We start from the raw sequence: 115,343 nt of genomic DNA on the forward strand, positions 1-115,343 counted from the left end.
GAGTCGCCGCGGGAATTGTTGGGATAACGCACCAATGGAGCGTTTCTTTAGAAGTTTGAAATCTGAGTGGATACCCGCCAATGGTTATGGGAATTTTACAGAAGCAGATAAAGAGATCACAAATTACATCACTGGATATTACAGTGAGACCAGACCCCATCAATATAATGGTGGGTTAACGCCAAATGAGTCAGAACGTTTATATTGGAATGACTCTAAAATCGTGGCCAATTTTACTTGACCACTACACACCTAAACTGTACTAAAGCACTAGCGAACACCTAACGCATACCCATAAAGTCACTTGTCGGCGCGTTCATATCGCGGATCACACCTGCCAGCACCATTTCTGGATTGACTTTAGCCAAGGTAAGTCGCCGAGTTGTAACCAACAGGCCCGCGTTCAACTCAGCATGAATGCGTTGCAATGAATCATAATCAACACCACGTTTTTTCAATGTCGCCATGATGGCATACCAATCAGTGGCGACTTTTTCTTCTTTGCCTTCAATATTAGCTCTCAGTGTAATATTTTCCATGCCAGATCTCTTCCGATTGATGTGTTGGCATTGAGTATAGAGAGCCGAAGCTGAATAAAGACTGAACTGTATTGCGCTATTAACTGCTCAGAGGAGTATGTTGTTGCTCATTTTGTATCCGCCATAATTTGGCATAGAGACCATTTGCCAACAGCAAAGTCTGATGATTACCTTGCTCAACTATTTCTCCTTGGCTTAATACGACTATTTGATCGGCATCGACTATGGTCGATAACCTATGAGCCACCACTAGGCTAGTGTGCCCCTTAGCGACTTCCCGCAGTGCCGACAAAATAGCTTGCTCGGAGCGACTATCGAGTGAAGATGTCGCCTCATCAAACACCAGCACTGGCGAGCCCTTCAAAATGGCCCTTGCTATCGCGACCCGCTGTTTTTCTCCGCCAGAGAGTTTTAAGCCGCGCTCACCCACCTTTGTGTCCCAACCAAGGGCAAGTGATGCAATAAATTGCTCTAAGTGCGCCAGTTTTATCGCGTTACGCACCTCTTCATCCGTCGCGCTTGGGCGACCATAACGTATATTTTCGACTAATGAATCGTTAAATAGCACAGTATCCTGCGGCACGATAGCGATGGCACGCCGCAGCGCATCTTGCGTGAGATGGCGGATATCTTGTCCATCGATTTTAATCGCACCTTGGTCCACATCGTAAAATCGAAATAGCAGTTTAATCAGGGTCGATTTACCTGCACCACTATCACCTACAACAGCCACCTTTTTACCGGCTTCAACCTTAAAGCTCACGTCCCGCAGAATTTGCCGCTCATCGTAGCTAAAATTAACATTTTCAAATATCAACTCACCCTTAGTGGGTTGAAAATCGAGTGCTTGGGGTAAGTCGACTATCATAGGATGTTTATCAAGTAGGCTAAACATGCGCTCAATATTGGCTAACGCGCCGCGAATTTCGCGATACACAAAACCTAAGAAGTTAAGGGGTAAAAAGAGCTGCATCATAAACGCATTAATCAACACAAAATCACCTAAGGTCATATCGCCATAAGTAACTCTGTATGCCGCCAACGCCATCATAGCCGTCATCGCCAAAGCGATAATGACAGCTTGTCCACCATTGAGCGCAAACAAAGATAAGCGGTTTTTACGTTTGGCGACTTCCCACTGTTCAAGCGCTTGGTCATAGCGCTGCGACTCATACTTTTCATTATTAAAATACTTCACCGTTTCATAGTTCAGCAAGCTGTCGATGGCGCGGGTATTCGATAACGAGTCAGCCTTGGCCGCATCACGTACATACTCAGTACGCCATTCGGTCGCGACCACAGAAAAAATAATATAAGCCAGCACAGCAACAAAAGTGATAGCCGCAAACGCAATGCCGTAGTTATAAAAGAAAATGCCGATCACCATGACAATTTCGAGCAAGGTTGGCACTATGTTGAACACCATAAAACGCATGAGGAAACTCACGCCGCTGGTGCCGCGTTCAATATCGCGGGATAGGCCGCCGGTTTTGCGCTCTAGATGAAAGTCGAGGTCCAGTCGGTGTAAATGGTCGAATACTGCTAAGCCTAAACGGCGGATCGCCCGCTCGGTTACGCGGCCAAACAAGGTATCGCGGATCTCCCCCGTAATCGCCGTTAGTAAACGTACCGCGCCATAGGCCAACACTAATCCTACGGGCACACTGAGGGCTTGCGCAGTTTTATCGGCATCTAAGGTGTCGACCAAATGCTTCAGAATAAAAGGCAGAGCCACGCTGGTCAGCTTAGCGATGATGAGGCATGACATCGCCAACGCAATACGGCCTTTGTATTCCAATAAGTAAGGCCAAAGCAGTTTCATGACGTGCCAGTTTAATTTATCGACTGGACCTTCAAAATATAACGTTGGGCGCATAAGACATAACCTTGAATGAGTTATGCCAATTGTAACAGTTCACACCGAACATAAGCTAAGCGAAACTAGCAAAGTCTGAATAAAATCAATCAGATTTTCCTGACAGACAAATAGACTTATTCACGACATACTCAGCTGCTATTTTGATTGCATTTAAAGTCAAAACATCATACTTACGCATTACACTGGCGTATTCACAATAAATGAATTTATACTGATTTGTGTTCAGGCATGTACCGTTTTACTTAACCTCAGAGCCGTATGTAGGAGGATAAGAGTGCAATGGAAGAAGACTTGGCACAGAGTTGCTGCTGTTGATTATTTTTGCAGTTTTGCCCAAAATGCCATGGAGGCGGTTATACAAATCAATAGAATTTGTTAACCTCTACGCGCTAGATTTTGCGATTCATACGCCCAAGTTCTAGCGAGAACATTAAGACAAACAAATTAAATTAAGATCAAAGGAAGCTTTATGTTGGATTCCGCTAAAGTTCAATACCCGCCATTACCACTGATCCAAACTTGGGTGTGGATGATGATCGAATCAGGCAATCCAGAGATACAAGATAAAGGTAGAAACAACCTTATTGCCGCCTTTGGTAGCTTAGCCAAAGCAAATGAATACATTGTTGAAATAAGCAATAAATAGATAAAACAAAGGCGCCGGGATAGCGCCTTTGTTTTTACTTAACCCGCAATCGTTAACGGCTAACTCAGGTATAGTTGCGGTTTATGTTCGCTCGAGCAGATAATTAAACCTGACGGCGTTCGATAATGCTTTGGTTCAAAATGGCTAACAGACGCTCGGTATCATCCCAACCAATACACGCATCGGTAATACTCTGCCCATAGCATAACTCTTGACCTTCAATAAGATCTTGACGACCTTCCACTAAATGGCTTTCTACCATAACACCAAAAATAGCAGTATTTCCCGCCGCCACTTGACCAGCTACATCTTCAGCAACCACTAACTGACGTTGATACTCTTTACTACTATTAGCATGGCTAAAGTCGATCATGATGTTGTCGGCAAGCTTTGCTTTTAACAATTGCTGGCTAATCTCAGTGACATGCGGCGCGCTATAATTGGGCTCGCGGCCACCCCGTAAAATAATGTGGCAATCAGGATTGCCCTTAGTCGAAACGATCGCCGAATGGCCCAACTTAGTCACAGATAAAAAATGGTGTGGTGCATTGGCAGCACCTATCGCATCAATAGCAACTTTAATCGTGCCATCAGTACCATTTTTAAAACCGACCGGACAAGAAAGACCCGAGGCTAACTCTCTGTGTACTTGAGATTCTGTCGTACGGGCACCAATGGCTCCCCAGCACATTAAATCAGCCATATATTGTGGGGTGATCATGTCAAGAAACTCACCCGCAGTTGGCATACCGCTGTCGTTCAAATCCACTAATAATTTACGGGCGGTGCGTAAACCATCATTGAGTTTAAAGCTGTTATCCATGTAAGGATCGTTAATCAGCCCCTTCCAACCCACTGTGGTTCTTGGTTTTTCAAAATACACTCGCATCACAATTTCGAGTTGATCTTTATAACGTTCACGCAGTGAGACCAAACGCTGTCCATATTCCAACGCAGCTTTGGGATCGTGGATAGAACAAGGCCCAATCACCACTAATAGACGATCATCAGACTTAGCCAGAATATTATGGATACTATTACGCGCATTAAACACAGTCGCAGAGGCTTTTTCGGAAGCAGGAAATCGTTCAAGAATCGCGATAGGTGGAAGTAACTCTTTTACTTCTTTAATGCGAACATCATCATTTTGGTAATACATAATTTTACTGCTCCAACGCTGGTGTTTTAGGCTATTTCTATCGCTGCGATAAGGGATCTCAACTGCAATACTGAGTTCAATTTATCGAGTCTCAGGCGCCAATGCAACCAAGTTGTCTCCATTTCAAAAAATCAAATATAACTTATTGTTTTAATATATTTAAAAAAAATCAAAATTCAAATATGCCAGCTAACTCACAGCCTTGATGAACAAAATCGAATATGGCGGATAAAAAGGAATAAACATATTTGCTGCAAGTGTATTTAGGCGCCCTATGTTAGCAAGCAAAGATGTTTACCCGTAATAAGCTTAATTGATGGCCAGCTCTCTATAGAAAAGAGCGGGCAAATGCTAATGCTGTAACATGACTTGTAACTTGCTCTGATAGCGTTGACGCTCTGACTCATCTCGGCTCAAAGCCAAGGCTTTATCCATATTCAGTTTGGCACGCTTTTCGTCCCCCAGCGCCCAGTAGGTTTTAGATAAACCGAAGAAGAACTCATGACGATAATCCGCTTTTGCCAACGCCCTTTGATACCAAGCCAAGGCTTCATCGTATTGATGCTCATCATAGGCTTGCTGCCCCATGTCATAGTAATAATAGGGATTACGTATTCGCGCTAATTCAAGCACTTTATTAATTTCGGCCCATTCATCAAGCCGCCCCAGCTCCCCTAAAATCAAGGCTAAGTTATAAAGCGTTGTCAGATTTTTCGCATCAAACTTGAGTGCATAGCGATAAACCTGTTCGGCCCGCTTTTCATCACCTTTATGCCGGTAAATAATGGCGAGCGTGTTGAGTGAAGGAACAAACTGGCCGACTTTTAAACCCACTTTAATCAAGGCATAGGCCCTGTCTAAATCACCGTTCACTAAAGACTCTGCCGCCATATTGTTGTAAAACATGCTGATTAAGGTCTGCCGATCCACTTGGGTTTTACCGTATCCCCGTAGAGCTCGCTCTGGCATAAAGTCCACTAAAACTGCGGTAGATGACACATAAACTGAATGTGCGTTTTCAGGTGGAAGTAAGCGTAAATTCACATGCCCATTGATTAAATAGAAATCACCTTGCTTATCCCATACCGGTTCTATCGCAATATCTTGATACTCAGCACTCACATTCAATATGTCCGCTAACGCAGAAGTCATGACCACTAAAGACATGCAATTACCCGCCCTTTGGGCATAGGTTTCACGGGCAATTTGGGTCAGATTATCTTTATATCGAAAATCAATGTTAGCGCTATTGGTTTGACTCGCATTGATATAACTAGCTAACCATTCATTGGCTAACATGTTGTTATTGTGTGACAAAGTGTATATCCCATAGCGACGTTTTACGTCTGTCACGACCTCGGGTGGCAGATAAAAAATATCCGCAACAGAAGGAATATCGGCCACAGGGGTAAACAGTGAATCGGCAAGTAACGACTCAAGATCCGACGGATTAGGCTCAATGGTCGTCGAGCTACAAGCAAACAATTGACTGAATACAACGCTCAAGATCGTACTCAAGTATACGGCTCGGAATAGTTTCGACATACGTCCTCCCACACCATTAGCTCCTATTTGAGCTTATTACAAATGGCGAAAAAGACGACATAAAATGGTTACAAAAAAATGATAATCGCGATCGATTGAAAATAATCGCAAATAATTTAACGAATTAACTATTGCGAAGGTCGGTCAACTTCTATGTATAACTCACGCTGCTGATAAAGATACGGCCGATAGTTATGCTCTCCACAGGTAAAATGTCGATAGGGTTTCATGACCGTAACGCAACCTGAGGGTAAAGCCTGCAGAATTTGGATTTGCTGCTGGCGACGAAGCGACTCCTGCCATTCAAAATCCTTGAGCACTTGATCACGCACGGCAAAGGCATCGACAGGCTCACTTGAGCGATTAACGATCACTTCTCCTGCAAAGGCAGAAACCGATATCCAGCCAGAAATGACGATAAGACTTAGTCGCGAAAATTGACCTATTGTTTTTATATTCAAGCTCATAGAACACTCCTTAATTTATGCAAGAAAACAGAATTGCTCAGTAATTAAGCTTATGACCCTGTGCTAAAACTTCAATCACAGTGATTACCCATAAAAAAGCAGAGCCTAGGCTCTGCTTCACTATCCCTCGATCCAAGCTAAGCATCAAGGTGAATCACGCGTTAATGTTCAAGTTTAATCAGCCCGCATTTTTGACAGTAACAAACTCAGGATAGGCATCAATACCGCAGTCAGAAGCATCCATACCGTTGTATTCTTCTTCCTCAGTCACACGGATCCCCATGGTTATCTTAATCACATACCAGACAGCAAATGACGAGCAGAACACCCAAGTGAAAATGATCGCTGCCCCCGTCAACTGTCCGGTAATAGTTGCATTGGCATTGGATAATGGCACACACATTAAGCCGAGGAAACCAGCCACACCGTGTACTGAAATCGCACCGACGGGATCGTCGATCTTAATGCGATCTAAGCCCACAATCGAGAACACCACCACGCCGCCCGCCACTAAACCAATCACACCCGCCATTAACAATGAAGGCGAGAGAGGATCTGCCGTAATCGCCACTAATCCAGCCAAAATACCGTTAAGGATCATGGTCAAATCCGCTTTACCCCAAATCATCTTACACACGATAAGCGCAGAGATAGCACCAAAAGCCGCTGCAGTATTGGTATTCACAAACACTTTCGCCACTGAGCTTGCATTCGCCGCATCCGACACCATTAATTGCGATCCGCCGTTAAAGCCAAACCAGCCCATCCACAGAATAAACATACCTAAGGTTGCCATTGGCAAGTTAGAGCCTGGAATAGGATTCACTTGGCCATTAGGCCCGTATTTACCCTTACGCGCACCGAGCAATATCACGCCAGCAATCGCCGCGGTCGCCCCCGTCATATGCACAATACCGCTACCAGCAAAGTCTACAAAGCCCAGTTTAGCGATAAAACCTTGGCCCCAAGTCCAATAACCTTCTACTGGATAGATAACCGCTGTCATCACCACAGAGAAGAACAAGAAAGCCCACAACTTCATCCGTTCCGCCACAGCACCAGAGACAATTGACATCGCCGTTGCCACAAATACAACTTGGAAGAAGAAGTCAGATTCTAATGCATGGCTCGCATCTGCTGATTGCGAACCAATTAAGGTGCCAATTGACGGTAACCAGCCACCTTCAGTGTTATCCACATACATGATGTTATAGCCAACCAACAGATACATCACACAGGCAATCGCGTACAGCACAACGTTCTTAGTTAAAATTTCAGTGGTATTTTTAGAGCGAACTAAACCCGCTTCTAACATAGCGAATCCCGCCGCCATCCACATGACTAAAGCACCAGAAATCAAAAAGTAAAAGGTATCGAGTGCAAAGCGTAGTTCAGTGACTGTGCCGCCTAATTTCGTTAATTCTTCCATTGTCAGCCCCTTATAGCGCTTCAGTATCAAGTTCACCCGTACGGATACGGATAGCATGTTCTAAATCAACGACGAAGATCTTACCGTCACCAATTTTCCCCGTATGGGCCGCAGTGGTAATCGCCTCAATCAACATGTCGAGATTTTCAGCCTTAGTGGCAATTTCTAGTTTTACTTTTGGCAAAAAATCCACCTGATACTCGGCGCCGCGATACAACTCTGTATGCCCTTTCTGACGGCCAAAACCTTTCACTTCGGTCACCGTCATGCCCTCAATACCAATTCCGGCGATAGCTTCACGGACATCATCCAACTTAAACGGCTTGATGATAGCGCTGACTAGTTTCATCCTGACCTCCAAAAAAACGCGATTGTTATTAACTTGTATCAAAGGTAATTCAATCATTAGGCCAACAATTTAATCTATTGATTATTATTGGTTTAAATTGTTTAACACTATTTTTTAAGGTTAAAAACGCACCATAATCGAGCACGAACTGGTGCGATGCACTCTTTTAGTGAGCAGTTTAAGTGCGACAGCTATTCGACCTTAGGCCTATTGGTAACAAGGTTAAATTAGGGTCTACTGGGGGAAGCGTAAATCGAGATGAAATCTGAGCATCACAACACAAGCTCTTAGACAAAAGCGAAGATCATCACTAAGACAATCATCAAGCGCAGAAGGAAGGCCCGATGTTAAAACCAGAAGAATGTGTTCTCGTTATCGTCGATGTGCAAGGAAAACTTGCACAAATCATGGATAACAGTGACAAGCTGCATCAACAACTACAGACCTTAATCCAAGGCGCACAATTATTTGAAATTCCAATACTGTGGTTAGAACAACTACCCGATAAACTCGGAGCAACTAGCACTGAGCTGCAAACCTTACTTGCGAAAACCAGCTCACCCATTGCTAAGCAGCATTTTAGCGGCTGGCACTGTGACGCGTTTGCAAAGGCATTAACTAAGACGAATCGCAAACACGTCATAGTCGCGGGTATTGAAACCCATGTGTGTGTTTACCAAACCTGTTGTGACCTTATCGAGCAGCAATATTCGGTGCATTTAGTCGCCGATTGCGTATCGTCACGCAGTGCTGAGAATAAACAACTTGGGATCCAAATGATGACGGCCAGGGGCGCCCTATTAACTAACGTGGAATCGCTATTATTTGAATTACAACATCAAGCCCAAGGCGAGCGATTTAGGGCGTTATTAAAACTGATCAAATAGCGATTTAGCCCGTGGTATTCACTCGGCCAGCATGATCAACGCCTGACATTACTCGATATTTTTTCCATAAAAAAGCCCCCGCTGAGTCAGCGAGGGCTTTTGTTTGCATGAGGGGTTAGCTCATATTGAAAACTCAACCGCGATTGATTAAAACCTACTTATAAGTGGCTTCGCGTTTTTTCGCTTCTTCATCCCACTTAGGTAACATGTCTTTCTTAAATGCTTCTTTCTCTGCATTCATTTTATCCATGTCCATACCTAATGCTGCTTGTGCCTTAGCTTTGGTAGAGATATCAGGAATCGCAACAGGATCTGTGATGCCTTTTTTACCGAGTAATTGCGCTAACTTCACACGAGCATCAGCAGCTTTACTTACCGAAGTTCCCAGAATACGCAATGCTTCATCCGGTGCGTGAGCTGCAACACCATGGGAAGCAATCGCTAAATCCCAACGCCATTGTGAGTGGCGGATATCTGTCAGTATGGGTTTCATTTCTTCTTCAGTGGCGCCAGCTTTCCACGCAGCCTCTGCTTCAAAGTGTGCTTTGACTAATTGCTCTTCCGCTTTCAACTTCATTTCTTTAACTTTGGCTTTACGCTCATTAGTCACGCCAACCAAAAACTCTTTAGTCTGGCTATGGCAAGTTGCACAGGTTTCTTCAAAACGGTCGAATGGATTGCCCACTTTATGATCAGTAAACTTCTTACCTTCAGCACTGGTCACTTTTGGCATGTGACAGTCAACGCAACTTACATTATTCATGCCGTGAATACCCATTTTCCAAGTTTCATACTCTGGATGCTGGGCTTTTAACATTGGTGTCTTAGAAAGGGCGTGTGTCCAATCAGAAAATTGGATTGAGTCATAGTAGACTTCCATTTTTTCAACTGTTGTACCCATATCCCAAGGGAATTTAACAAAATTCTTTTTGTCGTCAGTTTTCTCAAAATAATACTCAACGTGGCACTGAGCACATACCATTGATTCTTTATCTTGTTTAGACGCTTTGCTAAAAGGTGTACCTATAGCTTCAAAAGCACGGTCTGCATAAGGGCGTGAAATACGTAACTTTGGAGAGCTTTTTTCATGGCAATCACCACAACCAATGGTATTTGTCACTTCAGGGCCACCCTTTGACCACTTACCTTTGAAGTAACCATCTTCGCCTTGCTCTTCAATCAAGCGAGGTACGTCAGGGCTCTTACAGCTCCAACATGCCATCGGCATAGGACCATCTTCCGCATTAGCGGGTGCACCTGTACGTAGCGTGTTGCGCACGTCAGTTACCGCATACATGTGGCCGCGTGGTGCATTATAATCTTTAGCAAAACCATAACCCGCCCATAAGATCACCATATTAGGATCTTGTGCAAGTGCATCCACTAGTTCTTCACTTTTAGCGGTATCATGCCAGCTACTGTATTGATTCTTAAATTTATCTTTATAAACTTCGTTGCGAGGCTCTGTTTTATCACTCGCCATTGCGCCCGCAGCCATGAAGCTGGCGGCAACCAGTGCACTCAGTGCAAAGGACTTACCTGTCATCTTCTTCATCATCTCATCTCCGTGTTGCATTATTGTTGTAAATCACGACATCTCCATGGTCAAACTTAGTGATTTAACCCTGCTAAAAATATACCTCTTAGGGGGTATCTAGGTTGAAGTTTGCGCTAGATCAAAATGTAAAGGTGTTGTTGTTCACATTTCTATACTTTTGTTAATGTATTACATTATTTTCTAATGTAAAAACCACTGCAAAGTGCCATAACAGCGGCCATCAAAATGAACAGCGGATTAATGAAACGAGGTAGTCTAACCTCAAAAATCTTAGGATTAATGTTAGTACTTATTCTGCTCTCTAGTAGTTTATCGACTTTTGCTATCATCAATTTGTCCTACAGCTTAGGCGACGCCAAGGCGATTAATGCCTCAGGGTCGCTGAGGATGCAAAGCTATCGGTTAATGTTTTACGCCAACTCAGGCAGCGATGCTGCGCAGGATAAAATCACCGAATTCGAAAATACGCTCTATTCCGACACGTTAAAGCCCTCGGAAAGTTGGTTTAGTCCGCCAGAAATTGCCGCTCAATATCAGCTTGTCATCGATAAATGGCTGGTGATGAAACACTACATAGAACAAGAAAACTCCCGCGATTATGTCGCCTCACTGAAGGACTTTGTTGATACCATAGATTTACTGGTGCTAGAGATGGAGCACTACGCCGCCTTTAAACTCAGGCTCCTTGCCGCCAGCCAAATATTAGGCTTAGGCGTCATGCTCATTATCGCTTTTGTGGCCGTGCGTTTTACAAAGAAGAAAGTGGTGATCCCACTGCAAAAACTGATGGAGTCGGCGAATACCATTTCTAAAGGTAATTTTGAAATTGAAATGCCCGAGACCGAATACATTGAACTTACAGCGCTGACCCATGCCCTACAAAAAACGGCGAAGGAACTCGCGACGCTTTATGGCAACTTAGAATCGCAGGTAGCAGAAAAAACCTTAGCGCTGACAAGGGCCAACAACGAGCTGGCATTCTTATATGATAACCTACTGACATTAAACGCGAATAAACTCGATTATAAGGCGCTCAAGGCGGCGCTGAATCAGTTAAAAGGCTATGAATCACTCGACTACCTAAGACTCATTATCCAGTATCCCGAGCAAGAGCTTGAAGTGATTGAGGCCGATGGCGGCTGGCCAGATATGACTCAAGAGAGCACCCGTTTTCCACTGCAATTTGAGCAGGCTAATTTAGGCTATTTAGAGTTAATTGCCGCTCAAACACCCAATATCGCCTTGTTTAACAATTTCGCAATTATGCTGACGCGCTCAATCGTGATCCACAATGCCACAGAGCAAAGACAGCAACTGGCGCTAATGGAGGAACGTGGCGTAATTGCCCGAGAGCTGCACGACTCTTTAGGTCAAGTGCTATCTTTCCTAAAAATCCAAATTAGCTTATTACGCAAAAACTTAGATTGCAGTTGCCGCAGTCCAATCGTTGAGGCGCAGCTAACCGAAATCAACGAAGGTGTAAGCACTGCCTACGTGCAGCTCAGGGAGTTACTATCCACCTTTAGGCTCACAATTAAAGAACCCGATCTAAAAAGTGCTTTAGAGGCTATGCTTGAGCAACTCAGGACAAAGACGAATATAAAGATAACCTTAGACTATAAACTTGCGCCACAATGGCTAGAGGCAAAGCAACACATCCACATACTGCAGATCACGCGAGAAGCGACGTTAAACGCCATCAAACACGCTGAGGCCAGCCTCATTAACATCCATTGCTATAAGGATGACGAGGGTATGGTCAATATTGATGTTTGTGATAACGGCATAGGTATTGGACATTTAAAAGAACGAGATCAACATTTTGGCATAGGTATAATGCATGAACGAGCCAGTAAGCTTTCAGGTAAAGTCGTGTTCAGCGACAATGATTTAAAGAAATTTAAACCTGCTATGACAACCACGACTGAGCAAGGATGCAATGCACAAGACGACGCACTCAAACCTAACAGCCCATTAAACCTTGTGCACCACAGCAAAGGGTCAAGTGGCACTAGAGTGACGCTTATTTTCCCATCTCAACAGGAGCCTTCAAATGGGTAAACCTTATTCCGTACTGGTGGTCGATGACCATCCCCTCTTGCGCAAAGGCATCTGCCAGCTCATCGCTTCAGATCCTGACTTCAGCCTATTTGGCGAAGCCGGTAGTGGTTTAGACGCATTAACCGCAGTGGTCACCGATGAACCCGACATCATATTGCTCGATCTGAATATGAAAGGCATGACAGGCCTAGATACCCTCAACGCCATGCGCCAAGAAGGTGTTACCTCACGCATAGTAATTCTCACCGTTTCCGATGCAAAACAGGATGTTATCCGTTTACTTCGTGCTGGAGCCGACGGCTATTTGCTCAAAGATACTGAGCCAGATTTGCTGCTCGAAAAACTCAAAAATGCCATGCTTGGCCACAGGGTGATCAGCGATGAAGTCGAAGAATACCTTTACGAACTTAAAGATGCGACCGATGAACAAGAATGGATTTCGAGCCTAACCCCAAGGGAGCTGCAAATTCTACAGCAACTGGCGGAAGGCTTAAGTAATCGCATGATTTCAGAGCATTTACACATTAGTGAGGGCACAGTTAAAGTGCACGTGAAAAACCTACTGCGTAAAGCCAATGCTAAATCGAGAACCGAAATGGCGGTGCGCTACCTTAATAATTAAAGATACGAAAATGAGCTTGGTATCGCGAAAACAATAAAGGCAATCCCATGATTGCCTTTATGTTTTTATCAAATAGAGATTAAATAAATGATTACAAACCTTTCTCAATAAATTGCTGCCAACTCAATAGCGCCAGCTCAAAATCCTCTAGGCCACAATAAGCTTCTGACTCAGCATCATAGAGTGACATAGCCTCTTCCAATTCATATTCTTGCTCAAAACCTAAGGCATTGGCAAAGACTCGGGCCTGTTCACGCTCTAACTCTAAGGTAAAATCATTACCAACAAGACGCCATGAACCTCGTTTATCGGCTTGAATTTCTTTTATCACACCCAACACTTGCTGAATTTTAGCTAACTCAGTCCCTAATTCTTCCGTAAACCATTGCCCAAGCACTTCATGATCCATGCTAAAGCTAGCCAAAAAAGTGCCAGTTAAACTGTTACGCCGAAATTCGTATTCCATTTTATTGTCTCTTTGATCTAAGCCTACTAATGCTAATTTTAACCTATCCTTGGCTAAGTTGCTTGCATCCCTCAGCACATCAAATTTATGTCAATTTACGTTTTTCTCATGTCGTTAAGCATAAGTACTGACTTCATTTTCATGACAAAATCAGTTAGTTTGTTTGGATGATTTTGAAAGTTAAATGGAATGCGATATGCACGAAGGGTTTATCTACAGTTTAGTGCTCAGCGGCGCCCAAGCGGGTTCCACCTTGAGCCTAGAACAGATCGAAAAATGGGATCCTCAGGATGGCCTACTCTGGTTACACCTTCGCTATCGCAATAAAAAGGCACGCCACTGGATACTCAATAGCGGTCTGCCTAAGGTCGAAAGTGATGCCCTACTCGCCCAAGACACTCGTCCCCGCGCTGTGATTACAGGTGAAGGCATATTACTCGCATTACGCGGCGTTAACCTCAACCCCAATTCTGCTCCCGAAGACATGGTGGCTGTGCGTATCTATGCCGATAAACAGCGGATCATTTCCACCTGCGATCGCGAGTTACAGTCGGTCAAAGATGTCGCCGAGTTGATCCTTGAGGGAAATGGGCCTACAACTACGGGGGACTTTATCGTCGCAATCTGCGAGCGACTGACCAATCGTAAAGTCGAGTTTATTGATAAATTGGAAGAACAGCTCTCTGATTTAGAAGAACTAGTCGTCTCAGGCAATGTGAAAGATTTACGTACCGATATCGCCGAACTGCGCCGTCAAACTGTAGCCATTCGCCGCTATTTAGCCCCACAGCGCGAAGCATTCTCGAAAATGATTTCCGAGCAATTCAGCCTATTTAAAGATACTGAGCGACTCAAGCTAAGGGAAACAAACGATAAACTTATCCGCACCATTGAAGATCTCGATGCCCTGCGCGATAGAGCCAATGTGACTCAAGAAGAATTACTCAGTCAGCAGTCGGAGCAACTCAACAAACGCTTATACTTCTTATCCTTAGTGTCAGCAATCTTCTTACCGTTGGGCTTTTTAACAGGCTTACTTGGGGTCAATATTGGCGGGATACCGGGCGCGGACAACACTTGGGCCTTCGCCACCTTCTGCGGCATATTAATCTCACTCGTCGCCCTGCAAATGGCGCTGTTTTATCGATTTAAGTGGTTATAGCCACCTTAACACAACAAAGCCAATCAATTAGGATTGGCGTTGTTTTCGTTCATTCTTATAAGCTGAATGTTATGAGCTAATGCTTATGCTCTAAGCGGGCGATTATGTCGTTGGCAACTCAAACACAGTGGTCATCACTTTATAAAGCTCAGTTCCTTGGTGCACTGACGCCGAAGCAAAGTGCAAAATCGGCACGCAGTCCTGCGGCAAACTGACCGTTTTTAGCTCATCCGCCGTACCGTATAAATCCATTCGCAGCAAATTCACTAAGGGCTGCCCCGCAGCCAATGGCTCACCCACAGGTGCAAGGTATTCCACTAAGCCAGAACTTGGCGCGTGATACTTTTTATAGTCTTTAAGGTAACAACCAAAGCGCGACATTTTAGCAGGCGCAACGGTTTCAGCTATTACGCCTCGGTGGCTTAAATACGCCAAAATCCCTTGAGCATCAACCAACGCATCCTCAAGACAGACACGCTCTTGACTCGCCAATTCTAAGGTTAACGCTGACACTGCAACCCCTAAATCGCGCCCTTGAGATTTTGCAAAATCACTCAATTGCCACCAAGGACAAAACGCCGCCTCATCCATGGCGCCACCAAAGGCATTGGGGATAATGAGCGTATAAGGGATCGACAAAAACTGCGCAGCAGCTAAGTCATATTCAGGACAATACAAGTGCTTACAGGATTTAGGACCTGTATGTAGATCGAGCACTATATCCGCGCTGTGGGCCATAATCTGCAGATTAACCGCGAGCCGATGGCCAGTAGTAATGCCCCATTCATGACGCAATTTTTGCTGACAAGCTTCAACCAAAGTACTGCGATAGGCTTGGATCAGTTCGCTATCACTCAGCTTGGCATGTTCCCCATACCAAGTCGGCAAATCGATTGCATGATTCAAATACTCACGATTCCAGTTCGCGCCTGTAATAGGATCAAATCGGCCAAGGGTAAACTCACCACTTTTTTGGTTGATCCCGAGTGGATTGGCCAATGGCACTAAGGTGATTTCGCCGCGGATGTCACAGTGTTCAAGCTGCTTCATCAACTGATAAATCACCGCATTACCTTGAACTTCAGCACCGTGGACATTGGCCTGAATATACACTTTGGGGCCAGTCGCCTTATCGTCACTCGGTTTGAAATGGTAGATAGGCAAAGTAAGTGCTTGCCCTGCGGCAAGCTCCCCGATTTGCAGAGACGATGTTGTCGGCAACATACTAAACGCCTTCGAACAGATTTTGATGCAGCGATTTAACCACTTGCGCCGCTTCCGATTCGGCCACTAACACACACAGATTATGTGGGCTGGCACCTTGGCAAATCATCCGAACATTGTGTGGTTCTAACACTTCAAATACACGGCGACAAATACCCGGCGTCGTCGCAATACGATTACCGATAATCGCCACTAAGGCCAATCCATCTTCAACTCGCACACGACAATGCTGTGATAATTCTTGCAGCAATGCCTCACTCAACAGACCTTGACCACTTGAATCTGAACCGGTTTTATCGAGGGTTAGAGACACATTCACTTCTGATGTGGTAATCAAATCCACACTGATCTTATGTCGCGCTAATGTCGCAAAGGTTTCCGCTAAAAAGCCCTGCGCATGCAGCATTTGCAAGCTGTGAAGATTTAACAGGGTTTGATCGCGGCGCAAAGCCACAGCACGGAATACGGGCGCATCTTCCACTTGATGACGGATCCAAGTCCCGCCTTTTTCAGGCTCTTTACTTGAACCCACAAACACTTGAATTTGCTGACGAACGGCAGGAAGAATAGTCGCAGGATGCAATACCTTGGCACCAAAGGTCGCCATCTCGGCGGCTTCATTGAAACTGATCTCGGCAATCGGAAAAGCATTGGGCGCAAGGCGCGGATCGGTTGTATAAATCCCAGCGACATCGGTCCAAATTTCGACCGCTGAGGCGCGTAGCGCTTCGGCTAACAACGCAGCAGAATAATCACTACCGCCGCGACCTAACGTGGTCGTTTGACCGGCGTCATCGGCACCGATAAAGCCTTGCGTGACAATCACTTGTTCCGCTAACAGTGGCTGTAGATAATCACGAGCTAGAGTCGCAATCTGCTCGACCTGAGGTTCGGCGCGGCCAAAGTGGCTGTCAGTACGTAACACTCGGCGCACATCAAAGGCACTTGAGTTGACACCTTTCTCACGGATCACCGCCGAAAACAACGCTGAAGAACATTGCTCACCGAGGGACAACAACTCATCCATGGTCGCTTTGCTGCGTTGTGATGCAAGCGCTTCACTCAATACCGACATACGACTCAATAATTTATCTAATGCGGCGGCCACATCGTTAGGACGACCGAGCTTATCTAAAATCGCATATTGAATTTGGGCAATTTGTTTTAATCGCTGTAATCGGCCATCGTCGTTGATCGATTCTTGGGTCAATTCCACTAGTAGATTCGTCACGCCGCTCGAAGCGCTGACCACGACTAAACGACAATGAGGATTAGCTAACACTATATCGGCACAGCGATTCATAGCGTTATAGTCGGCGACTGAGGTGCCACCAAATTTTGCAACAACGAGGGACATTAGCGCACCTCCGTGAAACACGTAGGGCAACAAATAAATGCAGATTGAATAAGATATTGAATAACTAACATGATCACACTCCGAACTGACTTCGTTCGAAGAGCCTGGTGCTCAATGATAACGCACCCCAAAAGAAGGGAAACAGCAATCGTCACCAGAAGCTCTCCACCAATTACAGGTGACAATCGTCAGGATTCAGCCTGAGCGACCGACATAAACATGCAGCAACCATATCTATGCCTCGGCGTTAATCTCCCTCATCAGTCATCGCTGGAGTTTGTGCTCCTCTGACCGACTACCTAGTTAACGCTCCTCTTCTGTTCCTTTCCTAGGAAAGGGACGAAAAAAGTAGCAATAAACCCCTAATGAAGTCAATGCTAATTTCATAACAAATGAACAATTTAAATAAAATCTTTTGAAAACAACTAAGTGTTCAAATCGGGTAGCTCGTATACCAGCTGCACATAATCTCTAAATTTACCTAAACACACTTCATCATGTCCATCCAAGGTGCAAGGCACTAAGCTCACATCCCCTTGTTCGACAACATAAATCGCATATTGATTAAATTTCTTACCCAATTGCAATGCCATCGTTCTATCGATAAACACGGCCCAACTTTTTTCCATGTGGGATAAATCCGGTGCTGCGCCCACTAAAGCACGATAAGGGCTACCGAGTAATTCAATTTCACGGAGAAGTTGGCGATCGAGTAAACGGTTTTGGCTAGGAGAGAGAAGCTTTGAAGCGGGATTATGAGCGGTAATAACAGCAAAGGAAAAATCACAGGATAATGCTTGAGTCAGCAAAAACAACGGCGCTTGGTAACATTGCCACAAATTTTGAGTCGTATTGTCCATTGGTAGTCTAGTCGAAAAATGAACCCAAGCTAGTGTAGCAGAGTGATTGTAAAATCCAAAGAGGCGTGAACTGGCTCACAGGAATAAGAAATACATTAGTTATACTAATCAATAGCTAAAGTAAATATCATGGTAAAAACCCCTGCTCACCTAAAATTTGTTAACATTTCATTTGTTAACAAATGACTAAAACGAGTACAATGTACGTACTGGTGAGTTGAAACAGATTGAGCAAGATGCTTATCGTTCAATACAGTTTGTTACATATATCGCTTAAAGTAACGTGAACTGACCGGGCATCTGTTTAAAATCTGTTCTACATTTGATTTGTCTTTTAAACATTTAAAAAAAACAATAGTTAAGGAACTTATTCTAACTATTGCTTATCGAAGTTGGTACTGATTACGTTTTCTCGTATTACACTTAAACGTGCACTTAATCTACATCCAGATATAGATGTCACCGTAAAGATTTTCCTTTTGAGCACAAAGCAGTTCAAGGAAGTATCAACGCTTTTATGAATATAAGAGCCCGAAGTAAGTTGCTCTTATTGGTTAGTATAAACTGATTAAAATTTAGGTAAATAATATGCAAAATCCGCACATTCTGATCGTTGAAGATGAAGCCGTTACCCGTAACACGCTGAGAAGTATTTTCGAGGCAGAAGGGTATGTGGTAACTGAGGCCAATGATGGCGCAGAAATGCATAAGGCTATGCAGGAAAACAAAATTAACTTGGTCGTTATGGACATTAACTTGCCAGGTAAGAATGGTCTATTGTTGGCACGTGAACTACGTGAAATCAACAACATCGGTCTTATCTTCCTGACAGGTCGTGACAACGAAGTCGACAAAATTCTTGGACTTGAAATTGGCGCGGACGATTATATTACCAAGCCGTTCAACCCACGTGAATTAACGATTCGTGCTCGTAACCTTCTGACTCGTGTCAACAGCGCTGGCGCTGAAGTCGAAGAAAAGAGCTCAGTAGAATACTACCGCTTCAATGATTGGAGCTTAGAGATCAACAGCCGTTCATTAGTGAGCCCACAGGGTGAATCTTACAAACTGCCACGTAGCGAGTTCCGCGCTATGCTGCACTTTGTTGAAAACCCAGGCAAAATTTTGACTCGTGCCGATCTACTGATGAAAATGACTGGCCGTGAACTTAAGCCACACGATCGTACTGTAGACGTGACTATCCGTCGTATCCGTAAGCATTTCGAAAGCTTGCCAGATACGCCAGAAATCATCGCGACTATTCACGGTGAAGGCTATCGTTTTTGCGGTAACTTAGAAGGCTAATCGCCCGCTAAGCGACATCCGCATTAATTGGTTTGATAAGAATCGATTCACAAAAAACCAGATCCTAGGATCTGGTTTTTTTTATGCCTGCTATTTGGCGTTTTTCAACTGCCTATCGAGGAAATCGGCCAGTGAGCGATATAAGTGATTACGCACTTTCTCGCCACGCATCGAATGTTTAGATCCAGGATAATCGATCATCTGGAACAGTTTGCCCTCATCCTGCAACGCCTTATAAACCCGAGTGCTGTTTTCAAACAAGACGTTATCATCGGCCATGCCGTGATACATCAACAAACCCGCTTGATAGTTTTTCACATAAGGGAACACACTGCTGGCTTCATAACCTTTTTCATTCCCCTCAGGATGGGCTAAGTAACGCTCAGTATAATGGGTGTCATACAAGCGCCAGTCGGTTACAGGTGCGCCAGAAATCGCGGCTTTAAAGTAATCTGGCGCCTTAAATAGACTCATCAAGGCCATGTAACCACCGTAGCTGTGGCCGTAAATTGCTACATTATCGGCATCGACAAATGGCAGACTCCGTAAATAGTCCACTCCCACTTTTTGATCCTTGACTTCAACTTCGCCCAAGTGACGATAAATCACTTGCTCAAACTTTGTGCCCCTGTGGGCGCTGCCGCGGTTATCTAATTGGAATACTACGTACCCTTGTTGCACAAGATACTGGGTAAAGTAGTCCTGCTCGCTCCAACTGTTGGTCACTAACTGGGCGTGCGGCCCACCGTAAACCCGCACAACGACAGGGTATTTCTTGCTCGCATCAAACGGCACAGGTTTGAATAAACGGGTTTGTAACACTTGGCCATCTTCGGCTTTCAGTTCACCAAATTCAGGGAGTTGCCACAGACCCGCATAGTCATATAAAGGATGGCCTTGCTTGACTTCATTTTGCTCAACCCAAGCCAGTTGCTGGCCCTTGTCACCGTGTAAACTGATTTGCGGTGGCTGAGATAAGCTATTGAAATAATCCAGATACACACTTTGATTGTCGGCAAACACAGGATCGTGCATGCCCGCTTGCTTGCTTACCCGCTCAACCTTGCCACCCGCTAAAGGCACGCGATAAAGTTGTTTCTCGATTGGCGTATCTTTGCGGCCAGTGAAATATACCCAACCAGCGGTTTCATCTATGTATTCCAACGCATCGACAGCCCACTCGCCCTGAGTCAATTGCGTTTTAAGTTTGCCTTTTAAGTCAAAAAGATACAGATGATTAAAGCCGTCACGCTCAGATGCCCAAATAAAAGCCGATTGCTGTTTTAAAAAGTGCAGATCGTTATTAAGGTTCACCCAAGCGTTACTGCGTTCTTTCACTAAGGTTTTTGGCTTAGCCAGTGAATCTAACGCCACCAGTTGCAAATCTAGCTGATGTTGATCGCGGCTCTGCCACTGGAACGACAAATGTTTGCTATCGGGCAACCAATCGACCCGCGGCAGGTAAATATCTTTGCTCTTGTCTGCACTATTCTCTTCGCTATGATCTTCGCGCAACTTCACCCAATTGATAGCCTTATCTTTTAACGTGACCACACCGAGGGCGATGTCGACATTGTTTTTGCCGGCATAGGGATAGCGCTGCTCAGTAAGTTTAATACCGTCAGCATAGATTTCGTTACGGGTTACTTGCTCGACACCGGACTCATCAATACGAGTAAATGCGATGGCCGATTCATCGGGCGCCCACCAATAACCCGTCATGCGATCCATTTCCTCCTGAGCGACAAACTCGGCCATGGCATTCTTAATCGCCCCGCCGCCATCGGTTGTCATAGCTTGGAGTTTTTTGGTCGCCAGATCTAACACATACAGATTTTGATCCCGCACGAAAGACACAAAATGTCCCTTGGGTGATAGGCGCGCATCTGTGGCAAACCCTTCGCCAATGGGAAGTTGGCTGACTCTGTTATCCACTAATGAAAAATAATACAGATTACCAGCAGCCGGAATTAATAGCGCTTGGCTATCATCGGCCCAGAAGTACTCCATAATGCCTTCGCCATAAATACGTTGGCGTTCGCGGCGGGCCTTTTCTTCATCGGATAATTCATTGCTTGCCAACTTATCGGCATTGAGCAATAGGCTAGATTTGCCCGTCTTTACATCCATCTGCCAGAGATCATAAAAGTTTTGATTGTCTTTACGGCCCGCAAGATAAGTGACGCGCTGACCATCGGGTGACAGTTTCAAACCACGAGGACTGGTGCCCGCTAATGCGGGCGAGGCATTCATTCGCTCAATCGTCAGTGGCAGTTTGCCGCCTTCCATTGCAAAAGCTGGGGTAATTGAAAACATAGCTGTCGAAATCATGGCCATTTGGCTCGCTATCAGTAGGGGAACGGCGCGCACCTTAAGTGAGCACGCAGGAAACCAAGTTAACCTATTTTTAATCATTATTATTCCTTGGAAACATAATCGCCTAAGATGTCAGCGATTAAAAACAAGCCGACATTGTGCCAGAGGCAAACCCTAAATAGAAATAGCATGCAATATGCCGATACAAATTAGGCCCTTGCGCCAAGCTCAATCCAAATAATCCCAAAAAGCCTTAATATTCGCTAAAAGCATCAGCAACATCGCTGAAATTGTCGACTAACTGAGTTATCATTCGCGGCAAATAACGAAATTGACCTCATTGTTGAACCTCTAAAGGACATAACATGCAGACTCTGGCCCAGTACCTGACCTCACAGGCAGTGAACGACTCCCTCTCCCACCTAATTTTAACCTTAGCCGACACCTCAAAAGCCATTAGCCATGCCGTTCGCCACGGTGCACTTGCGGGCGTGTTAGGCGCGACCGAGCAAGAAAACGTCCAAGGTGAAACCCAGAAAAAACTGGATATCATCACCAACGACATGCTCAAAGATGCCTTAAAAGCTGACGGTACAGTGCGCGGTTTAGCGTCGGAAGAAGAAGATCATGTGGTTGAAGTCAGCCAAAATGGTCAATATCTGGTGTGTTTCGATCCACTAGATGGCTCATCTAATATAGATATCAACTCGTTAGTCGGCACCATTTTCTCCGTCCTGCCCGCGCCTGCTGGCGAGCTGACTGAAACCAGCTTTTTACAATCTGGCCGCGCACAATTAGCCGCAGGTTATGTACTTTATGGTCCATCAACCATGCTGGCATTAACCACAGGCCAAGGCGTGCAACTCTTTACTTTGCACCCAGAAACCAATGAGTTTTTACTGACTAACGCCGCCATGAGCATTAGCCCAGATACCCAAGAGTTTGCCATTAACATGTCGAACCAACGTTTTTGGGAAGCGCCAATGCAGACCTATATTGCCGATTTACTGCTCGGTAAAATTGGCCCACGCGAAAAATCATTCAACATGCGCTGGATTGCGGCCATGGTTGGCGATGTACACCGCGTGCTATCCCGTGGTGGTATTTTCACTTACCCAACCGACAATAAAGATCCTAAAAAACCGTACAAACTGCGCTTGATGTACGAAGCCAACCCAATGGCTTTCTTAGTCGAACAAGCTGGCGGTAAAGCCTCAACGGGTTATGAAACCATTTTAGATATTCAACCAACACAAATTCACCAACGTGTTGCCGTCATCCTAGGCAGTAGCAACGAAGTCGACGCTTGCCTGAGCTACCACGGTATTGATTACAGCGAAGAGCCAAACCCAGAAGTTTAGTTCTTGCGTTGTTAACGCTTAAACTAAAAAGCCACTGATCACAGTGGCTTTTTTAGTATTTATACGGCCTTACGGCCGAGAAAGTCGTGGGGCTTCCCCCACACCCGACCAAAAGGGAAAAACGCCTATTCCCCTTTTGGAAATCCCCCGGCGACCCTAGCGAAGTTACATGCATTAGATACTAGCTTCATGCTTATTCAAAAATCGCTAACGCTTCCGATGGGGCGTCCATTCCCCCCGAAAGCTACAGTGTAGTTGTAGTGGTCAAGTAAAATTTTTGAGTCTTCTCCAAAAAGATAAACAGCACGAGGTAGAGAAGGGGCATATTTTACAAAACACTCTTCATTCATTTCTATATCACATTGAAACTGAAGACAAATTAGTTTATCTACTTAAAAACTTTAGTTCTTTCAGCCTTAAGTTTGACGAGGCTTATCAGGCATACTCCGTTGGGTTTTTATTTGATAAATTGCGCGAGGAATACGAAGAACGCTATAGAGACTATATGGTTAAAATTAATGATTTGGTAAGTGCATCGCTAGCAAAATCACTTGCAATACCAGCTACCATATTTTTAACATCAACCCGAACACAGGCTGTTGCTACATCTGGTACAAGTGCCAGACCCGACGAAATTATAGCAGCTAATGCTGGTATAGGGCTGGTAGCACTTATTGTGTCAGTTGTCTTCTCAATGATGATTATATCTGAGCTACAATCCATAACATCGATTAAAGCTGAATATGAAAGCTTAATGGCTAGGCTTGAGAAGAAGAGTACGGAAGCCTTTAATGCCATTACAATTTTACGAAAAAACCTACGAAAGAAACTAAGCTATGCGAAGATAGTCTTAGTATCGTTAATATTATTCTCTATAACTCATGCTGTAATCTCTTTGCTATGGGTTGCATCTAGAACCGAGGGATGGACTTTCTCCTATCCAATTACAGAGTCCATTGCATTTATATGCAAATGGAGCCGAGATTTGTTGGAAATAGTAGTAACCCTATTGGGTCAATATCTTTAGGTATAAGCCGCCCCTTTCACTTAACGTACTAACAAAAAACGTCTAAATCACAGAAGTTCACCTCCCCTGCGAAGTTGCCGCGGGGCGTTGGAATAAATTGTGTGAGTCCGGACATGGATGTCCGGCTAGCTTTCGTAGGTACAGGGACGTTGCCTTCGGAAGCGATAGCAATTTATCCATAAGACCAAGGCTAGTATCTAATGGCATGTAACTTCGCTAGGGGCGTCTTGGAGAATCCAAGGAGGATGGGACGAGCAGTCCTCCTTGGTCGGGTGTGGGGTGAAGCCCCACGACCTTGATTCACCTCGGCCGTAAGGCCACAAAGCCAAAAGCTACGTAGCAAGTGCGAAATGTGGCGCAAAGAAAGTCACGACAGGTACAAACTCCAAAGCACAAATTTGCCACAGCAGCCGCAAGGCCAGCGTGAGTGACCATAGCTGGACTCACACATTTATAAATCAAGAAGCCAACGCCCCGCAGCATGGTTGGCGGGGATTGGTATTTTGTGGCATAAGCGGTGAATTAAAGCCAGATAAGAGCTGCCGCTCCTGTTTGTCGTCTGTCAATTGAATACATCAAACAGGCGGCTTTACTGACATTGCTATTTTACTTCCAACCGATTATTTACCGAGTGCACACCAGAGGTCGCTGCCGTCACCCGTTCAGCTTGGTCTTTCTGAGCTTGGCTATTTACATTGCCGGAAATGGTGACATCGCCCTTGCGGGTTTCTATCTGAATATCTAAATTTTGTAGCTGCTGATCAGCGATCAACGCAGTATTAACTGCTGTGGCAATTTTAATATCATCACCAGTACCATCCTCGGTTGTTACAGTTAAGTCTGGTGTACCTGTTTGAGTATTCACATTGCCACTATCACAACCGTTAAGCAGCAAACTACCAACGAGTACAACACCAGCGGTAACGAACGTAAGTTTCATGGTTTGCATTATAAGCTCCTTCACACTGCAAAAAGTGCAGGGTAATAACCATAATGCAATAACGCCAGTTTGAGCTCTGTGCGCTGGCAGACATACAAATCGATCTAGGGCGAGATCACCTTGTTAGACTCTTGATTAAGCGTCAGGGCTGAAGCCCCACGACTTTGATGCACCTCGGCCATTAGGCCGCAAAGCCAAAATCTACACAATAACCCAAAGATAACCCCCTAATTGCTAGCACACAGATTTTGCTGAATCTTCCAACGGCGCTGCATCACGGGAATTGAAAAACCATAACAAAACACCACGATTAGAGGCTGAATTTGAAAGCTCAGCTCGGGCCAGAGCATGAAAGCTGCAACACAGGCTAAGGTGCGCACTATCGCATGCACTATGGCCACCTTTTGCGCTGCTAAAACACCGTGGACTAACCACATTAAACCTGTTTGCACCGCAAGGGCGAAAGGCAAGGCCAGATAATTTTCCATAAAAAAGGGAATACTGATGCTAAAGGTTAAAAAACTCATCCCCATCGCAGCGAGAAACACAGTCTCAAACCAATTACGCTCAGCGCTTTTCTTAAACGAGATATTCTCGCCCGTCAGCCGCGAAATGCCCATGGCAAGGTAGATAATAGAACCAGTACCGATAAAGACCGCCATCACCAACTGCGAAGGAGGTAATACAAAGCTCAATACAAACAATAAGCTCCACACAATCATGCCGGATAAAGGCATAGCTAAAGCACGTTGTTGACGATATTCGATTAATTGTTGGTCCAGTGATTTATGTTGCATGATTAAGCCTCCTTGTTTAGATGACTTAAGTATCTGCGTAAAATCTCCATCACGGCAGTGTGAGTTGTCAGCAATCTAGGATGACAAATGTCACTTCCTTCATCAAAGCCCTAAAATGCCGAGAAAAATGATCATCCATGGCTGAATTTGCTTGGTATTAGGTTGAAAAAAGCGACGATCAGACATATCAAAGGCAGAGCAAATTAAACGATGTGGCGCCACTAACACCCAAATAGGGTTAAATAACTACAGAGGTTACAAAAAAAACACAATAACAGCATATAACTCACGCCCTTGTGATTGGGTAATAGCGCGCATAAAGTGCATTATGTTACTGTTTTAGTCATTAGTGACTCGATTTTTTACCGTATTTTAGATAAAGGGTTTAATGGATTATGGAACAAATATTTGAAAAATTAATGTATGCATCGCGCTGGATTATGGCGCCAATTTATTTGGGACTCAGCTTTGTTTTATTGGGCTTAGGCATTAAATTCTTCCAAGAGATCTTCCATATTCTGCCGATCATTTTTGAAATGACTGAAGTGGATTTAGTGCTGGTGACCCTGTCCTTGATTGATATCACCCTCGTGGGCGGCCTGATTGTGATGGTGATGTTTTCTGGCTACGAGAATTTTGTCTCGCAGCTGGATGTGGGCGAAGACAGTGAGAAGCTAAGTTGGCTGGGTAAATTAGATTCTGGCTCACTGAAAAACAAAGTGGCGGCGTCGATTGTGGCGATTTCGTCTATTCACCTACTGAAAATCTTTATGGATGTGAAGAATATCGATAACGACAAAATCATGTGGTATCTGTTAATACACATCACCTTTGTATTATCAGCCTTTGCCATGGGCTATCTGGATAAAATTACTCGCACTAAGTAATGGGCTAACATTGTTGATGCTAACCTAGCAACACATCAATACCAGCATAGTGAATATTAAACAAAAGCCACTGTTTTCAGTGGCTTTTGTTTTTATAGAATACGACTTAATGGCACATTAACTCTTCGCTGACTCAAGCTGATACACTTTCTCGGTTTGATCCACTATGGTCAACACCGCAGTATCACCGACCACGTTACAGGACGTCAGCACCATATCAATAATACGATCCAGCGCTGCCACTATGGCAAAGGCTTCAATCGGTAATCCCATTTGATGGATTAACACGCCTATCATCACCATGCCACCACCGGGAACACCGCCCGCACCGACAGATAATAGGAAGACACTAAATAACAGCGAAGGCAATTGCTCAGTGGTAATGGGCATGCCAAAGGCGTTGGCGACAAAGAAAATCGCAATAGTGATATAAATCGCCACACCGCCCATGTTCATGGTCGCCCCCAGCGGTACGCCAAAACCAGCAACAGCGCGGTTCACGCCTAACTTGTCCGTTAAAGTACGCATGGTCACGGGAATCGTCGCATTTGAGCTTGCGGTCGAGAGTGAAAACAGCACTTGCTCTTGGGTCTTCTCGCGGAAGGTTTTGGCTGAAATTGGGGTAAATATCCCCACTGCCATAGGATAAACCACAAAAATCCACAGTAGCAACAGCGCGAGGATCAGCACCATATACTCAACTACACTCATAAACACACCGGCATCTAAGGTCGCGCCGAGTTTAAACATCAAGGCAAATACACCATAGGGCGCAAGACTCATCACCACAGAAATCAATTTCATCATGATTATATTGGCGGTTTGAAAACCTTGGACAGCACCCGCAACATGCTCACCAAGGGACTTAATGACGCCGCCCAGCAATAAAGCCATGAAGATCACTTGCAGCATATTGCCCGACATAAAAGCCGTCACAGGATTACGCGGGACTATGTCGATCACCAGCGCCATCAGGCTTGGCAATTCAGTTGCTGTAATCGCTACGCCATCCGTGCTGCTCATATCTACACCTTTACCGGGTTCGAGTAGCAGCACCACTAATAATGCGGTCGCGATTGCGACGACAGTATTGATGATATAAAAACCGAAGGTCTTACCGCCCAAACGACCAAAGCTTTTGAGATCTTGCAGCTCACAGACACCGCAAACGATACTCACGAACACGAGTGGCACAACCAACATCATGATCATATTGACGAACATAGTGCCAACGCCACCGGCAAGCTCGACTAAATTACCCGAGAAAAAACCGATATCGTTTAAGAAGTATTGCACTATTGTGCCGAAAATAAGGCCGGCAAACAGACCAATAAAGATCCGCGTCGAAAGTGATTTCATCATGCTTGTGGTTTCCCCAGAAAGGTCATTTATTTGTTATTCATCTTCCATGATGAGCACAATTGCCAATCCATTTTTGGCTCAGGCGGGGATAGTGAAACATGCTAGCCGTTAATTCAATGAATAAATTTACTTATTTAATTTCAAATTAAGCAAAACACATCACAAAAAACTTATATCAATATGATTTTAAATAAAATAAAAACAACTGAATAATAAACAACCAGTTGACCACTTTATTTTAAAATCAAAATAATAACAGAATTAAAACAAAAAAATCACGATTAACGGATTTTATTGGGATAACTCTAGATTTAAAAACTGAATAAATACTTTAATTAGCATTTAAAACCACTTATATCGCATTTTACAGAGATATGGAGAAGGATAAAGGTTAACTGTATGCCAGTAGTACTAGCTCAAGCCGATGATGCAGCAGGTGCTGCTGTTTGATACTAATACAGTGTTGATTTAGCCAAACGGCTAATTTTTGCCAATGCTTTAACTCGGTATTTTGCAAATACTTAGCCTGTTTCGCTTGCTTGTCGAAATCATCAGTAGAATTAATTTGTGCTATTGCCAATAACTCAGCAGGTGCTGTCAGCGCAAGTTGTGGCACAAGCCAATGAGTCACGCCCATTAAGGTATGGGCGATTTGTAACCCTGCGGGATCTAAGTCGGTAAAGGCAATGATCGGCAATTTATCTGCCATCGCTTGCAAAAAATGCCGCACGCCAATCGGGGAATGATGACCGCTACCACGGTAGATAACCATCACATGGGTTAAATTCTCAGGTAAACGCGCTTGATGGATAACATCAAATACATCTAAGTTTTCAACCACTAGGATGGCTGCGACATTGAGTTCATGGCAATGCTTTTGTGCTTCATCCAAAGGAATACGCAGTGATGTGCGTGTTGAAATCCCAGTTGGTGAAAATTCGAAACCCAGATACTTCATCAAAACGTATTCGGCTTCGGGACGGATCTTAGCGAGCTTTTCATCGTGACTTTTGGCGGACATCGCCATGCGATCGACATTAAAATCAAGCTGCCTTAAATCAAGCCCCATTAACGCCAACACGCTTTGCCTTAGCAGTTCAAAATCTTTGGGCGCAAAACACAGATACTTTTCGGATCCGTCTAACTCACCCACTTCTAACTCGCGATAAATCGCACGCCAGTTAGCCGTGAGCTTAACCTTGGGAGAACGCTTAATAAAAACGTTCTCCAACAGTTGTAATTTTTGCTGGCCTAGGCGAGCCATAATTCCACATCGCGAATAATAAAGTTGCCGCTATAGATAGGATGCGGTTCACCCAAAGGCTCAAGCTCAAAGTAAGCTTTGTGTTCATCGGGCAGACCTTCGTAGCCACCAATCACTTGATAAATCCAGCTTTCAGCGTCCCAAGGCAAAGCCTTATCCGCCAGATATTCCAGCGCAGATTGACGCAGGCCAGACTCAATTACATCGACGAAATACTCATCCACCGCTTGTTTGAGTGGATTATCCGGCACATCGAAGTCTTCACTTTGGGTGATAGAAACGGACACATCATGCTCACGCACCGCCGCAATCACAGGATGGCGGCTGATGGCCTTGATATGCGCGACTATCCCCATCAACTCCAACTCTTGGCTGGCGTTGTGCACATCTACCGATGCAGGGGCGAGCAAGATTTCGGCGCGATTGAATAGACTCGGGATTTCCTTGTGGGACACATGGTCCGCAGGACGATAATCCGGATGCAAGTCTGTGTAGAGCAACCAGCCCTTGAGCAAACGGGTACGCCCACGGATTTGTCTGAAGCGGCCTAAGAGTTCGAGTAAACGCCCCTGCACTACGCTCAGTTCCTGGGCGCAGTCGCTCATGGTTTCCTGCAAAGTCGTCACTAAGAGTTTGCGCAGTTCACGTATATCGCCAGCGATTTCGCCTAGCTCACTAAACTGGAACATCTCTAAGCCATTAAGCAATTCAGACACTTGGCTTTGAGCTAATTCGTTTTCGCGGATCTTAGCGTTGATCGTACCAACGTAACCGAACTCGTTATTAATGCGGCCCCAGAGCACACGGATCGAATAACGCAGACTGTCGGCAAAACTATAAACATGCTCGCTCAAATCCGACAAGTAGGCCTCGGCCGCGCTGTAATCTGAGCTATGACGCGCCTCTTTATAGTGGTCGGCCAAGGTTTTAATCGTGGCTAAGGCCGAACCGACATTAGAGTCGATTTGGCGATTGCGCTCATCACTTAAGCCTTCTTCGAGTAAGGCACGCACAGAACGCTTAAGCCGCAGCTCCTGATCTGGCTCTGGCCGCCATAAAATCCCTGCCTGTTTAAGCTTTTCGACCACGCTTGGATCGTGCGCATCCTCGTTAAGAGAGCCCGCCAAATAGGTGTCCATAATGATGTCAGCATGGCGACCTAACTGCTTGAGCAGCTTAACCCCCGCCTGATGTAAGTTACTGCTCATCATGGCCTCCTTGGTCGCAACTTTTACCTAGGTTTAACAGTGCCAACATTATATTAAGTCCCGCTGGGTCGCTGTTTCCGCCTGCGCTTCTAGACTTAAACCTTCAGTTTCGTCGATAAAACGAATAACTTCATACAGATAATCCAGCTTGCCCGTGGCGATATAAATTTGCTTCTCCGCATTGGGTCGTACTAAATAGCCGAGTTCGACTAAGCGTTTGAAGACTAATTTGATTTGCGCATCGCTGTTGGTACTGGTCGAGCCAAATAGACGATATTGGCTGAGTTTGGCTAACTGCTCACGGAACGCCGGCGTGTCTTCGATACGGCTTTGCAGCTCGGTCAAACGCACGGGCGCACCTTCGCTCAGCGGCGCATCTTGGCCACTGGCTTCTTGCACTAATACCAACCATTCCACCAGCGGGATCAATGCCTGACAGATATCTTTAAACTGCGATGAAATCACTTTGCGCTCGCTATCGCCGAGCTGCAAATAACCGCAGAAGAACACATCACCTTCGGCGGCAGACGCCACGGTACGGTTGATCTGGTTTAAGTAGGCTTCAACCCGCTCGCGGGTGCTGCTATTTTTAAGGGCGCGCCAGCCTTCTTCATTGGTGGTGCGGCAAATAAACTCGCCCTTGAGTAACAGCTCAATCAAAGCGCCAGTGCCAACTAATACGGTTTGGGTTGCATCACTCATTAGATGGCCTCCTTCGACAAACGCTTATTCAACATGTCGGCAATTGGGTTGACCTTAGGCTTCACCACCTGCAACTTCTTAGTTTGTTTGTTGATAATGTAACGGTTGGCGAACAAGTTCAGCACCTCAGACTCAGGGTTCGGGAAGGCGCCCAGCACACAAATATTATTGTTTTCGCAGGCGTCGAAAATCTTCTTCACGTTGGTATGGTGCAAAGTGCCCAACTCATCAATTGGCCAGTGAATGGTCACATCGGCGCGTCCACGCAGCAAGCGCGTGAATGCCAACAAGAACTTACATAAAATCAGATACGCCATACCGTGGCTTGAGGATTCGTTAAGCTGTCTATCGGTGCGGATGATTAAGTCGCTGTTACCTTCTTTGAGGCGCAGCTCGATTTCCAGCAACTTAGAGATGCCCCCCGTTAATGCGGCGCGGCCGATAATGTCTAAGGCGCGGCGCATGCTGTTGGTGTAATCCTCATCGGGCAAACCATTAAAGCCATCGGCTTTCCAATGTTTAAAGGCTTTGACGAACTGCTCAAGCTCAGGCCAGAACTCTAACTCACTGATGCGCGAGCGAATACGCACAGCCGATTCAGACACGCCATCGAGGAATAACTCTTCGCCCACTTCGCGGGTAATACGCGCACTTTGGGAGGCAATGCGGCGGTCGATATCGGCTAACACATCGTAGAAGGCGGTTAAGTCGACACCAAAAATCCGCCCCTGCTCACGCAGCGCGGTAATCGATTGCGGCACTATTACGTTCAGCAATTGCTCAAGCTGTGGCACTAACTTACGGTAATCCAGCAGACGAATGCCTTTGTCGTTGATAAAGCTCGATTCTTCGCGGGCACGCTCCCAGGTTTCGGCAAGGCCCGAACCTGACTTGCTGGCGATCACTGAATCGAAATGCTCCACATATTGCTTCACTGATCCCATCAAGTAATCGCGTTTTAGCAGCAAATCTTCACCTTGGCGCAGACGCTCGCCTAGGCTGCCTTGGGCTTCTTCGTTATTGGTCGGTAACTTAAGCTCGGCGAGTTTACGCATTACGGCACGTAACTTAGTTAAGTTTTCAGAAGCTTCAACCTGCGCCGCATCGGACGCTTTACGCTCGGTTTCAAGTTGTTGACGGCGAGTCTTAACATCCTGAGTTTTCGCCTTAAGCTGTTGATCGATTTCCGATACCGCACGCTTCACATCGCTAAGCTGAGTTTGCAGTTTAGGTTTGCGCGCAAGCCAAGTGTGTTGATACCAATCGTCAAAGCGCAGTACGTCGCTGCGACGCTGCTCGGCGCGGCTGATTTTGGTTTCTAACTCACGAATTTGTTGCTTGAGTTTGAGGATATTATCCTCATCCACACCGCGGGATTTAAGCTCGTTTTTGTACCAAGTCTCGCAGGCTTTCTGCTCGATTTTGGCGCTTTCGCGGCGTCCTTTAATAGTCGCTTTAATTTGGCCGAGTTGGTTGTCGAGCGCGCCGATGACTTCCTGCCAATAGGCATTCTTTTCCATGCGCGCTTCGAGCGCTTGCTCTTTTTGATCTTCGAGCCAGAGTTCGTGCTGATGTTTAAGTTGTTTTAGCTCACCATCGAGTTGAGTCAGTCTTTGTCCCGCATGGGCTTTGCGCTCGCTCAATGCTTTGTTGATTTTCTCTTGCTCGCTGCGCTTTTCATCAAATAGGCGACGCAGATCGTCACGGCTATTTTTGTACGCCGTGCGAGCAAAAGTCAGTTCACGGCTGAGATTATCCAACTCGCCATTAATGGCCACCAGCTGAGATTCGGCCTCGGCCTGCATTTCTTGGGCACTAGTGTGGGCTTCTTCGGCTTTGCTTAACCGAATACGCAGCTCTTGTTCGGAGGCGGCATATTCAGGCACATCGATCGCTTTAAGATCTAAATGCACGCCAAAGAAAGCTTCGCTCGATTCAGTCACTAAGCTTGGATGTAAATCAGTGCGATGCAGTAGTTCAGGCGCGATCACTTTCCCTAAACTTTGCTCCCAGCCTTGGGATTCTTTACGCAGAAACTCCAATAGGGTGTGGGATTGCGGGAACAGCATGTGGTGCAGTTCATCCAGCGCAGTTTGACGCTCATTCACCCTTAAGGTAGCGATACGCAAGGCTTCGTTGGCTTGGTCACGTTTGGCTCTGAGCTTGCGTTCATCGCTGCTTAAGCGTTCAACCTTGGCATTGCAGCTTTCTTGTTCTTCGTCGGCGCGGTGAATACGTTCGTCGAAAATCGCGAGACTCAGCTTTTCTTCTTCGGTGTAAGTCACGCCATCAACACGCAATTTAAGCTCGGCGGCAGTGAGTTTGAATTGGTATTCCTGCTCGCTAAAGCTAGCCTTGCCCGCATCCATTTGGTTGCGCCATTGCAGCTCTAGGGCGTCGATATCGGTGCGCGCCACTTCACGTTGTTTATCGCGGGCTTCACGCTGCTTGTCTTGGTCGGCATGCAAACCTTCAAGCTCGCGGTTTAACTGCTCGCCAATCTTACTGCGACGGGCATTGTACGCCGCCTCAATGTCTTGGTGCTTCTCGGTTTGCAGCTTATGGCGTTCACTTAGATTTTCAACATCGGTGCGCCAGTTCGGCAGCATCTCAAGATCGGCCTTGGCTTGCTCTATGTTCGCATCTAAAAAGGCAGCATGCTGATCTTCAATCGCATCGAGCTCATACTCGCACTTTGCCACATCGCCCTTAGCTGCCGATAAATCGAGATTGAGCTCATCGCGCTGCTCTTTCCATTCATCATCAAGCAATCTGAGTTTTAAATTCAGTTCCTTAGATAAGGTTTGCTGAATATCTTGGCGATCGGCTTCTAAGGTTTCATCGTTGCGATAACCGCGAGACAGACTCGATAAACGCAGTTCGGCGCTGAGCAGTTGGTTAAATTCTTGCTCGAGTTTTTCAAACTCAGGGCGAATGACTTCAAAGCCTTGGATAAGTTGGCTCTCACGGATCCACGCCTCAACGCGCTGTGGGTTTAAGCGTGAGCTAGGCGGATTAACCCCGTCCTCCTCTAAAATGGCGGCAATCATGGATTTGACAGTCTCCATCTTGCCTTCTTTGGAGTGCACCGCTTTAGCGAGTTTTTCGATGTGGCGCAGGGAATGCTCCCCCTCACACAGGGCAAATTGGCGTGCATAACCGCGTAGTTCGCTGCGGTTGCTGCCCGTGCTTAATAGGGTGCGATCGTTTTGAATAATGGCGCGATATTCACGGGTATTAAGCAAATTAGTGGTCGCGATGCCGGCACGTTTTAAATCACGGCCTAATTCCGCCATGGTGTGGCACAGAATAGTGTCGCCATTTTGCGATTTAATATAATCGCTTAGCTCAAAACCTTTGGCGATAAAGCGATAGTTAACGCCCTTACCATCGCCCGCCGAGGCCAACACGGCTTGATACAGTAAGCCATCGGCCTTTTGATATTCGTAAATGATGTAGCTTGAATCGTGTGGCAAATACCAACGCTCGAAACTGTCGCGGGTCGAAGGCACCACTCGGCTTGGGTATTCGCCATAAAAAACAGGGACTAGACGTTGTAATGTCGTTTTACCCGAGGCGTTAGTACCACAAATGTTGGTATGACCATTAAGGGCGAGTTCCACCACGCCCGGAAGGTGCGTATCAATCAGCACAATACGAATCAAGCTTGCCATTTCATTCCTTATGCAAACAGGAGAGTCTTATCTAAGCTGCAGAAGCTTCTACACAAATAAGAGAAAACAATCCAAGAGGGCCACTGACATTAAAATCGTCACTGTAAATAAACACTTTAAAAAAGTGACTAAAAAGTGATGTTAAAAATCGTGGCCTAAAATAGTGCCCCTAAAATAAGGCAATCACAGTGTATTGGCAATTAAGCGGCGATGCACTAATGCCTTAGCTCACATCTCAGCCCATTGCTCAGCAAAAACATAACCCTATAGCTAGGCTCAAATCAAACGGCCAATGATACGACAACTTAACCAAAATAGGCGGCTAACAAAGCGGCAATTAGCGCGATAAAAGGTAAATTCCAGCGGATTTATTCGAGACGCAGGCGTTCAGCGATCCGACTGTAGATCAGCATCATTTCCGCCAGCGATCCCACTTGCATGCCTTTCATCAAATTGGCACGGTGGATCTCGACCGTGCGCATGGCAATACAGAGACTATCGGCGATCTCTTGGTTCTTCAGGCCTTGGGCAATCAGGTTGAGTATTTCCCGCTCCCTTGGCGTGAGCGCTTGATAAGTCTCAAGATACTGATTGTCTTGATGATGCGCCTTGGTATGTTCCAACGCTTTGACGACCGCCTCGGCTAACTTAGCGCCATCGGCGGGCTTTTGGAAAAAATCCACCGCACCTAATTTAAGCGCATCTACCGCCATTGGCACATCGCCATGACCCGTGAGATAAATCACCGCTAGCGGACTATTTTTTGCCACTAATTCAAGATGCAACTGCTGACCACTCAAACCCGGCATACGCACATCGACCAGCGCACAACCCGGTAGTGTTAAGTCAACTGTGGTAAAAAAGGCTTCGGCGCTATCAAAGTCGGTGATCTTAAGGCCATAACTTTCAAGCATAAAACGCAAAGAACGACGCACTGAGTCATCGTCATCGATTAAATACACAGATAGATCAAGACTCATTATTGTGCTCCATTGGGTTCAGGTTTACGCGGTATAGCCACCTGCGCTTGGCAACCGCCACCCATAGCGCTTTCTAGGCTAAACGTACCACCATGGCTCTCGGCAATATCACGGCAAATCACTAAGCCTAAACCTAACCCCTCTGATTTAGTGGAATAAAATGCTTGCATCAGCAGACTGGTCTCTTCGGTTAACCCTGTGCCATTATCTGTGACCGTCAGCAAGAGCGTACATTCTTGATAGCGAAGATCGATATCGATCGTGGGTGTGTATGGCTTTTGCGTGATGCTCTGTTCGGTGCCACTGGATTCAAGCTCTAACCGCTGAACGCAGGCGTCAAAGGCGTTTTTCAGCAAGTTAAGCAACAACTGCTGCATGCCAACTTCATCGAGGGACTGTAAATAGGGCTCGCCGCTCACATTCACGGCAAGATTGATTTGATGTTGCTCAAACTCATAGGCGAGCAGCGGCACAGTATCATTGACCAACTCATGCAGATACAAAGGTTGTTTCGACACAGGTCGCTTCTTCAATAAATTACGTAAGCGACTGATAATATTGTCGGCGCGCGTGACTTCCTGCTGGATCAGCGCCAATACAGATTGCAACTCCTCAGGGCTAGTCCCCCGCTGTAATCGCACTTCGGCGCCATGACAATAATGGCCAATCGCCGCCAAAGGTTGATTGAGTTCATGGGAGAGACTCGCGCCAAGCTCGCCCGCGATAGCAATACGCTGGGCATGTTCCAGTAACGCGCGGTTTTCATTGAGCTGACGCTGAGTGTTAATCAACTCACGGCCGCGGCGACTAAAGCGGTATTCAAGCCAAAAATGATACACATTGAGTAAAACCAAAATCCCCAAAACAAGCCAAGCCCATTGTTGATGTAGCTTGATCCACTGCCACGCCCTTTGCCACCATGGTGCCTGCAAAGGATGCATATCGAGATCTTTAAGCAGTTGATCGATCGCAAGCTGACTCACGGCCGTGGTCCAGCCCGCAGAATCAGCAGACTTAGCGGCGAGATGATCTTCAGGCAGCGCTAGCAAAGCTTGAGTCACACTTTTAGCCAGAGACTGGGAGGCGCGATTAGTCTTTGCCATAGACCAGTTGGGATAAAGGTGAGTCGAGACTTGGCAATTAAATCCCGCAGGCGCTTGATTATCGAGCACTCTATAATGGGCGATGTTAATAAGACCTTCCGTTTGCATCTGCTCAAGCTGACACACGGGCACCACAGCCGCATCCAGTCGATTATCTTTCGCCGCATCATCACCACTTTTTTGATCATCTAACTGATACAACAAATTATCTAGCGGGAACCCCAGCGGAATAATCTCACCCACAAAGCGAGGCAAATCTATGCCCTTTAGCTGCGCTTCGTACACTAAGGTCAAGTAACCACCAAAGGCATTTTTCGATACGATCCCGAGCCGACGCCCCTTGAGATCACTTAAGGTGTGATAGGGCGAATCGGCGCGCACCACCAGCGCCGAACCCACTTGCATTGCCGCGCCATGATTTAACGGACTGCGCAGGGTCGCCAACCAAGTAAGGGAATATTGCCGCGCCAGCAACACGGATTGCCCTGGGTTTGTGATCACAAAATCGAGCCCTTGGGTTTTAACGCCCTTAGCTAGCTCATCGAGGGTGAGAGGATGTAACCTAAAGTAACTGTTGGGAATTTGGGTTTCGAGCCACCCCATCAAAGGTTGCCAGCGGTTGATGGTTGCCTTATAACCGCGGATGGCTAACACGCCAACATCGACCACTTGATAACTGGGCTCTTCGATAGCAACTTGAGCAACAACCTCAGGGTCAGTTAATCCCAAATGCGCACTTTGATTTAGTGGCTCCGCAGCAAACATCTTAACCGAAGCCAGCAAGCATAGGAATAACACTGCGTTCCTTGGCTTTTTTCTCGGTATTGCCACGGAATGTGGAGTGCTCAGAATCGATAACGGCCACTTGACCGATACAGCTAAGCGAAACACAGTTTTCATCATCCTCAATAACATGAAGTGCAATCCTTTATCCCCAGTCACTCACACTAAAATCAAGTCCAACTCAAGCTAAGAAAAGGCCAAACTCAAGTAACAAAAAATAAAACCCTAGCATTTTGAAGGCTATTCTAACGGATATTTGTTGCGCTAGATCAAGTCCACACCCGATATGTGGAAAACCACTATAGTTATGCCGCCTCCCCTTTTACAGAATGCCTGTAAACCTCGCCATAAACCTTAACTCTAGGTCTATGAGCCAGTTTATTCGCCATCTGCAAGTAGTGAAGGAAATCTGTATGGACAAGAGTAAACGTCAGTTTCTCGGCAAAATGGCCTGCGTCAGTGTTGGCGCCGCACTCATCCCTGTCGTGCAAGTATATGCACAGGATGATAAGCGCAGCCCTCAAATGCACAGTGCCAGCGAAGGCCAAGTGGGTAAACGTTACGGTATGGTAATTGACTTGCGCCGCTGTGTGGGCTGCCAAGCCTGTACCGTCGCTTGCACTATCGAGAATCAACCGCCCCTCGGGCAATTTCGCACCACAGTGCAGCAGTATGAAGTCTCGCAGCAGGAAGATACCACTCCGCCTGCGTTTTTAATGCTGCCAAGACTTTGTAATCACTGCGAAAACCCGCCCTGCATCCCAGTTTGTCCTACGGGCGCGACCTTCCAGCGCAAGGACGGCATAGTGGTCGTCAACAATCAATGGTGTGTTGGCTGTGGCTATTGCGTGCAAGCCTGCCCCTATGATGCACGCTTTATCAACCACGACACCAATACCGCCGACAAATGTACCTTCTGCGCCCATAGGTTAGATGCAGGATTACTGCCTGCCTGTGTCGAAACCTGCGTAGGAGAAGCCCGTGTGATTGGCGATCTGAATAATCCCAACAGCCAGATAAGCCAACTGCTTGCCGCCAACAAAACCGATATCAAGGTGCTCAAACCGACGGCCAACACTGCGCCACGGGTGTTCTACATCGGCATGAGCAGCGCTTTTGAGGACAAGATTAGCGGCCAAGCCCCCGTTAGAACCTTACTTACCGATACTGGCGAGGAGATCCACCATGGTCATTAAAGAAATCTTTACCCCAGATATCGCCATTACTTGGCTACCTTGGGCAGTGCAATACTTTTTTATGATGGGGCTCGCCTACGCCAGTGTATGGGTAGCGACAATACACTTGTTTAGCCAACCCAAACCCGATGACAGATTGCTGAAGCTCTGCGCCTGTTTAATGTTAACCGCAGGCATAGTCGCCCCTATCGCCTTACTCGCCGATTTACACCAACCGCTGCGGGCTTGGCATTTTTATGCGCAAGTTCGCCCCGATTCTTGGATGTGGTATGGCGCCTTTTTACTGCCCGTATTCTCGGGCACCAGCGCAGTGTTTGCTTGGCTGCTATTACGTCAATATCTGCCTAAGCACACCACGAATCAAGACTCAGATTGGGTGAATAAAATAGGCCAATTACTGAGATTCGGTGATTGGAACAGTGACAAATTCATCAAGCCGATCGCACTGATCACGGCCCTGAGTGCCTGCAGTATCGCCCTCTACACTGGCATGGAAACCATGGCCATTGAGGCGCGGCCACTATGGCATACCTATTGGCTGCCACCTTTGATGGCAATGAGTGCCCTGCTCGCCGCCTGCGGCACTTTGGTGATACTGAATCGACTATTAAAGGGCTACCAACAGCGCACCCAAGACAGCCTATTACTCTGGGTAAGAGCGAGTTTTGGTCTATTCGCCCTATGCCTTATCGGCTGGGCGTTATTCGATAAGGGCTCGGCCCCCGAAGCCGCATTATTGCTTGAAACCAGCCCAAGCTGGCAACTGGCAGCAATTTGGGTACTGGTCACACTCGCCGTGCTGGCACTGATGCTCGCCATTCGTCACTTACCCAATATGGCAATGCTAATCGTCAGCCTCACGGCCATTCACCTTGCGTGGGGATTTCGCTGGATAGTGCTAATTCAAGCGCAAACCGATCCTAAATACGGCGCGGGGACTTATCTCTATCAACTGCCTTGGGGACCTGAAGGGCTATTAGGAATAGCTGGTACCTTCGGCCTCTGGTTAGCATTAATGGCGCTGGTCTCCGAACTTATTCGCCAAACGCCTGCGGCAAAACTTGCTCGCTGAGCACCCAAATAGTTTACAGAATTAAGGAGTCCATCATGGATAAGAGTAAACGTCGTTTTATCAAAGGGGCCGCTGTAACGGGTGGTGTGGGATTATTTGCCGCGGGTTATAGCCATACATTAGCGCAAATAGGTAAAGGTGTCGTCAATGGTACCTCAGGAAAACCAACCCAAGATCCGCTGCACGGCAATTCCTTAGCACCTGAATACAAAGTCGATTTACAGTCAGGCCAGTTAATCAGCAATGACGATCAACGCATAGCCAATACTATGTGCTTAGGTTGCTGGACCAAATGCGGCGTGCGCGCTCGTATCGATCAAAAAACCGATAAAATCATCCGTATCAGCGGTAATCCTTATCATCCGTTGTCATCGCGGGAACATATCGATTTCGATACGCCTATCAAAACCGCCTTTGTTGGGCTTAGCGCCTTTCAAGAACAAGGGCTGCAAGGACGTTCCACCGCCTGCGCCCGCGGTAATGCCATGCTAGAACAATTAGATAGCCCACACCGCGTTACCCAATGCCTTAAACGCGTGGGTAAGCGCGGCAGTGGCCAATGGAAGAGCATTAGCTTTGAGCAATTGCTGAATGAAGTCGTCGAAGGTGGTAATTTATTTGGTGAGGGCCAAGTCGAAGGCTTAAGAGCGATTCGTGATATCGTCACGCCGCTCGATACCAATAATCCAGAATACGGCCCTAAGGCCAACCAGTTACTGGTCTCAAACGCATCAGATGAAGGCCGCGATGCCATTATCAAACGCTTCACCTTCAACAGCTTTGGCACGCGCAACTTTGCCAACCACGGCGCTTACTGTGGATTTACCTACCGTGCTGGAGCGGGCGCTTTATTGGATGATTTGAAAAAATACGCCCACTTAAAACCCGATTGGGACCATAGTGAATTTTTACTCTTTATCGGCACTTCACCGCAGCAATCGGGCAATCCCTTTAAACGCCAAGCAAGACAATTGGCTAACGCGCGGGTGAATAACACCAATTTCAGTTATGTGGTGGTGTCGCCCATGCTACCCAATACCTCGAATCAACCTTGCGCGGGTAACAATACTTGGCTGCCGATCCGCCCCGCCACCGACTCGGCACTCGCTATGGGCATGTTGCGCTGGATTATTGATAACCAGCGCTACGCCGCCGCGTTTTTGAGTGCGCCCAATGTCGATGCCGCAAAAGCATCAGGTTACCGTGGTTTTAGTAACGCAGGCTTCTTGATCGTCAGCGAATCGACCCATCCAAGATATGGCCAATATCTCTTTGCCAGCGATCTTGGCTTACCTTTCGACGGCAAAGCCTACGGCGAGCAAGACTCGCAGTTGGTTGTCGATGCCGCGAGTGGCAAGATAGTTTTGGCTAGCCAAAGTCAGAAAGCTAAGCTCGACGTTGACCAAAACGTCGACACACCTAAGGGGGCGATTGCGGTTAAATCTAGCTTCCAACTGTTAAGTGAAGCGGCGCAGAGCTTCGAGATGGCACACTATGCCAAGGAGTGCGATATCAGCGAGGCGCAAATTATCGCCCTCGCGGATAAATTTACCAGCCATGGCACTAAGGCCGCAGTGATCTCCCACGGCGGCACAATGAGCGCCAATGGTTTTTATAGCGCGTGGGCAATCATGATGCTCAACGCCATGATAGGTAACATCAATTTAAAAGGTGGCGCATTAGCTTCCGGCGGTTCCTTTCCCGCCTTTGGTAAAGGCCCAAGGTATAATCTGCAGGAGTTTGACGGCATGGTCGAGCCTAAGGGCGTATTCCTATCGCGATCTAAATTCCCCTACGAGAAAACCTCAGAGTATCGCCGTAAAGTCGAAGCGGGCGAATCGCCTTATCCTGCAAAGGAGCCTTGGTTTCCGATTTCATCGCCCTTGCTTGGCGAACATTTAACGGCGGCGGTGCACGGTTATCCCTATCGACTCAAAGCATGGATTAACCACATGGGCAATCCGATTTATGGTCAAGCGGGCCTAGGTGAAGCCATTGGTGAACAACTGAAAGATCCCAAAGTGCTGCCACTGTTTATCAGTATCGACAGCTTTATTAACGAAACCTCGGCGCTATCGGATTATATCGTGCCCGACACATTAACGTATGAGTCTTGGGGTTGGAGCCCTTCTTGGCATGGGACCCTGACGAAAGAAACAACAGGTCGCTGGCCGATTGTCGAACCAAGGGTCACAAAAATGGCCAGTGGTGATGTGGTGTGCATGGAGTCTTTCTTAAGCCAAGTGGCGATGAAACTGCAACTACCCGGCTTTGGCGAAAATGCCGTTAAGGCCGCCGATGGCAGTTTACATCCGTTAACGCGCGCGGCGGATTACTCACTCTATGGCGCCGCCAACGTGGCCTATTTGGGTAAAGCCGTCGCCGATATTAACGCTGAGGACATGTATCTTAGCGGTGTGAGTCGCATTCAAGCCGAACTCAATACCAGACTCAAGCCAGATGAAGTCAAAAAAGTCAGCTACTTATTTGCCCGCGGCGGCCGCTTTGAAAATATGAGCGGTGCACGGGATGAAGTGGGGAATCCAACCAAGGTTTGGCCAAAACCTATGATGCTGTGGAATCCCGAAGTGGGCAGTCGCCGTAACAGTCTCACAGGGGAATTTATGAGTGGTTGTCCGCGCTTATATCAACCCGCCTTGGCCGATGGTACCCCGCTCGATAAGGCGTTTGATAAGTCACAGTGGCCATTGCTGATCAGCAGCTACAAATCCCATACCATGAGTTCTATGAGTATTGGCTCGGATCGTTTACGCCAAGTACACCCTAATAATCCGGTGCGCCTGAACGAAAAAACCGCCACTCGCCTTGGGATCAGCACAGGTGACACGGTCAAGATCAGCACGCCCAACGGCAGCGTTATTGCCTTAGTGGAATGTGTTGCCGGAGTGCACCCTGACTGCATCGCTATCGAACACGGTTATGGCCATAAGGAACTCGGCGCGCGGGACGTAGTGATCGACAACCTTAAAATCGCCGCCAATCCGCTGATCCGAGTCGGCATCAATATGAACGACTTGAATCTGTTTGATCCCAGTCGCCACGGCCGTTACCCGCTGGTGGATTGGGCAAGTGGCGCTTCGGCCAGACAAGGCCTGCCAGCTAAGATTGAAAAACTAAGCTAATCGCCGAGCAAAGATGACACTTAAGAAGCTGCCCTTTGGCAGCTTTTTCTTTGGCGTTAATTCAATCTGATTAAGCCGAATTGCCTCATTAATGTTTTCTAGCTATGCCTATTCGCGAATAAACCGAGGAATTGTGATCTTTTTTACTCAATCTAGGTATATAGATCCCGATCACGCGTTTCATAGAAATAAACCACATATTAAAATCACAGCTATATTTATCAGTATATCTAGCTCGAAATATCGAGCTTTCAATAAAGAACTGCAGTTTTTGAGTCAGTTAGACTCATCAGGAGTATCTCAGTGTTCAACTCTTCATTACGTAAAAGCCTAGAAGTGAGCGAAAGTAAACGCCAAGAGGCGGAGTCGATCATCGACTCGATTAAACACAGTATTGCCACAGTAGAATTTACGCCTGATGGAATAATTCTCGATGCTAATGCGTTGTTTTTAAAAACGGTAGGTTATTCACTTAATGAAGTCGTAGGCCAACATCACAAGCTGTTTTGCTCGGCGGCTTATGGTAATTCTGCTACCTACCAGCAATTTTGGAGCAATCTAAAAGCAGGTCATCCACAGGAAGGCAATTTTGCACGAGTGAATAAAAATGGCCAAGAGATCTGGCTTAGAGCGACTTACTTCCCCATAAAACAGGCAGGTAAAGTCGTTAAAATAATGAAAACAGCCGCTGATATCACCCAAGATAAGCACCAACTTGACGACCAAGCGGCCATTTTTAATGCCTTGAATCGCTCGCAAGCCATTATTGAATTCACTACCGATGGCACGATTTTAAAAGCCAATACTAACTTCTTAAAGACAATGGGCTTTAGCAAAGAGCAGATTATTGGTAAACACCATCGTATTTTCTGTTTTGATGAGTTTTATCGACAAAATCCACACTTTTGGGACGATCTAAAGCAAGGTCGATATAGCAGCGGTCTCTTTGAACGTAAAAATGCTTATGGCGATTCTATTTGGTTAGAAGCAGCATACAATCCTATTATGGATGAGCAAGGTAAAGTCGTTAAAGTGATTAAATTTGCGAGCGATATCAGCAAGCGGATCGAGCAAAGCCACGCTGTACGTGAAGCCGCCAATATTGCACTGACCACGTCACAACGTACCGTCGAGCAAGCAGAACAAGGCGTACATTTACTCAATGCGACTGTAAATACCTCTAATGCTATTGCCGAGCAAACCCATAAAGCGACCTTGGCGATAACTCAACTCAATGAACAATCTCAAAGTATTCAAGCCATAGTCGCGACCATTAGTTCGATTGCCGATCAAACTAATTTACTGGCATTAAATGCCGCAATTGAGGCCGCACGAGCGGGGGAACAAGGCCGAGGTTTTGCCGTTGTCGCCGATGAAGTAAGGCAGCTTGCTTCCAGAACCAGTAAATCAACCAGTGAGATTGCCACCGTCGTCACTAAAAATACACAACTCACCACAAGTGCAACTAGCATGATGAACGAAGTTGAAGGTATTGCACTGGAAGGAAAACAACAGCTAGCGGAGGTAACATTGGTGATGGGAGAAATACGTAGCGGCGCGGAAAACGTCTCAGCAATCGTGTCGCAGCTATCAGTCAATAACAATTAATTGCTAGCATTTAATCGCGCTATCAAAGATTGCATGGCGCTTTATCTAAAAGACAAAACGCCAACCTATTGCTTTTACGTCAATCAATAATCAGTTTTACGACCTTCATAGGTGGCGCGCATTTGCTGTACAAGAACCTCATCGTAAGCACGTAATCCACTCATCACTAAGGTTTTGATACCTGTGCCAACTAAAGTGTCGCCACTGTGTAATTCAAAGTGCAATGTCACATCGCCACGTTTACCGTCGATTTTTAAATCTTGGCCAACGAGTGATAAGGCCACTCGCACAAAATCGAGGGTGGTTAAGTCAAACGACATACTTTCATAAATCACTAAAGGCCGTTCTGGGTTGATCATCACTTGATGTTGTTTCATCAAAGGGATCAGAATATCGATAAAATTATGCCCAGAGAAAGCAACATATTGACGAATAAAGGATTCGGTCTGCGCATCGCAACAACTCACATCGCCATGACGGCTGACATTAAGATAGGTTTTTTCACGACTATCGCGAATCGAAAAACTCTCGTTCACTTGTTCAGGGAATTGTAGTTCGACGCTATCACCCACCATACCCGCAAAGCTAAACGTCATGCTCTGGCTCAAACCATATTGAGTCAATACTAGGGCAAACAGTAAATCTCCCGGTACGCAAAAGCGTTTTGCCCCCACATCGTGGATAGGATTAAAGTCCTGCGCAATTTTCTTCGCGAAGTCACTGGCTTGTTGTGCTGAAACGGAAATAGCTTGATTTTGCTTAGAAAAATAAGGCGCTAGAAACATATAAACTCTATTTGTAATAACTCAATACAGGGATGGATAACAAAATTATCACGAGTCTACCTTAAATTAGGTATTTAACTCACCCGATGACTTGACCCACGTAAGGCGTACAAAGTAACACCCTGCCCACATTTGTAAAGCCAAACAAATGGCAGGGGTATCAGGATCTGTTGACGTTTCAGGTTTATTCTGCAGATATTAGGCGGAATTTTATGCAAGATAGAGCCTGTATGGCGAGATGACGCGACATATTACAGCCGATAATGCCGCAGAAATGTTAGCTAAATAAGGCCGTTTTCATCACTCGTGACTCATTTAAAATAACTCAACATCATTTTTCATTTGGCGAGCAATACCTTGTCATAACAAATAACATCTAAAACGTAAGTATTGCCTAGCCACCGATAAGCCAAGAAATAAATCATTAGACCTTTTTAAATTCACGCTTTAACTGAAAACCATCGTCAGTGGCTAACTGCTCTAGCACTTCGATACGCTGACGATGGATGGCTAACTCGGTCTGAAAAGCTTGGTTTTCTGCCACTTGCTCACGAGTCGACACACCTTGTTTGTTGCGAATTTTCATTATAGCGACCACATATCCGCCAACAATTGCAAATATTGGGATAAGTAAAGCGAGGGCACCAGTGTTCATAGTCATTTCCTTTATCTATTGGCGTTATCGTTATCAAGCTCAACATTTAGATCTGCTTATGACGCTTAATCAATGTCAAAGTCAGAACATGGAAATAAGTATGCGCAAGACAAACGCAATCAACCAGTGACAAAAGTCATGAGATTTAGCGAAACAGTGTCATTCCTTATCAAAACTATCCACAACAATAGCGCCCATAGAGGCTGGCATAGTGATCACTATGATCCGTTTTATAGAGGTTAGTGGGTCCTCAAAAAAGGGCACTTTATCGAGGCAAAGCAGCACGAGGAAAACCACAAGGGCAGTGAGCAAATACGCCACCACGATACGAAAAATAAACACAGGAACGCGGGAAGCAATATTCTGTTGGAACACGCTGTGATAGGTGAATCCCCCAAGAAAGAGCAGCGATAAACTAAAAAGCATACCGATATTCAATAAAGGTAAAGTCTCACCGAGATGCCACGCTTCCTCAGAAAATGCAACGGGGACCGCAAGGGCAAAAGCCCCTACGCAAACTTGGCTTGCATCTTCGGTGTTAAAACTAAATTTCATACTGATCGCTCCCTAATCTTCCAATCTATTTGATTAGTCGAAAATAACGTTCGGTGAAGATGCGCTTATTACTGGGGTATTAAGTGCGATACAACACTTTAACCACATGCCAGCCAAACTTAGTTTTCACTATATGTGGCACCAGTAATTCACCTGAAAATGCAACCTTATCGAACTGTGGCACCATTTGGCCTTTTTTGAACTCGCCTAAATCGCCGCCTTTTTTGGCCGAGGGGCAAGAGGAAAAACGCTTAGCGAGCACAGCAAAATTAGCACCATTATTCAGCTGCTTAACAATATCCTCAGCCTGTTCTTTGTGTTTCACTAAAATATGCACAGCGGCAGCGGTTTTAAACATGTCATTTCTCACTTTGGATTAACGTCCCGTGCAAAGGGAAGATTGGCGCCCCGAGTTTGCCCTCGATCACACCACTTCCATCGGCACAGGTTCTACTGACTAAAAGGTTTTATATCCAACGCATAAGTGCGTTATTGGCCCATTATCGACCCTATTAACCTAGAAAATTTTCTGCCACCACTGCAAAGGGTCGCCGCAGTTATTCACTGGACGATAGGTCGCAGCTAATGCCGGAAGCGCATCGACATTGCTGCAAGTGGATTCCTTAGCCACACCTGTATCTCGGTCAAAAAAGCCCTTCACTACGCCGTTCACAGGGATTGAGCGCAGACTAATAGGTGGACGTTCCTTTAAGAAGGCAAGATAAACGGCCATGGCGCCACTGCTACCATACAAACTGGTTTTGCCGTTATCGTCACGCCCAACCCAAATGGCGGCGACATTACGCTCATCAAAGCCCGCAAACCAAGAGTCGCGGCTGTCGTTACTGGTGCCAGTCTTACCCGCAAGTCCAACGCCAGGGAAAGCATTACCTAAACGCGTCGCCGTTCCCGTATTTACCACTTGCTGCATAGCAAATTGAATTAAGAAATCTGTCTCAGGTGCTATAGCTTGCTCTTTAGGCAATCGCGTCACTGGCAATGGGTTCTTATCAGAATCTAGCACAGCGGTCACTGTGGTTAACTTACGGTAAACACCGCTATCAGCTAAGGTTTGGTACACTTGCGCTACCATTAATGGCGAGCCATTGACGGCGCCGAGTAACATGGAGGGATACTCGTTTAACGGCTCCTGCCAACCCGATTTAGCCAATGTTGTTGCAACCGCATCCACACCCACAGCAATCCCAAGGTTTACCGTCGGTACGTTCATCGACTTTTTCAATGCCGTTAACAAAGGCACCTGACCACTGAACTTCTTATCAAAGTTTTGTGGTGACCATGTCTTACCTTGCTCGCTTTTTAAGGTAATAGGTTGATCTTTAAGAGGTGTCGCTAAGGTAAATTGGCTATTAGGTGCCAGAGCCGTAGCATACACAAAAGGCTTAATTAACGAACCAATAGGACGACGAATTTCAACCGCGCGGTTAAAGCCATCAAATCCTGGGGTTTTATCGCCGACCATAGCCGCAATACCGCCAGTGTATTTGTCGGTCACGACCATACCAATCTGCAATGATTTATTGCTCTTATCTAAACTCTTGAGGGTTTGAGTCACCGCAATTTCGGCGGCTTCTTGGGCCATAGGATCGAGCGTGGTATAGATTTTCACCCCAGATTGCTTCAATAGCGCATCGCCATAACGCTCGTTCACTTCCTGTTTTACCAAGGCGAAGAAGGAAGGCAATTTTTGATGTGCTGGTTTATTGAGATTACGGATCCCTAAGGGTGACTCTACCGCCACCTTGTACTCCGCCGTGGTTAAATCCCCCGCATCCATTAACAAACGCAATACTAGATCACGGCGTTCTTGAATACGATCCGGATATTTCCATGGATTGTAGTAAGACGGTCCCTTAATCGCAGCCACTAAGAATGCCTGCTGGGAAATAGTCAACTCACTGATAGGACGGCCGAAATAGAAACGTGAGGCCAAACCCATACCATGGACGGCGCGGGATTTATCCTGCCCCATGTACACTTCGTTAAGATACGCTTCGAGGATTTCGTCTTTGCTGTAACGGAAATCTATAATCACTGCCATCAAGGCTTCGCGAACCTTACGCAGCAAGGAACGCTCACTCGAAAGGAAAAAGTTTTTCGCTAACTGCTGAGTTAACGTCGAGCCCCCTTGCACAGTGCGACCGGCGCTGATGTTCACAAAAGCCGCGCGCGCAATCGCGAATGGATTCACACCATGGTGTTCATAAAAACTACGATCTTCCACCAGCAGTAACGCCTGCACGATCGACTTTGGCATTTCTTCGGTCGGCACAAACAGCCTATCTTCACCATCGCCAGTAATAATACGGTCGAGCAATACTGGCTCAAGGTGGAATACGGCGAGTTGACGCTTGTCTGAGACTCGAGTGACCGAACTGATGCCATTGCTGTCGAAACTGATCATGACTCTTTGTTCGACTTGATCGCCTTCAGGATGCAAAAACGGTCGACGCCACAATTCAATACGAGTGCTCGATGCCGAAAACTCTCCCACTTGGCGTGGGTTAGCGACTTTGCGATAGCCGAGCAACTTAAGCTCAGCCATCATTTGCGGATGGCTGACTGCCGCACCGGGGTACAGCGCCATAGAGCGGCTAAACACCTGCGCGGGCAAATGCCATTTTTGGCCTTCAAATTTTTGCGCAATAATTTGATCAAGATAAATACTGTAAAAAGTCACTACAGCTAATCCAGCCAAGCCTAATTTCCAACTGATAGACCAAATTCGTCGAAATAAACCGCGGCCATGATTAGCCCGACGGGAAGCGGGTGATTTTTTTGTCGTCTTAGTTGTCATATCTACTTCATCATTCATGCATTTAAAGACATCAGCCATAGGCACAAAGCTAACGTGGTGCGAATCAAAGTGTTTCATAACAAAATGTTATAAAACCATCGGCGTGGTGCTAGGGCTGAGCTAAACCCAAGGTTTTCTTCTTGGTAAATTTTGTCGGCAGTGTATTCACAGGATCGTCTGGCCACAGATGTTTTGGATATCGACCGCGCATTTCCTTTTTCACTTCCACATAAGGTCCCTGCCAAAAACTGGCTAAATCCGCCGTCAAAGCCAATGGGCGCTGGGCCGGAGAGAGTAATTCCATCGTCACCTTTAGTTTACCCTGCGCCAACATAGGACTCTGCGCCATGCCAAAGGTTTCTTGCAGACGTACACGCAGTAGCGCACGCCCAGACTCGTCGTATGCTATTGGCGCAGAGGTACCGGTGACTAACGGCCAGGAAGTTGGCAATAACTCGTCAAGTCGCTGTTTCTGCTGCCAGCTCAAACAGTTTGCCACAAAACCAAAGCAATCGAGCTTAACTAATTGCGGCAGATTATTCACATTTTCGAGGTAAGGCGCCAGCCAAGTTTCTAGGCTCGCTAATAATGCTTCATCATCAACCTTGGGCCAGTCACTGCCCACGTCAAACTCAGTTGCCAGTTTGAGCCTGTATTGAAACTGTTCTAAGTTAGCGTTCCAATTGAGGATTTGTAATCCTTGCTGGCGAATATAGCCCAGTAAGGCCGCGACAATTTGCTTACGTTCAGGCTTAGCAATCGTCTCGGTTTTTACTAAAATTTGTCCGACCTTGTATTGGCGCTGCGCAATCACTCGACCTTTAGCTTCATCCCAGCCACAAATCTCATGAATGTCCAGCAAACCTTTTAGCTCGCCGTCGAACAAGCTTGGCTGAAGCTGACTCGCTAAGTAAATCCGCCCAGCGTTTCTGCCTTCAGTTTCTTGAAAATCCGCCACCACCATCCACGGCGTTTGCGCCAATGCATCATCGGCTGCGAGCACGACGCCAGTACCATTGGCTAATTGGTAGCCCTCAACACCGCGGGCTTTAGCAATACGATCCGGATACGCAAGTGCTAATAACAACCCCACATCGCTGTGGTGTGCATGGGTCGCTATCTTAGACAAATCCGCTGCTAATCCTAGCTTTTTCTGCCACTGTTTTGCCTGTTGCCCAGCTTGTCCATGACAGGCAAAGTGCAGGTAATTCATGATATCGGCGCCCTTTTTAGGCAAACCACGCGCCTCTAAAACCCCCGACAACAAGCAGGCCAAACTGCCCAATTGCGTTGCTTGTTCGTTAGCATTATTGACTCCCCCATTGTTTGCGCCCAAACTTTTTGCGCCCAATAACATATGAGCAAGCCTTGGGTGACACCCTAGCTCGTAGGCCGCTTTACCGTGGGGAGTGAGTTTATTTTGAGCATCGACCATGCCTAAATCTTGTAACAGTTTCCACGCCAGCGCCTCATGCACACTTGGTGGCGGCGTTAACAACATCAAGTCGCTAAAGGATTTTGCGCCCCAGTAAGCACAATCGTGGGCCATAGCCACCAGATCCGCTTGGCTGATCTCGGGTTCATCGGCCATGAGCATGCGACCATGTTCTTCTTGGCTCCACAAACGCACGCACACGCCCGCAGACAAACGTCCGGCGCGGCCACTGCGCTGAGTTGCCGAAGCTTGGCTAATGCGTTTTAAGCCTAAGCGGGTGACGCCGGTTTTAGGGTTAAAACTCGCTTGTCGTTTATAGCCACTGTCGATGACAAAACCTATGCCTTCAATGGTTAAGCTCGATTCCGCCACGTTAGTCGCTAGCACGATTTTACGCCTGCCGTCCGTGGTTACCGCAATCGCGCTATCTTGCTCGGCACCTGAAAGTTCGCCATAAAGAGGGCAAATCAAAAAGGCATCGTCCGCTAAACGCTCGCGCAAAAACTGCTGTAATCGTAAGATCTCCCCTTTACCGGGTAAAAACACGAGCACGGCATTATTGGCAGCCGTTTTATCAACACTGGCACTGCTGCTGGCCGAGACCAGTTCGAGCACGCAGCGGCCGAGGTGATCGATCCAATGCTGCTGAGTTGGCACAGGGCGATATTCGATGTCGACAGGAAAACTCCGGCCTTCGCTGTGCAAGGTCACCGCTTCTGGCATGAGTTCAGCTAAGGCAAGACCAGATAGAGTCGCTGACATAGCTAATATCTTTAAATCGTCCCGCAGTGAAGCTTGCACTTCGAGCGCTAGGGCAAGACCTAAATCAGTGGTGAGGTGACGTTCATGAATTTCATCGAAGATGATCATTCCAATCCCAGTTAACTCGGGATCTTGTTGGATCATTCGCGTCAGTATGCCTTCGGTGACAATTTCTAAACGGGTATTGGCACTGATTTTAGCTTCACCGCGGACGCGATAGCCGACTTCTTGTCCCACCTTTTGCTGGCGACAGCTGGCAATATAGTGCGCCACACTACGCGCCGCGACACGCCGCGGTTCGAGCATTAAAATACGTCCGCTGATTTCTGGCCAATCCAACATAGCCAAAGGTAACGCCGTTGATTTACCCGCACCTGTCGGTGCCTCGAGGACCACTTGGGCGTGACGAGAAAAAGCCGCGCGCAGCGGTGCTAATAAGCTATGAATAGGTAGAGAGTTCAAGAAAAAGACATCAGCGGCCAACACAGGGCGTCAGTGTACTAACAATCGGCTTTGAGTACCATTTCGCAGCAAACATTATCAAGTCAGTGCTGACATAAGTAACAGCTCAAGGTTGCCATGCCCAAGATTAAAGCTGTGGATAGGGAGCAAAAATCTCACGCTTTTCGAGCCAAGGTTGACTGAGCCCTGACTGTAGTTCAGCTAAGCGTATCGGTTTATTGATGGCGTAACCTTGAGCATAGTCGACGCCTAAGGCTTGCAATTTCCACCCTATTTCTTGGGATTCGACAAATTCAGCAACCACATCAAACCCCATATCTTGACCAAGTTGGCAGATGGATTTTACGATCGCCTGATCCGCAGAGTCTTGGCAAATATTGACGACAAATTGGCCATCAACCTTTACAAAATCCACATTGAGGCGCTTAAGGTAAGCAAAGCTAGAAAAGCCTGCACCAAAATCATCGAGGGCTAATTTACAATTGAGCGGACGAAGTATCTCGAGTAACTTTGTGGCTTGATCAAGCTGACTCACAGCCGCGGTTTCTGTGATCTCGATGCAAAGCTTATCCACCAGCTCAGGTTCGGCCATCAAACGCATTTCTAGCCAATTCATAAACTCATGGTCGCCCAAAGAGGTTGCCGACAGATTCACAGACACAAGATCCAATTGCTGCCAAATATCTAAATGACTACCACCCCACTTGAGCAAATTATCGATCACCCAAAGATCAACCTTAGAAGCCAAGTTGTATCGCTCGGCGGCGGGTAAGAAGATAGCAGGAGACACTATAGTGCCGTTAGTCTGCACCATACGCAGTAGGATCTCTAAATGTAAGCCAGTTTCCTCGCGGTTTAACGGCACTATGCTTTGAAAATAAAGCTCGAATTGGTTTAACGCGAGTGCGCCGACGATATCAACAGAGGCCATCATCTCGGTGTAGAGACGGTTCATTTTAGGATCGCTCGCACTGTATAAATGCCAGCCATTTCGGCCTTGATCCTTCGCCAATCGACAAGCAGCGTCAGCTTGACTCATGACGGTATAAATATCGGCAGATTTTTTATCTAGTCTAGCAATCCCCATACTAACACTGACATTGTGACTACGACTTTCCCAAATAAACTCATGATTTGCTAACTGGGTACAAATCCGCTTAGCAATCTGTTTCGCAGAGTCCACATTGCAGTAATGCATCAGGATACCAAACTCATCGCCCCCTAAACGGGCAACAATATCGCCTTTACGTACGAGCTGTTTCAAACGTAATGCGACTTGGCAAAGCAGTTTATCGCCCGCCTGGTGGCCACTGATATTGTTAATGACTTGGAATTGGTCTAAATCGAGAAACGCCACGCAAATAGGCATATCGTCGTGGGCGTGTAGTAGGTTTTCTAATAGGGCTTCAAAATGTAGCCGATTAGGTAAACCCGTAAGTGCATCATAATTGGCATGGAAGGATAACTCATCGGCTAAGCGGTACTTTTCACTGACATCTTCGGCAATCATGACTAAAGTATCTTTATCGCCGCTAATCTGGCTAAAACTCAGTTTCAACCAAGTTAATTGATGAATTGATTTTAAAGGTAATTCACACCAAGCTTGGCCGAGCACGCCTTCTCGTACCACATGTAAGGTATCGGTTAGCATGGCGTGTTCTTCCTCACGCACCATGTCGAATAAATCATAGCCATGTTGAATTGGCAGGGTTTGCAGAGCGACTTTATTCAGCATAGTCAATTGATCATGCTTATCTAACAAGGCGCAAGCTAAGGGCAACTGGTTGAATACTTCACAGTATTTATGTTCACTGGCAAGCATGCTCAAAGCAATACGCGTCAATTCCATCGCAGAGCCAATCATCACAGCGGCATGATTAAACTCACTTATAAACTCTTCGCTCCATTCACAACATTCTGAGCAATTGACAGCCCCCAAGGCAATACGAGTTTCGCCAAACACGACTGGCGGCAATACTAATAGACTCTTGACGTCCCAATCCCTTAATAAAGCTCGCTCAGCCTGAGCATCGGCAGGCAAGGTATTCACATCAGCCAGATTTAATAGACGCGGAGTACGGACAAGAGAGCGAAAAAATGGCATTCGTGCCAAGGGCCAGACTCGGGTTTGTTGGCCTTGGGCAAATTGAGGTTTTAAATACAGATTACGCGTGCGTAAACGATCCAGTGACTGGCTTCCGGTTAATACAAATACCCCGTCACAATGCAGTTGCAAAGTAATAGTCTCAAGCGCTCTGTCAACATTCTGCTCTAAGGTTTCTAGCGGGGATTCACTAAAAATACTGACCAAAGCCTGTTGGAGTGGATTAGCTAAACCTACTGACATGAAAAGTCTCTTCCTTACCTAAAAATCCATTTAAGGTATTATCGACGTGCATTAAGTATAGGCTCACAGTGAATTAAACGTCTGCTTGAGTCACAAATTAGCTGATAAATTCAACAGCTAGATTAACGCTCAAATGCGCTTAACGTCAAAGTGCTCGCTAAGATAATCCATATTAAGCCCTCCAAAAGGATGATAAACCGATGCAACAAAGGCTATTCCTCGGCTTCGCTCCCACAGATAGTCAAAGGGTATATCTAAGTGAATTGCAGCAGCAATTGATATGCCACCTTAATCCTGAGGCAAAAGCGGTGAGTGTCAGCAATCTGCATTTAACGCTCTGCTTTATGGGTCAAGCTAACAACGAGCAAAAAATCGCCCTCCTTGATGCGGTTGACCGCTTAGTGAAGCCAAGATTTAGCGTTCGGCTTAACCAGCTCGATGTATGGCCTAATGCGCAAGTATGTTGCTTGAAAGGCGATGATATTGAGCCGTCGTTAGTGCAATTAGCTAAACAGACGCAAGAAATTGCCGACCGACTGCAATTACATCGAAGTGAGCACAGCTTTTGCCCGCACATCAGTTTATTTAGAAAAGCAAAACAATGGACACTAGATGAGTCGGCTTTATTGCAACTCAAAGGTATGAATACGCTGACGTTAATGCCCGATAATTTGCATTTATACCATTCAAAAAGCACAAGCACGGGTGTCGAATATCACATCCTAAATTCTTGGACACTCGGTTAACCTTAAATCAAAAACAAAAAGCCCGAGTATCCACTCAGGCTTTATTTTTCAATTTATGAATCAATGCATTAATCAATACTAAAATAAAAATAGCAGTTAACTAGAGAGCGATGATGAAGAAAGCCCTATTCGAGTAAACGTAAGGTTTCGCGATAGGCACGCTTTTGCTCGTAGGTTTGTAACCGCAGCATAAACTCATCAGTCTTAGTCATTTCAGCATTCATTTTCAACGCTTCGATCGCTTTCTGCTGCGTCGAAATAGCAGCACCAAAATCGCCTAACTCCGCATAAGCCGCGGCTAAATTATCAAGATTTGTAGGATCGTTTTCATTCACTTTGAGTAATTTTAAGGACAACTCGACCGCTTTATTGCCATCACGATATTCTGCTTCGGGACAAGTTGCTAAAATCCACGCCACATTGCCCAAAGCAACATCATCACCCACTTGGGAAAATTGCTCGACCGCTTTACCGCAGTTGCGCTGCACACCGTCACCGCCAGACGCATAAATAAAGCCTAAACGGAATTGAGCCCAACGACTGCCCTGCTCACTCAACGCTTTATACCAATGCTCAGCGACTGACAAGTCACGCTTGATCAATTGGCCTTCAAATGACAGATCCGCTAAGGTTTGCTGCGCTTTTTCATGCTGTTGTTCGGCGGCAAGTGAGATCCAGTGCAATCCAGTCGGCACTTCTTGCGACACAAAACGTCCGGAGAGATACATTAATCCCAGCAAAAATTGGGCATCGGCATCACCTTGCTCTGCCGTCACCTGAATATGCACAAACTTACTGGCCGCAAGTTCAGCTGCTGGCTGCGGGATAGAAAATGCGTGCGCCGCAGAGCTCAGCCCAATTGTTAAGCTTAAACCTGCACCTAAAACCCATAATCTGTATTTCACTTGCTTACCTCTCTTAAAAACAACTGCCTTCAAAGTTAGCCAGAATTAACCCCATAAGTCGAGCCTAAATACACACAAACCTCAGGATAATGGGTGAAACTAAGCCAAATGGAATGTCAAATTTAAAAAAATTTAAAAAGTGAAACATGTTATTGTGTAATTTAGTGGCATATTTTATTCATAATCTATAATAAAACTGCTGAAATAGACTGGTAAGATGTGATTAACTCGACAGAGTTAAGTGAATCCAGCGAGTTTCATATCGATTTAGTTGACTTAAATCACTAAAGTAGCAAAATAAGCTCTAATTTTAGATGGTTAATTGCATTTATTCACTTATTCTAAACTAAGACTTCCATCAAGTTTTTGTGAGTTTAATTGACGTAAAATGCTTATTTAGAATACTCTTACTTTCGTTTTAATCAATCGAGGAACACCAACATGGCTCTGATTGGTAAGCCAAAACCTGATCCAACTTTGGAATGGTTTTTATCACACTGTCACATTCATAAGTACCCTGCAAAGAGCACTCTTATCCATGCTGGTGAAGACTCAGATACCCTTTATTACATAGTAAAAGGTTCTGTAGCGGTATTGATTAAAGATGAAGAAGGTAAGGAGATGATCCTTTCTTATCTGAATCAAGGTGACTTTATCGGTGAACTAGGTTTGTTTGAAGAACAAGCCGAACGTACCGCTTGGGTTCGTGCTAAGCAAGCTTGTGAAATCGCTGAAATTTCATATAAGAAATTCAGACAGTTAATTCAAGTTAACCCTGAAATTCTGATGAAGCTGTCTGCACAAATGGCCTATCGCCTACAAAGTACCAGCCAGAAAGTGGGTAACCTTGCATTCTTAGACGTTGCAGGCCGTATTGCTCAAACTCTATTACATCTGGCTAAACAACCTGATGCTATGACACACCCTGATGGCATGCAGATTAAGATCACTCGTCAAGAGATAGGCCAAATCGTTGGCTGTTCACGGGAAACTGTGGGTCGTATCTTGAAGATGTTAGAAGAACAGAATTTGATCCAAGCTCATGGTAAGACAATCGTGGTATACGGTACCCGTTAAGTTAGTCTTCAGCTTGATTTAAGCCTGCCTTATTAAAGTGGCCTAGAATAAATTCTAGGCCATTTTTTATTGGGGAGCTCAAATGAAACGGCTGTTTTTAATCTGTTTTTTCAGCCTATTCACGCTGGTGCATCCAATAATCTTGCATGCCGAACCTATTGAATTAGAACATTATCAAGCCAAGGCGTTAGTTAACTCTGGGCAAATATTGTCCTTAAACGGTACACTCGCCGTAGTGAACCAATTTTGCCAAGGTGAACTAATTGATGCTCATCTCTATCAAGAAGATCATAAATGGCGCTATGATTTGCAAATCAAAGTTCAGCGTGGCCAAATCGTTAATCTCAGTATTGATGCAACAAATGGTCAAGCCGATCAATCAATAGCACTACCGAGCGAATGTCGAAAACATGAAACTGTTACTCGTTGAAGATAACCCAATGCTAGTCACCGAGCTGGAGAAACAACTCAAACTCGCTGGCTATGTAACCGATATTACAGACAAAGCGCTTGAAGCCGATTATCTGATCAAAGAAACCCAATACGATTGCGTAATCTTAGACATAGGTTTGCCCGATGGCAACGGCCTCGAACTGCTCGAAGGCTGGCGAAATCAAGGGATCAGCACTCCAGTTATCATGCTGACTGCCCGCAGCCAATGGCATGAAAAAGTAGAAGGTTTTAATGCTGGCGCCGACGATTACTTAGGTAAACCTTTCCACGCACAGGAATTATTGGCCCGAATCCAAGCTTTAATCCACCGTGCACATGGTCGTCTAAACACCTCAAGTAAACAATTGAGTTATGGTGGCGTGGTTTTAGATGAAGCAGAACAAACGGTAAAAGTGGCCGAGCAACTATATGAACTCACAGCAATGGAATTCAGGCTGTTAAAAATCTTCCTCATGTCACCTAAGAAGCTGCTATCTAAGACGCAGCTAACCGATAAGCTCTATCAGTTTGACGATGAAAAAGAGAGCAATGTGGTCGAGGTTTATGTCACCCATCTACGCAAGAAACTGGGTAAAACCACGATCGAAACCCGTCGCGGCCAAGGTTACATCTTCCACGGCATTATTGAATGATCTCGATCCGCACTAAGCTCAGTTTATGGTTAACTGGCTTACTCGTGTTAGGTACTGTAATTGGACTGATACTGTTTGAGTCCATGCTACGTCAGGCCTTCCACGACTCTATTATCAATCGCTTAGAAGAAGATCTCGAACATATCATGCTGGCAACCCATATCCACGATGGGGAGATCAGCATAGATCAAAGCCAGCTTTCCAGTTTCTACAAGCCCGCCTATTCAGGCCGTTATTTTCAGCTTAACCTGCCAAATGAAGTGATTCGCTCACGCTCCCTGTGGGATATGCAGTTAGATATCGAGCCACTGGCACCGAATCAAACCCGCGTCTGGCAAGCTAAAGGACCAAAAAATAACGATATGCAGTTGTTATCACTGGGATTAAATTCCAGCAGTGCCAATGTCAGCGCCACCTTAACCGTTGCGCAAGATTTGAGTATCGGTAGACGTGTGTTTAGCGAGGTTTATGGCACTAAGCTTGGTGTCAATCTGGCGATGTTAGTTGCTATGATCGCGGGGATATTCTTGATCCTACGTCAATCCTTTAAGCCAGTTAAGCACATACAGCACGCACTTTCTCGGCTAAGACAAGGGGAAATTAACGCGCTGGAGCTCAATAATATTCCCCCCGAAGTACAACCATTAGCAAAAACCTATAATGAACTACTTGAGTATACTGCCAAGCAAATTGAACGTAGCCGCAATAACTTAGGTAATTTGAGCCATGGGCTCAAAACGCCACTTGCCGTGATGCAGCAACAGGTTGAAGCCCTTGGCCTCAAAGATCCTGAAACTGCCATTGCCCTGCAGCAGCAACTTGATTCGATTCACAAGATGGTCGAGCGTAAACTGGCTGCCGCGAGGATCACTGGCGACATGCTCCCCGCAGCGCAATTGGTAATCCCTAGGGATTTACATAGCCTAGCCAACACGCTAAATAAGGTTCACCGCAACAAGTCCATTGAATGTGATTTCGAACTCGATCCCAATATTCTCAGACTGCCTATTCACAGGGAAGATGGCATGGAGCTCTTAGGCAACCTGCTAGACAACGCCTTTAAATGGGCCCAGAGCCGAGTCAGCATTCAACTATCGCGTCAACAAGAGCGTCTCTGCCTTTGTATTGATGATGATGGTCCAGGGGTTGCTGATGATGAGCTAGATAAGCTCACACAAAGAGGAACAAGGCTTGATGAGTCTGTGATGGGTCACGGTTTAGGATTATCAATAGTGAAAGAAATTGCCGAGCAATACGAGATTGAGCTGCAGTTTAATCACAGCACTCGCTTAGGTGGATTGAGGATCGAGCTGACCTTTAGCTAGCCCCAGGTTATGCCAATCGTATTAAATACCTTGTTTGAAATATCCATAAAAACCGCCATCGAATTGATGGCGTTTTTTTATGCAGAAAGCAATTTGAGGACGTTAGGCTTTATTCACATTGGTGCTTTCAAAAATCTTGTCGGCAGACGCCGCCACAAAGCCGGTGTAGAGCTCGCCATTAGCCATAGGATAACGTAGCGCAAACTCATAGAAACAGCTTGGGATTTCCACTGTCGTGTCAGTAAATTCAACACCAATCTTATCGGCCATAGTCGACGATTGTTCTAATAATACTTCTGGCGAACCTTTGATCTCACCACCTGAACTATTGAGCACAAAGCCCGCTTGCTTCAGTGCTTCATTCACTGACTCTAAAGTCTCAAAACCGTCGAGGTGATTGATAGACACAGTGAAATGGTTAGCGCGATAACCAAAAGCCGCTACCCAAGCTGCATATTCACTCTCAGTTAATAAGTCCTGATAGGTTTTAGCATCTAAAGACCAATGACGGCCTGAGTAAATAAAGTTGTCAACGGTAGTCGCTGCAGCGTCCACTTGAGCAATTAAGCCTTGAATAGTTTTTTGCAGCGCAGGGCTAAACTCTTCAACCAACAGCTCAGAGATAAAAACTTTAGGCTGAGTCGAGTCTGGATGTTCAAAATGCTTAGCGATCAGTTTTTTCTGTTCAAACTTATAATCACCGCAAGGTACATAACCTAACGAAGTGAAATGCTTAGCGAGTACATCCAAATTCACCTTAGCGATATTGAAAGTACGCAGGGCAATATGGTCGTTGATGATCGGCTTACCATGACCCAACAACGCGTGCACTTTTGCCGCAGAAGGGGTCATTTGAATATAGTCTTGCCACAGGGCGGCAAATAACGCGTTGATGTCGGTATGCATAAAAACTCCTTTTATTGTGCTGCGGTTATTGCTGTTATTTTGCCGCAAACACTAAATGTAACGACCTAAATGCCACTGTTGCAGCGTCACACATACCCACAGTAGAAACTTAAGTAACGTTACTGCTTGTTATTAAAAAGGAAGAACATTAGTCCTTCCTCCTCTTTCCCACATATTCTTTACCGCATAAAAGTCAAATCTCTACCCGCTTACAAGCTCAAACCTGGGCTTAATGTCGCGGGTAAACTCACGGCATCAGCCTCGACCGAAGCGACCGGATAAGCACAGTAATCGGCGGCATAGAAAGCACTCGCTCTGTGGTTACCCGAAGCCCCTACGCCACCAAAAGGTGCCGCGCCAGATGCGCCAGTGATTTGTTTGTTCCAGTTAACAATGCCAGCACGAATACGCGCGAGGAAATAGTCATAATCTTCACGGCTATCGGCAAGTAATCCCGCAGACAAGCCGTAACGCGTTTGGTTAGCCAATTTGATCGCTTGATCGAAATCACTGTAACGCACCAGCTGCAGTAGAGGTCCAAAGTATTCTTCATCCGGCAATGCATCGATCGCTGTCACATCGATAAGGCCAGGAGACACTAAGCCTGTACCCGCTTCTAGATGGGTCAACTCGACCAAAGACACGCCGCCTAAGCTCAGCAGATTCGCCTGCGCCGCAACCATACCTTTGGCGGCAGTTTCAGAAATCATTGAGCCCATAAAAGGTTGTGGCTGCGCATTCCAAGGACCGACTTTAATCTGTTTAACCGCATCGACTAACATGGCAATCAGCGCATCGCCCTGCTCGCCTTGCTCGACATATAAACGGCGCGCACAAGTGCAACGTTGGCCAGATGAAATATAAGCCGACTGCAAAATATCGTGCACTGCGGCTTTGATATCCTGCACACCTTTGATGATCAGTGGGTTATTACCCCCCATCTCAAGTGCTAAAATCTTGCCTGGATGACCGGCATATTGTTGATGTAAAAAATGACCTGTGCGTGAGCTGCCGGTAAAGAACAGACCATCGAGCTGCGGGTGAGAAGCCAGTGCTTTACCCGTATCAACCTCACCTTGGACTAAGTTAAGTACGCCAGCTGGCAGACCCGCTTTATCCCATAGGCTGACCATCAACTCGGCGACTTTAGGCGTGAGCTCTGAAGGTTTGAAAATCACGGTATTCCCAGCCAGCAGCGCAGGGACTATGTGGCCGTTCGGCAAATGACCAGGGAAGTTGTAAGGACCGAACACCGCCACAACACCGTGGGGCTTATGGCGGATAACCGCACGTCCTGCTGGCGTATCATTGGCTTCTGTGCCCGTACGTTTATTGTAAGCCGCGGCCGATAAAGCAATTTTGCCTATCATGGCGCCGACTTCGGTCGCGGTTTCCCACTGAGGTTTACCGGTTTCTTGGGCAATCGTTTCTGCCAGTTCCGCTTTATTGGCTTCAAGTTGGGTGCGATACGCTTCAACTATGGCTAAACGTGCATCGAAACCTAACATAAACCAATCAAACTGTGCGGCGCGCGCGGCATCAACGGCGGCATTAACTTGTTCTGCAGTGGCCGTTTTACCGGTCCAAATAGATTGTGCATTGGCAGGGTTAATTGAGGTCACGTCATGACCTTTACCAGCATGCCACTGGCCTTGAATATAATGTGTCATTGGTTATTCCTACATTGCCAAAATACGGATTTGATCGCCTTTTGCGAGTAGCAAACCCGCCGCCAACTCAGGGCTAATGATGATATGTTCGGATTTGTCGTCCACGGCCAATGCAGCAGACGTCGCTCGGTAATTGGCTAATTGGGTATTTGAGATAATAAATTGAGTGTCGGCTTCGACCATGTCACCAATATCGACGGTCAATAAACGACTTTCACGCACGCCGCGAATGTCCGATAAACGACACTCTACCGTTGGACCACCATCAAAAATATCCACGTAACCGCGGCATCTAAAACCTTCGGCCTGCAGCAAACTTAATGCGGGACGGGTATTGGTATGCACTTCGCCAATCACTTTCTGCGCTTCTTCCGGCAACAGACAAACGTAGACAGGATTTCGTGGCATCATTTCGGCCATAAATGCCTTTTTGCCCAAACCAGAAAGATAATCTGCCTGAATAAAATCTATGCCTAAAAAGTGTTTTTGCAGCCAGCCATAGAAAGGTGAATGACCATCGGCATCGCTCACACCGCGCATTTCGGCAATCACAGTTTCACCAAAACGCTTCGCATGTTGCGCTAAAAACAGAAAGCGACTGCGGGATAACATGCGGCCATTGTTGCCCTTGCGATACGCTTCACGCAAAAACAGCGTACACATCTCAGCAGCACCAGTGTAGTCATGGCAAAGGGTGAGTGTTTCGACCTCGTTACGCACATCAATTTGTTCGGAATGATAGACTTCGGTACCGAGTCGATAATGGTAGAACGCATCTTCCATTCCCACCGCCGCTTCGATGGCGCACGTTCCCACCACTTCACGGCTGTCGGTATCTTCCAACACCATCAGATAACCTTCATCGAAGGGAGTCTCTACGGCTTTGACGAATGAGGCTTCTGCTCGAGCAATTTTATGTCTGAGCAGATCCGCATTCACAGGTAATGACGTAAAACCATGACCAGACTCTTCGGCAATTTGATATAAGGCCTCAAAATCGCCAGCCTGAATAGGACGTATGATTAACATCTTAGTGTCTCCTCACTTTGGCTTACCGTGCATCAAGGCACCTCTCTTCAAAAAGACAGGTAGTGATGCAGGTAAGTATTCCCTGACAAAAAAGGAGTGCGAATAAATTCAGCACTCCTTTGGTCATTTAGGCGGCAGCTATGCTCGCCACAGCACGTTCAAAACGAGCTAGACCTTCAGCAATATCAGCCTCAGGGATCACCAGAGAAGGAGCAAAACGCACCACGTTAGCACCCGCCATCAGGCTCATTAAGCCTTCAGCGACAGAGGCCACCAAAAAGTCGCGTGAACGACCTTGGTATTGTTCATTAAGAACGGCCCCTAAGAGTAAACCTTTACCGCGTACTTCTGAAAAAACATGATATTTTTCATTGATTTTGTTCAAACCATCACGCAATAACTGCTCGCGATGTTTTACGCCATCTAACACTTCAGGTGTGTTCACTACATCTAACACAGCATTACCGATAGCGCAGGCTAATGGGTTACCACCGTAGGTAGAACCGTGAGTGCCCACTTTTAAATGCTCGGCAATCTCAGCCGTTGTCAGCATAGCTGCGATAGGGAAACCACCACCGAGCGCTTTAGCTGTGGTTAAGATGTCAGGCACGATTTCAGTACCCATGTAAGCGTACAGTTCACCAGTACGGCCCACACCTGTTTGGACTTCATCAAAAATCACTAGTGCATTGTGCTTATTAGCCAATTCACGCACGGCTTTTAGGAATGCAGGATCGGCATCAATAATACCGCCCTCGCCTTGCAGCGGCTCAAGCATGATGGCGCAAGTCTTATCGGTTACTGCGGCTTCTAAGGCGGCAACATCGTTAAATGGCAGGTGAGTAATGCTCTGCGGCTTAGGACCAAAGCCATCGGAATAGGCAGCTTGTCCACCGACACTGACGGTGAAGAATGTACGGCCGTGGAAAGCTTTATCGAACGCTATGATTTCATCTTTCTCAACGCCATGTTTTTCTAAGGCATAACGACGGGCAAGTTTTAATGCGGCTTCGTTGGCTTCGGCGCCAGAGTTGGCAAAATACACTTTGTCGGCAAACGTGCTATTAACTAATTTAGTCGCTAATGCTAAGGCTGGCTCATTCGTCATTACGTTTGACAGATGCCATAATTTTTCACCTTGTGTCTTAAGGGCATTCACAAGGGCTGGATGACAGTGACCTAAGCAATTTACCGCAATACCGCCAGCAAAATCGATAAACTCGTTGCCCTCTTGGTCCCAAACTCGGCTTCCTTCGCCACGAACAGGGATCACGGCAGCAGGCGCATAATTAGGCACCATCACTGCGTCAAACTGGGCACGGTCCAACTTCATATCAACGCTCATTCTTCTTCGTCCTTTGTGTTTGTGTAACGGCGCCTTGCACCGTCAGAGTCCCATAGGTATCTTTATCTAGAGTTAGTGATACTGGGATTGCTTGTGTCTATTAATAACCATTATTAGCGAAAATGTGATCAAAATACCAGTTTTTCACAAACATCAATCCACGCACTTCCACCCAAAGTGCATAAAGATTGCAGTTTAAGAACTATACAAGCGGTTAAGCCCGTGGCTTGCAGCATAATTAGTCAGAAAAAAAGTTATTTCCCCCTCATTTTGCTAGCTATTCACTGAATGTGAATAACTACACCATTTTAACGAATCAAATGTGAAAGCACAAAATGGCCAATTTTCGACCTCACTTCAAGGGCTTCGGGCAATAAATTGAACAAAGGAAACACATGGGGCATGTTAGGGTAAAAGCAGCCCGTTATCTCACCACCACAGGCTTTTATTTGGGCGACTAAACGTTCAGAATCCTGTAATAATAACTCCCGCGTACCCGCAATCACTAAGATAGGCGGCAGGTCTGCCAAGTTTCCCTGTAAGGGGGAAACTTTTGCAGACATAGGATCGGCCCCCGCAAGATAAGCGCCACGTAAGCGCAGCAATGCCTCTATGGTAAAGAAGGGATCGTCGGCTGCGAGTATCAACTCAGTATCCCCCGTAAGCGCTAAGTCTAACGCGGGCGATAGCAAGATACAGGCGGTCGGTAAAGGCAGGGCTAAACGTTTTAATTCCAGCAACAAACTCAGTGCTAAATTGCCGCCCGCCGAGTCACCCATGAGGATCAAATTCTCCGTGCCTTTCAGCTCAATTAACCGCCTATAGGCTTCAAGTACATCATCAAATGGCGCGGGGAAAGGATACTCTGGTGCGAGACGATAATCCGGAATATAAGCATCTAATTGACAACGCTGGCAGATATCTGCGACCAGTCTTGCATGGGCATGGGGCGTTTTAAAACAGAAGCCTCCGCCACGGATATAAAACAGATTTCCAAGGCGAGGAGGTTCGTTCAGAAGCACATAATGTAACAAGTTTGAGTGTTGTAAGGGGATGGTAGCGCTGACTAACTTATCCGGCCAAGGGAGCCAACGTCTATCAAGCTCAAGCAACTTTTCACGCACTTGCGCTAAGGGCATTTTTGCCTGTCCACGACTGATGGATGGCCTAGCGACATAGGATAAAATGGTATTTAGTACAGATGCTTGCCAGCTTGGCATATCCATTCCTCTACTTAAACGCCGCAATCATGGCGCTACGTAGCAGACCGAGGATTACAGCAGATCTAACTTCCTATAGTTTTGTGCTTTTAAGCGCAGTACTTCTTGCTCATTTAACTCATAATAATCAAACATTAAGCGCTTTTCTTGGGGATCGATTTGACGCATTTCTTCGAGCAATACCACCTTAGCATAACAGTTTGCCCGCGCGACTAATGCCGACTGAGGCGACAATTCTCGATAGCTTAAGGTTTGGTCTAACTCCTTTAACAACCGAGTTAAGGGACTCGCTTCAAACTTAAGTAACTCTAATAATTGCCAATTAAGTTTAAGACCATGGTTTAACACTTGTTCAAACACGGCCTTAGCAGGAAACTCAGTGGCAATCACCGCATCATACACTTCCTTATCACGGCTGCTACTGGCTTCTCTTATCCAAGATCCCCATGTTTGGTCGAATAAACGGGCACTTAAACTCAATACAACGGATGTGCCTAACTGATTAAGTAAGGCACTACTATAAACCAAGGCTGAGTCAGTATTATGAAGCTGAGCTAAAGCATTTGCCGCTATGCCACTGACTATGCTGTAGCGCCATAATTTACGGGTAGTCCATAACAACTTAGCATTGCCACTAGGAAGCCAATTTCGCAAACAAAAGTAAGGAATAATAGTGCGAAGGTTTTCGATACCGATGTAATTCATCACTAATTTGATATCAGTGACCCGCACATCTGAGCTCTGAGACCGGCGAGCGCGAAAAGATGGGCTGTTGACCATGTTGGTTAAGTCGCGGCACAACCAACTTAAGTTACTGATCAGTGGCCTTAATCGCGTTGCATCGAGATTTTTTGCCAGCAATAATTCCAGCAAGAGGATTTGCGACTCATTGATATCTGACTTAGCCAGAACAGATTCAGGGGACGCGAGTTGATGCTCGATGGCGTTAATGACAGTTTCATGCAACTGGCTCGATACGGCTTCAAACACTTCTTTAGCTTTAATTTGTTTCATCAAACGCACCAAAATGGCTTCGCGTTCAACATCTAACTTATTTGCATCGGCCTCTAATTCAAGGTCGAGTTCATCCAAAAGAGTCGGGCTCGCTTTTTGCTTTCCGAGGATCAATTGTTGATAGAGTCTATGTTCTATCTCTATAATTTTGCCGGGTCTTACACCGCCCGCAACCGAAATCGCCACTATAAATCTTTCCTATATCGCTAATGCCCGAGTGACGTCAACACAATCAAACTCTCAAAATCATTACAATTTCAGCACATACACTTAATCTTAGCAATAATGCAAAGTCGCAGAACGCAAACAAAGAGTTATATCGGATATTTCCTAGTCAGTTACCCAATAAAAAGGCCTCGACTAGGAGACCTTTAAAAGAAATCGAACTGAATTATTTGAGTTCTTGTTCAAATAACTTATAGATGCGGCGGTATTCATCTAACCAGCTAGAAGGTTGACGGAAACCATGGGGCTCAACAGGATAAATCGCCATTTCAAAGGTTGGTTTTTCCAGTTCAATGAGGCGCTGTACCATACGCACACTGTCTTGGAAGAAAACGTTGTCGTCCATTACGCCACTCATGATAAGCAGTGGTTTCGTTAATCCTTGGGCATGCTCAATAGGAGAGCTGCGCTCATAGGCGATAGGATCGACATCAGGCGTATTTAAGATATTAGAGGTATAAGGCGCATTATAATGTGCCCAGTCCGCCACAGGACGCAATGCAGCTCCAGCTTGGAACAAGTCTGGCGCGGTAAACAAAGACATGAAGGTTAAGAACCCACCGTAAGAGCCACCATAAGTCCCGACACGCTTAGTATCGACATGGGTATGAGTCGCCATCCACGTCACGCCATCCTTTAAGTCTTCCACTTCTGGATGACCCATATTGCGATAAATAGCGGTGCGCCAATCTCGGCCGTAACCTTTAGAGCCACGGTAATCCATGTCCATCACAACATAACCTTGTTGAGTCAGCAGGTTGTGGAACATAAACTCGCGGAAGTAACCGCTAAAGCCATAGTCAGCATTTTGCAGATAACCTGCGCCGTGGTTGAAAATCACCGCAGGGTATTTCTCAGCGCGGGACTTATCATAGCCTTGCGGCAGATAAACTCGAGCGTACACATTGCCAGCACCATGATTTGAAGGTACTGCTACCACTTCTGGCGCTTGCCATGGGTAATTTTTGAAGGCATCACTGGTATAAGACGTCAGCTGCTTTAACTCGCCGCCAATGGGTTGAACATAAAGCTCATTAGGCTGTGTGCGGCGCGAAGCATTGAGTAATAGCTGAGTGCCATCGGGGCTTAAGCTGTAATCTAAGTTGCCATCCCACTGGGTTAGTTGCTCATTTTTACCTGTGGCAAGATTCACGCGGTGAACGTTATAAATGCCGGGGTGACTCTGGTTCGCTTTGTAATAGATGTAATTGGCATCCGGTGACAGCGTAATATCACTCACCACAAACTTGCCTTGGGTTAACGCACGCGGCTTTTCGCCTTGAGCTTTAATATAAAGCTGCGAATAACCGGACTCTTCTGACAAGTAATACAAGGTATCCGTATCCGGTAACCAACCGAATTGGTTGTAGTCGTAATTCACCCATGCATCATCATGCAAACGATGTTCGGTAATGAATTTACCCTTAGCAAGATCGACACTGGCGATCCAGCGATCTTTGTTATCAGTTGCTTCTAGCATCAGGGCTAATTTATTTTCCGACTCATGCCATTGAATCGCACTCTGAGTCCAGCCCCAATCCTGCATCAACTGAATTTTACGTGGCGATTTAGTGCTTTGATAAGTTTCACCTTTTGCTTTAGCATTTTCAGCTTTCACTTTGGCTAGCACATCCTCATCAAAACCAGTAAGGCCCTCGATTGTGATATCGACTTTTTTATGTTGGTTTAAATCAAGCACAACAAAACGTTGCCCTGGTGGCGTATCTTCAGCCACGCGCGCGCGCACTGGCACTGGGTCGATATAACCTTCACTACCTAAGTAATTAGGCATGATGTCGTGTTCGCTGCTACCTGTGTAATTTTTATCTGTAAGAGCGACTAAAATATAGCGGCCATCGGGTGATAAACTCAGCTCTGACACCACTTCGCTATCGCCTAAATACCAAGTGCTGGCGGCGAGCGTTGGATCGTTTTTTTGTAATTCATCTTGGTACTGCGCTTTAGCTTTAGCATTTTCTTGCTGCAGCGCTACATACTGAATCAATCTGTGCTGTTGTTTCGCAATATAAGACGTCGGCTCTTTTACCGCTTCTGGTGCTTTCGCCATTTTAATTTCAGCAAGTTGCTCGACTAAGCCTGAATCTTGATGAATTTGGAAAACATTGTCGCCCTGCCAATAGGCAATATCGCCATTATTGAGATAACGCACACCATCGATGGCGGTGCGCTGGCGAGTCAGTTGGCTGATTTTACCCGTGCTTAATTGCTTAACAAAAATGTTGCCTTGATATAGGTAAGCCTTGTGGGACTTAGTGCGATCAAACACACCAAAATGCTGATCTGCGGCATGTAACTTATCGAGAGCTAGCTCGACGGCGCGACTGTCATTGATGCCTTGCTGATAATAGCTACGCAGAGGTGAAGCACTCGCTTGGCGGGCAAACAGCACGCTTTGGCTATCGTCGCTCCAGTAAGCCTCTTTGGCAAAGATCCCCATCCAATCAGGATTTGCCATAATTTGATTAAGCGTAAGCGCCTGTGAAACTTGTGGCGGTTGGGCTAAGGGAACTTGGAATGCTGGCGGAGCTATTACGGGAGTTGCAGTTTCAGTCGATGTCGCTGCGCACCCAGCCAATACGGCAACCGCTAACGCACTAAAACCCAAATTTCGCATTACGCTTCTCATTTATCCTTCCTTTTATTGTTATCGCAATGGCTAAATGACCCAGTCTACTTATCTGCTGGTTTCGCCTATTCGCGTAGTTTTGCGGCAGTTATAGCATAGTTAATCGCTAAACTTGCTTAAAAGAAGGATAAATCTTGTAACAGAAATTGATAGTGTGGAGAGTTTTTAAGGCGAGGAAATTATACGGGCACAGCCGGTTGCGCTAAAAAATTGGCTAACAGTTCGAGACCTTGCTCGGTAAGAATTGATTCGGGATGAAATTGTACCCCATAAAGTGGTAAGTCTTGATGGCTCATGGCCATGATTTCTCGGCCGTGAATTGCATCGTCAAACCAAGCATCGAGTACAAAACCTTCAGGCACAGCATCAACCAGTAACGAGTGATAACGTGTCACGGTTAAAGGCTGATTTAATCCCTTAAATAACCGCTGTCCAGTGTGCGTAATGGCACTGACCTTGCCATGCATTACCCGTTCGGCACGCACTACATTGGCACCAAAAACCTGTGCCATCGCCTGATGTCCCAAACAGACACCTAAGATTGGCATGCACGCAGCAAAATGTTCAATCGCCGCAAGAGAAATCCCCGCCTCATTGGGAGTACAAGGTCCTGGAGAAATCACCAAATGACTAGGCGCAAGCGCCTCAATGTCGGCTAGGCTAATTTCATCATTACGTTTAACCACTATCTCTTGCCCTAGCTGCTGAAAATACTGCACTAAGTTAAAGGTGAAAGAGTCGTAATTATCGATCATTAGCAACATACAAAATCCATTGGTCTAAATGGGTAAAGGTAACGCATATCTAACGGATGAATGCGGGCGCAAATGCTATCACACCTTGTACTTAAGGTTTAACCAATTGTGGGGATTAAAATACAGCGACAAAAAAGCCAGTCATTAGACTGGCTTAATTTTTAAACGACTTGGGCATTTCACCACAGTTATTTAACCACAGTTATTTAACCACAGTTAAATGACTGCGACGCTTAGGAGGCTCATCTGTCGGTTCAAACGCTTTATCTGTTGTTTCAACAACAGATAAAGATGAATCGACTTCATCGTCCATCAGGTAAGCATCTTCAATATCGAAGACAGTGCCAGCACCGTTTTCACGGGCATAAATAGCGACAATCGACGCCATTGGCAACATCACCTGCTGAGGAACACCACCAAAACGCGCATTGAACTCCACACACTCATTGCTAATTTGCAAATTGCCCACTGCGCCAGCAGCGATATTTAACACTATCTGGCCATCCTTCACGTATTGCTGCGGTACTTGAGTGCCTTCAACAAAGGCATCAACCACAACGTGAGGAGTCAATTGGTTGTCCATCAACCAATCATAGTAAGCCCTTAGTAAATAAGGACGATTTGGAGTCAAAGGTTTCATTACATACCCATGCGCATTTCGCGTTCGGCTTCAGTTAAAGAAGCTTTAAACGATTCACGCTCAAAAATACGTGTCATATACGCTTTGATATCTTTAGCTACACGGCTATCTAGCTCAATACCTAATACAGGTAAGCGCCACAACAATGGGCCAAGGTAGCAATCCGCTAGACCAAATTCTTCGCTCATGAAGTAAGGCACTTCACCGAAGATAGGCGCAATTGCGATCAGGCTTTCAGTCAACTCTTTACGAGCCGCTTCAACACGATCACCTTTACGGATACGGTCAACGAGCGAATACCAGTCAGTATCGATGCGATGCATCATCAAACGGCTTTGGCCGCGAGACACTGGATAAACTGGCATCAAAGGCGGATGAGGAAAACGCTCATCCAAATATTCCATGATAATACGTGATTCGTATAAAACGAGTTCACGGTCTACCAAAGTTGGCACTGAGTTATATGGATTTACTTCGAGCAAATCCTCAGGCATTTCGTTAGGGTCGACCTGTAAAACATCAACAGTAACCCCTTTCTCAGCTAACACGATACGTACTTGATGGCTATACAGATCATCAGCACCTGAAAACAGTGTCATGATAGAGCGTTTGTTGGCAGCAACAGCCATTGATACCCTCCAGAATCGAAATAAAACAAAAGTAAACGAGGGGCAAAGCCCCCCGTTTACACTATGCGGATATTACATTTTACCCGTTATTGGTGCCTAGTGTACATCTTTCCAATACTCTTTCTTCAAGAGGTAGGCCACAATAAAGAATATAAATAGGAATCCGAGTACCCACCAGCCCATAGCTTGACGCTCTAGCTTAACAGGTTCAGCCGAATAAACTAAGAAGCCAGTGATATCACGTACTGCTTGGTCGTATTCTTCCGCATTCAATTTACCGCCAGTCACCACAATAGTGCCATCTTCTTGTTTAACTGGTGTGCCTTGTAACTCTTCGAGTACATGTGGCATACCAACAGATGGGAATACTGTGTTATTCACACCAAATGGGCGACTTGGATCTTTATAGAAGCCTTTCAGATAGGAATAAACCCAATCTTCACCACGCACGCGAGCAACTAAAGTTAAGTCTGGCGGTGTAGCACCAAACCATTTAGCAGCATCTTTAGGTGGAATAGCGTTTTGCATCAACTCACCAATTTTAGCATCGGTGAACATATACTTATTACGCATATCATCCGCAGAGATACCGATATCGGTCGCTACACGTTCATAACGTTGATACTGAGTGCTGTGGCAACCAGAACAGTAATGTTGGAACAGGTCCACACCACGCTCTAAAGAAGCTTTATCATGCAGATCAACATTGGCATCTTCTAAATGAATTTTATGTCCGCTCGCGGCCATAGCCAACGTCGGCAACAAGGTAACTAATGCAATCAATAATTTTTTCATTAGTGTGTCAACCTCGCTGGAACAGGTTTAGTTTTTTCATTCTTGCTGTATACCCACAGCGCCACAAAGAAACCAAAGTAAGTGAAAGTAAACACCTGTGCAACTATCGTCAGCGTCGGTGTGGCAGGCACTACCCCTAAATAACCCAATACTATGAAAGATATAGCAAATTGGGCAATATTCAGCTTATGTAGCGTACTACGGTAGCGAACTGACTTCACTTTACAGCGATCTAACCAAGGCAATACGAACAGCACTGCAATCGACAGACCCATCATTATCACGCCACCCAATTTATCAGGCACAGCACGTAAAATGGCGTAAAAAGGAGTAAAGTACCAAACGGGTGCAATGTGTTCAGGAGTCTTCATCGAGTTAGCCGCTTCAAAGTTTGGCTTTTCAAGGAAGTAACCACCGCCTTCAGGAATAAAGAACAACACATAGCAGAACACTATCAGGAAGCCCGCGACGCCCATGATGTCTTTTACAGTGTAATATGGGTGGAATGGAATACCGTCAACTGGCCAGCCATTTTCGTCTTTGTTCTTCTTGATTTCGATACCGTCAGGGTTGTTAGAACCCACTTCATGCAGCGCAATTAAGTGTAAAAACACGAGTACGACTAATACTAGCGGCAGAGCAATCACGTGCAGCGCAAAGAAACGGTTCAGCGTTGCGCCAGAGATCACGTAGTCACCACGGATCCACAGGGTTAAGTCGTCACCAATAACTGGAATTGCACCGAACAGAGAGATAATTACCTGCGCGCCCCAATATGACATTTGACCCCATGGCAGCAAATAACCCATAAAGGCTTCGGCCATCAACACGAGGAAAATTAACATACCGAACAGCCACAGTAGTTCTCTAGGCTTCTGATATGAACCGTAAATTAAACCACGGAACATGTGCAGATAGATCACAACGAAGAAGGCTGAAGCACCCGTTGAGTGCATATAACGCAGCAACCAACCGTATTCAACATCACGCATTATGTATTCAACAGAGGCGAATGCGCCTTCTGCTGTTGGTACATAGTTCATCGTCAACCAGATACCTGTCAGTAATTGGTTAACCAATACCAACATCGCTAGCGAACCGAAAAAATACCAAAAGTTAAAGTTAGTTGGCGTAGCGTACTGACCCACGTGACGGTTATAAGTCGCCGTCATTGGGATACGCGCATCAATCCAATTAATTAAATTCTTAACCATTACGCCACTCCTTTATCTACACCGATAATCACGGTGCCATCATCAACGTATTGATGTGGAGGGATAACTAGGTTCAATGGAGCAGGTACGCCTTGGAAAACGCGACCAGCCATATCGAACTTAGAGCCATGACATGGACAGAAGAAACCAGAAGTGACACCTTCAACTTGCTCACCAAATGAATCTGGCAAATAAGTAGGTGAACATCCGAGGTGGGTACAAATACCGACAGCAATAAAATACTCTGGCTTAATTGAGCGCAAAGGATTTGTTGCATAATCAGGCTGCTGCATCTCAGCAGAAGCAGGATCTCTTAACTTATCATCATGTGTTGGCAGTTCATTGATCACAGCATCTGTGCGACGGACAACCCATACAGGTTTTCCACGCCACTCAACACGGATCAGCTGACCTGGCTCTACTTTACTGATATTTACTTCGACCGGTGCACCTGCAGCTTTCGCTTTGGCACTCGGATTCCATGACTTGATGAAAGGAACCGCTACAGCGACGGCACCAGCACCACCTACTACGGCGGTTGCGGCTGTCAGGAATCTGCGACGTCCGGTATCGACTGGCGCATTGCTCATCCACTTATCTCCCAGAGGGTGTTGGAATTTTTATATTTCAAAGACTTTCAGCCCTTAGTCATCACTAGGGTCAAAAATCGAAGTTTGAAGCGGGGCTCATTATAGCTAAAAATTAGAAGCAGATCATAGTGAAAACACGCAAGTAAGTTAGGGAGATTGCGTGTTTTTTAAAAAAAGCCTAAAAAAGACCCAACTATTAACCCATTTTAATTCATTTGGATCATATTTTAAGCTTCTTGTCTGTGACATCGGCATAAAGCATGCATCGCTAATATAAATTAGCCCAGACTTTTCAAACTAAGTTAACAATCGCCAGATAAAAAAATAGGCCCTGAGTAACAGGACCTATTAAATCAATACTTTTAATGCATTACTTCTTAGGTGCAGTGCTCTTCATATACTTGAAGAACTCGCTATCAGGCTCTAACACCATAATATCGGACTTGCCTGAGAAGCTGGCTCGATAAGCCTCTAAGCTACGAACAAAACCGAAGAACTCAGCATCTTTGTTGTAAGCATCAGAATATATCTTCGCTGCTAACGCATCCCCTTCACCTCGAATGGTTAAGGCTTTACGTTCAGCTTCGGCAATCTTCACCGTCACATTAGCATCTATTGTTGCACGAATAATTTCAGACTGTTCTTTACCTTGCGCTCTATGCTCTTTTGCCACAGCTTGACGCTCTGCACGCATACGCTGGTAAATACTGTTACTGACGTTAGCCGGTAGATTGATTTGCTTTACACGCACATCAACAACTTCAATACCTAAGTCTTTTGCACTTTCTGAGGCATTGGATAACGCATCATTTTGCAGTTCATCACGCTTACCAGAAACAATCTCTCTAATAGTGCGACGACCAAACTCTGTGCGTAAATCGTTGTTGATCTTACGTTGTAATAGCGATTCTGCATTCGACTTAATACCACCGTTTGTAGACAGGTAATATTTTTCGAAATCCATAATGCGCCACTTCACATAGGAATCGACCATAAGGTCTTTCTTCTCTGAAGTCACAAAACGATCAGCTGCACCATCGAGTGTCTGAATACGGGCATCGAGTAATTTTACTTTATCGATCACAGGCACTTTCATGTGCAGGCCTGGACCGTAGACGCGGGTGACTTGCTTACCGTCAACGTCGTCTTTTAAAATTTCACCGAAACGCGCCACAATAGCGCGCTCGCCTTCATTCACCACCATTAAAGATGACAAACCAATACCTAAGAGCACGGCGATAAGAATAACGCTTAATCTACCCATGGATTACTCCCTCCCTTGGCGAGTACGATCATCGCGGGATGGACGTCCACTCAAAGGCTCATTCGCGCGAGTCGTTGATACAGATGAAGAATTAACATTTTGCTGTGGCTTAGCTTCCAGCTCATTTGTCGCAGGCTTCTGCTGAATTAACTTATCTAGCGGTAGGTACATTAAGTTGCCGTTGTTCTTAGCATCAATCAGCACTTTATTCGTATCTGTCATCACTTGCTGCATTGTATCAAGATACAAACGCTTACGAGTCACTTCAGGCGCAGCTTGATACTCTGGTAATAACAACTCAAAACGAGCCACTTTACCGCGAGCTTCTAAGACTTCACGCTCTTTGTAAGCATTCGCTTGTTGCGCCATACGTTCAACTTCACCACGAGCTTTGGGTTCAATTTCACGGGCATAAGCTTCAGCTTCACGAATAAAACGTTGTTCATCTTCTTGGGCAGAAATCGCATCATCGAAGGCGTCTTTCACTTCTTCTGGCGGACGTGCCGGTAAGAAGTTAACGTCAACAACAGCAAGACCCAATTTGTACGGTTCAAGAATGCGCTCTAACTCTTTCCACGTATCGCGACGAATAGCATCACGGCCCGTAGTCAGAATATCATCCATCTTGTTATGTCCAATGACATAACGCAGTGCACTGTCAGTCGCTTCACGCAAACTGGCGTTCGCATCGACGGCACTAAATAGATATGAGTAAGCATCTAAAATACGATACTGAACATCAAGCTCAACTTTCACGACGTTTTCATCGGATGTCAGCATGCTACCAGACGCAGGAATAGAGCGAACCGATTGAATGTCGACGGGATAAATTTGGTCGATAAATGTGGCTTTCCAATGAAGTCCAGGGCCAATTTCGCCAGCGTGTTTACCAAATCGCAGTGCCACACCACGCTCAGCTTCTTTAATTGTATAAAAACCCGAAAGTCCCCAAACAACTACAGCAACAGCAAGAATGATGATTAGGCTAAACGAACTAAAAGACTGGCCTGAGCCATTTCCTTTGCCGCCAAAGCGCTTTGAAAGATTACGAAAAACCTCGTCAAGGTCCGGTGGTCCTTTGTCGTTACCACCTTTATTTCCCCAAGGATCATTACCCTTGTTACCGGGCTCGTTCCAAGCCATTTAGCACTCCATAAGTGGATGAAATAAATTAGATTATTAACAAACAGCTTCATCTATCGAATCTTCGAAGATGAAGGTTTCTAACTCACCCTGACTCTGTTTTGTTAATCGGCGCCAATCGGCGTCCGATAAACGAACAGACAAAATACAGTTCCCCAGATCGTCGTACTCTTTCTGCTGTATCGCATCCAGTCGATAAAACTGGCCAAGATAATGTCCAGCAGTTGCCGGAATTCTAAGTGTTAGCTCTTTAATCACCTCACCAATAAGCTCAGTGATGGCTTTCAATAGCAAATCAAATCCTAAACGCTTCTGTGCTGAAACCCAAACTCGAACGGGTTTGCCTATGTCGTTATATTCAATTCTTGGCGTCACATCTTCGAGTAAATCGATTTTGTTACAGACCACGAGTTGCATGACTTCATCGGCTTGGATGTCTTTCAGTACAGATTGAACCTGATCAAAATTATCCGCCATGTTTTCATCTGCACAATCAACTATGTGTAGTAATAACTCCGCTTGCCTTGTCTCTTGTAAGGTTGCCTTAAATGCAGCAACGAGATCATGGGGCAAATGACGAATAAACCCGACAGTATCCGCTAATATCACAGCACCATCAGGTAAATCTAACTTTCTTAGCGTAGGATCGAGTGTGGCAAATAGCTGATCTGCAGCATAAACATCAGATGATGTTAGGGCATTAAAAAGCGTTGATTTACCCGCGTTTGTGTAGCCGACTAATGAGACTGTCGACAAATCACTACGCTTACGTGCACGTCGACTCTGTTCACGTTGCTTATCAACTCGCTCTAAGCGTTTGTTGATATTTTTAATCCGTCCTCTGAGCAAACGTCTATCGGTTTCGAGCTGGGTTTCCCCTGGACCACGTAAACCAATACCGCCCTTTTGCCTTTCAAGATGCGTCCAACCACGGATCAGGCGAGTCGACATATGGCGCAATTGCGCTAGCTCCACCTGTAACTTACCTTCGTGAGTTCGCGCTCTTTGGGCAAAAATATCGAGAATAAGTGTCGTACGGTCGAGCACACGACACTGACACACTTGCTCAAGATTACGCTCTTGGGCTGGACTCAATGCATGATTAAAAATCACCACATTGGCTTCAGTCGCCGCCACTAATGCAGCTAACTCTTCGGCTTTACCAGAACCCACAAAAAATTTGCGATCCGGTGAACGTCGACTTCCAGTAATCACCCCGACTGATCTTGCCCCAGCTGATTCTACTAATAGCTGCAGCTCGACTAAATCTTCTCGGCGTTCCTCATCGGAAAAGTCGATATGGACAAGAACCGCAGTTTCTCCCGCCTCATAACGATCAAACAAGAAGCAAACTCCTCAGATAATACTTATTCGCCACTAGGCGCATCATCTTGAGCACCATATCCGCCTTGGGCATTTTGGTGACCAGTAACGTTGAATGGGCGTGCTGGCACGACAGTAGAAATAGCGTGTTTATAAACCATTTGGCTCACTGTATTTTTCAACAGAATGACAAATTGATCAAACGACTCTACCTGTCCTTGGAGTTTAATACCGTTAACCAAGTAAATTGATACAGGAACGCGCTCGCGACGCAATGCGTTCAAAAATGGGTCTTGTAAAGATTGCCCCTTAGCCATTTTATTATTTCCTTTTTTAATTTATATAAAATAAATCGATATCAGTGATAGTTTTTTGTTTAGTTTTAGTATTATACAGCAAGGGCTAATAAGCTAGCGGCATTGACGCATAAGTATAACTAAATTCCCCTCAGCACCACTTTCAAGCCAATTCAACTCTGGCCAACTCCGCAACCATGTTAATTGACGCTTAGCCAATTGCCTAGTAGCAGCAACCGCTTTTTCGACCATAGTATCATAGTCAAACTCACCATCTAGGTATTGCCAGCACTGTCGATAACCGACACAACGCATTGAAGGCAAGTCTAAATGCAAGTCTCCGCGGGCTTTTAGCTCTGTGACTTCCTCAATAAAGCCCTGTTTGAGCATAATCGCAAAACGTTGCGCTATTAAGTCATGTAACACTTTGCGCTCGCGCGGTGCAATAGCAAACTGCACTACGTCATAAGGCAAGGGAGCTGACTTGGTCTGAGTCAACTCAGTCATGCTCTTGCCGCTTATTCTATAGACTTCCAGCGCTCTTGAAAGTCTTTGTGGATCATTAGGATGAATTCTTTCTGCAGACACGGGATCTATCTCCCTTAATTGGTCATGCAGTGCTTCCCATCCCTTTTCATCCGCCTCCGCTTGGATCTCGGCCCTAATGGCGTCGTCCGCACTCGGCAAAGGTGACAAACCTTCGAGTAACGCTTTGAAATACATCATGGTTCCGCCAACTAATACTGGCGTTTTCCCCATGCTGACAATCTCTTCTATCTGGGCTATGGCATCGGCTCTAAAGTCGGCTGCCGAATAGCTTTCACTGGGATCACGAATATCAATTAATCTGTGCGGCCCGCGAGCCAGTTCATCTGTTGAAGGTTTGGCACTGCCAATGTCCATACCACGATAAATTAATGCCGAATCGACCGAAATGATTTCACAGTTATGCTTTTCGGCCAATTCTAATGCTAAAGCTGTCTTACCTGAGGCCGTTGGCCCCATCAAAAATAACACTTTAGGCTGTAATTCTTTATTCACTTGCTTACTCTTCTAGCCACGATTGCCAAGGTAAGAATATCGCTTTGTTGGCAATAAGCTGTTTTTTCTCTTCAGCTAACTGCGAAAATGCTGCCCAGATTTCTGGTGCCGAAACGAATCCCGTTAAACTGTGTTTTGCCAACCAAAACGCCAATGCGCTCGGCGCAGGTGTTTCAAAACGTAGTGATTGTAGCCATTCAGGGATCACTTTGGCTAACTGGCTCTCTCTGATATATGGGGGCACTTTTTTAATAATCAACTGCTGGTAACGAATTGTTAGTTCTAAACCTAATTGGCGGATCAGCGTGTCGTGTTCAGTGAGCACAGCCTGCCAATCCGCATCAGCCGCGACAGACACTGGCATCAATAAAGGCTGACCAATTAACCCCGTCGCTAGCTTAGCTTCAATCTCTTGGCATCGCGTCGCCAATGCTACTGATTTTATTGATAATAGACAGAGTTTATCTTCCGACGTCATCACCCAATATTGCCCATCTAATATCGATGGCATAGGTAACACAGACTGATAATCTTGATCTTTTACACTGTAAGAAGGGGTTTGCAGTAAAGCACCATAACTTGCTATTGCCGCCTTTGACGGTAATTCAGTACGTTGTCGAGATTCACCTGCAGAATAACTGCCACGGCTGCTGTCTCTTGGCATTGTCATGCTGCCAAAAGCATTGGTTTGAGTGACAAAACTGGCGCCTTCTCGTCCTGCGCCTACAGACTTTACTTGAACTGCAGGGGCTACTGAATCTTGAGCAGACTCAAGTGTATCAGTTTGCGCATTAACTAGAGCTGAGTCAGCGCCAAGTGCAAAAGGAGCAGATATTTCAGCTGCGCTTGTTGGGGCATCCACAAACACATCTTCAACCTCACCCAAAGAACTAGAGTGAACGAAGTTGAGCTCTCCTGCTTCTTCCAGCGCCGATTGCAATGCTTGCAGAATATAATCATGCACATAGCGACTCTGATGGAATCGCACCTCATGCTTAGCAGGATGCACGTTAACATCCACTTGATGGGGATCGATATCCAACATCAGCACGTAGCCGGGTTGTTCAATTTCTGCTTTTTGAGCAAAGGCTTGACGCACTGCATGATTGACCAAGCGATCACGGATAAGGCGTCCATTGACATAAAAGTAATGGGTATCGCTGATAACCGGTGACCAAGGTGACTGCAAATAACCACTGAGACGCAAATCATCGTGTTGGCATTCAATCTTAAGCGCTTGCTCGGCAAATGGACGGCCACACACTTGCGTCAAACGCTGTAAATACTGGGCTTCATTCATGGCAGGACGATAATTACGTACTGTCTTGCCGTTATGCGTCAGCGTGAAATGGATATCCCCACGCACTAATGCAATGCGCTTTAACCATTCATCGATATGGGTAAATTCGGTTTTGTCACTCTTTAAAAAGCGTCTGCGAGCCGGTGTATTAAAGAATAAATCCACCACTTCAATCGTCGAACCTACTGGATGCGCGGCAGGCATCACTTTAACTGCCATGTCGGCACCTTCAGCATGGGCTTGCCACGCTTCGGTTTGCTCAGCCGTGCGTGACGTTAAAGTTAAACGTGAGACTGAGCTGATACTGGCTAGCGCTTCACCACGGAAACCAAAACTAAGGATCGCTTCAAGATCGTCTAAAGTGTGTAACTTTGAGGTCGCATGGCGCGATAAGGCTAGCGCGAGTTCATCTTTAGGTATGCCAGATCCGTTATCGCGAATTTTAATCAGCTTGCTACCGCCTTTGTCGATTTCAATATCGACTCGGCTCGCTCCTGCGTCGAGGCTATTCTCGACCAATTCTTTGACTACGGAAGCGGGTCTCTCAACCACTTCCCCCGCCGCAATTTGGTTGGCTAATTGCGGAGGCAGGATCTGAATGCCCATCATGCTTTCCTATTTAACTCTGGGGTATGACTAGCGTTTGCCCTAACTGCACCACATCGGACTTCATTCCATTCGCTTGTTTGATGCTGGACATTGGCACACTGTAACGTTGCGCGATTGCAGATAAAGATTCTCCGCGACGGACCTTATGTTTAACCTTTGTCGATACCGCATCGCCAACATAGGCTGTAGGTGTTCTTTCAGTTGGCGTTCTTTCTGCTGATGCTTTTGCTGTGGTTTTGGCCGGCTTAGCACTGCTAGAGCTTCCTCCCCTTCTTTGGGCAAGCAAAGTATCCGCTGGCGGATTGTTGTGATAGTAACGGCTCACCCCCTTATAAATAGCATTGGCAATGCTCTCTTGATGGCGACTACTCGACAGTAAACGCTCTTCTTTAGGGTTTGAAATAAAGCCCGTTTCAACCAAGATTGAAGGAATATCCGGTGACTTCAGCACGGCTAAACTCGCGGACTCAGGGCGACTTTTATGCAATTGAGTCACGCCACCTAAATCTTTTAAAATATCCCCCGCAACAGAATGGCCAATTGCCATCGAACTGTTCATTGACATATCGAGCAGCGTCATAGCCAAATACTGTTCATTATCCGTGTTTTGAATAATCTCACCCGCGCCGCCCAGCAACTCAGAGTGTTTCTCTTTTTGCTCTAACCAACGACCAATTTCACTATTAGCACGACGCATTGATAGCACCCATACGGAGGCGCCACGTGGATTGGGCGAGGTAAAGGCATCCGCATGGATAGAAATCAGCAGATCTGCCTTACTGTTGCGCGCCAGTTCAGAGCGTTTATTTAAATTCACAAAATAATCACCAGTACGGATCATCACAGCACGCATGCCTGGCGTGTCATTGATTTTGCTGGAAACACGTCTGGCGATTTCTAGGGCGACCTTTTTTTCATAAACACCAGAAGGACCAATGGAGCCAGGATCGTCGCCACCATGACCCGCATCAATAGCAATGACAATATCGCGGGATGATTGCGCCGCTTGGGTGACAGTTTTAACGGGTGTAGATGACACGATAGCCGTTGCAGTAGTTAACGTTTTATCTTCTAAATCAACCACTAGACGATTGCCATAGGGCGCAGTAACAGGCAAAGAAAACAAGCTTGCATTCAATGGTTTTACGAGATCGATCACTAAACGCAAATCACCTTTAGTCGGTGACTTGCTGACCCGCACGCCCTTAACCAACTTACTGTTGTTTTCAAGATTTTTAAGCACAACTTTAGCAGTGGTCTTTTTTAAATCCACCACTAAACGATTAGGGCCATCTAAAGAGAAATAGGTGTAATCAGGCACTCCACTCAAGTCAAACACGATTCGAGTTGACTCAGGCGCAGCCCAAATACGTACGCTTTCTAACTGATTAGCAGCATGGGCCACCACAGAGAAAAAAGAACACAAAGAAAGAATAATAATTTGAAAATACGGGTTATTTTTTATCATTTTAGTTTTTATTTTATCGCTTTTAATAACTTTTCACCTGGCTCAGACAAGGCCTCTATGCGTATTTCTCGCCCACTATTTTGATAACTTAAATGCATATGGACATCGGCAGCGGGCAGTAAACCCTCTCCCTTATCTGGCCATTCAACAATGCACAGACTCTTATCCGTAAAGTAATCACGGATCCCCATAAACTCGAGTTCTTCTGGATCGTTTAAACGATACAAATCAAAATGATAAACTTCGACACCTTCTAATTCATAAGGTTCAACTAAAGTGTAAGTCGGGCTTTTAACGGCTCCTTTATGGCCCAATCCCTGAATTAAGCCACGACTCAGCGTCGTTTTACCGGCTCCTAAATCACCCGTAAGATACAGAGTCAAAGGCGCTTGGACATGGCGGGCTAATTTTTGCCCAACCGCAATAGTGTCGTCTTCGTTGTCTAAGAAAAAAGTTAACTCTGTCATATCCGCTTATATCACTGCTGTTATTGATGGAGAAGCGACTCAATCCTAAAAAGGCACAGGGCACATAACAAAGTCCAGCCCCACTTAAGTCTCACATTCCGCCTAGAGTAAATCACTATTCACTAATTGGCGAATAAAAGGCATTAAATCGCTCGCTAACATGCCACGTTCTCCCTGTATTGCCGCAAGATCGGCAGCGCAACCATGTACGACTACGCCAAGCACCGTTGCCTGCATATTATCCATTCCCTGAGCCATGAGCGCGCCTATAATACCAGATAACACATCGCCACACCCACCACTGGCAAGCCCAGGGTTGCCGACTGGTGCCACTACCATTTGCTGACCATCAAAAATGACCGTTCCTGCGCCCTTTAGCAATACAACACCGCCGTACTTTTGCTGTATCGCGCGAACAGCGGCAAATCTGTCCTGTTCAATATCGACCACGGTACAACCAAGTAAACGCGCGGCCTCACCCGGATGTGGTGTTAATACCCAATTCGTTTGGCGCCTTGGTTCATTACTGAGCAGATTCAACGCATCGGCATCTAAAACACAAGGCTTATCGCTCAAGCCCACGGCTTTAAACAAATTATACCCCCAGTCATGCTTACCTAAACCAGGGCCAAGCACGATAACCTGCGCCCAACCAAGGCGCAGATACACTTCCATATCGACTAAATCACAACCCCAAAACATCAGTTCAGGACGGGAAACATTCACCGTCAGTTGATGCTCAGGTCGACTGATCACAGTGACTAATCCCGCGCCTGCACGTAGGCAAGCCTCACTTGCCAGTCTCACAGCCCCTGCCATGCCTATATCACCGCCGATGACAGTGACTTTACCCGATTGGCCTTTATGGCTATCCCTTGCTCGGGCGGCAAAATAGTCCTTAAGAGTCTCTCTTCCTACTCTTTGTGCGCTCACTTCAGCAAAGAAAGGCGTTAATCCTAAATCTGCAAATTCAAGCTCACCACTGTAATGCCGTGCCTTACCCGTTAACACACCTTGCTTTAAACCACCAAAACATAAGGTGATATCCGCCATCACAGCAACACCTACTACGGCGCCTGTATCAGCAATAACTCCAGAGGGTAAATCAAGACTCAATACCCAAGCCGAATTGTCATTGATGGCACGGATATATTTAGACATATCGTCGCGCACAGCATCACGTACACCCGTACCTAACAGGCCATCAACTATGATTTTCGCTGCGAGAATAGGTTCAACCTCTAACGGCAGTAATTTTCCACCTTCAGCAAGATAATGGGTCAATGCTTGCTGACACTCAGGCGTGCCTGCCGCTGACGTCATCATCACAGAAACGTCCATACCACTGGCACGGGCTAGACGGGCGCACACTAAAGCATCGGCACCATTGTTACCGCTGCCAGCAAGGATTAACACAGGTAAGACTTTGGAGCTATGTTTCGCTAAACACTCAAAAGCCGCCGCGCCAGCACGCTCGACCAATTCATAGAGACTAGATACTCCCTGAGACACTGCACTCAGTTCAGCTTCGCGAACTTGTGTTTGGGTGTATAGAGCTTTGGGGAATTGCGATAGATCTTGTGCCATGAAGGATCTCCTTAGACACCAATGACTCCATTTCATAATGAGTAATCTCACCATAGAAGTCTTGGCAGAATTGAGCAAGGCCAATAAAAATCAGCCAATAGATCAAGAAAGTAGCAAAAAAAGCAGCGAGAAATTATGACGTAAATCAGTTCAGGCGCAGAAACCCGCCCAAATGGAGCAAAGTAGAGTAAAAGTGGCCGATACAAAGTCGACATAAAAACCAAAGCCAGCACTGGGCTGGCTTTGAGAATCAAGAAGAAATGACGGTTTAGATATCGTCCATCCGAATCGTACTATGGACTAGACGTTGCTGCTGAGTTTTCTCTACTCGGATCAAATTGGCTAACGCATTGCGCGCATCTTCCGCCGTGGTTGAGTTAACTGTTTTTTCTAACAAACCAATCAGACGATTCTCTAGGTCTAAATGTAAGTTGAGCACATCATCTTCATTCATGTTTGCGGGCAACATAGTATCTTGGCAACGCTTAGTAAAGTCTTCAAAAGTGAAGTCTTTATACCAAGTATCAAGAATACGATGTGGTGCTTCATCCATATAATCACGCAGTTTTTCTGCCATGGTTTTTTGGTGTGATTCAAAATACTCCAACATCATTTTCACACGAGCCGAGTCAGCTTGATTGTTGAGTCGGCCATAGAGTTGCGCCATATCTAAGCGGCAATTTGCCACATACTCGAGTAGATCACGTAATTGTTGAATACGCATATAATGCACTCCATTGTCAGGCCAACTACTTGGCGCTATTAATTTTGTCTAATTCCATTATGTGAGTAAAAGCGTTAAGAATATTTGAACAAGGTCATAATTTAACTTTCACGCAGCTATCTAATTTAGGAAAACTTGAAGAAACACGCTATAGATCACGCATCTAAATCCTATCACACTGTTTTATATAAAAGAGAAAAGCCAAAAGAGATCTCAACGCACTTTTCCCAAAGGGTATTCGTAAGTCTTTGGTTGTGCATGGTGAATCTGAGATAGAGTGCTTGAGGTAGATGGCAGTGAATCAAGACAAAATATAGACGAACTAATTGAGGGAATGATGTGAAAAAGTAGCTGTTGGGGAGTTTAACGGAAGTACAGCGAAATGATTTTGATAGGGAGAGGTTCGAGCAATGATCTATGCTTTAGTCAACGGCTAAGCATTATAAGTGATAGCAATATGAGCAACACGATTGAAATGATCTTAGCTAAAGTAGTTTTTGGGGGATTTATTGAAATTGGAGCGACATGATTTTGATCAAGAGCGGTTTGAACCGATAACCTATACCTTGGCAAAAAAGAAGGTATCGCCATATCAAGTCCGCAACTGAGCTAATCCCAATTGAGTAATCTGATAGTGGAATATTTAGGAAATTGGAGCGACATGATTTTGTTCAAGAGCGGTTCGAACCGATGACCTATACCTTGGCAAAAAAGAAGGTATAGCCATATCAAGTCCGCAACTGAGCTAATGTCAATTGAGTAATCTGATAGTAGAATATTTAGGAAATTGGAGCGACATGATTTTGATCAAGAGCGGTTCGAACAGATGACCTATACCTTGAAAAAGAAAGGTATCACCATATCAAGTCCGCAACTGAGCTAATGTCAATTGAGTAATGTGATAGTGGAATATTTAGGAAATTGGAGCGACATATCGGGTTCGAACCGATGACCTATACCTTGGCAAGGTATCGCTCTACCAACTGAGCTAATGTCGCATAATCTGTACTAATGATTTGGTAAATCACTAAGTTTTAATTTGGAGCGACATATCGGGTTCGAACCGATGACCTATACCTTGGCAAGGTATCGCTCTACCAACTGAGCTAATGTCGCATAATCTGTAYTAATGATTTGGYAAATCACTAARTTTTAATTTGGAGCGACATATCGGGTTCGAACCGATGACCTATACCTTGGCAAGGTATCGCTCTACCAACTGAGCTAATGTCGCTTTTTGCATCGCTGCTACATTTGCCTTCAACATTAACAAAGGTATCGCCTTTAACCTTTATCAACTGAGCTAATGTCGCATTCAATCTAAATGACCGTACATCTCTGTTCGCATCAAAAAGTTGAGGCCGCATTATATGAAAAATTCATGCGGCTGCAACCCCTTCTTGCATATTTATCTACTGATCGGTCAAATTTTAAATACTTTGCTGCGATAATACTGTAATTCAGCGATCGACTCTTGGATATCCTGCAGGGCTTGGTGGGTATTTTGCTTCTTAAAACCATCCATCGTTTCTGGACTCCAACGCTTCACTAGCTCCTTAATCGTACTGACATCCACGTTGCGGTAGTGGAAATAATCTTCCAACTCGCGCATATAACGATTTAAGAAGCGTCTATCTTGCCCAATGCTGTTACCACACATTGGAGAGGCGCCCTTAGGAACATACTGTTCTAAGAAGGCAATCGTCTTAGCCACGGCTTGCGCTTCGGTTTCTTGGCTAGCACGAACGCGATCAATCAACCCTGACTCACCATGGTGCTTTTGATTCCAATCATCCATAGCGGCCAGCACATCATCTGACTGATGAATCGCGATAACCGGACCTTGACCGATAATATTGAGTTCTTGATCTGTCACTAAAGTGGCAATTTCAATGATCCTGTCGACGTCGGGCTCTAACCCTGTCATTTCCAAATCGATCCAAATGAGATTATTTACATCTGCCGTCATAAATCAGCCTTATCGTGTCAGTTAGCCTAAATTCAGGCTTTTTTATTCAAGAATGTGTATCATACTGCTTTTTTCCAACACAAAAAATCACCTAATTGACGAAGACGAATCAGTGAGTAAAAAGAAACCCCTAAGCCAAGGTCAATTACGCCGTATGCGCGCTAATCACGAGAAGCGACTCAATCGTGATAGTGGCGATAAAAATACGCCAGAGTTACAGGATAGTTCATTGGGGCAAGAACAGCCCGGTACTGTGATTTCACGTTTTGGCCAACATGCCGACATAGAAACTGAAAGCGGCCAAATTGTGCGCTGTAATATTCGCCGTGCCGTCACCAGTTTAGTGACTGGCGATAAAGTGATCGTACGCTTAGCCATTGAGAGCCAAGCCAATAGCGGCATCGCAGGTATTGTTGAAGCCGTTCATCCACGTCGCTCATCACTTACACGCCCAGATTTATACGATGGCGTGAAAATTATCGCCTCGAATATCGACCAAATTTTGATTGTCTCCTCGGTATTACCCAGCTTTACCACCCAGATCATCGACCGTTATTTAGTGGCTGCCGAAGATACCGATATTCCGCCTATCATCATTTTGAATAAAATTGACTTGCTCAATCCCGCTGAAGCGCAGGCAATCGATGAAGCGCTACAGCGCTACAAAGACATTGGCTATCCGGTTTATAAGGTCAGCAGCAAGCTCGGCGATGGTATCGATACCATCAAAGGTATACTCAAAGATAAAGTCAGCGTGTTTGCCGGCCAATCTGGTGTGGGTAAATCATCAATCATCAATGCATTACTACCCGATGCAGAGCTTATTATCGGCGATGTTTCCGATAACTCAGGTTTAGGTCAACACACCACCACCACAGCTAAACTGTTGCACTTGCCTAGTGGCGGCGATTTAATCGACTCCCCGGGCGTGCGCGAATTCGCCCTATGGCATCTTCCTGCACAACGTGTCGGCTGGTGCTTTATCGAGTTTCGCGAATATCTTGGCGCATGTAAATTCCGCGATTGTAAACACGGTGACGATCCCGGCTGTGCACTTCAAGAAGCCCTGAGCCAAGGTAACATCAGCGCAGATCGCTTTAATAATTACCATAAAATTATCGCCAGCTTAGATGAACAACGTCATGCCCGCTATTTCCGCGCGGCCACTGATGAATAACGACTTATTGATAAATAACAACAGTCTCAGCAAAGATTGAGCAGTAAGAAAAGGAATTGAAATTGGATAAAGTCAAAATAGCGCTGCAGTACATGCTGCCAAAACACTTGTTATCTCGTTTAGTGGGTAAACTCGCTGCAGCCGAAGCTGGCGCCTTAACCACTGCCACCATCAAGTGGTTTATCAAACAATATAAAATCGACATGAGCGAAGCGGCGCAGAGCGAACCAGAAGCTTATAAAAGCTTTAATGCTTTTTTTACCCGCGCCCTTAAACCCGGTATTCGTCCGTTAGATATGGACGCCGATATCATGGTGCATCCCGTCGATGGTGCGGTAAGTCAGTTAGGCCCAATCAAAAACGGTCGCATCTTCCAAGCTAAGGGTCATCACTATTCATCGTTAACCCTGCTTGGCGATCAAGCCGAAGATGCTAAACGCTTCGAAGGCGGTGATTTTGCGACTATCTATCTGGCGCCTAAAGACTATCACCGTATCCACATGCCGATTAAAGGCACGTTATCAAAAATGACCTATGTACCTGGCGAACTGTTTTCGGTAAATCCGTTAACGGCGAGACACGTACCCGGTCTGTTTGCCCGTAACGAACGTGTGGTGGCGATTTTTGAAACCGAATTAGGTCCATTGGCCATGGTATTGGTTGGCGCAACGATTGTTGCCAGTATTGAAACCGTATGGGCTGGCACAGTCACGCCGCCGACAGGTAAGCAAGTCTTCACTTGGGAATATCCAACCCAAGGCCCAGATGCCATCACCTTAGACAAGGGCGAAGAAATGGGTCGCTTCAAGTTAGGCAGTACTGTGGTGATGTTGTTTGCCAAAGACGCTATCGCGACATTTGCTGAAGGTGTCGAAGCCGAAGCAGTAACTCGTATGGGACAAGCTTTCGCTAACCTGAAAGACGTTAAGCAAGCGGATTAAGTTTTCTTGAGTTCTGCTAAACCTTCGGGATTAATTGAATTACATCTGGCTGTGCTGCTATTTGGTGGCACAGCTTTGTTTTCTAAATTAATCCCACTCAGTGCCCTCGACATCACCTTTCTACGCTGTATCGTCGCCGCCACTGTGTTAGGTTTGCTAGTCAAATTCAACCGCAAACGTTTAACGCTGGCAAGCAAACAAGATTATCTAGTCGCCATCGGGCTTGGGGTTATCGTCAGCCTGCATTGGGTGACTTATTTTGCGGCCATGCAACTCTCGTCGGTCGCCATTGGCATGATAGCGTTTTTCACCTATCCGGTGATGACAGTGATTGCCGAGCCGTTGCTGACAGGTAATAAGATAAAATTACACGATATGATCAGCGGTGTATTAGTGCTTATTGGGGTGATATTACTGATCCCTGAGGCAAATTTAGGTAACGACACTACGCTGGGCATTGCCATCGGCATAGTGTCTGCCATCTTGTTCACCACCCGTAACTTATTGCACAAACGCTACTTTTCCCAGTACAGCGGCCCCCATGCCATGTTCTATCAAACTTTGGTCGCCGTGGTGTTCTTGATGCCGTGGCACCAAACGGAACTGGGCAGTATCACATTAGAAGTGTGGGGATTAATTATTTTACTCGGCGTCGTCTTTACCGCAGCGCCACATGCGCTATTTACTTCTGCGCTGAGGCAACTCAGCGCCAAAACGGTTGGGCTAGTCTCTTGCTTACAACCCTTTTATGGCGCCATGTTAGCGCTGATCATTTTAGGTGAAGAGCTCAATCTCAACACTCTAATTGGTGGCACTATCATAGTCGCTACCGCCATCTTCGAAACCCATCAATCGCACCAATCACAGCGGCGAAAAAAGAACGCCTGAAACATACCAATCTCAACGCAATTTGGCTAATATGGAGCGTCTTTCGCCCCTAAATGTCTTTAGCCTATATGCCACGTATTTTATTGTTCATTATTGCTTTTTTCACATTTTCCGCACTTGCCAATTCGCCTTTGCAATTGGACAAACGTCTTGGCATGAACAAGCAAGATCAGCAACAAAATCTCAGCATTGACGAACAAATTAACGAACTAAAAATTAACATAGAAAAACTCGCCGCCAACGCAGCCAGTTTCCAACAAGCGCAGATTGATTTTGAGCAACATAAGAAGCGCACTAACCAAGCGCTGAAAGACGCCTATAAGCCTTTATCACTAGAAAAAGGTACTGACCTCAGCCAGCAGGCTTCCATGGCCTATATTCGCTTGTCTGAACTTAAAGAAAGCGAATCCACCCTTGGCCGACAAGTTAACGATTTATTGCTACGTCACAATGACTTACCTACCGTTATCGCCAGCGCGAGGCAAACTGTCGCCCAAAACAAAAAAGCAGAACTCGCCCCGCTAGATACCCCTACGGGAGAGTTACAGCAAACTCAACGACTCTTCTTTGAACAAAGCCTTGCCACCGATGAAGCAGAACTTGCCAGCAGCCAAAAACGCATTGAACTGACGCAATTACAATTGCAGCTAGTCCGCCAACAACTGGTGCAGCAAGAAGCCTTGATCGAAACCATCAACAAGGCAATCAATAAACAACGTCAGCAACAAACGGATGCCACCCTAGCCAAAAACTTAGTTAATACCGAAAAAGTCATCGATCCTATCACCCGTAATATTGCCGACACTAACCAGATTTACGGCCAAAAGCTGCAAACGTTAACTTTGCAGATCAATAATGTGGTCGAACAGCAGGAACAGGCAGAAACCCAATATCAATCCCAAGCTAAACAACTAGCAAACATCCAAGAGCAGATCACTTGGGTCAAAATGAACTCCGCCTTTGGTGAGCGCTTTTTGCAGATGTTGCAATCACTGCCTAAACCACCGAATCACGAAAAACTGCAAACGCTGATCGCCGATGCGCGCTTAGACAGATACCATTTAGAGCAGCAACAAGCCCTCAATGAGCAAGAATTAGAACAACCCGGCTTATACAATGAGCAGCAGATTAAGCTCTTACACTCGCAACAGAGTTTGATCTCGCAGTTGATGCAAAGCTATGACCAATACTTGAGTGAATTAGGCAAGCTGAAGGTCAATTACCAACAACTGAGTCAACAGAATCTCACCCTAAAAAATACCCTTAACGAACATTTATTCTGGGTGCCTAACGCTGCAAGTATCAGTAAGTTATGGCTTACGGATCTTGAGCGCAGCACGGTTTGGCTTGTGCAACAAGCACAGTGGGATGAACTGGGAAAAGCCTGGGATGAACAAAACGATTATTGGTCTTGGTGGATCATATTGCTGGTACTGTGTTTAGTCGTACAAGACTTGATCACCCCTAAATTCAATCGGTTGCTAAATCATTACACTACTTATGTGGGCAATGTGACCCAAGATAAATTCATTTATACTCTCAAAGCGCTCGCCTGCAGTATCAGCTATGCGTTGATAAAACCTTTCCCAGTGATCATGGCGGGATTGATTTTCTATCATTCCGATCGCAATTTTGTGCAAGCAGTGGGTATGGGCATACTGGCGATTGGTTTAGTGTATCTCTTATATCGCTTTATCTTTATTCTGACGCTCGACAAAGGCGTACTCGTGGGCCATTTCAAACGCCCCTCAAAACTCATCCAAGCGGGACAATCACGGCTCAGACACTTTGTGCTGATTGCTAGCCCATTATTGGGTCTGATGGGCTTTACCGAAGTGCTCGACACATCACTGGTGCGTAATAGCATAGGCCGCGGCGCATTCATTATTTTCTGTATCGTTTTATTCTTGTTATACAAAGATATTTTAATCCTGAGCCGTAAAAACTCAGATGCCAAGAAAGACGGTAAAAACAAAAAACTCATTCAGAAAATGCTCTGGACCTTACTGATTTCTGTGCCGCTTTTAAGCGCAGTGTTAGCCTTTAGGGGTTACTACTTCACCGCTTTCCAAATGCTGTTACAACTGCAATTATCGATCGTGCTTGGTCTGGGTTTCTTGCTCTTATACCAATTGATCAAACGGTGGATGTTAATCGAACGCCGCCGTATCGCCTTCGATCGCGCGAAAGCAAAACGTGCAGAGCGCTTAGCACAAAGGGAAAAAGGCGAAACGCATCACCCTTCCGTCGATGGACTCGATACCTACGAAGAACCCGTAGTCGATCTCGAAACCATTTCGAGCCAATCCCTTGGCCTAGTGCGTTCACTCTTGTTATTGGCCTTTTTAGCCAGTTTGATTGGTCTGTGGACTCAAACCCATACGGCGCTGTTTTCCTTCCTCGATGGCATTACGCTGTGGACGACCAATACCAGTGTAAATGGCTTAGAGCAACAATTGCCTATTACCATGAAATCACTGATGTTTGGACTGATAGTAGTAGGTTTCTCGTTAATGATTGCCACCAATTTACCCGGCCTACTTGAGCTAATGATCCTGCAAAGGCTTGATCTCTCGCCCGGGACAGGTTTTGCGATCACAACCGTCAGTCGTTATCTGGTGGTTTTCCTCGGACTATTAATCGGCTTCTCTAATCTCGGGATGGAATGGTCTAAGTTACAATGGCTGATTGCCGCACTGTCGCTCGGTTTAGGTTTTGGTTTGCAAGAAATTTTCGCCAACTTTATCTCAGGTTTGATCATTTTGTTTGAGAAACCCGTGCGGATTGGCGACACAGTGACAATTCGTGATTTAACAGGGACAGTCAGTAAAATCCAAATTCGGGCGACAACGATTATTGACTGGGATAGAAAGGAAATTATCATCCCGAACAAGGCCTTTATCACAGAGCAGCTGATCAACTGGTCCTTGTCAGATCCTATTACTCGGGTCATTGTTTATGTGTCGGTGGCGCGGGATTCAGACCCTGCCAAAGTTGAAGCGACCCTGTATCAAGCGGTGCAAGAGTGTGAAGATGCACTTGCCAGCCCAGAACCTGAAGTCTGGTTTGCCGGCTTTGGTAAACATACCCAAGATTATGAAGTGCGCGCCTATGCAAAAGATATGTCGGCACGCTGGCCACTGCGCCATGATTTACATAAACGAGTGACTAAAAAACTCAAAGAAAACAATCTCGAACTCGCCTACCCGCAGATGGAAATCCATATTAAGAATGGTCAAAATCGCGAGCAACAAGGCATTATTAGAAGCTAATAGGATCGCAGACCATGCTTATTTTTGCTCACCGCGGCGCCAGCGGTTATCAGGCCGAAAATACCTTAGCCGCCATGGCTAAAGCGTTAGAATTGGGTGCACAAGCCGTCGAACTCGATGTACATAATGTCGAAGGTGAGTTAGTCGTGTTTCACGACAGACGACTCGATAATAAAAGCTCGGGCACGGGCGTCATTCACTTAGTGAACAAGGACTACCTAGCAAGCATCAATGTGAAAGGTGAATCCATTCCGACGCTATGGCAAGTACTTGAGCTGATTGCGGGGCGCTGCATAGTCAATATAGAGTTAAAAGGCATTAATACCGTCACGCCGTTAATCGACTTATACCCAAAGGCTATGAGTCAGCTTGGGTTTACGAAGGAGCAGTTACTGATCTCTTCCTTTAATCACCCCTATCTGCATGAACTTAAACAGGTGTTGCCGGATGCGTTAGTCGCACCACTGCTTGCCAGTATTCCACTCGATGGGGCTGGCGTGGTAAGCGAACTGAATGCCTATTCATTGCATTTAGATGTGAGTTTTATCAGCCAAGCGCTAGTAGACGACGCCCATAACCGAGGTGCCAAGGTTTATGTTTATACTGTCGATCATATTGATGATATTCATGCGCTTAAGCAGATAGGCGTCGATGGCGTGTTCAGCAATTACCCCGATCGCGCCATGCAAGCCTTAACCCAAAAGGCAATGGCCAATTACTCTGGCTACTTTGAGTAACGGCCAAAATAATAACGCTATTAAGCTTGGCTATTTCGCTGAGCCCAATAACCGATAAAAATAAACATGGCCACAATTAACAGAAACATCCAATGGGATGGCATAGCCACTATGTGTCTTGCCACCCAAGGCGTGGCTTTCACGATCAATAGGCCATAGCCAAAGGCATTCACAATAATAAAAACAAATGTCCGCAGCACAAAAGAATGCCCCAACAAATGACGCCTTAAGATACGATTGACATCCGCTGAAAAAACCAAAATAAGACATACCACCATAGCGGTAGCAATATCGAAGGCCCAAGGGCGAAGCATATTACCTAACTGGGCAATAATGGCGACTAATTGATCAAACATAGACTTAACCTAAAAAGATGCAGCGCAATCCATCAGCGTGGCCGCGACAGCGTATTGAAAAATAACAATAACCAAGCATAAAGGGAGACGCCATGGGGCACAAGTTACTCTTGCTAACAAAGGCAAATCAACAGTACCGCGACTTGATTGAAGCGCAGAGTCTCCCAGATTTAACGTTACTCGATGATAATCCAGCGGGCATAATTGATGCAGATATTTGGTTAGCCGAACCTAAACTCGCCGCGCCCCTATTACCCCATGCTAAAAATCTGCAATGGTTACAATCAAGCTTTGCTGGCATAGATGCCCTGATGAGTCCAAGGGGCAGAAAAGACTATCAACTTACCAATATTAAAGGCATTTTCGGCCCGCTGATGAGTGAGTATCTATTTGGCTATTTACTCGCGCATATCCGCGGCCATCGTTTTTATCGCCAGCAACAAGGACAAAAACAGTGGCTGATTCAACCCCAGCAGCGCCATTCAAGCCTACAGGGAATGCGATTACTCTTACTCGGTACAGGCTCAATTGCCCAGCATTTAGCGAAAACGGCAAAACACTTTGGCATGCATGTCACAGGGATCAATCGAAGTGGTAATACCGTTGAAGGTTTTGATGCCATTGAAGCGATGGCCAATTTAGGCCAAGTGTTAACACAGGCCGATGTGGTTGCAAATCTACTGCCAAGCACTCCTGCAACGCATAATCTTCTCAATGCTGACATGTTAGCTATGTTAAAAACTGATGCAGTGCTGTTTAACGTCGGCCGCGGTGATGCACTCGATCTCGATGCACTCAATATCCAACTTATCGCTAATCCTAGTCAGCAAGCGATCCTCGATGTATTTGCTCAGGAACCTTTGCCCAATAGCCACCCTATTTGGGAACGGGAAAATGCCGTGATCACGCCGCATATTTCGGCGCCAAGCCATCCTGCACAAATCGTCGATATCTTTAGCCAAAACTATCGCCGCTACATCATGGGTGAGCCACTGCAGAATCGAGTCGACTTTAGTAAAGGTTATTAGATCAAAGATAAGAAATTGAGTTAGAAATCAGTAAAAGAAAAGGCAATAGTCAGACTATTGCCTTTTTTATCTTAAATTTTAGTCAGTTAAATCCTAAAGCTGCGCTTTAAGAATTGCTCGACTAATACCGAGTGAGAATCCATCTCGCGAGTCACTTCGTCATTCAAGCCGACCATTTCACTGCCGAGTTGATGGCTAGAATGGGTAAATTGTGACACATTCACCACGCTGCGATTCATCTCATTTGCCACACTCGATTGCTCTTCAACCGCGCTGGCAATATGGTGCGTCATATCGGTAATAGTCGAAATGGCCTCACGAATCGTACGTAATGCCGTACCTGCTAAATCCGCCGTTGAAATACATTCAGAAGCGGCAACCACTCCTTGCTGCATACTGATAACAGCTTTATTCGTCCCCTGCTGCAACAGATTAATCATACTGTGGATTTCTTTGGTGGCATCGTGAGTACGCTGTGCCAGCGCCCGTACTTCATCGGCAACGACAGCGAAGCCACGACCTTGCTCACCCGCTCGAGCCGCTTCAATTGCCGCATTCAATGCCAGCAAATTCGTCTGACCCGCAATACTCTGAATCACATCGAGCACTGTGCCAATATCTTTACTGTGGGCTTCTAACTCAGTAATAACTTTTGAGGTTTGTTGCAGTTGCTCCGCCATGGCTTGAATCGAGCGAATAGTACTCGACACCGTTTTATCACCATTAATAGTTTCAGCGGATGCCATTTGCGTGGCACTCGCCGCATCGGCACAATTGGAGGACATATCGCCTAATGTGGCGGTCATTTCCTGCATCGCTGTAGCAACTTGTTCTATTTCAGATAGTTGAGCCTGACTGGTACTCTGGATTTGTTTGCCCTTGGCGGCAGATATTTTGGCCTGTTCTGACACGTTATAACAGGAATCCGATGCACGCCCAAGAATCGACTTAAGCTCTGAATTTTGCATTTGCAGTGCTAAATCAATCACGCCAAGATCATCACTGCTTCCACTATAAATATGCGCCATCAAGGGGTTATCGTAGATATGCTTTGCCTTAGCCACTATCGCGTAATAGCGACTCAGCACCAGATTGCCGCCCACCAGCAATACTAGGACACTTATCGCTAGGGCAATAAAGCCCATTAAGCCAATTTGCAGAGCAAGGTAAAGATAGGTAGCATGGCAACCAATGCGAGTAACAGCAATTTAACTGGCATATCCAAGGTACGTTTTAACGCGCTGACGCTGCCCTTTTTGTTCAACTCCGCATAGGCTATTTCTGCACGCTTAACCTGATCGCGTGTGGGTTTAGTGCGTACAGATTGAAACTCGACGACTTTGCCATTAACTGAAATCGGTGAGACATAGGCATCGACCCAATAGTGATCGCCATTGGCGCAGCGGTTTTTCACTATCCCTTTCCAAGGCTCGCCTTTTTTGATACATCGCCACAGATCTTCAAACGCTTGCGGAGGCATATCTGGATGACGCACCATGTTGTGGGGCTTGCCTAGCATGGCATCGAGGTCGTAACCGGCAACGGTACAGAAAGATTGATTGGCGTAAGTGATATGACTTTGAGTATCCGTAGTCGACAATAAAATCCAATCCGCTGGATAATCATATTCTCGCTGTGTAACTGGTAGATTTGTTCTCATGAAACCTTATGGATCTTTGATTAATTCTTCGTTATTCATCCATGAGTTATCCATCCGTGAGGCATCATCACCCTGACTCTGTATTCCTAAACCTACTTCTAAAACTGCCTAGCTTTTTAGTGCTAAAACACACCTAGCATAGACGATAAAATGTGCGCCATGTAACAAAAGAGTTAAAGTATGAAAATCACCCAAAAAACATGATTGCATTTGATAAGCGTTTTCATTTAGAATTAGCACAATTCGATTGGAGACTAATATATGTACGTTTGTCTTTGCCATGCGATCACTGATACGCAAATTAAAAACGCAGTAAGCCAGGGCGATAGCTCGCTTGCTGACGTAAAAAAGCGCTTAGGTGTTGCCGATCAATGTGGTAAATGCGCCAGAATGGCAGTGCAGATCATTCAAAACCAACTAGAGCTTGAGCCTAATTATTACGAAGTCGCATAGAGTTCATCGCGAATAGCGTGGTAAAGGGTAAGTCACTCACCAACAAACTTCCGACAAGTTAAATACACGCTGACTCAAGCAAACTTAATCCAGCTCAAGCAAACTCAATCCAAAAAAGTCCCGCGACAACAAAGCCTTCTATCCGCCACTTCGTCTTAAATAATCTTGCCAGTTTAGACTTTAGATATGATGTTTTAATGACAAGCCCACTGAACTCCAAGCTCGAAAGCCGCGAATAATTCAATGGGGTTACAGCTCCAACTTCCGAGTCAAGCCTACTTACGTTTCAACAAATAGGCCGCTTCATTAAGCCAAGGCACTGCTTTCTTAATAAAACGTGGATTGTCGGCCAACACATCTTGCGACGCTAATACTTCAATATCAAAATCCTCACTTAGATGCTGCTCTACCCAAGTAGAGGATACCGCAAAAGGCGGGCCGATAAGGGATTCTTGCGGATAATCTAAAGTCACTAATAAACCGACACTGCCGCTAGGTAATAAGCTCGCTAACTGCTTGGCATATTGTGCACGCATACTTTCTGGCCATGCGATCAAAGCCGCGCGATCATAAAATGCCGTCACGTCTTGAGTGATAGCCTTAGGTAGGGTGAAAATATCACCCTGATACAAGCTGATCTGTTCGGTTTGATAATGCTGGTGTTCACCCACGGCCGTTTGCGTCATCTCGAGTTGGTTATCGCTAAAAAATTGCTGTACAGCCGATTCATTCAACTCACACCCTATGACCTGATGCCCCTGTTCTGCGAGGAAACACATGTCTAGCGACTTACCACATAAGGGCACAAAAACCTTGGTATCTGCGGGTAATGCAAGCTGCTGCCAATACTTAACGAGGAAAGGATTGATGTCTTGCTGATGAAAACCTATCTGTTGCTGCTGCCACTTTTCATGCCAAAAACCGGGTTCCATGGGTTTATCTCTATTCGCTAATGTTGTCCTTACTCTAATGACATTTTAAAGTGGATGCAAAGCCTCCTGCCATTCGGCAAACTCAGCAATGTAAAGACTCACTTACTGATCTAACGTGGCTTGCACTTTACGCAGCCAAACACAGTTATCGCATTGGCATTGACGGCGTGATAAATGATGTGGGCTTAAAGATGAGTCGATAAAGTCCACGGCGATCAACAACTGCTGTTTTAACTCGGCAATCGATTTTTCGTTCACGGCCACCAACTCGTCATTCTGGTTCATCCAGATACATTCCATGCCCTGATGACACGTTAAACATTGCTCGTCTCTATCATTAAAAAATACCGCATGCGGGCAATGGGTCACTTCCATTGACTGTAAAATACGCTTACGCGGATATTCCAAAAGTTCGATCAACAAGGCCTTATATTGGGTGGGCATACGCCCTCCTTAGCTGCACTTTGTCTGTGGGTTAATTAACAAAAATTGATTCCATCTAATGTCCCAAAGATTACCTATAGTCGCGAGGATTTAATTTGATGTAAGTCAAAGTCAGTGACGAAATGATCGTATAGGTAAGCCGCGCCTGACGCTGAACATCAATGCCATTCAAAATACTAAAATAAAGCCACCCGCTATTTGATTATCTCCCCCGCTTACTGGTTAAATGAACAAAACAAGGAGCACAATTTGCAAACACCTCAGCTGCAGCATTTTTATATTTCTGAAGAGCAATCCATTTACTTGCTCAAAGCCAATGATGCCCGTAAACACAAGGCGTGGATCCGCCTCTGTAAACAACAGCTGAGCAAATTAGGTTATACCGATATCGAATTGGTCGGCAAAGGCGCCTACGGTTTCGTGTTTGCGGGTATCAATCAAGCTGGCGATGCCCATGTGTTTAAGTTTTCACGGATTAATTTGCCACAACACATTCAAGATCGGCTCGAAGAAGAAGCCTTTATGCTCTCCTTACTCAAGCACCCTAATGTGCCAGGGGCGATCAAATTTGAGCGAGTAGGTAAGCAGGGAATACTCGTGATGGAACGGGCAAAAGGGGAAGATCTCGACCAACTTTGCCGCCGCATGGGCGCCCTACCGACCGCTATGGTCATGAGCATCGCCCGCCAACTCGCCGATATCTTGTATTACCTGCGCACGGGCAAGCCTTTAGTGCACGGCGATATCAAACCTTCGAATCTGGTTTACGATATTGAACAACAACACTTATCGTTAATCGATTGGGGCTCAGCGGTATTTGCGCAGCGGGATGAACATAACAAACCCGTCGAAGACAATGTGATGGCGTTAATGTCTAGCGATCAACAACATACCAACGCCCGCATGGGTGATGTGTACTTTATCGGCGAAGAGCAACTCAATGGAGCACTCTCCAGCCCGCGCTTTGACGAGCAAGGAGTTGCCGCGACTCTATATGCCCTCGCCTCAGGGCAAGCAAGTCGCTTCGGTGCACAGGTGATCTCGCCCACCAGCATTGGCTTACCGATAGAATTAGCCCGTACCTTAGAAGGCATGCTCAGCACTGATCCGCAGCAGCGCAACATTGCCGGCGATTACTTTTTAAAAAGTATGCGCCACAGCCACAGATTACATTTACCTGAACTGCCCAAAGCTGATTTACAGGGTGAAATTCCTGTTTGGGTGCAATCCCGCAACAAAGATGTTGAAACCGTCAGCTACAGTTCGCGTAAATCCTTTTTAAAGGAACACAACGCCCAAGATCCCATCGCTAAGATGGATGATATTCAGCTCGAAAAATATTACCGTAACTTCCTCGCTGGCATGGGCGATACCGAAAAAGGCTTTATCGCCGCAGTGGGTCGTTTAGCGCAATATCCGATCGTGGGTGGTCTGGCTATTCATTGGCAGGAAACCGGCGTGTTTATCGACTCCAATCTTGCGATTTACGATGCAAAACAAAAAAGTGCCTTAATTATTGCGGTCAACAATATGGTGGATCTCGCGCGGGGAATTAAACGTATTGGGGTATTTAAGGCCTGTTTCTTTAACGCCAAAGACACGCTGCATATCGAGCGAACAGATATCAGCGAGCCTTTTGTCGCCAGTGCAGCACTGCAGTTGCCCTTCGAAGTCGGTGACGTACCCACCTTAGAAGATAAGTCGCGGTTACATTCTTATTTTGAAGACGGTAAAGATCCCGATGAGAACCTCGAATTACCCCATGAAATCATGGAAGAATTAGCCCGCATCAACCAAATTCACCACACAGGCTGCATCATTTTTGAGGCGCTGCCGAATCACTTAAAAATTCACAGTTACTTGAAGCTGCTCAATCCGCGTAAGCAAGCGGCGTTTCGCGCGAGCCTCGATCGCATCTTGCATCATGTCGGAAAAATCCAAGGCCACGGCGTATCGGGCTTTATGAAACTGCCCTACAAAAACACCCGCCGCTTTACTCATCTAGAGCGTAAAGCCGAGCACTTTTATCCGAAAAACCCAAAAGAAATAGGCGCCTAATGGCGCCTTGTTCATCGGATTAAATCGGCGATCCCGGCGGTAAGGTTAACGGCTTAGGAATAAGCTTAACCTTAGCATCGGTCAAACCCGCAGCAAGACCCTGTTGCAACCAAGTATAGTGCGCCGCAAGACTCACATTCGCTCGATTCGACTTCGCTTTCAATTGCTTAATCACAAACTGAGCGCGATCGTTGATCGCAGCCCTCACTTCTGGTGAGGTTTGAGGATCGTGCAGCGTTGCCAGCACTTCATCAATCACCACAGCGTTCACTCGCATCCATACGCCTTCGACCAGCGCGAGCTTATCCTCTTGATACAAGGTCGCCGCAAATAACTTATCCAATAATGTCGTCACCGATAACTGCTCACTATCTGCCATGGATGCTTGGCTGACACGATTCAAGCGTTTAGGCATCAATAGCAAGCTCACAGTATGACGGCTAAACACTTCAGCCATACCGAGAGGGTCGTTAATTGCACCTAGACCTGAATCGAAGGATTCCCGCGTAACATGATAATTCCCCGCCTTTGGCACTAAACTGTCGAGCAAGGTTTGCGGCACAGTTAAACTCGCCGCATCGAGCGTGTTAAGTAACGCGTCTAAGCCTGTTAACTGCAACTGCGGCGCAATATAGCTCCAGCGGCTGCCTTCGCCGATAGATTGATAGTTATAGTCAGTGCCGCCAATAAACTTAGCGACCGCATCGATTTGATAACGCGTCAGCAAATAAATTGGCGCAAAGGCATCGGCTAGCTCGCCCAGTGGCTCATTGGGTAACAAGGCCGCACTGGAGAAATCCGCAATCGCCTTAGTGCGAATTTTATTTAACTTACCCAGCTGATCGATCGGATCGTCACCACTATCCCACAAACTGGCATAGGCCTGACTCGCATCCTTTTGGCGAGAATCGGCCTCACCGATATAACGTAAGCCACGTTTGGCTACATCGGCCAGTAAGTCGACTTGCAGCGCTTGTTGGGTACGGGCATCGCCTTGATCGCTATAACCATAGGCGATAGTAAAATCATCCCAAGGTCCAACACCTGTAGTGTAAGGTGCTGAAATATCAATATCATTGCCCTTTAGCTGGATTTTCGGATGGGGATAATCCATCACAGAGGCATCCTGATTAGTCGAAGCGGCAAAGTTATGATCGAGCCCTAACGTATGGCCAACTTCATGGGCAGCCAGTTGGCGAATACGTGCGAGCGACAAGGCAGTCGCCGCTTTCTCGGCCGCCACTCTATCCTGCCAGCCTGCGGTTAAGCCTTTAGCAATCAAGTAATCCTGACGCACACGCAAACTGCCGAGCGTGACTTGACCCTTGATGATTTCACCGGTGCGAGGATCGGTCAGTGCGGCGCCATAGGACCAACCCCGCGTCGCCCTGTGCACCCATTGGATCATGTTGTAGCGAATATCCTGCGGATCGGCATCTACAGGTAATAACTCAACTTTAAAGCCGTTGATAAATCCCGCCCGAGTAAAAGCCGTCTCCCACCAGCGCGCGCCATCGAGCAACGCCGACCGTATAGGTTCTGGCACGCCAGGATCGAGATAATAAGTAATAGGTTTAACGACTTCGCTTGGCGCTGGGCCTGGATGCACTTTCTGTAAACGGTGGCGCAGGATAAAACGCTGCACTAAAGGTTGGTTAAAGGGCGTGGCATAATCGCGATACTCATCGGACAAATAACCGCTCATAGGATGATAAGCCCGCGGCTGATAGTCGGTATCAGGCAGCTCAACAAAGGAATAACGCATCCGCACCGACATTAAGGTGCCATCGGGTGTTACCTGTGCGACCTGCGCGCCAGCAACATCGCCTTTGAACGTCAGTTGCACATCCACATCGGCGTTTTTCTCAAAGGATTTAATCCCTTTGGGTAAGATGACAGAACGGCTCAAATCGAGCTGATAATTGCCCTGCTCTGTTTGTTGCAATACGGAAGACACGCCGTGTAAATCATTGAGCACCAGATCGTTAATCGCTACCAAATCTGGCTTGCCCTCAATCACTTTGCCTTGCCATAACACAGAATCGGCAAAGGCTTCTTCAACCGCTCTTTGCTCGGCGGCATCAGAGGTATTCGCACGATATTGAGTATTGAGTTGCTTGAGTAAAACATAGGGACCTTGGCGCTCAAACTGCACCATACGGGTCTGACCCAGTTGGCCGCGATCGAGACCAATGTCGTTTGATCCTACGCCCTGTGGCAGGCTAGTAACTAAGATAAAAGGTTGATTTAAACGATTGACCTCAAGATATAACTCTCCCTCAGACTCCTCGTAATAGAGATTAAGAAACCCTTTCGCCTCTTGGCCCAGCTTAATGATCTTGGCGCTAGGCGCGGCTGCCGCGACCGTAACGGTGGGAAATCCTAACAGCGCTATAAATAAGGCTAAGGCTACACTTTGGGGTTTCATCTTTCCTCCTGATTCGGCTGGCTGCGTTATTTACCTTATTAAGTCATTTATGTCATATGCATCTTTGATGACTGCTTATCTCAAGCGATTGATTTAAAGTAAATAATGCGAGGCCATCACTGGCCCCGAGCAAATAAATTAACGATTCTGATGCTGGTTCTTGTGTTTGATCCAGTGATTTAATGTTTCAAATAATTCGTTAAGCACTATGGGTTTAGTGATGTGGGCATTCATCCCCGCCGCTAAACTCTTTTCCCTGTCGCCCGACATGGCATGGGCTGTCATGGCAATGATAGGCAGTTCATCGGCACTAAAACGCTCACGCAATGCCCTTGCGGCCGTTAACCCGTCCATCACTGGCATTTGAATATCCATCAACACAGCATCAAACGGCCGCGAGTCGATAGTATCCAGCGCCACTTGACCATTGTCGGCCAGCACCACTTCGTAGCCAGCGCTCTTAAGAAGTTCAGTGGCCACTTGCTGGTTAATAAAGTTATCCTCCACCAGCAGCACTAAACCTGTGTGCTCTCCTTCCTCAACTTGAACTTCAACCATAGGCTGAACCACATTCAATCTCGGTTCATCGGCAAAGGCGGCAATGATCTCATCGAACAGACTCGATGCCTTAAACGGTTTTTGCAGTACGGCAAACACATTGGCACTATCGACTTCATGCTGCAAGGGCTCTGCCGCATAGGCCGTCATCATGATAATCACAGGGCGTTTAGCTAAGCGGCCTTCGGCGACCATAGTATCTATGGCGCTGACCACATCGCTACCGTCCATTTCTGGCATCATCCAGTCGAGCAATAACAGATCGATTGGTGCCCGCGACAGTTTGTAAAGCGCTTCGGCGCCGCTGGCGGCAGTATCAACGTCGAAGTGGAAATCTCGCATCAAGGTCGAATAAATTTGCAGTGCCGTCGGGTTATCGTCAACGACTAAGGTACGTAGACTATTGAGTTTTTCCGGCACGACCAAAGGTTCAATCTTAGCGGCTTCGGCAATTTCAAAACTGATGGTGAAGCTAAAGGTACTACCGACCCCAAGCTCACTCTGCACTTGCATCTTGCCGCCCATCATAGACACCAGATGCTTACTGATCGACAAACCTAAGCCCGTGCCACCGTATTTACGGGTGGTCGAACCGTCGGCTTGGGCGAAGGCATCAAACAACTTATCCTGTTGATCTTTACCTATGCCGATCCCCGTATCGCGCACCCAGAACTTCAAGGTAATCCGATGATCCCGCTCGCCGACATCTTCACAGCCGAGCTCAATCTCGCCAGATTGGGTAAATTTCACCGCATTCGATAACAGGTTAATCAGCACTTGGCCTAAGCGTAGCGGATCGCCCTTAAGAATGAGTCCCGCCGTCACAGGGGCATACAAGAGTAACTCAACGCCCTGTTCCTGTGCCTTAAGCGCATTGAGATCCAGAGCGTGATCGAGCACTTTATCAAGCGGGAACGGCACCCGCTCAAGCTCCAACTTACCCGCCTCAATTTTAGAGAAGTCGAGAATATCGTTGATGATCCTCAGCAGCGATTGTGCCGAGAAACCGGCTTTTTCGAGGTAATCTTTCTGCTGCGCCGTTAACGAAGTACGCTGTGCCAACTGCAACATACCGATAATGGCGTTCATCGGCGTGCGGATCTCATGGCTCATGTTGGCCAAGAATTCACTCTTGTAGAGATTAGCGAGTTCGGCGTCTTGCTTGGCTTCGAGCAACGCCACTTCGTTACTCTTATGGCGGGTAATATCCTTATGGGTACCAAGCATACGTTTGGGCTGACCTTCGGCGGTGAACTCCACCACACGACCACGGGATAACACCCAGTGATAGCAGCCATTTTTACCTAACATACGGAATTCAATTTCGAAAGCACCGACGGGATCAGCAAGATACTGAGCACGGTATTCCTCGACGCGAATACGATCGTCGGGGTGGGATAATTCATCAATCGTCGATACTAAAGCTGGGAATTCATTGGTTTTATAACCCAACATAGAATAATAGGCTGGGTTACAAATGATCTGTTCAGAGTCTAAATACCAGTCCCACAGGCCATCTTCCACCGCATCCATGGCTAAGTGATAACGCTCTTCGGACAGGCGTAATTGTTCAGCGGATTCGTATTCCCGCGTCACATCACGCCACACGGCAATCAATCCCTGCAGTTCGCCGCGGCGATTGTAGAAAGGCAGTTTGAGGGTATCAAGCAGCACAGGTTTACCCGCAAGCTCGACCTTTTCTTGGTAGCGCAGCGGCGTGCGATCTTTTAAGACTTGTTCGTCTTCTGCGCGGATACGTATGCCCATTTCAGGCGAGGTCAGATCCTCAGATGATAAACCTATCATCTCGCTCTCAGTGTAACCCAGCATGCGCTCAGCCGCCTTGTTACAACCTAAATAGTTGCCTTCTTTATCTTTAAAGACAATCGCTTCGGGAATTGAGTCAAGCAGGGATCGCAGTAGCGCATATTCGCGCTCACGCCGCTCTGTGGTGTCTTTTAAGCGTTCAGTACGCCGCGCCACTAGCTTATCGAGCCGCTTATTCTGCTCAGCCAGATGGTGGGTATATTGTTTGTTTTCCTCAAAGATCCGACTGACCAACAAGAACCAAGGTTCCCAGCCGCGGGTGATTTTCTCCGGTGGCTTACGCGGCTCTTGGGAGCAACCTTCAAGGTGCGACAGTAGTCGCGAGGCTGGACTCACAAAAGATCGACGCGTTTGCCAATGCACTATGGTCACTAACACTGACAGGGCGATAACCACTAAAATAAACGTCAGCTGCAGTTTTTCCCACGAGTCTTGGAATAGGTCGTCTTCATCCTGCAAATACAGTAAACGCCAAGGCGCGTTATGCAGGGCAACCGAGTGGATGTAATAGCCGTTACGAATGATGCCGTCGTGGGCATCAAACAATTCCGACTCGGGTAAAGAATGCAGCTCAGAGGGAATACGTTGGCTGATGTGATAGACCCGATTGATATCTGAGCTATCAAAATCGCTGTGGGATAAAATATTGTTCTGTTGGTCGAGCAAAATCACTGTGCCCGGCATCTTAAAGTAAACCCGAATTTGCCGCGCTAACGAAGCAAGCGTCATGTCTAAGTTGATTGAGCCAATGAACTCATCATCCAAATAAATGGGCACACCTAAAGTGGTCAATAAGCCTTTGCCCGTGGAGTCAACATAGGCTTCACTCCAAAATACACTGCGCTGCGGATTCATTGCTGGGGTGGCGTATTGGAACTGTTTCTTGTTGAGTAATTCGTCCCTAAAACGTTGATCGTCATTCGACCAAGGGAAGTAGGACATGATCCTACGTTTCGACAGGTAATAAATCGCCGAGGCTTTCGGGGCGGCTTCTTTGGCGACGGGGAATGACAATGACAGCTCAAACAACATCTCAAGCTCTTGATAGAACTTGTCGTCGCGGCCGTCGAGAGAACCCGCACCAGTAATCCTACCCATGTTGGTAAAAGGCTCACCGCTCTGGGCGTAGCTAGGTTCTAAGGTAAAATACTGGCCGCTTTCGTTGAATTTACCGTATTGGGGTAAGCGTTCTTTACGCACGAGTTCGCCCAAACGTAAATGATCCACAGCAACATTGCGTAAGCTTTTTACCGCTCTAATGCTCGACTCAAGTAGCAAATCGATTTGCAATACATGGCGCTGAACCTGCTCTTCACGCTGTTCCATCTGCTGTGCTTTTTGGCGGTCGAAAAACATCCATGCGGTCAACAAAGACATGACGATAACGCCGATGTACGTATAAAAAACGGCACGGTTGTAGTTCTTCTGGATCGGCGATTTTAGTTGGAGATCCGGCTCACTCGATTTCATCCACTACCCTTGATTGCAGCGCTTAATTTCAGCCTACGGCGGCAAAAACTATGAGCTCCATATAGTAGCAGGAAGGAACTGCCAATCACATAAAATAATTGTCAGATAAAGCCTACTCATACCACTGATAAGTCGATTAAAAATCTACTACTCCATAAAATTAAGGCCTCCATATCAGAGGCCTTAGTCATTACCCAAAATTAAACCGACCTGCTTTACAGATGCTCTTCGGCGTATTCCGCTAAGCGTGAACGCACCACGCCATTCAGATACACGTTGGCACTGCCTTCAAAGTCTTTAAAACGTTCGACAATATAGGTTAAACCTGAGGTAACAGCAGTTAAGTAGTTAGAGTCGATTTGCGCTAAGTTACCACAACAAATCAGTTTTGTGCCTTCGCCCATACGGGTGATCATAGTTTTGATCTGCGAGGCAGTGAGGTTTTGGCATTCATCTAATAACACTATGGAGTTTTGGATCGACCGCCCGCGCATAAAGTTTATCGACTTAAACTGAATGTTAGCCTTCTCCATGATGTAGTTCATGCTGCCAGTGGGATTCACATCATTCTTATGCAGTACTTCGAGCGTATCAGTAATCGCGGCCAGCCACGGCATCATCTTCTCCTCTTCCGTGCCGGGCAAGAAGCCGATAGATTCGGCGATTTCAGGGGTGTTACGGGTGACGATCACTTTGTCGTAGCGATTACGCTCGACCACCAGTTCCAACGCCGCCGCCATGGCGAGCAAGGTTTTACCGCAACCCGCAGGGCCGGTTAAGATAACCAGATCGATATCGGGATCGAGCAGCGCCTGCAATGCCATGCCTTGATAGACGTTTTTAGGTTTAACACCCCATGCCTCGAGGTTTTTCACCCGCTCACGGCCTAAATCTAAAATATGTAAATGGGTGTCTGTGCGCTCGATAACACGACCGCAAAAATCAGACTCTGTGTCGATAAGATATTGGTTGATATAAAAATTATCATTTTCGAGGTCTTTGAGCGGTACTTCATACACTGTATGTCTACCGTGGCGCTCGGTGGAGACCTTGTTCAAGTGCTCCCAAAAATTACCTTCAAACTGGTAAAAGCCTTTACTGAGGAAGCGGATATCATCAATCAACTGGTCAGTTCGATAATCCTCAACCAATTGAATACCTGCACCTTTGGCTTTAAGGCGCATATTGATATCTTTGGTGACTAAGACAACGGTACGGGGATGATGTAGGTTTTGTAGATGTAGCGCGGTATTGATAATGCGATTGTCGTTTCCATCTCCAGGCAGTGCGCCTAAGGTAAAATCGACAAGGTGATCAGGGAAAATTGAGAGCGAACCGACGGCATCAGCATGACCCTCTCGGCTGGGTAAAGGGACGCCATTGATAATCTGCTCAGGGGTAGTTTCACCGCCTAGGGTATCTTCCAATGCCCTGATAGCAACCCGAGCATCACGACTCACATCACTCTTTCGATCTTTAATCTGGTCCAACTCTTCTAGCACTGTCATCGGAATGACCACATCGTGCTCTTTAAACGAATAGATCGCCAAAGGTTCATGTAGTAACACATTGGTATCCAGTACAAACAACTTTCTGTCGTCTTGTTCCATGGCGCCTCCAGAGTGCTTCATTAAAGTTTAAACACACTTTTGAGTCTCAATAAAAGTTACACGGCTCCTATTACTGGCTAAGCATATGGCAAAGAATGATCATAAGGTTCAAGTTGATAGCACTTTACTCGCACTTAAACCTTAAGTTGATATTGGCACCAAACTCACGAGATAACAATACAGCAACCATTGTTTACCTTACAGACTCGAAGCAGTGTATAACCGCGGATGTGACATTAGCGTGACAGTTTCATGTACTGACATGACAATTTTGTCGCTTGTACAATTTGTAATCTAGCACTCTGGGAATTAGGCTCTAACGGGTGAGAGGGCGATTTAAATATCACGAGTATTGGTATAACATACGCGCCCTTTGTTAGAGTCCGCCTAGAAATGAGAATTTAAGATGCCGTTCGCCTTAGGTCAACGTTGGATAAGTGATACCGAGTCAGAGCTTGGTTTAGGAACTGTGGTTCAAGTAGAAGGCCGTATGGTCACTGTATTATTCCCTGCCACGGGTGAGAACCGCATGTTCTCCCGAGCAGAAGCCCCTCTGACACGCGTTATATACAATCCCGGCGATTCGGTTGAAAGCCATGAAGGCTGGAGCCTTGCGGTCAGTGAATTGACCGAGAAAGACGGGATAGTGATCTATCACGGCATTCACAGTGAGACAGGCGAGCAAGCTACACTGCGTGAAACCCTGCTGAACCACAATATTCGTTTCAACAAACCCCAAGACCGTTTATTTGCTGGCCAAATCGATCGCCTCGACCGTTTTGGTGTGCGTTATCAATGCCAAATGTTGCGCCACAAACTGGCCTCATCGGATTTGCTGGGTCTGCAAGGTCCACGCGTTGGACTTATTCCGCATCAAATGTGGATTGCCCATGAAGTCGGCCGTCGCTATGCACCGCGTGTACTGTTAGCCGATGAAGTGGGTTTAGGTAAAACCATTGAAGCAGGTCTGATTATTCACCAACAACTGCTGACCGGCCGCGCCGAACGCATTCTGATTATCGTGCCCGATACTCTGCGCCATCAGTGGTTAGTGGAAATGCTGCGCCGCTTTAATCTGCGCTTTTCGGTATTCGATGAAGACCGTTGTGTAGAAGCCTATGCCGATCACGACAATCCTTTCTACACAGAACAGTTAGTGATTTGTTCACTCGAATTACTGCGTAAGAAAAAACGTCTAGATCAAGCTCTTGATGCCGATTGGGATCTGTTAGTGGTTGACGAAGCACACCACTTAGAATGGACCGAAGAAGCGCCAAGCCGCGCCTATCAAGTGGTTGAAGCATTAAGCGAAGTCATCCCAGGCGTTTTGCTGTTAACCGCAACGCCGGATCAACTCGGCCATGAGAGTCACTTCGCCCGTTTGCGTCTGCTCGATCCAGATCGTTTCTACGATTACGATGCCTTCCTAGCCGAAGAAGACAGCTATAAAGACGTCGCCATTGCCGCCGAAGCCTTGGCTGGTAACGCTAAATTACCCGATGCCGCCATCAACAGCTTGACCGAATTACTGGGCGAGAAAGACATCAGCCCAAGTATTCGTTTAATCCAAGCCGACGGTATTGATGCAGGAATACAACAGGCCGCCCGTAGCGAATTACTGCAAGAATTACTTGACCGTCACGGTACTGGCCGCGTGTTATACCGAAACAGCCGCGCCTCGGTAAAAGGCTTTCCAAAGCGTTTCTTTAACGCTTATCCCCACGCCATGCCAGATCAATATCAAACAGCCGCACGCGTCAGCGGCATGATGGGCGGACACAAGTCATTAGAGGCGAAAGCGGCGCAAGCCCTGAGTCCTGAAAAACTGTATCAAGAATTTGAAGATAACAGCGCCAGTTGGTGGAAGTTCGATCCCCGTGTGGATTGGTTAATTGAGTTCTTAAAATCACACCGCAGCAAAAAAGTGCTGATCATCGCCAGCCAAGCGGAAACCGCCCTGAGCTTAGAAGAAGCCCTGCGCACCCGCGAAGGGATTCAAGCGACGGTATTCCACGAAGGCATGTCAATTATCGAGCGCGATAAAGCTGGCGCTTACTTTGCTCAAGAGGAAGGCGGCGCACAGGCGTTGATCTGTTCTGAAATTGGTTCTGAAGGCCGTAACTTCCAGTTTGCCAGTCACTTAGTCCTGTTCGATCTGCCGCTAAACCCAGATCTATTGGAACAGCGCATCGGTCGTTTAGACCGTATCGGCCAGAAAAATGATATCCAAATTCACTTACCGTACCTTGAAGACACCGCCCAAGAACGTTTGATGCAGTGGTATCACCAAGGGCTGAATGCCTTCGAACTGACTTGTCCGAGTGGCCATGTGCTTTACAGTGAATTTGCCGAAGATCTGTTAAACGTGCTTGTGGTTGATGACAGCGACGAGCTGACAAACCTGCTCAATCACACCCAGAGCCGTTATAAAGAACTCAAGCACGCCATGGAGCAAGGCCGCGACAAGCTGCTGGAAATCAACTCACACGGCGGCGAGAAGGCAATGGCTATCGTCCAGCGCCTCGCCCAGAATGATGGTGATACCCATTTGATCGGTTCAGTGATCCGTCTGTGGGATATTATCGGTGTTGATCAAGAAGATAAGGGTGAAAACTCGATCATTCTGCGCCCGAGTGAGCACATGATGTTCCCAACCTACCCTGGCTTGCCAGAAGATGGCGTGACGGTAACCTTCGACCGTGACACAGCGTTATCTCGCGATGATATTGCGCTGATCACCCAAGAGCATCCACTGGTGCAAACGGGGCTAGATCTGATCACAGGTTCAGAAACCGGCACCACCAGCGTCGCAATTCTGAAGAATAAAGCCCTGCCAGCAGGTACCTTATTCTTAGAACTCATCTACATGGCCGATGCTTCTGCACCTAAGTCGAGCCAGTTGTATCGTTATTTACCACCAACACCCATTCGCGTGTTGCTGGATAAAAATGGTAACGATCTGTCGGCTAAAGTGGATTACGCCAGTTTCGATAAGCAATTGAGCGCGGTGAATCGTCACATTGGCGGCAAGTTAGTCACGGCATCTCAGCCTATTTTGCATCCGTTATTTGCTAAGGGTGAAGAATATGCTCAAGTGGTTGTCGATGAGATGGTCGCCCAAGCCAGAGAGAAAATGACTCAGCAACTGAGCGCAGAGCTTGATCGTTTAGAGTCACTCAAGGCGGTGAACCCCAATATCCGTGAGGAAGAATTGGAATACCTGCGTAATCAGATGCAAGAGTTAAACACTTATCTAGATGCCAGCCAGTTACAACTCGATGCGATCCGTATGGTGCTCGTCAGCCACGTATAGATCCAAGCGGAACAGCAGGTTTCCATCAATTAGCCCAGCCTCAGCGTTGGGCTTTTTTGTGCCCTGTGGCTTTCGATTCCAAGTGGCCTCTTATTACAAGTGGCTTTTTATACTAAATGACAGGTGCAATTCTTTGGCGAGGAAAATTCACTTTTTGGTAATTGTTCAGGTTATACTCAAACACTGATGAATTTATGAGACTACACAGGTGGTTATCAATTCTATGCCGCGCATTCTTTCACTCCTCTTTTGCCTCATTCTCGGCATCACAACCATCGCTACCTACGCGGCAGACACGACAACAACTCCGCCAACATCTGCGCCAGCCGAAATCAGTGCCAAAAAGTCGAATCACAGCTATCTACCCACAAATGAAATTAAACAAATCACGATTGATAATAAGCCCTACGATTTGTTAGTGCGACCATGGGAAGGTAAAAAGAAACTTGGTGCGGCGATAATCCTGCCCGCCACCAATGGTACCGCAGACGCGCCTGGATTGATGGCGTTTGTACGCCGCAATATCAATCCTGCCGGTTGGGCCAGCTTAAGTTTAACTCCGCCAACTGAAATGCCCGCAGCTAACTTTGCTACCGCCGCCACTGAAGTGACCTCGCCTGGCGCCGCGCAATTAAGCTCACCGTCCAACAAACCAAGCCCTAAAATCAAGCCCGAAGATAACAGCAAGCACCAGCAAGAGCAGGAAGATTTTCTCGTCAAAAGCATGTCGCAGTTAGATGCCGTCGGTGCAGATTATGCGGGAAAACGTATTTTGATCACCGCCGACCAAAGTGCAGGATTATTGATTAGCCTATTAAGCCAGAAGAAGATTGCCGATCCCGATGTGCTGATTGTCATCAATCCCTATCGAGAAGACGAACAGCGTAATCAAGCACTCGCGGAGCAACTGGCAAAACTTACGCTGCCCATTTTAGATATTCAATCACCAGACGGTCACCCAGCCTCATTAGAAACAGCCGACAATCGCAAAAAACTCGCGGTGACCTTAGAAAGCCCTAACTATCGCCAAACTACCCTAGCGCTCAATTTAGATAACGAGAGCGCATGGCAGAATTGCTTAAATGCGATCAAAGGCTTTTCTGCCCGAATGAGCGGCGCGCAGTAAAAACGGCGATTCAAGCTAATTCAGACAAAATAGCATTACCAACCCGATTGACGATCCCGATAGGGTTTCTGCGGATCTTTCAGCTGACGCGTCGCCGCTATCTTGCTATTTTTGCCTAACAATAACCGAATCTGACTAATAGACTCGCGGCACAGCAGACTACGGATAGAAGCAGTCCAACTGCGATTAATGCTAAGTTTGATGGCCGCTGCCGCATCCGGTGAGGTTTGCATCAGTTGCCGCGCCAATTTCTCAGCGGCTTCCATGGGCGTCTCACTCACTTGTGTCACGAGTCCTAAGGCCAGCGCTTCATGACTCTCAAGCACTTTTGCCGTCAGGCTAAGTAACATGGCTTGATCCTTAGGCATAATTTGCCTTAATGCGACTAAACCCGCCATATCTGGCACGAGTCCCCATTTGGCTTCCATGATAGATAACTTACTGTCGTGGCTAGCAATACGCAGATCTGCGCCTAAAGCGATCTGCATACCGCCGCCATAGCAACAGCCCTCAAGCACGGCAATCACTGGCACAGGCAAGGTTTGCCAACCTAGTGACACCCGCTGTGCCAAATTCGCATTCCCCGGTAACCCCTTAAACAGTAACTTAACTGCCTGCATCGGTGCCGACATGACGCTTTTGACATCGAGCCCAGAGCTAAAATTCCCACCCGCTCCCGAGAGGATCACGGCTCGCACCGCACGATTGGATTTAATACTTTTAATCGCACAGTCAAGCTCACTAAACATTAAATAGTTAATAGCATTCATTTTTTCAGGACGATTAAGCAACACGTAGGCGATGCCATCATCGATTTTAACTTGTACACTTTGGCCACTCATGAAATATTCCGTTACTGGTCAGTCCAGAATAAATGTTAACACGTTTGGCATAATTCACTAAAAGATATAACATAAGCCTGTTTTTTGACTTAAGTCAAAATATTGCCAATTCCATCATGGATTGAAGGCAACTTATGTTAGGCTGTCATCACTACGTGCAGTAATCCTAATGTATTTTTCGATTAGATAGCCTTAGCAAGCTCAATAATTAAGCGTATTTAACCGCTAGCTATTTAACTGCTAATAATCGACACCAGTATCGCAATGCTACCTACTGCGAAGGATGATTGGGCAGCAATATATGGATTCTATAGTCCTTTTTTAGTCACTATATCCTTGTTATTTACTAAACATTAGCCAGTTCGATTTAAGATTCTGCATGATTTGATTCAACAATGATTCAAATTTTAATGCCATCAGAAAATATAAATTTATCAATGATATCTATAAGTTACATA

The 115,343-nt window shown here is 46.2% G+C and carries 90 protein-coding genes, 3 tRNA genes, 1 pseudogene and 1 riboswitch; of the genes and pseudogenes, 29 read left to right on the plus strand and 65 right to left on the minus strand.

Going from position 1 to position 115,343, the window contains the following annotated elements:
* On the plus strand, positions 1 to 241 hold a 241-nt coding region (locus L5L97_RS14270), incomplete at its 5' end, for an integrase core domain-containing protein (protein ID WP_263148716.1).
* Between the two features lie 40 nt (positions 242 to 281).
* On the opposite strand, the gene L5L97_RS14275 is transcribed toward L5L97_RS14270, so the two are convergent.
* Both L5L97_RS14275 and L5L97_RS14280 read right to left on the minus strand, forming a co-directional pair.
* Positions 282 to 539 carry a hypothetical protein gene (locus tag L5L97_RS14275; protein WP_105250225.1) on the minus strand — a complete coding sequence of 86 codons (258 nt, stop codon included), beginning with the start codon at positions 537 to 539 and terminating at the stop codon, positions 282 to 284.
* Positions 540 to 618: 79 nt separating this feature from the next.
* A complete protein-coding gene (locus L5L97_RS14280; protein WP_263182490.1) occupies positions 619 to 2,415 on the minus strand; it encodes an ABCB family ABC transporter ATP-binding protein/permease in 1,797 nt (598 codons plus the stop codon).
* A 472-nt stretch (positions 2,416 to 2,887) separates the two neighbouring features.
* On the opposite strand from L5L97_RS14280, the gene L5L97_RS14285 reads away from it, so the two are divergent.
* Positions 2,888 to 3,064, plus strand: coding sequence for a hypothetical protein (locus tag L5L97_RS14285; protein ID WP_105250227.1), 177 nt, complete (start codon positions 2,888 to 2,890; stop codon positions 3,062 to 3,064).
* 103 nt (positions 3,065 to 3,167) lie between these two features.
* Here the strand turns inward: L5L97_RS14285 and aroG are convergent, their stop codons facing one another.
* From aroG to L5L97_RS14310, 5 genes are all read right to left on the minus strand, one after another.
* Complete coding sequence (aroG, locus tag L5L97_RS14290) at positions 3,168 to 4,223, minus strand: 3-deoxy-7-phosphoheptulonate synthase AroG (RefSeq protein WP_131525191.1); 1,056 nt, start codon at positions 4,221 to 4,223, stop codon at positions 3,168 to 3,170.
* Positions 4,224 to 4,574: 351 nt separating this feature from the next.
* Entirely contained in the window at positions 4,575 to 5,768 is a 1,194-nt protein-coding gene (locus tag L5L97_RS14295; RefSeq protein ID WP_263182493.1) for a tetratricopeptide repeat protein, read from the minus strand.
* A 128-nt stretch (positions 5,769 to 5,896) separates the two neighbouring features.
* Positions 5,897 to 6,235 (minus strand): hypothetical protein, encoded by a 339-nt coding sequence (locus L5L97_RS14300; RefSeq protein WP_263182496.1) that lies wholly within the window; start codon positions 6,233 to 6,235, stop codon positions 5,897 to 5,899.
* Positions 6,236 to 6,413: 178 nt separating this feature from the next.
* Entirely contained in the window at positions 6,414 to 7,664 is a 1,251-nt protein-coding gene (locus tag L5L97_RS14305) for an ammonium transporter (RefSeq protein ID WP_028761801.1), read from the minus strand.
* Between the two features lie 10 nt (positions 7,665 to 7,674).
* Positions 7,675 to 8,013, minus strand: coding sequence for a P-II family nitrogen regulator (locus L5L97_RS14310; RefSeq protein WP_028761800.1), 339 nt, complete (start codon positions 8,011 to 8,013; stop codon positions 7,675 to 7,677).
* A 344-nt stretch (positions 8,014 to 8,357) separates the two neighbouring features.
* Here L5L97_RS14310 and L5L97_RS14315 point away from each other — a divergent pair, with 344 nt between their 5' ends.
* Positions 8,358 to 8,900 (plus strand): hydrolase, encoded by a 543-nt coding sequence (locus L5L97_RS14315; protein ID WP_263139709.1) that lies wholly within the window; start codon positions 8,358 to 8,360, stop codon positions 8,898 to 8,900.
* A 154-nt stretch (positions 8,901 to 9,054) separates the two neighbouring features.
* Here the strand turns inward: L5L97_RS14315 and nrfA are convergent, their stop codons facing one another.
* On the minus strand, positions 9,055 to 10,458 hold the full coding sequence (nrfA, locus tag L5L97_RS14320) for an ammonia-forming nitrite reductase cytochrome c552 subunit (protein WP_263139711.1): 1,404 nt from the start codon (positions 10,456 to 10,458) through the stop codon (positions 9,055 to 9,057).
* 225 nt (positions 10,459 to 10,683) lie between these two features.
* Between nrfA and narQ the strand changes: the two genes are divergently transcribed.
* Complete coding sequence (narQ, locus tag L5L97_RS14325) at positions 10,684 to 12,519, plus strand: nitrate/nitrite two-component system sensor histidine kinase NarQ (RefSeq protein ID WP_263139712.1); 1,836 nt, start codon at positions 10,684 to 10,686, stop codon at positions 12,517 to 12,519.
* The gene (locus tag L5L97_RS14330) at positions 12,512 to 13,141 is read left to right on the plus strand and encodes a response regulator (RefSeq protein WP_105250232.1); all 630 of its coding nucleotides are present in this window, start codon (positions 12,512 to 12,514) and stop codon (positions 13,139 to 13,141) included. Before narQ ends, L5L97_RS14330 begins: the two co-directional genes overlap by 8 nt.
* Positions 13,142 to 13,232: 91 nt before the next feature.
* Here L5L97_RS14330 and L5L97_RS14335 read toward each other — a convergent pair whose 3' ends face one another.
* A complete protein-coding gene (locus L5L97_RS14335; protein ID WP_263139714.1) occupies positions 13,233 to 13,607 on the minus strand; it encodes a YacL family protein in 375 nt (124 codons plus the stop codon).
* A 196-nt stretch (positions 13,608 to 13,803) separates the two neighbouring features.
* Here L5L97_RS14335 and L5L97_RS14340 point away from each other — a divergent pair, with 196 nt between their 5' ends.
* The gene (locus L5L97_RS14340) at positions 13,804 to 14,769 is read left to right on the plus strand and encodes a zinc transporter ZntB (protein WP_131525184.1); all 966 of its coding nucleotides are present in this window, start codon (positions 13,804 to 13,806) and stop codon (positions 14,767 to 14,769) included.
* A 102-nt stretch (positions 14,770 to 14,871) separates the two neighbouring features.
* Here the strand turns inward: L5L97_RS14340 and L5L97_RS14345 are convergent, their stop codons facing one another.
* From L5L97_RS14345 to L5L97_RS14355, 3 genes are all read right to left on the minus strand, one after another.
* Positions 14,872 to 15,993, minus strand: coding sequence for a succinylglutamate desuccinylase/aspartoacylase family protein (locus L5L97_RS14345; RefSeq protein WP_263182498.1), 1,122 nt, complete (start codon positions 15,991 to 15,993; stop codon positions 14,872 to 14,874).
* Position 15,994: 1 nt separating this feature from the next.
* A complete protein-coding gene (lysC, locus tag L5L97_RS14350; RefSeq protein WP_263139718.1) occupies positions 15,995 to 17,350 on the minus strand; it encodes a lysine-sensitive aspartokinase 3 in 1,356 nt (451 codons plus the stop codon).
* A gap of 150 nt (positions 17,351 to 17,500) precedes the next feature.
* A riboswitch (Lysine riboswitch) is annotated at positions 17,501 to 17,675 on the minus strand.
* 100 nt (positions 17,676 to 17,775) lie between these two features.
* Positions 17,776 to 18,210, minus strand: coding sequence for a DUF3293 domain-containing protein (locus L5L97_RS14355; RefSeq protein ID WP_168824631.1), 435 nt, complete (start codon positions 18,208 to 18,210; stop codon positions 17,776 to 17,778).
* 588 nt (positions 18,211 to 18,798) lie between these two features.
* On the opposite strand from L5L97_RS14355, the gene arcA reads away from it, so the two are divergent.
* Entirely contained in the window at positions 18,799 to 19,515 is a 717-nt protein-coding gene (arcA, locus tag L5L97_RS14360) for a two-component system response regulator ArcA (RefSeq protein ID WP_006080127.1), read from the plus strand.
* Between the two features lie 90 nt (positions 19,516 to 19,605).
* Here arcA and L5L97_RS14365 read toward each other — a convergent pair whose 3' ends face one another.
* Positions 19,606 to 21,930 (minus strand): S9 family peptidase, encoded by a 2,325-nt coding sequence (locus tag L5L97_RS14365; protein WP_263182501.1) that lies wholly within the window; start codon positions 21,928 to 21,930, stop codon positions 19,606 to 19,608.
* Between the two features lie 266 nt (positions 21,931 to 22,196).
* On the opposite strand from L5L97_RS14365, the gene L5L97_RS14370 reads away from it, so the two are divergent.
* The gene (locus L5L97_RS14370) at positions 22,197 to 23,192 is read left to right on the plus strand and encodes a class 1 fructose-bisphosphatase (RefSeq protein WP_263182503.1); all 996 of its coding nucleotides are present in this window, start codon (positions 22,197 to 22,199) and stop codon (positions 23,190 to 23,192) included.
* Positions 23,193 to 23,469: 277 nt separating this feature from the next.
* Positions 23,470 to 24,219 (plus strand): hypothetical protein, encoded by a 750-nt coding sequence (locus L5L97_RS14375; RefSeq protein WP_263182505.1) that lies wholly within the window; start codon positions 23,470 to 23,472, stop codon positions 24,217 to 24,219.
* Positions 24,220 to 24,820: 601 nt separating this feature from the next.
* Here L5L97_RS14375 and L5L97_RS14380 read toward each other — a convergent pair.
* Positions 24,821 to 25,168 (minus strand): BON domain-containing protein, encoded by a 348-nt coding sequence (locus L5L97_RS14380; protein WP_105250242.1) that lies wholly within the window; start codon positions 25,166 to 25,168, stop codon positions 24,821 to 24,823.
* Between the two features lie 218 nt (positions 25,169 to 25,386).
* A complete protein-coding gene (locus L5L97_RS14385) occupies positions 25,387 to 25,956 on the minus strand; it encodes a DUF7010 family protein (RefSeq protein ID WP_131525496.1) in 570 nt (189 codons plus the stop codon).
* A 395-nt stretch (positions 25,957 to 26,351) separates the two neighbouring features.
* Between L5L97_RS14385 and L5L97_RS14390 the strand changes: the two genes are divergently transcribed.
* A complete protein-coding gene (locus tag L5L97_RS14390) occupies positions 26,352 to 26,843 on the plus strand; it encodes a TIGR00645 family protein (protein ID WP_105250244.1) in 492 nt (163 codons plus the stop codon).
* 117 nt (positions 26,844 to 26,960) lie between these two features.
* Here the strand turns inward: L5L97_RS14390 and L5L97_RS14395 are convergent, their stop codons facing one another.
* The 7 genes from L5L97_RS14395 to L5L97_RS14425 all read right to left on the minus strand — a co-directional run bounded on the left by L5L97_RS14395 (position 26,961) and on the right by L5L97_RS14425 (position 38,051).
* Entirely contained in the window at positions 26,961 to 28,205 is a 1,245-nt protein-coding gene (locus L5L97_RS14395; protein WP_263182507.1) for a dicarboxylate/amino acid:cation symporter, read from the minus strand.
* 391 nt (positions 28,206 to 28,596) lie between these two features.
* Positions 28,597 to 29,469, minus strand: coding sequence for a hypothetical protein (locus L5L97_RS14400; protein WP_263182509.1), 873 nt, complete (start codon positions 29,467 to 29,469; stop codon positions 28,597 to 28,599).
* Positions 29,457 to 30,677, minus strand: coding sequence for a hypothetical protein (locus tag L5L97_RS14405; protein WP_011790750.1), 1,221 nt, complete (start codon positions 30,675 to 30,677; stop codon positions 29,457 to 29,459). Before L5L97_RS14405 ends, L5L97_RS14400 begins: the two co-directional genes overlap by 13 nt.
* A gap of 48 nt (positions 30,678 to 30,725) precedes the next feature.
* Positions 30,726 to 31,379 carry a hypothetical protein gene (locus L5L97_RS14410; RefSeq protein ID WP_006080105.1) on the minus strand — a complete coding sequence of 218 codons (654 nt, stop codon included), beginning with the start codon at positions 31,377 to 31,379 and terminating at the stop codon, positions 30,726 to 30,728.
* Positions 31,379 to 35,053, minus strand: a complete 3,675-nt coding sequence (locus L5L97_RS14415) for an ATP-binding protein (protein WP_263182511.1) — start codon at positions 35,051 to 35,053, stop codon at positions 31,379 to 31,381. The genes L5L97_RS14410 and L5L97_RS14415 overlap by 1 nt, the downstream gene beginning before the upstream one ends.
* A 368-nt stretch (positions 35,054 to 35,421) precedes the next feature.
* The gene (locus L5L97_RS14420) at positions 35,422 to 36,033 is read right to left on the minus strand and encodes a response regulator transcription factor (RefSeq protein ID WP_263139742.1); all 612 of its coding nucleotides are present in this window, start codon (positions 36,031 to 36,033) and stop codon (positions 35,422 to 35,424) included.
* The gene (locus L5L97_RS14425; RefSeq protein WP_263139743.1) at positions 36,033 to 38,051 is read right to left on the minus strand and encodes a sensor histidine kinase; all 2,019 of its coding nucleotides are present in this window, start codon (positions 38,049 to 38,051) and stop codon (positions 36,033 to 36,035) included. Before L5L97_RS14425 ends, L5L97_RS14420 begins: the two co-directional genes overlap by 1 nt.
* 281 nt (positions 38,052 to 38,332) lie before the next feature.
* Here L5L97_RS14425 and dsrO point away from each other — a divergent pair, with 281 nt between their 5' ends.
* From dsrO to L5L97_RS22890, 4 genes are all read left to right on the plus strand, one after another.
* The gene (gene dsrO / locus L5L97_RS14430; protein ID WP_263139745.1) at positions 38,333 to 39,115 is read left to right on the plus strand and encodes a sulfate reduction electron transfer complex DsrMKJOP subunit DsrO; all 783 of its coding nucleotides are present in this window, start codon (positions 38,333 to 38,335) and stop codon (positions 39,113 to 39,115) included.
* Positions 39,105 to 40,187 (plus strand): NrfD/PsrC family molybdoenzyme membrane anchor subunit, encoded by a 1,083-nt coding sequence (gene nrfD, locus L5L97_RS14435; protein ID WP_263139748.1) that lies wholly within the window; start codon positions 39,105 to 39,107, stop codon positions 40,185 to 40,187. Before dsrO ends, nrfD begins: the two co-directional genes overlap by 11 nt.
* A 35-nt stretch (positions 40,188 to 40,222) precedes the next feature.
* Positions 40,223 to 43,330 carry a tetrathionate reductase subunit A gene (locus tag L5L97_RS14440; protein WP_263182513.1) on the plus strand — a complete coding sequence of 1,036 codons (3,108 nt, stop codon included), beginning with the start codon at positions 40,223 to 40,225 and terminating at the stop codon, positions 43,328 to 43,330.
* A 303-nt stretch (positions 43,331 to 43,633) separates the two neighbouring features.
* The gene (locus L5L97_RS22890; protein ID WP_317629537.1) at positions 43,634 to 44,938 is read left to right on the plus strand and encodes a PAS domain-containing methyl-accepting chemotaxis protein; all 1,305 of its coding nucleotides are present in this window, start codon (positions 43,634 to 43,636) and stop codon (positions 44,936 to 44,938) included.
* A gap of 83 nt (positions 44,939 to 45,021) precedes the next feature.
* On the opposite strand, the gene L5L97_RS14455 is transcribed toward L5L97_RS22890, so the two are convergent.
* From L5L97_RS14455 to L5L97_RS14485, 7 genes are all read right to left on the minus strand, one after another.
* Complete coding sequence (locus L5L97_RS14455; protein WP_263182515.1) at positions 45,022 to 45,723, minus strand: DUF3581 domain-containing protein; 702 nt, start codon at positions 45,721 to 45,723, stop codon at positions 45,022 to 45,024.
* 424 nt (positions 45,724 to 46,147) lie between these two features.
* Positions 46,148 to 46,378 carry a hypothetical protein gene (locus tag L5L97_RS14460; RefSeq protein WP_263182516.1) on the minus strand — a complete coding sequence of 77 codons (231 nt, stop codon included), beginning with the start codon at positions 46,376 to 46,378 and terminating at the stop codon, positions 46,148 to 46,150.
* Positions 46,379 to 46,537: 159 nt separating this feature from the next.
* Positions 46,538 to 46,933, minus strand: a complete 396-nt coding sequence (locus tag L5L97_RS14465; protein WP_263182518.1) for a DUF2391 family protein — start codon at positions 46,931 to 46,933, stop codon at positions 46,538 to 46,540.
* 79 nt (positions 46,934 to 47,012) lie between these two features.
* Complete coding sequence (locus tag L5L97_RS14470; RefSeq protein WP_006084190.1) at positions 47,013 to 47,291, minus strand: peptidylprolyl isomerase; 279 nt, start codon at positions 47,289 to 47,291, stop codon at positions 47,013 to 47,015.
* A gap of 159 nt (positions 47,292 to 47,450) precedes the next feature.
* Positions 47,451 to 49,769 (minus strand): penicillin-binding protein 1B, encoded by a 2,319-nt coding sequence (mrcB, locus tag L5L97_RS14475; protein ID WP_168827694.1) that lies wholly within the window; start codon positions 49,767 to 49,769, stop codon positions 47,451 to 47,453.
* Positions 49,770 to 49,860: 91 nt separating this feature from the next.
* Positions 49,861 to 52,434 carry an ATP-dependent helicase HrpB gene (gene hrpB / locus L5L97_RS14480; RefSeq protein WP_263182520.1) on the minus strand — a complete coding sequence of 858 codons (2,574 nt, stop codon included), beginning with the start codon at positions 52,432 to 52,434 and terminating at the stop codon, positions 49,861 to 49,863.
* 103 nt (positions 52,435 to 52,537) lie between these two features.
* Complete coding sequence (locus L5L97_RS14485) at positions 52,538 to 54,757, minus strand: putative bifunctional diguanylate cyclase/phosphodiesterase (RefSeq protein WP_173496278.1); 2,220 nt, start codon at positions 54,755 to 54,757, stop codon at positions 52,538 to 52,540.
* A gap of 200 nt (positions 54,758 to 54,957) precedes the next feature.
* Here L5L97_RS14485 and thpR point away from each other — a divergent pair, with 200 nt between their 5' ends.
* Entirely contained in the window at positions 54,958 to 55,503 is a 546-nt protein-coding gene (thpR, locus tag L5L97_RS14490; RefSeq protein ID WP_263182523.1) for an RNA 2',3'-cyclic phosphodiesterase, read from the plus strand.
* A 125-nt stretch (positions 55,504 to 55,628) separates the two neighbouring features.
* On the opposite strand, the gene L5L97_RS14495 is transcribed toward thpR, so the two are convergent.
* On the minus strand, positions 55,629 to 56,408 hold the full coding sequence (locus tag L5L97_RS14495) for a tetratricopeptide repeat protein (protein ID WP_105250260.1): 780 nt from the start codon (positions 56,406 to 56,408) through the stop codon (positions 55,629 to 55,631).
* A gap of 441 nt (positions 56,409 to 56,849) precedes the next feature.
* Between L5L97_RS14495 and crp the strand changes: the two genes are divergently transcribed.
* The 4 genes from crp to L5L97_RS14515 all read left to right on the plus strand — a co-directional run bounded on the left by crp (position 56,850) and on the right by L5L97_RS14515 (position 59,895).
* Positions 56,850 to 57,485 (plus strand): cAMP-activated global transcriptional regulator CRP, encoded by a 636-nt coding sequence (crp, locus tag L5L97_RS14500; RefSeq protein WP_006080082.1) that lies wholly within the window; start codon positions 56,850 to 56,852, stop codon positions 57,483 to 57,485.
* A gap of 82 nt (positions 57,486 to 57,567) precedes the next feature.
* Positions 57,568 to 57,915, plus strand: a complete 348-nt coding sequence (locus L5L97_RS14505; protein WP_105250261.1) for a PepSY domain-containing protein — start codon at positions 57,568 to 57,570, stop codon at positions 57,913 to 57,915.
* A complete protein-coding gene (locus L5L97_RS14510; protein WP_131523983.1) occupies positions 57,896 to 58,570 on the plus strand; it encodes a response regulator transcription factor in 675 nt (224 codons plus the stop codon). The genes L5L97_RS14505 and L5L97_RS14510 overlap by 20 nt, the downstream gene beginning before the upstream one ends.
* Positions 58,567 to 59,895, plus strand: a complete 1,329-nt coding sequence (locus L5L97_RS14515; RefSeq protein ID WP_131523982.1) for an ATP-binding protein — start codon at positions 58,567 to 58,569, stop codon at positions 59,893 to 59,895. The genes L5L97_RS14510 and L5L97_RS14515 overlap by 4 nt, the downstream gene beginning before the upstream one ends.
* A gap of 102 nt (positions 59,896 to 59,997) precedes the next feature.
* Here the strand turns inward: L5L97_RS14515 and L5L97_RS14520 are convergent, their stop codons facing one another.
* From L5L97_RS14520 to orn, 27 genes are all read right to left on the minus strand, one after another.
* Entirely contained in the window at positions 59,998 to 60,801 is an 804-nt protein-coding gene (locus L5L97_RS14520) for a DUF1338 domain-containing protein (RefSeq protein WP_168827668.1), read from the minus strand.
* A gap of 209 nt (positions 60,802 to 61,010) precedes the next feature.
* Positions 61,011 to 62,471, minus strand: a complete 1,461-nt coding sequence (astD, locus tag L5L97_RS14525) for a succinylglutamate-semialdehyde dehydrogenase (RefSeq protein WP_263182527.1) — start codon at positions 62,469 to 62,471, stop codon at positions 61,011 to 61,013.
* A 9-nt stretch (positions 62,472 to 62,480) separates the two neighbouring features.
* Positions 62,481 to 63,500 (minus strand): arginine N-succinyltransferase, encoded by a 1,020-nt coding sequence (gene astA / locus L5L97_RS14530; RefSeq protein ID WP_263182529.1) that lies wholly within the window; start codon positions 63,498 to 63,500, stop codon positions 62,481 to 62,483.
* A gap of 127 nt (positions 63,501 to 63,627) precedes the next feature.
* Positions 63,628 to 64,845, minus strand: a complete 1,218-nt coding sequence (locus L5L97_RS14535) for an aspartate aminotransferase family protein (protein WP_105250267.1) — start codon at positions 64,843 to 64,845, stop codon at positions 63,628 to 63,630.
* A gap of 308 nt (positions 64,846 to 65,153) precedes the next feature.
* A complete protein-coding gene (locus tag L5L97_RS14540) occupies positions 65,154 to 66,065 on the minus strand; it encodes an alpha/beta hydrolase (protein ID WP_173496275.1) in 912 nt (303 codons plus the stop codon).
* 54 nt (positions 66,066 to 66,119) lie between these two features.
* Complete coding sequence (locus L5L97_RS14545) at positions 66,120 to 67,265, minus strand: HDOD domain-containing protein (RefSeq protein WP_173496274.1); 1,146 nt, start codon at positions 67,263 to 67,265, stop codon at positions 66,120 to 66,122.
* A 205-nt stretch (positions 67,266 to 67,470) separates the two neighbouring features.
* Entirely contained in the window at positions 67,471 to 69,951 is a 2,481-nt protein-coding gene (locus tag L5L97_RS14550; RefSeq protein WP_263182534.1) for a prolyl oligopeptidase family serine peptidase, read from the minus strand.
* Between the two features lie 179 nt (positions 69,952 to 70,130).
* On the minus strand, positions 70,131 to 70,715 hold the full coding sequence (locus L5L97_RS14555) for an anthranilate synthase component II (RefSeq protein ID WP_263182535.1): 585 nt from the start codon (positions 70,713 to 70,715) through the stop codon (positions 70,131 to 70,133).
* 193 nt (positions 70,716 to 70,908) lie between these two features.
* A complete protein-coding gene (locus L5L97_RS14560; RefSeq protein ID WP_105250272.1) occupies positions 70,909 to 71,346 on the minus strand; it encodes a ClpXP protease specificity-enhancing factor in 438 nt (145 codons plus the stop codon).
* Complete coding sequence (gene sspA / locus L5L97_RS14565; RefSeq protein ID WP_006080065.1) at positions 71,346 to 71,975, minus strand: stringent starvation protein SspA; 630 nt, start codon at positions 71,973 to 71,975, stop codon at positions 71,346 to 71,348. The genes L5L97_RS14560 and sspA overlap by 1 nt, the downstream gene beginning before the upstream one ends.
* 96 nt (positions 71,976 to 72,071) lie before the next feature.
* A complete protein-coding gene (locus L5L97_RS14570; protein ID WP_105250273.1) occupies positions 72,072 to 72,770 on the minus strand; it encodes a cytochrome c1 in 699 nt (232 codons plus the stop codon).
* A complete protein-coding gene (locus L5L97_RS14575) occupies positions 72,770 to 73,984 on the minus strand; it encodes a cytochrome b (protein ID WP_105250274.1) in 1,215 nt (404 codons plus the stop codon). The genes L5L97_RS14570 and L5L97_RS14575 overlap by 1 nt, the downstream gene beginning before the upstream one ends.
* Complete coding sequence (petA, locus tag L5L97_RS14580) at positions 73,984 to 74,574, minus strand: ubiquinol-cytochrome c reductase iron-sulfur subunit (protein WP_006080059.1); 591 nt, start codon at positions 74,572 to 74,574, stop codon at positions 73,984 to 73,986. Before petA ends, L5L97_RS14575 begins: the two co-directional genes overlap by 1 nt.
* Before the next feature lie 370 nt (positions 74,575 to 74,944).
* Positions 74,945 to 75,838, minus strand: coding sequence for a protease modulator HflC (hflC, locus tag L5L97_RS14585; RefSeq protein WP_113939145.1), 894 nt, complete (start codon positions 75,836 to 75,838; stop codon positions 74,945 to 74,947).
* Positions 75,839 to 75,841: 3 nt separating this feature from the next.
* On the minus strand, positions 75,842 to 76,981 hold the full coding sequence (gene hflK / locus L5L97_RS14590; protein WP_028761770.1) for an FtsH protease activity modulator HflK: 1,140 nt from the start codon (positions 76,979 to 76,981) through the stop codon (positions 75,842 to 75,844).
* 36 nt (positions 76,982 to 77,017) lie between these two features.
* Entirely contained in the window at positions 77,018 to 78,325 is a 1,308-nt protein-coding gene (hflX, locus tag L5L97_RS14595) for a ribosome rescue GTPase HflX (protein WP_028761769.1), read from the minus strand.
* A gap of 23 nt (positions 78,326 to 78,348) precedes the next feature.
* Complete coding sequence (gene hfq / locus L5L97_RS14600; RefSeq protein WP_006084207.1) at positions 78,349 to 78,621, minus strand: RNA chaperone Hfq; 273 nt, start codon at positions 78,619 to 78,621, stop codon at positions 78,349 to 78,351.
* Between the two features lie 93 nt (positions 78,622 to 78,714).
* Positions 78,715 to 79,641 (minus strand): tRNA (adenosine(37)-N6)-dimethylallyltransferase MiaA, encoded by a 927-nt coding sequence (gene miaA, locus L5L97_RS14605; protein ID WP_263182538.1) that lies wholly within the window; start codon positions 79,639 to 79,641, stop codon positions 78,715 to 78,717.
* A gap of 4 nt (positions 79,642 to 79,645) precedes the next feature.
* Positions 79,646 to 81,547 carry a DNA mismatch repair endonuclease MutL gene (gene mutL, locus L5L97_RS14610; protein ID WP_372832966.1) on the minus strand — a complete coding sequence of 634 codons (1,902 nt, stop codon included), beginning with the start codon at positions 81,545 to 81,547 and terminating at the stop codon, positions 79,646 to 79,648.
* A gap of 13 nt (positions 81,548 to 81,560) precedes the next feature.
* Positions 81,561 to 83,018 carry an N-acetylmuramoyl-L-alanine amidase gene (locus tag L5L97_RS14615; RefSeq protein WP_173247558.1) on the minus strand — a complete coding sequence of 486 codons (1,458 nt, stop codon included), beginning with the start codon at positions 83,016 to 83,018 and terminating at the stop codon, positions 81,561 to 81,563.
* 8 nt (positions 83,019 to 83,026) lie between these two features.
* Positions 83,027 to 83,485, minus strand: a complete 459-nt coding sequence (gene tsaE / locus L5L97_RS14620; protein ID WP_028761764.1) for a tRNA (adenosine(37)-N6)-threonylcarbamoyltransferase complex ATPase subunit type 1 TsaE — start codon at positions 83,483 to 83,485, stop codon at positions 83,027 to 83,029.
* 102 nt (positions 83,486 to 83,587) lie between these two features.
* Complete coding sequence (locus L5L97_RS14625; RefSeq protein WP_263182544.1) at positions 83,588 to 85,072, minus strand: NAD(P)H-hydrate dehydratase; 1,485 nt, start codon at positions 85,070 to 85,072, stop codon at positions 83,588 to 83,590.
* Positions 85,073 to 85,340: 268 nt separating this feature from the next.
* Positions 85,341 to 85,796 (minus strand): hypothetical protein, encoded by a 456-nt coding sequence (locus tag L5L97_RS14630; protein ID WP_028761762.1) that lies wholly within the window; start codon positions 85,794 to 85,796, stop codon positions 85,341 to 85,343.
* A gap of 922 nt (positions 85,797 to 86,718) precedes the next feature.
* A tRNA-Gly gene (locus tag L5L97_RS14635) sits at positions 86,719 to 86,794 on the minus strand.
* Between the two features lie 42 nt (positions 86,795 to 86,836).
* Positions 86,837 to 86,912, minus strand: a tRNA-Gly gene (locus L5L97_RS14640).
* Between the two features lie 42 nt (positions 86,913 to 86,954).
* A tRNA-Gly gene (locus tag L5L97_RS14645) sits at positions 86,955 to 87,030 on the minus strand.
* 189 nt (positions 87,031 to 87,219) lie between these two features.
* The gene (gene orn / locus L5L97_RS14650) at positions 87,220 to 87,765 is read right to left on the minus strand and encodes an oligoribonuclease (protein WP_131523968.1); all 546 of its coding nucleotides are present in this window, start codon (positions 87,763 to 87,765) and stop codon (positions 87,220 to 87,222) included.
* Between the two features lie 112 nt (positions 87,766 to 87,877).
* Here orn and rsgA point away from each other — a divergent pair, with 112 nt between their 5' ends.
* The 5 genes from rsgA to L5L97_RS14675 all read left to right on the plus strand — a co-directional run bounded on the left by rsgA (position 87,878) and on the right by L5L97_RS14675 (position 94,780).
* A complete protein-coding gene (gene rsgA / locus L5L97_RS14655; protein ID WP_263182545.1) occupies positions 87,878 to 88,942 on the plus strand; it encodes a small ribosomal subunit biogenesis GTPase RsgA in 1,065 nt (354 codons plus the stop codon).
* A gap of 62 nt (positions 88,943 to 89,004) precedes the next feature.
* Positions 89,005 to 89,883, plus strand: a complete 879-nt coding sequence (asd, locus tag L5L97_RS14660) for an archaetidylserine decarboxylase (RefSeq protein ID WP_263182547.1) — start codon at positions 89,005 to 89,007, stop codon at positions 89,881 to 89,883.
* A gap of 6 nt (positions 89,884 to 89,889) precedes the next feature.
* Positions 89,890 to 90,771, plus strand: coding sequence for a DMT family transporter (locus L5L97_RS14665; protein ID WP_263182548.1), 882 nt, complete (start codon positions 89,890 to 89,892; stop codon positions 90,769 to 90,771).
* Positions 90,772 to 90,839: 68 nt separating this feature from the next.
* Positions 90,840 to 94,043 carry a mechanosensitive ion channel domain-containing protein gene (locus L5L97_RS14670; protein ID WP_105253001.1) on the plus strand — a complete coding sequence of 1,068 codons (3,204 nt, stop codon included), beginning with the start codon at positions 90,840 to 90,842 and terminating at the stop codon, positions 94,041 to 94,043.
* Between the two features lie 14 nt (positions 94,044 to 94,057).
* A complete protein-coding gene (locus tag L5L97_RS14675; RefSeq protein WP_263167855.1) occupies positions 94,058 to 94,780 on the plus strand; it encodes a glycerophosphodiester phosphodiesterase in 723 nt (240 codons plus the stop codon).
* Between the two features lie 20 nt (positions 94,781 to 94,800).
* On the opposite strand, the gene L5L97_RS14680 is transcribed toward L5L97_RS14675, so the two are convergent.
* Positions 94,801 to 95,136 (minus strand): DUF3392 domain-containing protein, encoded by a 336-nt coding sequence (locus L5L97_RS14680; protein ID WP_113939153.1) that lies wholly within the window; start codon positions 95,134 to 95,136, stop codon positions 94,801 to 94,803.
* Between the two features lie 92 nt (positions 95,137 to 95,228).
* On the opposite strand from L5L97_RS14680, the gene L5L97_RS14685 reads away from it, so the two are divergent.
* Positions 95,229 to 96,164: a D-2-hydroxyacid dehydrogenase gene (locus L5L97_RS14685; RefSeq protein WP_263182550.1), complete on the plus strand. Its 936-nt coding sequence runs from the start codon at positions 95,229 to 95,231 to the stop codon at positions 96,162 to 96,164.
* Positions 96,165 to 96,250: 86 nt separating this feature from the next.
* Here L5L97_RS14685 and L5L97_RS22895 read toward each other — a convergent pair.
* A pseudogene (locus L5L97_RS22895) lies at positions 96,251 to 97,824 on the minus strand (PAS domain-containing methyl-accepting chemotaxis protein).
* A gap of 261 nt (positions 97,825 to 98,085) precedes the next feature.
* Between L5L97_RS22895 and L5L97_RS14700 the strand changes: the two are divergent.
* On the plus strand, positions 98,086 to 98,277 hold the full coding sequence (locus L5L97_RS14700; RefSeq protein ID WP_076498521.1) for a bacterioferritin-associated ferredoxin: 192 nt from the start codon (positions 98,086 to 98,088) through the stop codon (positions 98,275 to 98,277).
* A gap of 275 nt (positions 98,278 to 98,552) precedes the next feature.
* On the opposite strand, the gene L5L97_RS14705 is transcribed toward L5L97_RS14700, so the two are convergent.
* Entirely contained in the window at positions 98,553 to 99,209 is a 657-nt protein-coding gene (locus L5L97_RS14705) for a thiopurine S-methyltransferase (RefSeq protein WP_263139787.1), read from the minus strand.
* Between the two features lie 102 nt (positions 99,210 to 99,311).
* The gene (locus tag L5L97_RS14710; RefSeq protein WP_105250285.1) at positions 99,312 to 99,653 is read right to left on the minus strand and encodes a hypothetical protein; all 342 of its coding nucleotides are present in this window, start codon (positions 99,651 to 99,653) and stop codon (positions 99,312 to 99,314) included.
* Positions 99,654 to 99,902: 249 nt separating this feature from the next.
* On the opposite strand from L5L97_RS14710, the gene L5L97_RS14715 reads away from it, so the two are divergent.
* On the plus strand, positions 99,903 to 101,711 hold the full coding sequence (locus tag L5L97_RS14715; RefSeq protein ID WP_263182553.1) for a protein kinase domain-containing protein: 1,809 nt from the start codon (positions 99,903 to 99,905) through the stop codon (positions 101,709 to 101,711).
* 19 nt (positions 101,712 to 101,730) lie between these two features.
* On the opposite strand, the gene L5L97_RS14720 is transcribed toward L5L97_RS14715, so the two are convergent.
* The 3 genes from L5L97_RS14720 to L5L97_RS14730 all read right to left on the minus strand — a co-directional run bounded on the left by L5L97_RS14720 (position 101,731) and on the right by L5L97_RS14730 (position 109,604).
* Positions 101,731 to 104,139 (minus strand): zinc-dependent metalloprotease, encoded by a 2,409-nt coding sequence (locus L5L97_RS14720; protein WP_263182556.1) that lies wholly within the window; start codon positions 104,137 to 104,139, stop codon positions 101,731 to 101,733.
* 138 nt (positions 104,140 to 104,277) lie between these two features.
* Positions 104,278 to 107,994: a response regulator gene (locus L5L97_RS14725; protein WP_263182558.1), complete on the minus strand. Its 3,717-nt coding sequence runs from the start codon at positions 107,992 to 107,994 to the stop codon at positions 104,278 to 104,280.
* Between the two features lie 215 nt (positions 107,995 to 108,209).
* Complete coding sequence (locus L5L97_RS14730; protein WP_263163646.1) at positions 108,210 to 109,604, minus strand: PhoH family protein; 1,395 nt, start codon at positions 109,602 to 109,604, stop codon at positions 108,210 to 108,212.
* 406 nt (positions 109,605 to 110,010) lie between these two features.
* Between L5L97_RS14730 and rapA the strand changes: the two genes are divergently transcribed.
* Both rapA and L5L97_RS14740 read left to right on the plus strand, forming a co-directional pair.
* Positions 110,011 to 112,917 (plus strand): RNA polymerase-associated protein RapA, encoded by a 2,907-nt coding sequence (gene rapA, locus L5L97_RS14735; protein ID WP_263182560.1) that lies wholly within the window; start codon positions 110,011 to 110,013, stop codon positions 112,915 to 112,917.
* A gap of 223 nt (positions 112,918 to 113,140) precedes the next feature.
* Positions 113,141 to 114,043 (plus strand): alpha/beta hydrolase family protein, encoded by a 903-nt coding sequence (locus L5L97_RS14740; RefSeq protein WP_263182562.1) that lies wholly within the window; start codon positions 113,141 to 113,143, stop codon positions 114,041 to 114,043.
* A gap of 35 nt (positions 114,044 to 114,078) precedes the next feature.
* Here L5L97_RS14740 and L5L97_RS14745 read toward each other — a convergent pair whose 3' ends face one another.
* On the minus strand, positions 114,079 to 114,885 hold the full coding sequence (locus tag L5L97_RS14745) for a crotonase/enoyl-CoA hydratase family protein (RefSeq protein WP_113939162.1): 807 nt from the start codon (positions 114,883 to 114,885) through the stop codon (positions 114,079 to 114,081).
* Between the last annotated feature and the right edge of the window lie 458 nt (positions 114,886 to 115,343).

Source organism: Shewanella sp. SM71, from assembly GCF_025653905.1.
Taxonomy (GTDB): Bacteria; Pseudomonadota; Gammaproteobacteria; order Enterobacterales; family Shewanellaceae; genus Shewanella; species Shewanella oncorhynchi.

Coding starts and splice junctions, on each gene's coding strand:
- sspA (WP_006080065.1), bottom strand. CDS start 71,975: ATGGCTGTTGCTGCCAACAAACGCTCTATCATGACACTGTTTTCAGGT.
- L5L97_RS14550 (WP_263182534.1), bottom strand. CDS start 69,951: ATGAGAAGCGTAATGCGAAATTTGGGTTTTAGTGCGTTAGCGGTTGCC.
- mutL (WP_372832966.1), bottom strand. CDS start 81,547: ATGGGCATTCAGATCCTGCCTCCGCAATTAGCCAACCAAATTGCGGCG.
- L5L97_RS14740 (WP_263182562.1), top strand. CDS start 113,141: ATGCCGCGCATTCTTTCACTCCTCTTTTGCCTCATTCTCGGCATCACA.
- L5L97_RS14570 (WP_105250273.1), bottom strand. CDS start 72,770: ATGAAAAAATTATTGATTGCATTAGTTACCTTGTTGCCGACGTTGGCT.
- arcA (WP_006080127.1), top strand. CDS start 18,799: ATGCAAAATCCGCACATTCTGATCGTTGAAGATGAAGCCGTTACCCGT.
- L5L97_RS14555 (WP_263182535.1), bottom strand. CDS start 70,715: ATGTTGCTAATGATCGATAATTACGACTCTTTCACCTTTAACTTAGTG.
- narQ (WP_263139712.1), top strand. CDS start 10,684: ATGAACAGCGGATTAATGAAACGAGGTAGTCTAACCTCAAAAATCTTA.
- astD (WP_263182527.1), bottom strand. CDS start 62,471: ATGACACATTATATTCAAGGCCAGTGGCATGCTGGTAAAGGTCATGAC.
- L5L97_RS14280 (WP_263182490.1), bottom strand. CDS start 2,415: ATGCGCCCAACGTTATATTTTGAAGGTCCAGTCGATAAATTAAACTGG.
- L5L97_RS14470 (WP_006084190.1), bottom strand. CDS start 47,291: ATGTTTAAAACCGCTGCCGCTGTGCATATTTTAGTGAAACACAAAGAA.
- L5L97_RS14410 (WP_006080105.1), bottom strand. CDS start 31,379: ATGAGTGATGCAACCCAAACCGTATTAGTTGGCACTGGCGCTTTGATT.
- L5L97_RS14615 (WP_173247558.1), bottom strand. CDS start 83,018: ATGATAAAAAATAACCCGTATTTTCAAATTATTATTCTTTCTTTGTGT.
- L5L97_RS14400 (WP_263182509.1), bottom strand. CDS start 29,469: ATGGCTCGCCTAGGCCAGCAAAAATTACAACTGTTGGAGAACGTTTTT.
- L5L97_RS14285 (WP_105250227.1), top strand. CDS start 2,888: ATGTTGGATTCCGCTAAAGTTCAATACCCGCCATTACCACTGATCCAA.
- nrfA (WP_263139711.1), bottom strand. CDS start 10,458: ATGATGAAGAAGATGACAGGTAAGTCCTTTGCACTGAGTGCACTGGTT.
- L5L97_RS14415 (WP_263182511.1), bottom strand. CDS start 35,053: ATGGCAAGCTTGATTCGTATTGTGCTGATTGATACGCACCTTCCGGGC.
- L5L97_RS14345 (WP_263182498.1), bottom strand. CDS start 15,993: ATGTTGCCGACAACATCGTCTCTGCAAATCGGGGAGCTTGCCGCAGGG.
- L5L97_RS14395 (WP_263182507.1), bottom strand. CDS start 28,205: ATGATGAAATCACTTTCGACGCGGATCTTTATTGGTCTGTTTGCCGGC.
- L5L97_RS14700 (WP_076498521.1), top strand. CDS start 98,086: ATGTACGTTTGTCTTTGCCATGCGATCACTGATACGCAAATTAAAAAC.
- hfq (WP_006084207.1), bottom strand. CDS start 78,621: ATGGCTAAGGGGCAATCTTTACAAGACCCATTTTTGAACGCATTGCGT.
- mrcB (WP_168827694.1), bottom strand. CDS start 49,769: ATGAATGATGAAGTAGATATGACAACTAAGACGACAAAAAAATCACCC.
- L5L97_RS14505 (WP_105250261.1), top strand. CDS start 57,568: ATGAAACGGCTGTTTTTAATCTGTTTTTTCAGCCTATTCACGCTGGTG.
- L5L97_RS14295 (WP_263182493.1), bottom strand. CDS start 5,768: ATGTCGAAACTATTCCGAGCCGTATACTTGAGTACGATCTTGAGCGTT.
- L5L97_RS14310 (WP_028761800.1), bottom strand. CDS start 8,013: ATGAAACTAGTCAGCGCTATCATCAAGCCGTTTAAGTTGGATGATGTC.
- L5L97_RS14365 (WP_263182501.1), bottom strand. CDS start 21,930: ATGATTAAAAATAGGTTAACTTGGTTTCCTGCGTGCTCACTTAAGGTG.
- L5L97_RS14720 (WP_263182556.1), bottom strand. CDS start 104,139: ATGAAACCCCAAAGTGTAGCCTTAGCCTTATTTATAGCGCTGTTAGGA.
- L5L97_RS14405 (WP_011790750.1), bottom strand. CDS start 30,677: ATGAGCAGTAACTTACATCAGGCGGGGGTTAAGCTGCTCAAGCAGTTA.
- L5L97_RS14425 (WP_263139743.1), bottom strand. CDS start 38,051: ATGTTATTGAGGATGATGAAAACTGTGTTTCGCTTAGCTGTATCGGTC.
- L5L97_RS14380 (WP_105250242.1), bottom strand. CDS start 25,168: ATGCAAACCATGAAACTTACGTTCGTTACCGCTGGTGTTGTACTCGTT.
- L5L97_RS14370 (WP_263182503.1), top strand. CDS start 22,197: ATGCAGACTCTGGCCCAGTACCTGACCTCACAGGCAGTGAACGACTCC.
- L5L97_RS14460 (WP_263182516.1), bottom strand. CDS start 46,378: ATGAACACTGGTGCCCTCGCTTTACTTATCCCAATATTTGCAATTGTT.
- rapA (WP_263182560.1), top strand. CDS start 110,011: ATGCCGTTCGCCTTAGGTCAACGTTGGATAAGTGATACCGAGTCAGAG.
- L5L97_RS14275 (WP_105250225.1), bottom strand. CDS start 539: ATGGAAAATATTACACTGAGAGCTAATATTGAAGGCAAAGAAGAAAAA.
- L5L97_RS14520 (WP_168827668.1), bottom strand. CDS start 60,801: ATGCATACCGACATCAACGCGTTATTTGCCGCCCTGTGGCAAGACTAT.
- hflK (WP_028761770.1), bottom strand. CDS start 76,981: ATGGCTTGGAACGAGCCCGGTAACAAGGGTAATGATCCTTGGGGAAAT.
- L5L97_RS14575 (WP_105250274.1), bottom strand. CDS start 73,984: ATGGTTAAGAATTTAATTAATTGGATTGATGCGCGTATCCCAATGACG.
- L5L97_RS14465 (WP_263182518.1), bottom strand. CDS start 46,933: ATGAAATTTAGTTTTAACACCGAAGATGCAAGCCAAGTTTGCGTAGGG.
- petA (WP_006080059.1), bottom strand. CDS start 74,574: ATGAGCAATGCGCCAGTCGATACCGGACGTCGCAGATTCCTGACAGCC.
- L5L97_RS14625 (WP_263182544.1), bottom strand. CDS start 85,072: ATGGCACAAGATCTATCGCAATTCCCCAAAGCTCTATACACCCAAACA.
- L5L97_RS14745 (WP_113939162.1), bottom strand. CDS start 114,885: ATGAGTGGCCAAAGTGTACAAGTTAAAATCGATGATGGCATCGCCTAC.
- L5L97_RS14730 (WP_263163646.1), bottom strand. CDS start 109,604: ATGGAACAAGACGACAGAAAGTTGTTTGTACTGGATACCAATGTGTTA.
- L5L97_RS14335 (WP_263139714.1), bottom strand. CDS start 13,607: ATGGAATACGAATTTCGGCGTAACAGTTTAACTGGCACTTTTTTGGCT.
- astA (WP_263182529.1), bottom strand. CDS start 63,500: ATGTTAATCATACGTCCTATTCAGGCTGGCGATTTTGAGGCCTTATAT.
- aroG (WP_131525191.1), bottom strand. CDS start 4,223: ATGTATTACCAAAATGATGATGTTCGCATTAAAGAAGTAAAAGAGTTA.
- crp (WP_006080082.1), top strand. CDS start 56,850: ATGGCTCTGATTGGTAAGCCAAAACCTGATCCAACTTTGGAATGGTTT.
- L5L97_RS14355 (WP_168824631.1), bottom strand. CDS start 18,210: ATGGACAATACGACTCAAAATTTGTGGCAATGTTACCAAGCGCCGTTG.
- L5L97_RS14315 (WP_263139709.1), top strand. CDS start 8,358: ATGTTAAAACCAGAAGAATGTGTTCTCGTTATCGTCGATGTGCAAGGA.
- L5L97_RS14675 (WP_263167855.1), top strand. CDS start 94,058: ATGCTTATTTTTGCTCACCGCGGCGCCAGCGGTTATCAGGCCGAAAAT.
- L5L97_RS14705 (WP_263139787.1), bottom strand. CDS start 99,209: ATGGAACCCGGTTTTTGGCATGAAAAGTGGCAGCAGCAACAGATAGGT.
- L5L97_RS14510 (WP_131523983.1), top strand. CDS start 57,896: ATGAAACTGTTACTCGTTGAAGATAACCCAATGCTAGTCACCGAGCTG.
- L5L97_RS14560 (WP_105250272.1), bottom strand. CDS start 71,346: ATGAAACCTTTGACTCCAAATCGTCCTTATTTACTAAGGGCTTACTAT.
- L5L97_RS14300 (WP_263182496.1), bottom strand. CDS start 6,235: ATGAGCTTGAATATAAAAACAATAGGTCAATTTTCGCGACTAAGTCTT.
- L5L97_RS14305 (WP_028761801.1), bottom strand. CDS start 7,664: ATGGAAGAATTAACGAAATTAGGCGGCACAGTCACTGAACTACGCTTT.
- L5L97_RS14685 (WP_263182550.1), top strand. CDS start 95,229: ATGGGGCACAAGTTACTCTTGCTAACAAAGGCAAATCAACAGTACCGC.
- L5L97_RS14670 (WP_105253001.1), top strand. CDS start 90,840: ATGCCACGTATTTTATTGTTCATTATTGCTTTTTTCACATTTTCCGCA.
- L5L97_RS14420 (WP_263139742.1), bottom strand. CDS start 36,033: ATGAGTCTTGATCTATCTGTGTATTTAATCGATGACGATGACTCAGTG.
- lysC (WP_263139718.1), bottom strand. CDS start 17,350: ATGTCCCTCGTTGTTGCAAAATTTGGTGGCACCTCAGTCGCCGACTAT.
- L5L97_RS14390 (WP_105250244.1), top strand. CDS start 26,352: ATGGAACAAATATTTGAAAAATTAATGTATGCATCGCGCTGGATTATG.
- L5L97_RS14455 (WP_263182515.1), bottom strand. CDS start 45,723: ATGTTTCTAGCGCCTTATTTTTCTAAGCAAAATCAAGCTATTTCCGTT.
- nrfD (WP_263139748.1), top strand. CDS start 39,105: ATGGTCATTAAAGAAATCTTTACCCCAGATATCGCCATTACTTGGCTA.
- L5L97_RS14440 (WP_263182513.1), top strand. CDS start 40,223: ATGGATAAGAGTAAACGTCGTTTTATCAAAGGGGCCGCTGTAACGGGT.
- tsaE (WP_028761764.1), bottom strand. CDS start 83,485: ATGACAGAGTTAACTTTTTTCTTAGACAACGAAGACGACACTATTGCG.
- L5L97_RS14485 (WP_173496278.1), bottom strand. CDS start 54,757: ATGTCAGTAGGTTTAGCTAATCCACTCCAACAGGCTTTGGTCAGTATT.
- hflC (WP_113939145.1), bottom strand. CDS start 75,838: ATGGGTAGATTAAGCGTTATTCTTATCGCCGTGCTCTTAGGTATTGGT.
- L5L97_RS14630 (WP_028761762.1), bottom strand. CDS start 85,796: ATGCGTATTCAACAATTACGTGATCTACTCGAGTATGTGGCAAATTGC.
- L5L97_RS14535 (WP_105250267.1), bottom strand. CDS start 64,845: ATGAGCGTTGATATGAAGTTGGACCGTGCCCAGTTTGACGCAGTGATG.
- L5L97_RS14710 (WP_105250285.1), bottom strand. CDS start 99,653: ATGCCCACCCAATATAAGGCCTTGTTGATCGAACTTTTGGAATATCCG.
- dsrO (WP_263139745.1), top strand. CDS start 38,333: ATGGACAAGAGTAAACGTCAGTTTCTCGGCAAAATGGCCTGCGTCAGT.
- L5L97_RS14340 (WP_131525184.1), top strand. CDS start 13,804: ATGCACGAAGGGTTTATCTACAGTTTAGTGCTCAGCGGCGCCCAAGCG.
- L5L97_RS14330 (WP_105250232.1), top strand. CDS start 12,512: ATGGGTAAACCTTATTCCGTACTGGTGGTCGATGACCATCCCCTCTTG.
- L5L97_RS14680 (WP_113939153.1), bottom strand. CDS start 95,136: ATGTTTGATCAATTAGTCGCCATTATTGCCCAGTTAGGTAATATGCTT.
- L5L97_RS14540 (WP_173496275.1), bottom strand. CDS start 66,065: ATGCCAAGCTGGCAAGCATCTGTACTAAATACCATTTTATCCTATGTC.
- L5L97_RS14725 (WP_263182558.1), bottom strand. CDS start 107,994: ATGAAATCGAGTGAGCCGGATCTCCAACTAAAATCGCCGATCCAGAAG.
- orn (WP_131523968.1), bottom strand. CDS start 87,765: ATGACGGCAGATGTAAATAATCTCATTTGGATCGATTTGGAAATGACA.
- L5L97_RS14385 (WP_131525496.1), bottom strand. CDS start 25,956: ATGCAACATAAATCACTGGACCAACAATTAATCGAATATCGTCAACAA.
- L5L97_RS14515 (WP_131523982.1), top strand. CDS start 58,567: ATGATCTCGATCCGCACTAAGCTCAGTTTATGGTTAACTGGCTTACTC.
- thpR (WP_263182523.1), top strand. CDS start 54,958: ATGCAACAAAGGCTATTCCTCGGCTTCGCTCCCACAGATAGTCAAAGG.